Below are 114693 nucleotides of genomic sequence, written 5' to 3'. Positions count from 1 at the left end.
GGGTGTGGCGCGAGCCGCTGCGCACCGTCGAGACCCCGTGCCGCATGGGCGCCACCGACCAACCCCGCGTACTCGCCACCGGCCGGTCCCTGGTCGTGAAGATCAACCCGCATCCCCGCGGAATCGTCGTCACCGAGGCGCGCGACTGCGCCCGTGGCCGCTGCTCGACCAGGACGAACTCCCCGCCGGTGTAGTCCACCCCCGGCGTATCCAATCCGATGACGACCTGTAGCGGAAAGACCATGTCCCCGAAGACATCCCGATGCAGCGCATTCCAATCACCGGCGCCGTACTTCAGCAGGATCTGGGCCGACTCACCCTGGCCTGCCGCATGGCACATCACGATCCACTCGTCCAATGTGTCCGGCCAGGGCGCGGGACGGCCGAGTTTGCCCGCCCAGTCGCGCGCGATCGGCAGCAATCGCGGATAGAAGGCCGCCCGCAATTCCCGTACGGGCTCGGGCAATTCGTGGGTGAAATACCGATATCGCCCGGACCCGAACCGATAGCGCGCCATATCGACGGTCGACCGGAATCGCTCGACCTGGTCGAAACAGCCCGCTATCTCGGCGCATTCCTCGGCATCGAGCAACGGTCCCGTCATTGCACCGCCGTATGTACCGAGTTCCCCGGCCAGGGCCGCCCAATCCTGGCCGCCGACACGCACATCCACCGTCTCGGCCGATTGCACACCGTCGATCACGGCCGGACTCCTCCGCATGACCATCACCTCCTCCCGGAATCCACCGTCGCTCAGGACGCCAGCAGAACGCCCTCGAGCTCGAGCAGCCGCTGCTTGCGCTCCCGCCCGCCCGCGTACCCGGTCAATGCCCCACCGGCCCCGATCACCCGGTGGCAGGGTCGAACGATCAGCAGCGGATTCGCCCCGATGGCCGCGGCGACCGCCCGCACCCGCTCCCGCGGCAGCCCCGCCTGCGCCGCCACTTCGCCGTAGCTCGCGGTGGTGCCGTATGGGATGCCATCCAGCACGTCCCACACCCGTCGCTGAAAATCGCTGCCGCCGGCGCGCAACTCCAGATCGAACTCCGTCGACTCCCCCGCGAAGTACGACCGCAGCTGCGCGATCACCGTGGCGAACGCGTCCGAATCCGCGACCCACTCCGCGCGCACCACGACCGCACCGCGCTGTCCGGTCATCGATACCGACGCCAGCGCGACCCCATGCCCGGCACGCTCCCCCACCAACAGCAATTCACCCACCGGGCTGTCTACCCGCGCGTATACGGTCATCACCGGCTCCTCTCGCCGATCTCGTTCAGTGGTCCATCCCCAATCTGCCCCGCCCCGACCGCCATGACCGGCGGAATTCGGACATGAGCGTGATCCCATGTCAGGTCGGTTTGACCTTCGAGTTACCTGAAGGCCCATGCTGGCCGGGTGACCGATTCCGAGACCGACGAGTTGATCACCATTGGCGCGGTGGCGCGGGCCAGTGGGTTGACGGCGAGCGCACTGCGGTTCTACGACGACTGCGGGTTGCTGGCACCGGACCGAGTCGACGAGGCGACCGGATATCGGTACTACGCGCGCGCCCAGTGCGAACAGGCGGTGCTGATTCGGCGGTTGCGCGGGGTCGGGGTGCCGCTGGAGACGATCTCCGGGATCCTGTCCGGTGACCGGCGGCAGGCCGAGCAGTTGTTGGACGACCACGTGCGCGAACTGACGACACGGGCGCGGGCGGCAGCGCGGGTCGCGGTGGAGGTCAAACGGACGCTCGGCGCACGGCGTCCGACCGTCACACTGTGCGGAGCGGTACTCGCGCAGGCCATCGATCAGGTGGTGGGCGCGGCGGCGCGGGATCGGGCGATACCGGTGCTGGCCGGGGTGTCGGTCGAGGTGAACCCGGGCTCGGTGACACTCACGGCGACCGATCGGTACAGGCTGACGACGCGGACCCTGGTGCCGGACCGGCAGGACGGCGGCACGTGGGCGACGATACTCGAGGCGGACGACCTCGCGGGGCTGAGCACGTGGGCACGGGATATCGCCGAGATCAGCGTGGCGCACGCGGGCGACGGCATGGTATTCGCGGGTGACGGTATCGAAAGACGTTGCGCGGCAATCGCGGAGATCTTCCCCGACTATCGCGCGATGCTCGCCGATCTGGCACCGGTGGTGACCCGAGTCATGGTCCGGCGGGCCGCGCTGCTCGAATCGCTGGAGGCGGACGGGGATCCACTGGTCTGCACGATCGATCTGCGGGGGATCTCGGTATCGGCTCGGAGCCGTGAAGCGCGTCGAATCTCTGCCGCCACAACGGGTCCCGGCATCGACATCGCCTTCTCCGCCACCACGCTTCGTCCGGCGATCGCCGATGCGCTCGGCCCCGACATCATGCTCGATATCTCCGCGGCGGATCGACCGATCGTGGTCCGCTCCGCGACCGACGGCGATCTGACCACCCTGGTGATGCCGACGGCCATCCCGAAAACCCTCCAAAGACAGGAACACTCATGACCGGTGACGCGACGATGAACGCCATTACCGAGGCGGTCGCCCTCGGCCACGCGGGCCACCGGGACGCCGCGCGCTCAGCGCTCGGCGAGCTCTGGACATCCCTCGGCCCGCATGGCGATCCGCTGCACCGATGCACCCTCGCCCACTATCTGGCCGATCTGCAAGAGGATGCCGCCCAGGCGCTGGCCTGGGATATCCGGGCCATCGACGCGGCCGACGCGGTATCGAACGAGCGTGCCGAGCAATATGATCCGGCGCTGGATGTGCGCGGCTTCTACCCGTCACTGCATCTGAACCTGGCGGACAACTACCGGCGTCTTGCCTCGTTCGACGCCGCGCAACGCGAGGTCGATGCCGCCCGCGCCACGCTGCACACCCTGGGCGAGGACGGCTACGGCACGACCATCCGCACCGCACTGGACGGAGTCGAAGCGGCCATTCGCGCACGGAATACGCGATCACGCGAATCCGCACCGCACTGAGGCGGGAACCACGACGCCCGATGCTGCGTCTAGTTCGGTATGACCAGAAATACGCCTCGGGTCCCCGAGGTGCCACGCAACGGTGTTCACGTCGATGAGGAAAGCTCCGGCGGCTGGGGCGAATTCGCGGCTCGGTTGTGTGCGCACCCGGGCTGCGCCGGGCCCGCCGATGTGCTGTACGCGGTGCGGCACGGTCAGAGCACCACCAACGCCGGATTGCGCCCCGCGACCGTCGCCGAGGCCGACGATATGGCCATCGGCCTGACGGAATTGGGCCGACGACAGGCCACCGCCGTCGGCCGGTGGCTGGTCACGCTCGAGCCGGACGCGGCACCCGACCTGGTGCTGTGTTCGCCCTATCTGCGCGCCGTGCAGACCTGGCGGTTGGCCGCACGGGAACTCCGGGTGGCGGGACGGCCGCTGCCCTGCCACGACATCGACGTGCGCCTGTATGACCGATACCGCGGCGATTTCTCACATCTGCCCGCGACGGTGGTGCGGGAGCGCTTTCCGGAGGAGTACACGAAGGAGCAAGCCGATCCACTCGGCTATCGGCCGCCCGGCGGGGAGTCGTTTCGCGATGTCGCCCAACGGTTGCGCGGCGTGGTGGCGCGGATCGAGGGTGACCGCAGGCATCGGAGGGTGCTGATCGTGGCGCACGACGCGGTGGTGCTGTTCCTGCGTCAGCTTCTCGAAAAGCTCACCGACACCGAGATTCTCGCGATCACCGCGGCCGGACTGGTGGGCAATGCGTCGGTCACCCAGTGGGAGCGGGATGCGCGCGGCTATCGACTTCTCGCCTACGACGAGCGGGCGCACCTGCCGCGGTGATTCGCCGCGGGCATCCGTGCCGCCGCGGCACCGCACGCTAGTGAGCGCCGACCAAGTGGCCGATGAGTTCGCCCATCGTACGGTCGCTGGGCGCAAAGGGTTGGTGGCAGACGCGATCCGATATTCCGCCGACGCGATGCCGGATCTCGGCGGCGACCTCGGCGGATGTGCCGCGGGCCGCGATGGTCGACAGCATTTCGTCGTCGATCAGCCCGGCCATCTCGCGCCAGCGCCCCTGTTTCGACAGTGCGTTCAACTCCGGTTGCAGCTCACCCCATCCGTGGAGTTCGAGCACCGGGCGATAGGCTGGCGTGGAACCGGTCGACGCCGAATCGTTTTCGATCTGCGGCCGGATCTGGGTGCCTAGACCCAGGGCGAAGCGTCCGGAACTCAGCAGCTGTAGATCATTCGCCTGGTGTGCGAGATGAATCGGATTGCGCGGGAACGCGTTCCAATTCGGGCAAGATAGCATGCTCGCCGACAAGATCCGACGGAAACTCACAGCGATCAAACAGCGTGAGCGGGCACGATTGTCGACGTGCGCGTATTGGTGGTCGAGGACGAACAACTGCTGGCCGATGCGATCGCGGGCGGGCTGCGCAGGCATGCGATGGCGGTCGACGTGGTCTATGACGGTGGCGCGGCGCTGGAACGCGCTACCGTCAACGAGTACGACGTGATCGTGCTCGACCGCGACCTGCCGACCCTCCCCGGTGACACGGTGTGCAGCACATTGACGGCCTCCGGCAGCGACTCCCGGATCCTGATGCTCACGGCGGCGACCGCGGTCAGCGAGCGGGTCGCCGGACTGGGGCTCGGTGCCGACGACTATCTGACCAAACCGTTCGCCTTCGCCGAATTGGTCGCCCGCATCCAGGCGCTCGGACGACGGGCCCGGCCCGCACCGCCCCCGGTACTCGAGCGCGCCGGCATCCGCCTCGACCCGCACCGCTGCACCGTCACCCGCGACGGCGTCCCTATCTCACTGTCGCGCAAGGAGTTCGCCGTACTCGAGGAGTTGCTGCGGGCCGCGGGCGGCGTGGTCTCGGCCGAGCATCTGCTGGAGAAGGCATGGGACGAGAACACCGATCCGTTCACCGGCGTGGTGCGGTACACGATCATGATGCTGCGCCGGAAACTGGGCGATCCGCCGGTCGTGGAGACCGAGGCGGGCGTGGGGTACTGCATCCGATGAGGCGGCGGCAGTCGACGATCCGGCTCCGGCTCACCCTGCTGTATGCCGGGGCGTTCTTCCTCGCCGGTGCGGTGCTGATCGGGTTGATGTATTTCTATCTGAACCAGTCGCTGGAGCGGCGTTCCGGTATCGGGGCGCAACGCATGGTCCGGGAGTTCCTTGCCCAGTCGGGTGCACGCGATCGCCAGGACCTGTACGACGTCGTGGCTGCCCAGGCCGAGCGGAATCGGCGCGAGACCCTGGAGGCAATGCTCGTATGGTCGCTGGCCTCGCTGGGGGCGGTCGGCATCGCCGCGGGAGGACTCGGCTGGGCGCTGGCCGGGCGGGCACTGTCGCCCTTGCAGCGGATCACCGCGACGGCCCGCCGGGTCGCGGATCGCAGCCTGCACGAACGGATCGACCTGCACGGGCCGGACGACGAAATCAAGGATCTGGCAGATACTTTCGACGCGATGCTGGAGCGGTTGGATCGCGCCTTCGACGGTCAGCGCCGGTTCGTCGCCAATGCCTCGCACGAGTTGCGCACCCCGTTGACGATCAACCGGACGCTCATCGAAGTCGCACTGGACGACCCCGATGCGCCCGAGTCGACGCGCCGGCTCGGCGCCACCCTGCTCGAGGTCAACCACCGGCACGAACGCCTCATCGACGGACTGCTCGTGCTGGCGGGTAGCGAGCAGCGCCTGTCCACGAATGTCCGGGTCGATCTCGCGGATGCCGCCCGGCACGCCATCGCCGTCGCGGGTGCCGCGAGCGAGCCCGCCGGGATCGAGATCCGCGCCGATATCGGTGCCGCGGCGGTCTCCGGTGATGCGCTGCTGCTGGAACGCCTCGCCCAGAACCTGCTCGACAATGCCGTGCGCTACAACCATCCCGGGCGGGGCTGGATCGCGGTGCGGGTGGACACCGTGGACGGGACCGCCAGGCTCACGGTCGAGAACACCGGACCGGCGGTCCCGCCCTTCGAGGTCGACGGACTCTTCGAACCGTTCCGCAGGCTGGCCGCCGCGGAACGGATCGTCGACCGTCCCGGCAGCGGCCGCGGCGCGGGGCTCGGCCTATCGATCGTCCGCTCGGTGGCACACGCCCATCACGGCACGGTGCGGGCGACGGCGCGGGCCGAGGGCGGGCTCACCGTGACCGTCGTCATGCCCGTCGCCCGCGGCGACGCCCGCCGATCCGGTCAGTAGTTGTGGCAGGTATTCGCGACCGCCGCCAACTTCTCGAATTTCGCCCGCGCCTCGGGCGAATTCCGTTTCTCCTCGATCTTGTCCCGTGCCCCCGGGCGTTCGTCCAATCGCTGCTCGAGGCGCTGCTTACGCTGTTCGACCGGCAGCGCCAGGAACTCCTGTAGCTTCGCCTTGCGCTCCGGGTTGGCATCCAGGCGCGCCGCGAACTCGGGCGCCTCGGCATGCAGCGCCGCATCGACCTGGGCGAACGTGCAAGTGGTCTCGATCAATCCGGGGCCAGAGCCCGGCTGCGCCGACGCGGTACCAGGACCGAGCAGGGCCGCGGCGGCCGCCAGAGCGCCGAGCGCGATGGCCGCGCGGGTGATTCCGATTCGAATCCGTGCCATATCGAGTGGCCTTTCGGTGGGAGGTTCGGGTCCTTCGATGACCCGGACCCAGTCCACCAGCCGGGGCGTTTGCCCGGCGCTAGGAAAGGTCCGAACAGCACTGTCGGCGCCCGGGGTACCGGACGCCGACAGTGCGGCCGAGCTCAGAGCTTTTCGGGGTTCCAGGTCGATACCGCCCAGATCACCACGATGCTGAGCGCGATGATCAGGACCGACCACCACGGGTAGTAGGGCAGCGAGAGGAAGTTCGCCACGATCGCCAGTGCCGCGATGACGATGGCCGCGACCTTGCCCCAGGTGGTGCCGGTCATCAGGCCCAGGGCACAGACGATCAGGACCGCGCCGAGGACGATGTGGATCCAGCCCCAGGTGGTGGTGTCGAACTGGTAGATGTACTCCGGTCCGACGATGAACAGCTCATCTTCGGCGACCGCCGAAATGCCCTCGAGGATCTGCAAGATGCCGACCGTCAGGAGCAGGACCGCGGCACCGATGGCGGTGCCCGCGGCGATACCCTGACGGACCGGGTGTTCGGTGGACGGTGGCTGAGTCATGTTCTTATCCCTTCCGCGACGAAGAACCTGGGTTCAATCACAGCCGCAGGGGACCACTGATTTCCTCACCCGCTACGGGTGATCAATGGTCTGTTCGGGTGGCGGCGCGGCGTCCGGATCCCGCACCTTCTCGCTGATCAAGATATTCATCCAGCGGGTGGCCGGGTCGATATCCAGTAGCAGCGCCTTGACCAGCAGTGTCAGCGGAACGGCCAGGAGGGCGCCGAGTGCCCCGATCACCCAGGCCCAGATCACCAGCGACAGGAACGTCACGGTGACATTCAGTCCGACCGCGTCACCGACGAATTTGGGCTGGATAATCGACTGGATCACGAAGTTGATCACGCTGTAGAGCACGATCACCCAGGCCATCAGGGCGGGTCCGCCCTCCAACAGGGCCAGCAGCGCGGGCGGAATCAGCCCGATGACGAAGCCGATATTCGGGATGTAGTTGGTGATGAACGACAGCAGCGCCCACAGCACCGGCAACGGCACCCCGAGCAGCCACAGCGCGGCGCCGTCGATGACCGCGACGATCAGGCCGAAGACCGTGGAGATCACCAGGTACTTGCGCGTACCTGTGGCGAAGGTGTTCAACGCGAACGCGATATCCGGCCGTGCTCGCCCGACGATATCCAGCTTCCGGCCGATCGTCATGCCGTCGAAGGCCATGAACAGCAGCAACGCCAGCACGAAGAACAGGTTGGAGAAGACACCGAGCAGCCCGCCCAGCGCGTTCTCCAGCGCGTCAACCAGCTTGCCCATATCGAGCCCGCTCAGCATGTTGTGGATCTGCTCGGTGTTCACCCCGGCACCGGCCAGGGCATCGCGCAGACCGTTGAGCAGGTCATCGAGCCGGTCGGCGTACTGAGGCAGTTCGGAGGCGAGCTGCGCGACCGAAACCACCAAGAGGCCGATCATGCCGACTACGATCACCAGCACCCCGACGCAGGCGCCCGCCATGCCGACCCAGGCGGGCCAGCCGCGCCGCTGCGCCCAGTTCTGGATCGGCTGCACGGCGATGGTCAGCATCAGCGCCAGGAATACCGGCCCGAGCAGCCCGGCCGCACCCTTCATACCCGCGATCGCGACCACGCCGCCCGCCGCGGCGAGCAGCACGATCAGACCTCGAGGAATCGCCCACGGGGTCGGCGCGGGCGTCGGTGACGACCCGGTGGGTGCCGACGGCGGTGTGCGCGATCGCATCGGCCCTCTTCTCTGATCGGCCAGCGTGCCAGGCCATGGACATGCCTTCGTTTCGACGGTAAAGCGCGAACAGGGTGCTGACCTCACCCGATTCGGATGAGTAGCTAACTGTTTGCCTTCCGCAAATGAGGCCGTTCGGTCGGTATGCTCAACTGGCCGGGACGGCCGGCAGGTGGTGAGGCAGCACGGTCCAGGAGGCTAGGGTGGGCTCTTCACGGCGACTCCAACTGGCGCGCAGCTCTGCGATTCCCGCTGGTGATGCCGTGGAACCGAATGAGATACCCGCACCGTTGTTCACACCACTCGTCCTGCGAGACATCAACACCCGCATTGGCCAAGCCGCGGCACCGGATGCCGGACGTACCGTTCTGATGTGTTCGCCTGCGGGTAGCGGAAAAACAGTAGTCGCGGCCGACTGGTTGCGGCGGCACCTGCGCACGCATCCGGAGACCCGGGTCTGCTGGCTCACCGTCACCGAAACGCTGGATAACGCGGCGCGGCTGTGGGCGGCGGTGCGCGCGGGCCTCGGCCTGCCGGTCGAACGGGACGGGAACTTCACCGACCCGATGGGCGCCGCCATCGATCTGGTCCGCGAACTGGCGAATCTGCCGACGGTGCTCGTACTCGACGACGCCCACCTGCTCACCGACCCACTCGCACTGGCGGGCCTGGAGCACTACCTGAAACACGCTCCCGCACCGGCGATGACGATCGTGACCGGACGCTACGAGCCTCCACTGCGCTGGCATGCCCTCGATATGGCGGGTCGTCTGATCCGGCTCGGCGCCCCGGAATTGGCCTTCGACGCCGAACATATCGCGGCGGTCTTCGTCGAACACGGGTGCCCGCTCGACGATGCGGAAGTGACCTCGATCCAGCAGTTGACCCGTGGCTGGGCGGCATTGGTGCGCATCGCCGCGATCTATACGGCCATGCACGGCCCGGACCGGAGCGCGGCGCTGGCCATGCTGGCGCACGCGCCACATCCGATCTCCGACTTCCTGGTCGGCGAGCTGATCGAGGCGCTCGACGCCGGGGTGCGCGAATTCCTGCTCTGCACCTGCGTTCCCGATTGCTTCACCGACGCGCTGGCCGAGGAATTGGCGGGCGCGACGGCGCCCAGGATGCTGGACGACCTGGCACGGATCAACTTTCCGGTCCAGCACACGATGCGCGCGGACCGGCACTGGTACTCCTACCACCCGATGCTGCGCGCCTACCTACTGGCCGAACTGCAACGCGCCGCACCGCAACGCATTCCGGAATTGCACCGGAGATCCGGCCGCTGGCATCTGGCCGCAGGCACGCCGCTGGCCGCGCTCTCGCATCTGCTCGCCGAGCCGGGACAGCCCCAATTGCCCGCGTTCGTCAGGGAATACGGGCTGCGCATCGTGCTCGACGGCGCCGGGCCGATCTTGTTCCATAAGCTGGATACCGCGACCGACCGACTGCTCGACGATCCTTTCGTCTTACTGCTGCGGGTCATCGACGCGGTCGAGCGCGGCGACAACGCGGGCGCCACGGCCTATCTCGACCAGGTCAACGCCCGCGACCCCGCCGACTCCGCGATCGTCACCGGCGCCTGGTCGACGGCCGCGCGGCTGGCCGCCACCGCGGCCGTGATGGTCGCGACCGGAACCGGCGCCGACTCGGCCGAAGGCGATGAGCGTGCGCCGCTGACGGTTTCGGGCGAACCGCCGACCACCGGGCAGGCCGACCTGGACTGCTACCTCGCCATCCAACTCGGCACCACCCGCATCCTCACCGGCGCCACCGCCCCGGGCGAGCAGATGCTGCACCGGGCGCTGGCACTGGCCGAACACACCGGCCACCATCGGATGCAACTGCGCGCGGTCACCTGTCTGGCGGCCACGTCGGCGCAGGCCGGGCCGGTGCCGACCATGCGGGAGCGCGCCGCGCGTGCCGTCGACATCGCCACCGAACACGGCCTCACACATCTGCCGGACCACTTGCACGCGGTGGCACTCGGTGCGCTGGCCGCGCACCTACAAGGCGAGGACATCGCGGAGCACGACCTCACCGTCCTGTCCCGGGCCCGGTACGGGCACGACGGGTCCACCGAGCCGGTCGCGGGCAGGCCCGCCCACATCATCGGATTGCTGCTGACCTTCGACGCGGTCGCCGACAAGCACGACGCCGCAATGACTTTGCATGCCGAGACGCATCGGATGCTCGCCGAGACACCGCATCCGCCCGCGGCGGGCAGGCTGCTGATCCCGGTGGTCTCGGTCCTGCTGCGATTGCACGAACGCGATGCCGCACAACAACTCGCCGACACCGGGTTCCGCACCCTGGGCGGCACCCCGGATACTGTACTCGCGCTGGCCGCGGTCACGGAGGCGACGAATAAACCGCTGGACACGCTGGACCTGCTCGCGCCGCTGCTCGACGGGTCGGTGGAACTGCCCGCCTACTCCGCCGTGACCGCGTGGCTGCTGTACGCCTGCGCGTGCCACCGGCTGGACCGGCCGGTGAAGGCGTACCGGGGGTTCGCCGAAGCGGTGCGCCGAGCGGCCCCTGATCGGCTGGTGCGCCCGTTCTTCGAGGTCCCCGGTGTGCTGGCGACGCTGCACGAACACGCCGGGCGCTTCGGTCCCGACAACAGATTCGTCGAGACCGTCCGCGGGCATTCGGCGGCCCGGCCGCAGGCGATGAACCCGGCGCTCACCGACGCCGAGCTGACCGTGCTCAAACAACTTCCCAGTGGTCGCACCGCACTACAGATCGCCCAGGATCTGGGCGTCTCCATCAATACCGTGAAGACGCATCTGCGGGCGATCTACGCCAAGCTCGGCAGCAACTCGCGTGCCGACGCGATGCTGCGGGCACGCCGTATCGGACTGCTCTGACCTGGACCGATCGCGTAAGCGGGCGATCTCATCCGCGTCGGGTGAGGACGATGCACGCGGCACGGAGCAGGCTCGACTCCGGGACCGAATCCAGTCCCGGCACATGGCGATCGCCCGAAGGGAGTGCGCATGCCGGATCCGGTTCGATATCAGTTCATTATCGACGGCAAGCTCTCCGAACGGGCACTCGCCGCATTCCCCGAGCTGACCGCATCGGATCGCGCGCCGGGCGAGGTGACCACCCTCTACGGCCCCGTCGCGGACGCCGTCGCGCTGCGCGGCATCATGGCCCGCATCGACTCCCTCGGATTGACGCTGCTCGAGATGCGTCAGATGCCGGACTGAGACCGGTCAGCGCGTAGTTGCCGACGGCCGGATCCAGCAGCGAGCGCTCGTCCAGCTTGCCGTCCGGGCGCGGGACCACCGCGGCGTAGCCGTTCTTGTCCAGGTGACGCAGCACGGTGCAGACCAGGCGCGAGGTGAGATCGGCGCGCACCGCCAGGAGGCGTCGGTGTAGCCCATGCAGACGCCGCGCCTCAGTCCGCCTTTTCCACCTTGCGGACGGCGGCGATGAAGAGCTGCCGGAAGGTGGGTTCGTCGACGGCGTCGCGCAGGGCGCTGACCCGGACGGCGACGGTGGCGCCGCGCAGGGTGGCCATGCCCATGTAGGAGGTGGAGGTGAGGGGTTTGCCGGAGCCGACGGTGGAGATGGTCGTGGAGCGATAGACGATGGCGTCGACGGACTTCAATTCGGCCGGGGCGGTGAGGTTTTCGACCTTGGAAACGGTCGTGATCTGCCTGCCCTCGATCGACGAGGTGACGGTGACCTCACCGCACTTCCGGTTGCCGTCGGTGATCTGCGCCAGATTGCCGGCGCGACCGGAGACGAATTCCACGTACATGACGCCGGACTTCTCGTCGGTGGCGCCCGCGACCGCGGACTGACCGAGCAGATCCTTGGTGGCGGTGCTGAGATCCTGCTGGGTTCCGGCGCACTCCTCGGGGCTGAGGGTCGCGGACTGCTGGATACCGGCGAGATCGGCGGTCGCGCCCTCCAGCCGGTCCTTCGGTAGATCGACCTTCTTGCTGTTCGGCGGGAATTCCTCCGGGGTCAGCAGCAACTGATCCCGCGGCGTACTCGGGGCCGCGGTACTCACCCCGCCCGACGATTCCTCATTCGAGCCGCACCCGGCGAGCAGCAGCGCACCGGCCGCGATCGCCACCACACTGTGTGCGCCGATCCCGCGCAGATTGATCATGCCGGTCAGCATGCCAGCTCGCATCGCAGACCTCGAATCCACTATCGGCAGAACGCTATCGCCGCATCCCCGAACCCCGCGATCCCGATGACATCACGCCGGATAATCGAAGAATAGACAAGACCGACCCGTAGGTATGTGCGTAAAATCCCTGGTCCGGGAGGTCGATTAGTGCGTTTTGTCGTTTTGGGCGAGGTTCGCGGGTGGCGCGGGGAGACGCCGCTCGATCTCGGACCACCACAGCGTCGTGCCGTCTTGACAGCACTGCTGCTGCGCGCCGGAAAATCGGTGCCCGCCGCGGAATTGGTCGAGGGCATCTGGGGCGAGGACCCCGTGCCGCGCGCCGTCGCCGCATTGCGCACACACGCCGCCCAGCTACGCCGGGTACTGGAACCGCAGCGCGTCGCACGCGGACCGTCCACCGTACTGGTCTCGGTCGGCGACGGGTACCGGCTGCGGATTCCGCCGGAGTCGACGGATATCGCGCGGGTGGCGCGGCTGGTCGAGACGGCCGAGCGATATCGCGCCGAGGATCCCGCCGTGGCTCGCGAGGCGCTGATCACCGCACTGGGCCACTGGCGCGGCCCCGCGCTGAGCGGACTGCCCGGCCCCTATGCCGAGCGGCAACGGACCCGGCTGGAGCAGTGGCGGCTGGCGATCCTGGAGGACCGACTCGCCCTCGATATCGAATTGGGCCGCGGCACCGACGCGGTCGCCGAATTGGGCCCGCTGATCGCCGACTATCCGATGCGCGAACGATTTCGCTCGCTGCTGATGACGGCGCTCTATACAGCGGACGACAGGCCGAGGCCCTCGATGTCTTCACCCGCGCCCGGCGGGATCTCATCGACGCCATCGGCATCGAACCGGGCCCGGAGCTGACCGCCGCGCACGAGCGCATCCTGCGCGCCGATATGCCGCCACCACGATGGGCAGACGGCACCGGCGGGCGGTACGCGGCTCCGAACCTGCCCGACACCCCGGCACCACCTGAATCGGTACCGGCTCGCACGTGGCCGGCGGCGCTCATCCCCGCTCAATTACCGCCCGATATCGCCGATTTCACCGGCCGGGAGCGAATAGTCGACGCGCTCGCGGCCCAATTGACCGGAGACGGACGCACGGTAGTGATCTCGGCGGTCGGCGGATTGGGCGGGATCGGTAAGACCACGCTCGCCCTGCACGTCGCACATCTGGTGCGCGAACACTTTCCGGACGGGCAGTTGTATGTCGACCTGCACGGCGTCGACCAGGCGCCGACCTCACCGCGCGACGCACTCGGCGGCTTACTCCGGTCGCTGTCGATCCCGGAGGGCGCAATCGCGACCACCGTCGACGAGCGTGCCGCCCAACTGCGAACTCGCCTGTCCGGCAAGCGGAAACTCGGCGCGGATGCGGTAAGGGTGACCCAGCACAACGGGATTCGGCTCCGCGAAGGCCGGGCGCATACCCCGGCGGCCACCCTGTTCGACGCCAACCGGTAGGACGACGCCGAAAACTACCGGACGGCAATATTTATCGGGCGTTTATCGGGCGCCGATCACGATCTGTCACTGTATGCGGTCGGTGCGAATGCCGACCGATGGAACGGGAGGCCATCGGGGCGGGCATGCCGATCGACTTGGGTGCGAGGGGTACCCAGGTCGTATCGCCGTGTTCCGGTGCCGGTCGCCCGGTTCGACGTTGTCATGGAGGTGGCGCGCATCGCGGCGACCGGCCTGCTTCGAGTCGCCGCGTGGTAGGTCCGGCGGTGGTCGAGCATCCCGGTACGGACACGGTTGCGGCGGCCGGAATCACCTCTAGGAACTCCGGTACGCGCGTCATAGACTTCTCCCCCGGATAGAGAGCCGGAAGGGGTCGCATGGATACGGTCAGAGAGGTCGCCGAGGAGGGTAAGCGACTGATCGATCGGGCATGGCTCGGCGAGTTGACCCGGGATGAGGCAGTACATCGGTTCGTCCAGGTCGGCGACGGCATGGTGTGCCGAGTGACGGCGGGCGAGATCATCGACGACGGGGTGCGCTGGCTGGACAGCAATGCCACCCGACTACGAATTCTCGCCTGGTGCGCCCTGATCGAAATACCGCTCTTCGGCGGCTTTGCCGTGCTCGCTTTCCTCTTCGGCGACTACCTGACCTGCGCGCTCTCGACGGGCCTGCTGATGATCCTGCAATTGATCCACCGCAAGGTGATGCCGCATCCGATACCGGTGCGGCTGCCCCGCCGGGTTCGGCACTGAGCCGGGTCACGCTCGATAGCAACGGTTTTCGGTATCGTCGGAAGCGTGCCCGGCCTGCGACGAGCTGGTTTGCTGTGCGGTGTGGCGATCGCCCTGATCGCCTTGCTCGGGCTGGCGGGTCGGCCGGTATACGTGCACCCGCAGACCGATCCCCTGCGCCGCGCGGACGCGATCGTGGTCCTGGGCGGCACCGCCTACGAACGCTTCGACGTCGGTCTCGATCTGGCGCGCCGAGGGTACGCACCGCAACTACTGATCTCGCGGTCCACCGGACTCGATGACACCGTCATGGACAAATACTGCGCCGGGCAGTTCGATTTCACCGTCAGCTGTTTCCTCCCCGATCCCTGGACCACCGACGGTGAGGCACGCGAGATCGGCCGCAGGGCAAGGATATTCGGATGGCAGCACATCATCGTGGTGACCTACACACCGCATGTGTCGCGGGCACGCTACATCGTGTCGAAATGTTTCGACGGCGAGTTGACGATGGTGGCCAGCCCCAGCGAGTCCGGGCTCGGATTCTGGACCTGGATGTATATCCGGCAGTCGGCCGGGTACGCGCGGGCGTTCCTGAGCCGAGGTTGTTGAACAGCACATGAAAACCGCGCCGACCTCATAGAGTGAACGAGACGCGTGAGCCCGGGGATGGTGGGTTCGGCGCCGGGGTGGTTGGGCGCAGGGAGGACCGCTTGATGCGTATCGATGATTTGCGTGCGGTAACCGATGACGAACTGACCGCTGATCTCTGCATAGTCGGATCCGGGCCGGCCGGGCTGACCATCGCCGCCGAACTGGCCCATGCACCGCTGCGGGTGCTGGTATTGGAGAGCGGCGGCCTCGAAATGTCCGATGAGGTCAACGCTTTGAACGATATCGACAGCGTGGGCGCGCGCCGTGCCCAGTCGGATCGGGTCGCGGGCGATCGAATCCTCGGCGGCAATTCGCATACCTGGAGCGGGCGCTGCGGGCTACTCGACGATCTCGATTTCAGCAGCAGACCATGGGTTTCCGACTCGGGCTGGCCGATCGGTGCGACGGATCTGGAGCCGTACCTGGAGCGCGCCGCCTGCCACATCGGCATCGGCGTCGGCAGTGGTTTCACCGACGACTCCTTCTGGGGGCTCGCTGGTCGTCCTCGACCACGGGATTCCTTGAACCAGAACAGCTTCCGCCCGTACTTCTGGCAGATCAGCCGGGACCCGGCAGATCCGTTCGATTGCAAACGCTTCGGCGCGCACGTGAAAGATCTTGTGGCACCGAGTGTCCGGGTGCTCGTCAATGCCACGGTGACCCATATCGACACCGATCCGGACGGCGCCCGCGTGGAGTCGTTGCGGGTCGTGGGCGCCGATCTGCGCCCACGATCGGTGCGCGCCGCGCGGGTGGTGCTGGCGGCAGGCGGCATCTGCACGCCGCGGCTGCTACTGGCTTCGCGCCGGGTGCGGCCCGAGGGCGTCGGCAACCGGCACGACATGGTCGGGCGATATCTGATGGACCACCGCTGCGGCGCGGTCGGCGAATTGGCGCCCGCGCGGGCGGGTGAGGCACTGGAGCGATTCGGCAAGTACGTCGTGAAGACGCAGCAGGGCAAGCACACCTTTCTGCACGGCGTCGCGCTCGCCCCCGCCGTGCAGCGGGCCGAAGGTCTGCTGAACTGCGCGCTGTGGCTGCAAGAGGTGCCCGCCGAGGACGATCCGTGGGAGTCGGTGAAACAGCTGCTGCGCGGACGCGGCGACCGGCACGACGCGAAGGTGGCGCTGGCCAACTCCGGACTGCTGCTCGACGGTGCGCGGCGCAGACTCATCCGCCATACCGGACTTCCGCACAAGTTGGACCGAATCGAGTTGCGCTGCATGGTCGAACAGGCACCGAGCCCGCACAGCCGGGTCACCCTGACCGACCGCACCGACCGCCACGGCGTGCCACTGGCCAGGATCGACTGGCGGGTGCACGCGCAGGAGGACGCCACCGTCCGCCGCGCGGCCGCACTCGCGGTAGCGGAGTTCGCGCGGCTCGGATACCCGGCGCCCACGCTGTACGACTGGGCCGTGGCGGATAGCGCTCTGACACCGCGGCTCACCGACTGGGCCCATCCGACCGGCACCACCCGCATGTCGGCGGATCCGCGCGCGGGTGTCGTCGACCCCGACTGCCGGGTGCACGGGATGGAGAACCTGTATATCGCGGGCAGTTCCGTCTTTCCCACCACCGGCCATGCCAACCCGACCCTGACCATCGTCGCCCTCGCGGTCCGTCTCGCCGACGCCCTTCGCGTCCCGACGAGCTGAGCACCGGTTCCGGCCGCGCCACGATAGCGGCGGGTCAGCGGGGGCGGCTAGGGTGCGGCTCATGACCAGTGTGGCCCCCACCGGTAGGCATCCCCACGAGCCGCATGCCGAGGGGCTGGCGTCCCGGCTGAACTGGCTGCGGGCCGGCGTACTCGGCGCGAACGACGGCATCGTCTCCACGGCGGGTCTGGTCGTCGGTGTCGCGGCGGCGACCACCAGCACCGACGCCCTCTTCACCGCGGGTATCGCGGGCTTGACCGCGGGCGCGATCTCGATGGCGGTCGGCGAGTACGTCTCGGTCAGCACACAGCGTGATTCGGAACGGGCACTACTGGCCAAGGAGCGCACGGAATTGCGCGAGGAGCCGGAGTCCGAACTCGCCGAGCTGGCCGGGATCTACCAGGCCAAGGGCCTCTCGGCGGAGACGGCGCGCACGGTGGCCGAAGAACTCACCGCCCACGATGCCTTCACCGCGCACGCCGAGGCCGAGCTGGGGCTGAACCCGCATGAGCTCACCAATCCGTGGCAGGCCGCGTTCTCCTCGGCGGTGGCCTTCACCCTGGGCGCGCTGCTGCCACTGATCGCGATCCTGGTGCCGCCGGTCACCGCCCGCATCCCGGTGACCTTCGCCGCGGTGCTGATCGCGCTCGCCGCCACCGGATCGGTCAGTGCCGGCCTCGGCGGCAGCAACCGCGCACGGGCGGTGATACGGGTGGTACTCGGCGGCGCCCTGGCCATGGGGGTGACCTACGGCATCGGGCAACTCGCGGATGTCGCCGGGATCTGAGACCTCCTCGAGGTCGTTTCACCGCGCTATCGTGCTCCCCGCGAATCTGCGTGTCGCCGGGTAAGGGGCGTAGAGTACGAGTCCTCGACGAGTCCCGATGGCGTGGCTCCATTCGCCGCGGTACTCGACTGAGGAGGACCGACATGCCTTTCCATGATCGCTGCGATGCCGGCCGCCGACTGATCGAGCGGCTGAGCGGATTTCGCGGTTCCGATGTAGTGGTGCTCGGGGTGGCGCGCGGCGGTGTTCCGGTCGCGTACGAGGTTGCCGCCGCACTGCGCGCACGACTCGATGTCACCGTGGTGCGCAAACTCGCCGTCCCGTTCCAGCCCCGGCTGGCATTCGGCGCTATCGGCGAGAACGGGATTCGGGTCATCGACGACGAAATCGTCGTGCGCGCCTTTGTTTCCGCGACCGAGCAGCGGCGGGTGGAAGCGGAAGCCCGAGAAGAGCTGTCCCGCAGCGCATTGCGCTATCGCGCCACACACGCTCCGATCCCCCTGGCCGGCACCACCGCAATCATCGTCGACGACGGTGTCGCGAGCGGTGCCACCGCGCAGGCGGCCTGTGCGACCGCCCGCGCGCAAGGCGCGAGCCGGGTGGTGCTGGCCGTACCTGTCGGTTCGCCGCGCGCGATCCGGGTGCTGGCCAAGCATGTCGACAATGTCGTCTGCCTGGAAACCCCGGGGCTGTTCCACTCGATCGCCCAGTGGTATCAGCAATTCGGCGATGTCACCGATCCCGAAATCAACCGCCTGCTGAACCGCGCTGCCGACGGATTTCGCGCGGCGCCCGACCTCGCCACACCCCCGGTCGGATAAGACCGGCGGCGCCGACCCGTAGAGTGCGGCGCCGCCGGATTGCCGTGGACGGTCAGCCGTCGAGGGCGTTATGTTGTGCCTCAGTAATAGTGTCGGCGGCCACCGACCGGACGCCCGACCGAACCGGCGATCATCAGCGCGGCGCCGATAATCAGGACGATAATACCGACGGTGACGAGCAACCCGATTCCGGTCAACCAGCCGACCACCAGCAGTACTAATCCGAGAATAATCATGATCTCAATCCTTTCCGACGATCGGAGGGCGATCGTCATTTCGCGGCGGGTGTTTCCGTCTTGGTACGGCTCGACGTCCGCGCCTCCGGCGCGCCGGACCGCTGCCGGTCGGGCAGGAACCGATTCAGGCTCCAGACCGGCTTCTGCCCGGTCGTCGGCGCCGGTATCGATTGCTTCGGCTGGGCAGGCTGTGGTGGCGGCGCATCGCGGCGGGCCGCGGCCGCGTCCCGACGGGACTGCCGCAGTTCGCGGCGGGCCGCCGCACCGCGCCGCGAGGACCGCCAGACGCCGATCAGCAGCATGCTCAACCCGAGCATGCCGATGGCGCCGACCGCCATCCCGTAGAGGAACAATTCGCCGGCCGAAGCCGTGAAGTGATAGTCGAAGACCCCGAAATCGCTGGTCGAAGTGCGTACCTCGCCGGTATTGGCCGCGACTCCGGCAACACCGACGATTACCGCCGCGAGCAGGACCAGGAGTCCGATGATAATGATCATGACAATCCCGTTGCGCTGAAGTTGTATGACAAATTCGCTATTCCCAGCGCTCCGGATGCCAAACTCTCGATTCCAAAATTGGACCGGACCGGATTCGGCGGTTCGCCGAGTAACCGACACTGTTGTTTCGAACGAGGCGATCCGAATAAGTCCGCGCCGAATGACCGTCCAGTCCGCACCCGGTTCGGCGACCACTTCGACACCGAACGAACCGACCGGTACGTCGGAGTCGTTCGCGATCGCGGACTCGCAACGGGCCGCGCGGCGACCGTCGCGGATGCGGAGTAGTTTGGTGCGCACCGATCGCGCTGAGACGTATTGCCGGACAAGATGAATGGGGGACCAGGGTGCGGGAGATCTTCGATGCCGGGTTCGCGGCGAACCCATGGCCGGTGCTGGACCGGCTACGCCGGGACGGCGGTGTGCATCGAGTCCGGACCCCGGACGGTCCACCGGCTTGGCTGCTGACCCGCTACGCGGATGTGCGCTCCGGTCTACTGGACGATCGGCTATCCACCGATATGCGTCTGGCGGGTTCACGCGACTACCGGGGGTTCGCGGTGCCGCCGCCGCTGGACACATTGCTTGTCGCCGAGCCACCGGATCACGCGCGACTGCGCAGGCTCGTCACCGGCGAACTATCGCCACGGCAGCTCGCCGAGTGGACCCGGCACGCCCCCGATCTGATCGAATCCCTGTCCAAGGACTTGGATTCCGATGCCACCGTCGATCTGGTCGAACGCTTCGCGATCCCACTGCCCGCCGCCGTACTGGGCGAATTACTCGGTCTGGCCGACCCGGAATGCGAGGCGCTGCACGGCTGGGCGAGTTCCACCCTGCTATCGAGTTCCACCCCGCTACGCAGCGTCACGCCGCCCCGCGCGCGGGACACCCTCGCCACGATGCGCACGATCATCACCGCGGCGATCGAGCGCGCGCGGACCGCACCGGCCGACACCATGCTCGGCCGACTCGTCGCCGCGCACGACGACGCCGCACTCACCGCCGACGAGCTCCACGGACTGCTGTTCTACCTGCTGTTCGTCTGGTACGAGGTGCTCGTCGACCTGATCGCCGGCTCGATCCTGACCCTGCTCACCCGTCCGGACCAGTTGCGGGTGCTGCGCACCGGCAGGAACAAACCACCGATGGTCGACGAATTGCTGCGCTACCTCTCCCCGCAGGTGCTGGCCGGACCGCGCTTCGCCACCGTCGATATGCACTACGGCGACTACGTCATCCGGGCCGGGGATACCGTGCTGCTGTGCCTGGCCGGGGCGAACCGCGACCCCGAATTCATCGACAGCCCCAATAAACTGGATCTCACCCGGCGGCGCAATCCGCAACTGGCCCTCGGTCACGGCCTGCACGCCTGCCTGGGCGCGGCACTGGTGCGCACCATTACCGCCGCCACCCTCGACCATGTGTTCACCCGCTGGCCCGCGACGACATTGGCGATCTCCGAGGGAGATATCCGCTGGCGCTCCGGATTCCGCCACCGCGGTCCGCTCACGCTGCCGGTGCACCTCGCGTGATCGGCCGATCCGGTCGGCCCCGCGTCCGGGTCACCAACGGCGCGGCAGGCCCAGCGAGTCCGCGCGCTCGGCGCCGCGAGGCCGGATCGGCACCGGCTGCCACCAGGTGAGGCAGCGCCATACCCATTCGAGCGGACCGTGGCCGAACCAGCGCAGCCACACCGAGCTGATGATCACCTGCACCACCATGATCGACGCCGCGAGGAGCAAGAGCAGCTCGTAGTTCGTCGAGCCTGCGAGCCCGAGGCGCGGGTCGGCGGCGAGTATCAGCCCGGTGGCGCCGACATAGTTGGTCAACGCCATGCGGCCCATCGGCTGCAGCACCTCGGACAACACTTCGCCGAAAGCGGTGCGCAGCACCAACAATAGACCGGTCAGATAGGCGAGCGCGCCGAGCAGACCGGCGAGCGCCGGGGCCGAGCTGGCCAAGAGGTCCAGGTACGGGACGTGATACTCCCACCATGCCGCGACCACCGCGGCCGGTGCCGCGAGCAGGAAGACCACGGCGAGCTGCCAGGTACGTTCGCGCAGGGTTTCGGCGATGCCGAAGCGATCGGCGGCCATTCCGAGCAGGAACAGACCCGGCACCAGACCGAGTCCGCCACCGAGTGTCAGCGCGACGCCGACGGTGCCCGCCAATCCCAGGGTCAATAGGATCCACCGCGACAGCTCGGCCGCGGGCAGCAGGATCACCAGTCCGACAACGGCGTAGGGCAGCAATGCCTCGCCCGGCTGGAACTGGTGGTGAACGAGACCGAGGACACCGAGCGCGATCAATCTGCGGGCCAGTACCAGTCGCGGGCGGTCGGTGTGTTCGGCGGCGCTGTCGAGGAACAGCGAGAAGCCGAGCCCGAACAGGAACGAGAAAATCGGGAAGAAGCGGCCCTCGAAGAGCACCGAGAGCATGTGCCGGGTCGAGTCCATGACGCCGGGCGACACCGTCGCGGACATGCCGGTGATCTGCCAGATATCGACGACCAGGATGCCGCACAGCGCGAACCCGCGGACCGCGTCCAGTTCGGGAATGCGCGGGCGTGCGGGGATATCTGGCTGCATCCGTCCACGCTATCGACGACCGGCGCGGTGTGGCCGTAGCTCGGCCGAGATGTCGTCCACGCGCCACATGACGAATCCGCAGGTGGCGGCGGCCTCGGCGAGAGTTCGCCCACACATACTTAACGCATTAACTATTCGCACGCTAACCTAGGCGACGACCCCAGGGAGGAATGATGGAAACCGAGATCGACGATCCACTACGCCTGGATCGGCAGGTGTGCTTCGCGCTGGCGGTGGCCAACCGCGCGGTGCTGGCTGTCTATCGGCCGCTGTTGGAACCACTCGGCCTGACCCACCCGCAATACCTGGTCATGCTCGCGCTGTGGGGTGAAGCGCCGATGTCGGTGAAGGCCATCGCAGAGGCCATCCAGCTCGACTCCCCGACGCTGTCACCATTGCTCAAGCGATTGGAGTCGGCGGGTTTGATCACCCGCGAGCGCGACCACCGCGACGAACGCAACCTCGTGGTGAACCTGACCCCGGCGGGCACCGAACTGCGCAAGCAGGCCGAGCAGATCCCGCCCGCGGTGGTGCGGCGACTCGGGGTGACATTGGCCGATCTGGAAGAGCTGCGCGAGGCACTCACCCGCGTCAACGATGCCGCCCGCCATTCGGTTCGCACCGAAGATCCTTCCGAGGCAACAGGAGCCGGCGCATGACCCGAGAACGCCGCCGCCCCGGCCCGATCCAGTGGATCGGCTACGCCTTCGGCCGCCGCCTGCCCGACTCCATGCTCGACTGGGTCCGCGGCGATCTCACCGGAAAGTACGCGAACACCCGCCACGTCGTGCGCGGCCTTGTGCCGTTCACCCCGCTCTTCGCGGCCTTCCTGCTCTTCCCCGGCGAACTCTGGCTACGCGGTTCGATGGTCCTGCTCGCCCTGCTACTCGCCCTCTTCTACACCGTCGCCTTCATGCCCATGAACCGCGCGCACCGATTGGCCAAGCACGGGCTGCCCGCCGATCTGGAGAATCCGGAGCGGAGCAGGCAGCGCGCGGTCGAGCGCGCCCGGTACGCGGCACAGCACCCGCACTGAGCGGCCCGGTTCGCCGAGATCCTCGGCGCAGCCTCGGACGACGCCGCTCGGCCTAGGTGACGCTCAGTTCGAGACGATGGTGGCGGCGTACGAAAATACTCGGTACCCACTGGGCGGCATCGGGATTCGGCGCCAGCCCGAACGAACCGGTGCGGGCGAGCAGGGTCTCCGGCGCGACCCGGGCCTCCAGGCGGGCCAATGCCGCCCCGACGCAGAAGTGGACGCCCTTACCGAAAGCGAGGTGGCCGCGCTGAACCTGGCGGTCCAAGGAGAGGCGGTCGGCATCTGGGAAAACAGCCGGGTCGCGGTTGGCGGAGCCCCAGAGCAACAGCAGATGACTGCCCGCGGGGAGCGCGACACCGCCCAGTGAGGTGTCCGCGACGACGTGGCGGTGGTGGGCACGGAAGGGCGACTCCACCCGCAGGACCTCCTCCAAGAAGGCGGGCAGGAGCTCCGGGTCGGCGCGAAGCTGTTGCTGGAGAACGGGATCGGCGGCGAGCAGCCGGACGGCATTGCCGATGAGGCCCGCGGTGGATTCGCCGCCCGCGCCGACCAATTGCACCAGCATGAGGACCGCCACGTCGGTGTCGAGATCGCCTGCGGCGCAGGCCTTCGCGAGATCGCCGAGCAGATCCGCACGCGGCGCCGCGACCGCGTCGGTGAACCTGTGGTGCAGGTATCCGGCGAGTTCGGTGGCGGCGGTGACGACCGCCCCGAGCCGGTCGGTGGTGACCACGCCGCCGAGCAGTTCCGTGGAGGCGTACCCCCATTCGACGAGCTGCGGCACATCCGCGTCCGGCAGGCCGATCAGTCCGGCCACCATCGTCATCGGCAGCCGGTCCGCCATGGCCGACATCCATTCGATACCGCCGTCGCGGAAACCGGCCTCCCACAACCGGTTCACATTCGCGATCATGGTCGGCTCCAGTGCCCGGATGCGTTTCGCGACCAGTGCCGGCAACACCAGCTTGCGGTGCGCCATATGGGTGGGATCGTCGGCGGTAGCCAGCACGTGCACCGCCTGTCCCCCGCCATCCATATCGAAGACGGCGGCCGTGCCATCGGGCTGACGCACCAGCACACCGGTGAGGTGGGAGGAGAAATCGGTGGGCCGGGTGGTCGCCTCCAGCACCAGGTCCCAGCGGCTCACCAGGTAGAAATCGGTGGCCGCGACCCGATGTACGGAGTCCACCGTGCCGGGACAGCCGGATTGGCTCGCGGGCGGCGAGCGTCACGCCCTCGCGGTCGAACGCATTCACGCCGCAGCCGCCGATCTCATCGCGCGCAAGGGTATGGCCGGTCTGAGCATCGACCAGGTCGCCGGCGCCGCCGGATGCCGCGCGCCACCGTCTATCGCTATGTCGGAGGGAAATCGCAGCTGCGCGAGGCGGTGCTGGCGGGCGCCACCGCCCGGGTCGCCGATTCCATCCGGAGCACGATCGCCGCACTCACCGGGCCCGAGCGGGTCGCGGGTGCGATCCTCGCCGCCGTGCGGGCGGTCCGTGCCGATCCGGTCGCGATGGCCTATCTGACCGCCACCTCGCCGCGGGAGGTCGACAGGTTCCTGGCGAGCAATCCGCGCCTCGCCGACGCGGCGACCACCCTCACCGGTACCGACGGCGAACCGGTCGCCGGCCAGTGGATCGTCCGGGTGGTCTTGTCATTGTTGTTCTGGCCCGCAGCCGATGCCGCCACGGAGCGTGCGCTGGTCGAGCGATTCGTCGTTCCCGTCTTCGCCACCACATAGCGATCAGCTCGGCATCGCTGTACTACCCAGCGCCCACGGCGCTGAGCCACCCAGCGCCCACGGCGCGATGACCTGTACCGCGGGCCAGCCGAAATCCTCGGTGTCCTCGTCCTCCACGAACCACAGCCAGTTCTGCACCGAACGCACCAGGGTCCAGGCCCGGGCCCGATCGGCATCCAGGCCCGCGATCTCGACCACGGCCGCGAAGCGCGCATCGAGGTCGGAGTCGTTCATCCGGTTCCACAGCAGCGACAGCGTGGTGAACTCGATATCGCCGATGAGGGGCTGCGGGTCGATCACCAACCACGGCTCCCGCGTCGCGCCGAGCACATTCTCGTAGTGCAGATCCTCGTTCACCAGCAGGGTTCCCGCGCTGGGGCCGAGTTGCTCGCACACATCCACCGCGGCGTCGAGGAGTACGCGCGGAAACGGTTGGCCGAGCCTGCGCCACTGCTCGGGCAACTCCAGCGCCCAGCGCTGCGCCTCGGTGCGCAGCGAGCGCGAGATATCGGACGGACCCTCGATCGCCAGCCTGCGCAGCAGCACGGAGATGATCCGCACCGCGTCATCGATCGGCTCGTCTTCGAGCGAACGTCCGGCATCGAGCCGTTCCAGCACCATGGCGCCGCGCCCCGGGTCGCTCTCGTACAGCCGAACCGCGCCATCGCCGCCCCAGGCGGCCAGGGCACGCGGTTCGTCGCGGGTCTCCGGGCCGACGAACCCGAGTTTGAGAACGGCTTCGGTGCCGTCGGCGCGGGTGCACGGCAGCACCACCCCCGCATACCCGTACATCGGCACCCGGCCGTCGAGAGTCAGCTGCCAGCGTTCGGCATACTCGGCGGCCGATTCGGGCAATTGTTCCAACCAGACCCGCGCCGGATCACCCGCGATCATGGCGAGGCGGTCGGCGAAAAACTCCGGAACATCGATCACCTTTCGAGCATTCCAGCCCCGTCCACCGAATTTCCGTGCCCCGTCACGGAGCGGGCGGCGGAGGCGGCGGCGCGGGTAACCACGGGAGCGGCGGCAGTTGGAACCACGGCACCGGCGGCGGGGGTTCCGGTGCGGGCGCGGGCACGGGAGCGGGGGCAGGAGCAGGGGCGGGGGCAGGCGCGGGGGCAGGCGCGGGGGCAGGCGCGGGGACTTCCTGCGGTGGCACATAGACATCCACCGGCGGGCGCGACACCTCGACCGGTGGCGCATAGGTCTCCACCGGCGCGGGTTGCGGGGCGGGCGCGACAGGCGGCGGCACCGGCACGCACACCCAGCGACCGTCCGGGAATTCCCACCGCGCGGTGACACCGTCGTGCGAGCAGTCGTCTCCGGCCCGGTGCGCGCTGGGAATCCGGTCCCGCGCCACACAGTTCAGTTGCCCGTCACGCATATCCCATTGGGCGGAGATCCCACCCGCCGAGCAATCGCCGCCCACCTGGTAGGTGGGCGCGGGCAGTCGCGGCGAAGTAGTGGCCACCGCCGTCTCGGATCCGGTGGCATCGAGGTTGGTGCGCAACATCAGTCCGATCGCGACGACCAGCGCGAGGAAGGTACATACCGTCACCGCGGTGGCCAGCACGCGGGCATTCTTCGGATTGTCACGGTTGGGTGTCGTATTGCCGGATTCCACCATCGCACCGCCTCAGCTCTCGATCAGATGTGTCGGAAGTCAGGTGCCTCCCGGTTCGGCGGGCAGCGGTGCGGGCGCGTTATCACCCTGCGTCTGCGGGACACAGACCCAACCCCGTCCCGGCACGATGTCCCAATGGGCGGTGATGCCGCCGGACGAGCAGTCCTCGCCCACCTGGTGCGCCGGTTGGGTCGGCAATGGGGAGGAGATCGGCCGGCGCCAGGGCGGTTGCTGCGTCGAGGTGGTGCGAGCCGCGGTCGCGCTCACCGGGGTGGGGGTGGCCGACGGCGTCTGGTCGTTCGCATCCCGGTCGGTGCGCAGGAGCATTCCGATCGCCACCACCAGGGCGAGGACGGCCGCTATCGCGGCCGCGATGGCAAGAACCCGGGTGCTGTTCTCGGGTGCGCCATCGTCGGGTGCGGGTCCGCCTCCGGATGCCACCATCGCACACCGCCTTCACTGCTCGAGCAGGGAACACCGTCACGAAAGTTGATCTTTTTCGGAGGCTACCGGAATGTTGCCGGTTCAAAGATCAACTTTTGCCAACGATATTCGGCCTGCTCAGCAATTCGATAACTGATAGCTATTCGATAGCTGATGGCTATTTGACGGCGACGCGCACCTTCACTGTGTCCGCACCGGTCTCGTGTAGCGCCTGCCCGATCAGCGCACTGAGGTCGATGCCGGGCGCACCGGAGACGACCGCGTCGGTCAGCGGCCGCAGCCCGGGAATAAGCGCCTTCAACTCCGGCCCGACCTCCTCGAGCCACCGGGTGATCTTCTCCAGGAACGGGACGATGCCATTGCCTTCGAGATACATCTGCGGGCTGTTGCCCTCGGCCACCAATCGGCCGACCGCCTCCACCAGACCGTCGAGCACCTTGCCGAACTGCACCAATTCCGGCGCACCCGCCGCGGTGGCGGGCCCGGCCCACTCGATATGCCGCGCGGCGCGCTGGAAACTCCGCAACAGCTCGGCGATTTTCGGGGCCCGGCTCATGATGGTCGAGGCCAGTAGGTCACCGGAGCGCGCCAATTCCGGCATGACGGACTCGGTTCCGGTGAGGGATGTGCTCATGGTCTCCACCAGCGAGCCGACCACGGTGGGATCGAGCTGATTCATGGTCGTGGTGACCAGCCGAGCCACCTCGGGTATGGACAGCGGGGTGCGCACCGTCGCGGTGTCGAGCCGCTGCCCATCGCGCAGATACGGGCCGCCCTCGGCATTGGGCACGAACTGCACGTACGGTTCACCCAGCGCGGAGAGCTGTTCGATGGTGACGATGCTGTCGGTAGGCAGCTTGTGCGAGCCGTCCACCCGGAAGCCGACCTCGACCCCGGAGGCGGTGTTGTCCACCGAGGTCACTTTGCCGACCGGGATGCCGGTCAGCAGAATCGGCGAACCGACGCCGAGCCCACCCGAATTCCTCAGCACCATCGTGGCCTCGGTGTAGTCGGCGAACGGATCGAACCGCACCACCCCGAAGGTCAGATAGGCCGCGCCGAGGATCAGGATGGCGGCGATGCCGCCGAGCGAGGCCAGCGAGCCGATCTTCATCGGACAGCTCCGATCATGCGCAGGGTTTCGACGATCCGTTCCACCTGGTCCTGCTGGGAGACCGAATTCACCTGTATGTCACGCACATTCACCTTGGGACCGCGCTCGACGAACGGAATGACCTTGTCCCGCAGCAGCGCGACCAGCATGGCCAGGTTGGAGGGCGAGCGCAGATCGAGCGGACCGCCGGTCGCCAGCGGCACGAACGCCCGGGCCGCGGCCTCCCCCGACTGCACCAGCGGCGCCAGCCAGACCAGCGACTGCCCCACCGGACCGAGCACACCGAAGATCTCGGTCACCCCATCGATCGACTGTGCCGCGGCGGTCACCCGTTTCACCGATTCCTCGCTGAGAATATCGTCCAGCTCAGGTCGGATATCGTGCAGCACTTCGGCATTGGTGGCCAAACCGAACAGCAGCTTGTCCACCTCGTCCAGGTTGGCGGCCAGATCGGCGGCGTCGGCGCCCATCACCCGCGAGATCCGCGCGGTCTCCCGGGGATCCTGCGGCAGCACGGCATTGAACCGGTTGACGATGTCCTGCATCTGCCCGACGGCACCACCCTGGACGAATAAGGCCATGGTGGCCATGGTGTCCTCCAGCTGCACCGGCGGCTTGCTGTGGTCCAGGTCGATGGTGCCGTCCGGACCGAGCAACGCGTCGAAGCCGTCGGGCGGCGTGGTGAGGGCGATATGGATATCACCGAGCACGGTGTTCTGGCGCAATTCGGCGACCGTAGTGGTCGGCAGCTGAACGGATTTCGCGATATCGGCGTCGACCACCACGTAGCCGCCGCGGCCCGCGGGGGCTCGGTCCACGGGCACCACGGTGACCTTGTCGACGGTGCCGATCTGGGCGCCGTTGGCGATGACCTTCGCGCGCGCGGGCAGATTCAGCACATTGGCGAATTCGATACGCACCCGGTAGGTGGGCCCGGCGACGGAGGTGCCGGGCACCGGCACCGAGGACGGATCGAACGCGCACCCGCCGACCGTCACCGCGGCCGCGAGAGTGAGTGCGAGTGTGGTGCGGCGCAGCGCCGCTGGACGTGGCAGCCGAAGTCTCACCGTGCGTCGCATTGTCATCGCGAACCCGCCAATCCCAATACCAGCTGCGCCATCGACACATTCACCATGCCGTCCTGCGAGCCGGTGCATCGCCCCGGCGTGACGGCATTCACCGCCGCACACACCTGCTCGGCATGCTGCTGCGGTATCGCGAGCTTCGGCGCCGCATAGGTGATGCCGACCGCACCGGTCCGCGGATCGACCGCGCTCTGGAAGGCGGAGACGAAAACCGGTGTGGTGACCATGATGTCGCGCAGCGAACCCACATTGGCGCGCAGCAGCTTTATCAGCGGCACGGTGTCGTCGAGCAGCCGCAGGATCTGTCCGCCGAACATGGTGGTGATGTCGTTGAGCATCGGCAGTACCTGCCGCAGCCCGTCGAACAGTTCGGTGCCGGGGCCGAGCAGTTCGGTGCTGGCCTGATTCAGCGCGGGACCGATCCTGGTCAGCATGGATTCCAAGTCACCCCAATACTGATCGACCTTCTGGGAGACCGACGCGAAGGCGTCGAAGATCGCGGCCAGATGACCGATATCCGCATCCGGCGATTTCAGGGCCGAGCCGAGTTTGCGCACCAGCTCGTTGATCTGCGGACCGGTGCCCACCGTGGCCCGGTCCAGCGAGGCGAGCCCGTCGGCCAGCGAATTCGGCTGCGCCGGATCCGGTCCCACGATCTGGTCGGACAATTGCGCCAGCGCGGTGAGGGTTTCGGTCAGGCTCTTCGGGGTCAGTGTCTTGGTGATGCACTGCGCGCTGTCCCAGTGTGCGGCGTCCTTGCCGGTGGTCAGTACCGCCAGCTCCCGATCGGCGACAACGGTATCGGACACCGTGGTTGCCGAGGCGTCGGCGAGCACGGGATGGTCGGCGTCGACCTCGAAATCCACTCGAACGGTGCTGCCCTGGTTCTGCACCGAGGTCACCGTGCCGACCGTGATGCCGCGCATGGTCACCTGGTTGCCGGGGTACAGCCCGATACTGTCGGGCATGATCGCGCAGTAGGCCTCGGTCTCGCGCAGCGGATCGAAGATCACGAAGTAACCCGCCGCCGCAACCACGGCGAGGACGACGGCTCCCGAGATAGACATGAACGCCTGGCTGCCCAGCAGTCGATTCAGCATCAGCACGCCTTCCCTGGCAGTGGCACGCACACACCGAGTGCGGCCGAGGGATCCACACCGCCCGGCGCCTGGATGGTTTCACCGGATCTATCGATCACGATCCCGCCCTCGGGAATCACCAGCGCCCGCAGCCGCTGGGTCAGGTCCCGCGCGGAGGCGATCATCGGTTCGAGCTTGCCGCCGAGTTCTTCCAGCCGGGGCAGGGCCTCGGCGAGCTGCTGCGCCATCGGTTTCAGGGTCGAATCCCAGGACGGTGCCAGCGCGGCCAGTCGCTGCACCACGCTATTGAGCAGCGCGACGGATTCGCGCAGTTCGGCGCGCTTATCGACCAGCACGGTCTCGAGCAGGTTGGCGTTATCCATCAGCCTGCCCAGATCGGTTTTCGCGCCGTCGTACATGGTGACGTACTCGCTGGCAACGGCGATGGCATTGGAGACCTGGGTGCGCTGGCGATCGATGGCGTCGACGTAGCCGCCGACGGTATCGAGGGTGGTGCGCAAGGCTTCCGGGGCGCCGTCGACCGACCGATCCAGCGCGGCCAGGTTATTGCGCAAGGTATTGCCATCGATCTTCGCGATCGGGGCGGTGGCGTCCTGGAACGTCTGGATCAGGCTGTAGGGCAACCGAACTCGATCCGCCGGGATCGGACGATCACCCAGCGGCGCGGTGCCCGCTGGGAACAGCGCGATATAGTGCCCGCCGACCACGGTGAGCATCCGCACATCTAGCGAGGTCTGATCGCCGAGGAAGACATCGGAATTCACGGTGAATGTCATGACGACCCGATCCGGCTTCAGCTCCAGCGATTTCACCGACCCCACCGAAATGCCCGCCAGCCGGATGTCGTCGCCCTCCTTCACCGATTGCGCCTCGGAAAGCTCCGCCGTATAGGTGGTTTTGCCGAACGGCACTACGTAGAGCGTACCGGCCGCGACGATGCCGATGACCAGCAGTGCCACGCCGATGATGCCGAGCCGCACCTCGCGGCGCAGCTTGGTCGGCTCGTCCGGGATGGGCCGGTTGCCGCCGAACCAGCGGGAGATCATGCCTGACATATCGCCACCCGCTGTCCCGCGATGAGCACCCGTACCGGTGCGGGCACCTCGGCAGCGCCCTTGCTGCACTCCGGTTTCCAGCCCGCGGCGGTGCGCGGCAGCGCGTTGTCCACCGAGTCGAGCAGCCCGGGCAGCCGGCCGAACACCTCGACCGCCTCCTGCGGATTCGGGAACAGCTGCCGGATCAGCCCGTCGGTATCGGCGCCGCTGTCCTGCGACAGGCCGAGGGTGCCGAGCAATCGGTCCAGCGGGCCGAGCACCGACGGCGCGGTCATGGCGAACTGCGCGAGCCCGCCGATATTGGCCTGGAGCGACTGGAAGATATCGCTGAGCCGGGCCAGCAGCGGCACCAGATAGTGCACCCGGCCGCCGACCCGATCGGAGAGATCGGACATATTCCGCACCAGGGCGGCGATCACCTGCTGCCGGTCCCCGACGTACTTGCTGAGCTGATCGATGGCCGCCATCGCCGGTCCGAGCCCGGAACCGTCACCCTCGATGACCGCGAGCATGCTCTCGGTGAACTGGTTGACCGATTCCGGACTCATGGTGGCCAGCACCGGTTTCAAGCCGTTGAAGAGGCTGGTCACGTCGAAGGACGGGATGGTCATCTCGGCGCCGACGGCCGCGCCCGCGGCCAGCCGGATGCCGGGATTCGGCTGCTGCTGCAGGTCGATATAGCGCTGGCCGGTGAGGTTCTGGTACCGGATGGCCAGGGTGCTGTTGTCGTAGATCGGCGTCGAGGTCGTGACGGTCAAGCGCACCTTCGCCGTCACCCCGTCCAGCGCGATGCCCTCGACCTTGCCTACCTGCACGCCGTACATGCGCACGTCATCGCCGACCTTCAGGCCGTTGGCATCGGTGAACAGCGCATCGTGTGCCTCGGTATCCCCGGCCACCGGCCGTGTGATCGCGGTGAGCACCAGGGCGAGCACCACCACCATCACGCCCGCGAACAGCAGCAGCCGCAAGGCCGCACCACGCACCGTCATCGGATACCTCCTTCGGGGACGGCGGTCGGCGGGGCCGGCGGGGTGGGTAATGGCCGCCCGAGCAGCGGCACCGCGATCCCCGGCACGCTGTCCCAGCCCGTGCGCAGATCGACCTCCAGGTTCAGTACCGGACCGGCGGGCGTATCGGGCATCGCCGCACGCAGCCGCTCCAGCAGTGCGCGCAGTTCCGCGGCCGACTGCTGCGGGCGCGGGATCATCTGCGCCAGCACATTCAGCATCGGTGCGAGCATGTCGGTGGCCTCGGCGAATTGCCCGCCCGCCGCGGTGACGGTGGTCGCGAGACCCGGCAGGATCGTGCCGGTGAGCGCCGCGACACCGATGTCGTAGCGGTCCTTGTCGGTCTGCACGATCCGGATGTCGTGGATCTGATCGAGGGCCTGGATCGTCGCACCCGCGAATCGGCCGCCGCCTTCGAAGGCGGGGCCGAGCTTGCCGAGCAATTCGGAGGTCGGCATGGTCTGGTTGTCGGCGATGGTGCGCGCCACCGTGATCAGCGCCTGCACCAGCGGGGTGAAGGCCTGGAAATCCGCGGAGACCTGCGCGATGACGGTGGCCAGCTGCGGGGTGAATACGGTCGCACCGACCTGGGAGAGACTGCGCAGAATGCTGCCCATGGTGGCGTCGTAAACCCTGGCGGCCTGCGGGCCGGTCAAATCGATCACCGCGCCCTCGCGCAGCGGGGAACCGCCGGGGCCACGGCGCAATTCGAGCTCGCTGATGCCGAAGAGGTTGGCGGGCGCGTAGTCGATCCGCATGCTGTCGTCGAGGCCGTAGAGCCGGGAGTTGTCCAAATGCAACGTGATCCGCTGGGTACCGCGCCGGTCCGGCGCGATCTCGGTGATCTCACCGACCAGCACACCATCCAGCCGCACCTGGGTGCCCGCACTGAGACCGTCGCCGATCTCGACGGTGTGCAGTGCGATGCGCAGGCCCTCGTCGGTGCGCACACTCCGGTAGAGCGTGGTCGCCAGCGCCACCACCGCGAGGACCGCGATGATGAACAAACCGACCGTTCTGGCCTTTTTCTTATCCGCGGCTACGCCGGGCAAACCGTATTTCGGCACTGATCACCCCGTGAAACTGATCGCGGCATTGAAGCCCCACAGCAGGATGGACAGCACCATGTCGATCGCGATGATCGATACGAAGCTGGCCCGCACCGCGCGGCCGGAGGCGATTCCGACGCCCTCGGGTCCACCGGTCGCGAAGAAGCCGTAGTAGCTGTGCACCAGGATCACCACCGTCCCGAAGATCGCGACCTTGATCACCGCCGCGATGACGTCGAAGCCGGAGACGAATTGGAAGAAATAGTGGTCGTATACGCCAGCGGACTGGCCGTGCACCAGCGTGATCAGCCCGCGGCAGGCGCCGTAGCTCAGGATCAGCGCGATGAGGAAGGTCGGGACGATGGCCAGCGAGCCCGCGATCACCCGGGTCGTCACCACGAACGGCACCGAACGCAGACCGAGCGATTCGATGGCGTCGATCTCTTCGGAGATGCGCATCGAGCCGATCTCCGCGGTGATGCGGCATCCGGCCTGGGCGGCGAAGCCCACCGCCGCGGCGATCGGGGCCAGCTCCCTGGTGGTCGCGTACGCCGAGACGACGCCGGTGACCGGGCCCATGCCGAGCATGTCCAGGGTGGCGAAGGATTCCACGCCGACCGAGGCGCCCATGGCGAGACCGAGCACGATCATCATCGGCACCGTGCCGCCGCCGACCACGACCGAGCCGCGACCCCAGGTCATATCGGTGATGGCGCGCATGGTCTCGCCGCGATAGCGCTGGAGTGTCGATGGGATCGCCGAGAGCACCTGCCAGACGAAGACCGCGACGAAGCCCGCGGAGTCGACCGCGCGCAGCACCCTGCTGCCGCGCCGGACATAGCGCGCGGCCCAGCCCAGTCCCTTCGGGACGTATGAGGAAGTAGCCATCTACGCGAGCCTCGTGGGCAGGAACATGGCGGTGACCTGGGTGATGGCCAGATTCACGACGACGATCGACACCACCGAGAGCACCACCGCCGCATTCACCGCATCGGCGACACCGCGCGGTCCGCCCTTGGCCTCCAGTCCGCGCTGGCAGGCGATGACCACGACCAGGAACCCGAAGATCAGCGCCTTTACCAGCGACACCCAGACATCCGCGGTGGTGGTGAAGGATCCGAAGGTGGCCCAGTAGCTACCGGGCGTCACGCCCTGGCCGCCGATCGCGACCGCGTACCCGGCCAGGATGCCGACGAAGATGATCAGGATATTGAGCAGCGGCGCGACGACCAGCATGGCGGCCATGCGCGGAATGACCAGTCGGTGAATCGGGCTGATACCCATCGTATTCAGCGCGTCGATCTCTTCCCGGATCGTCCGGGCGCCGAGATCGGCCGCGATGGCCGCGGCGCCCGCGCCGCCGAGGAGGAATCCGGTCGCCATCGGGGCGCCCTGTTTGATGACGCCGAGGCCGCCGGTCGCGCCGAGCAGTGAGTCCGCACCGAGGGTGTGGATCAGGTTGCCGACCTGGATCGAGACGATCACACCGAACGGGATCGCGATCAGGATCGCCGGGACGGTGGTGACCGTGATCAGCCGCCAGGCCTGCAGAATCGCCTCGCGCCACTGGAATCGGCCGCGTGCGATATCGCGCACCGCGCCGGTCACCGACTCCTGGGCGACGCCAACCGCACGACCGAAGGTGCGCAGCGATGAGACGACCGTATCCGAGAAGTTCTCGCGAACGACGGTGACCGCGGAGCTACGGGTGCGGAGCTGGAATTCCTCGAGATCGGAGGTCATAGGCCGAGCCCGCGTACCTCGCGAACAGCACGGGTTGTGTCGAAGTTCATGGCGTTCTCTCCGCATCCGGCGTCAATGCCAACGGTGGCCAAGTTAATAGGTACTCTGCGTCACATCAAAATTGCCGAGGCGTGACGCTGGTCACCTACGCACCCACATCACGACACCTACGGACTGGCGGCGAGGAATACAAAAGCCGAGAACAGAGCCAGATGTACGCCGCCCTGAAGCAGGGTCGCGCGGCCGGGAACAACGGTGAGCGCGCCGACGACGACCGTGATGGCGAGCAGAACCATCTGCGTCGCGCCCAGCCCGAGGATCAGCGGCCCCTGTAGCCAGATAGTTGCCACAGCGATGGCCGGAATGGTCAGGCCGATACTGGCCATCGCCGACCCCAGCGCCAGATTCAGGCTGATCTGGACCTGATCGCGGCGCGCGGCGCGTACCGCGGCGAGCGTCTCGGGCAGCAGCACCAGCAGCGCGATCGCCACACCGACCGCCGCGGGCGGCAGTCCGGCGTACCGGACGCCGTGTTCGATCGCGGGCGAGATCACCTTGGCCAGCCCGACCACACAGACCAGGGCGACAAACAGCAGGCCGAAGCTGAGCAGCGTCCTGCGCACGGTCGGGCGTTCGCCGTTCTCGTCCTCGGTGACGACGCCGCCACCCTCGACTGGCAGGAAGTCGTCGCGATGGCGCACCGTCTGGACCATGACGAACAGCCCGTACAGCAGCAGCGAGGCCACCGCGGCGAAAGCGAGCTGGGCGGGCGAGAATTCGGGGCCGGGCTTACTGGTGGTGAAGGTCGGCAAGACCAGGCTGAGGGTGGACAGGGTCGCCACCGTAGCCAGCGCGGCGCCCGTGCCCTCCGCATTGAAGACCGCTACCCGCCTGCGTAGCGCGCCGACCAGCAGCGAAAGACCGAAGATGCCATTGCAGGTGATCATGACCGCGGCGAATACGGTGTCGCGGGCCAGGGAGGCGCTCTTCTCACCGCCGGAAATCATCAGCGTGACGATCAGTGCGACCTCGATCACGGTGACCGCGACCGCGAGCACCAGCGATCCGAACGGTTCACCGACTCGGTTCGCCACCACCTCCGCGTGGTTGACCGCCGCGAGCACCGCCCCGACCAGAGCCGCCCCCACGACGACCACACCGACCCCCGGCAGACTTCGCCCCCAGGTCGAGGCCAGCGCGACAACGGCGAGTAGGGGAACGAACACGGTCCAGCGGGCAGTCAACGCACGGATCATGCCACCATCGTCCCAGCTAATTTCGGACACCAAGGTCGATGTAGCTGTTCGGTACCATCGGGGCGAGGCATCCCGGCTCCATCGAAGGCTTCCAGTTCCGTCCTGGCTATCGTTATCGCCCGCGGGTGGAACAGATGCGGGTGGAACAGATTCCGGCGCCGAATCCGCCCGCCGATGCGGCGTCGGTGACTGGAAGCTGCTCGAGGTGGTCGACCGGCAGCCCGCAGGCTGACCGCGGATCTTCTCAGTCGTCCAGGTCGATGCGAATCGTGAGCAGATCGGTGCCCACCGCACGAACCGCGGCGCTATTGGCACGCGGCAGTTCCCGCAACCGCGCCCTCGGATCGTCATCGGGCAGCAGGTGCGCGGTGCCGGTATGCCAGTGTCCCCGCAGCCGGACCCGGACCCGATTGTTCGCCTTGATGTTCCGCACATACTGCGAACGCTCGCCGAATTCCGACACGAGCCAGAATTGGGCACCCACGCGACGGCCGCCGATCGGGGTGACGCGCGGCTGACCGCTCACCCGGCCGACTGTCTCCAGCAATTGCTGACTCGGCAGCCGACGCAGGATCGGATTCCCTATGCGGCGTTGGAATGTGGTAACCAGGCGGTGCTGAACATCGTTCTTGGTGGGCACATGCCCGACGGTAACACCGCTTCACCTCACCATCGCACCGCGACAATCCGTTGCTGGCCTGCGTGTTCCGGCCAAGCCGGTAACCGGGCCTGGATTCGAGTACTCGACAGCGCCGCGATAGGAGAGAATTTGCGGGTGCGGACCCAGTTCACCCACGAGCTCGTCGCGTTGACGAATGATCTGACGCTGATGTGCCGAGTTGCCCACGACGCCGTCGAGCGGTTGATCGACGCTCTCGTCGACGCCGATTTGAAGGCCACCTACGAGGTTTTCGCGCTCGACGAGCAGCTACAGAAAATGTATGGCGCGTGCGAGGCCAGGACCGTGGTGCTGCTCGCATTGCAGGCGCCGGTCGCCCGCGACCTGCGTCATGTGGTGACCGCCATCCAGATCGCGAGCGAACTGTCCCGCATCGGCTGGCTCACCAGCCGAGTCGCCGACCAGATCTACCGCAGCCACCCGGGACACGTCGGGCCCCAGCCGATTCTCGACATCCTCGCGGAAATGGGACGGCTCGCCGCGCACCGCACCGCGGTATCCGGCCAGGCCGTCGCGACCGGGCACAATGCCACGGAAACCGAACCGGGCGTACATCCGATGGAGCAGCTGCACCACCGATTGCTCACCGCCCTCACCGAGGCCGCCCCGGCACAACCCACCGACTCGGCCATCGATCTGGCCATGACCGGTAGTTACCTGGAACGCTGCATCGACCACACCGACCGCATCGATAGCTTGATCCGCTTCCTGGACACCGGGATTCCCCCGACCGCCCAGACGAGGAAGGACGCGACGTCCGACGACTGAGGCGGTGGCCCACCTGGCCCGGAGCGGCCGGACCCCGGTCAGCGGGGGATTCGCTTGCGGTGGACAGGAATACGCGCGCCTACGACTCGATACGCTCGATGAGCCAGCGGGGACCGACCGTATCCGCCCCGAGCGCCTGCACCCGCGCGCGCAGTCCGCGATCCGCCGTGACGACGGTGACCGACCGATCCACCGCCGCCGCCACCACATCGACGATCGCGTCATCACCCGAACCGTCGGCCGACACCACGCGGATACCGTCGAACTGCGGTGCCTCCGCGACGGCGGCCTTCGCCGCGCCTTCGAGCACCACGACCACCTCGGCCGCTGTGTCCAGCACGGTCAGCCGCTCCAACAGGCGCCGGGCCGCCCCGGCACGATCACGCCACCAACCGTCGGGCCGCGAACCGACGACATTCGCGGCATCGACCACGATCAGTCGACCGCTGCCCTGCGCCATGCCACTCAGTGTCCTCCCCCGAAGCCGGGTGCGTCTGCCGGGGCGGGCCAGCGGCCGACTGTCGAATTCGGAGATTCGCGGCGCACAGGGAGATCCGCGCTCAATCGGGGCGGCGGGCGATGGCGTAGAGGTCGCGGGCGGGGCCGGTCAGGCGCTGCCCGGTAGGCCAGACGGCGCGCAGGGTGCGGTCGAGGTCGAGGCCGGTGACCTCCGGGGAAACCAGGGAGCCCGCGGCGATGTCGGCGGCGACGGCCAGGGAACTCAGCACCGCGGGCCCGACGCCCGCGGCGACCGCGGTTTTGATGGCGGTGGTGGAGGACAGTTCGAGCGCGATATTCGGCTGCGTACCCGGCAGAGCGCGCGAGACCGCGTGTTCGAACCAGGTGCGCGTGCCCGAACCCGGTTCCCGTTGGATCAATGGGGTTTCGGCGAGCTCGGCCAGTGCGACGGAACCGCGCCGCGCCCATTGATGTTGCGGTGCGACGACGACGACCAGCCGATCGCGCGCCACCGTGTGACTCTCCAGGCCGCGGAAAGTCTTGGGGCTCTCGACGAATCCGATACCGGCCCGGCCGTCGAGCACCGCCTGCGCGACCTCGACCGAGTTGCCGGACTCCAAGGCGATGGTGGTGTCGGGCGTCGTCGCGCGCAGCGTCATCAGCCAGCCGGGGAACAGGTACTCGGCAATGGTCTGGCTGGCCGCGACCCGCAGCCGGGAATCGCGCTCCGCGCGCAGGGTGTCGATGCCCGCGTCCAATTGCTCGGCCGCGTCGACCACCGAACGCGCCCATTCGGCGATCAACGCACCGGCCGGGGTGGGCCGCGACCCGAGCGTGGTGCGCTCCAGCACCGGAACACCCACCAGCTTCTCCAGGTATCGCAGGCGCGAGGAGGCCGAGGGCTGGCTGATGCCGTGTGCCTGCGCCGCGCGGCCGATACTGCCCAGCTCGATAACCGAGACCAGCAGGTCCAGCGCGGCCAGATCGGGGACACGCGGCGACAGTGGCATAGAACCACTCTATGCATTCATAGGAACGCGCGGGCTACGCCACCCGGCCGCCCGGCGCGAAGCTGAACATATGACCGCCACCATCACGTTCGGAAGAACAGCCCCCGCCACCGCGCGGCACCGGTTCGGCGAGCTCAACGGCGAGAGTCTGCGCCACCTCGGACCGAACTGGTTCGCCGCCGTCATGGGCACCAGCATCGTCGCCAACGCCGCCGTCACCCTGCCGCTACAGTTCCCCGGACTGCGCGGCGCGGCGACCGCGGTATGGGCGCTGTCCGCGACGCTGCTGGTGGCCCTCACCGTGGCATGGATCGCGCACCTGGTCAGATTCCCCGAGAATGCGCGCGATCACTTCGAGCATCCCGTCATGTCGCAGTTCTACGGCGCGCCCCCGATGGCACTGATCACCGTCGGTGCGGGCACCCTGGTACTCGGCGGCGATGTGATCGGGATGAGCGCCGCCGTCGCGGTGGACTGGGTGCTGTGGACGGTGGGCACCGTGCTCGGGCTGATGACGGCCGTAGGAATCCCCTACCGGATGTTCACCCACCAACGCATCGATCCCGATGCCGCGTTCGGTGGCTGGCTGATTCCGGTGGTGCCGCCCATGGTGTCCGCCGCCATGGGCGCCCTGCTGGTCCCGCACACCCCTGCGGGCCAGCCGCGGTTGACCCTGATTCTGCTCTGCCTCGCCATGTTCGGCCTCAGCCTGATCGCGGCGCTCATCACCACCACCATGATCTGGTCGCGGTTGGTGCACTTCGACACTCCCCAGGCGGGCATGGTGCCCACCCTGTGGATCGTGCTCGGCCCGTTGGGTCAGTCGGTGACCGCCGCGGGCCTGCTCGCCAATGCCGGACCCGCCGCGCTGCCCGATCTGTTCGCCAAGGGCCTGACCGTCTTCTCTGTCATCTTCGGTCTCACCACCTGGGGATTCGCCATGCTCTGGCTGGCGCTGGCGCTGGCCGTGACCGCGAGGACCGCCCGGGCCGGTCAGCTGAGGTTCACGCTGTCCTGGTGGGGATTCACCTTCCCGCTCGGTACCTGCATCACCGCGAGCAGCGTCCTGTACGGCCACACGGGGGCCTACCTCTTCGCCGCGGCGGCGGTCGCACTGTACGTCCTGCTGGTCGGGGCCTGGGCGGTGGTGGGTGTGCGTACCGTGCGCGGGGTGCTGAACGGCGCACTGCTGCGGCCCGCCGTCGCCCGCTGATCACCCGTGCCCAATTCGTCCGCCTCCGATTAGTCTTCGTCGCGGGAATCGTCCGCACTGATGAACACTCGGTCCACCGGATCGAGAGGTGAGACAGAAATGAGGATGTCAATGGGCAAAGTAGTGGTCGCGGAGTTCGTTTCGGCCGACGGCGTGATCGAGGCGCCCTCATGGACGGCCCCGTTCTGGAACGACGACATCGCCGACTTCAAGTCGCCCGAGGTCGCCGACGCCGACGCGCTGCTGCTCGGCCGCAACACCTACGAGATGTTCGCGGCGTCCTGGCCCAATCACCCGGAAGAGGGTGAGTACAAGGACAAGATGAACAGCATGCCCAAGCACGTCGCCACCACGACGCGCACCGAACTGGAGTGGAACGCCACCCCGATTCCGGGCGACCTCGCCGAGACCGTCGCCAAGCTGCGCGCCGAGCAGAATCTGCTGGTATTCGGCAGTGCCACCCTCGTCGACTACCTGCGCGCCCACAATCTGGTCGACGAGTACCGGCTGGTTGTCTACCCGGTCCTGCTCGGCAAGGGCGCGCGGCTGTGGAACCCCGTCGAGGCCGAGGCGACGATGGAGCTGATCGCGTCCAAGGTTCTCGATAACGGCGTGATCCTGGCGACCTACCGGGTGACCGAGCCCAGCGTCACCCGGCCATCCTTCGACTGAACTCAGTCCAGCAGCGGGAACCGGCCGGAATGCAATAGGCCGGTGATCGCGTCGATCTTCGCCTGCGGCGCGGCGTAATCCGGATGCACCCGGATCACGCCCGCCGCATCGCGCAGTGTGAGCATCTGCGCGGCCGCCGCCGCGACCGTGCGGCCACCCGGACTCACCGGATGCTGCGCGAAGGCCGGGCGACGCGGCTGCACCCTGCCCAATTCGATCGCCCGGTCCACCCGGCGCGAGCAGCGGCACAACGCCTTCGCATCGGCCAGGCCGCAGGTCGAGCGGAGGAAGGTGGCCAGCCGCTGCTTGGCGCGTTCCAGCCGTTTCTGGAAGGCGGCAGGAGAAATCCGCAGAATCCACGCCGCCTCGGCGGCTTTCAGATCGAAGACGTCGCCGAGCACGAAAGCAACGCGCTCGTCGCGGCTCAGGCATTGCAGCATCGCCTGGGTGCAACCGAGCCGTACCTCCTCGGTCAGCAGCGTGGCCTCCGGCCCCCGGTAGTCCTCGGCGGCAAGGCCTTCCGCGAGATCGTCGCGGAAGTCGTCGAGGCTGAGCTGCTGCCGCTCCTGCGGTGACTGCCTGCGCAGGTTGAGCAGATAGTTCACGCCGACACGGTAGGCCCAGGTGAGCAGCTTCGCCTCGCCTCGCCAGGTGGCGAGGCGGGTGAGCACGCGAATCATGATCTCCTGCACCGCGTCCTCGGCGTCGGCCGGTCGCCCGGTCATGCGCAGGGCCAGACGGTAGAGGGGATCCTGTAGAAGCGCTATCACCTCGGCGAGCGCGGCGCGGTCACCATCGACGGCGCGGGCCACCAGATCCGCCTCGTCCCCGGCCGCGTTCGGCCGGCCGCCGAGATCATCGGACATTCCAAGGTTCCCCCCGTCGTCCGGCACAGTGCCGCTGTTCATCACGACATTGTCGCGGTCGGGACCAGCGCGTGCCTGCGCAGCCACGCCGCGACCGCCTTGCCGATGGCATCCGGCTGGTCCTCCGGGCTGTGATGCTGGCCCGGACCCACCGATTCGACCTCGACCGCCGCGAAAGTTCGTGCGGCCCACTCGATGATCTCCGGCGACCCGAGGCCGACACCCGGCTCGACCTTCATCAGCAGCTTGGGAACATCGCCACTGTTCGCCATCCATTCGCCGTAATCGAGGACGCGCCGCACGACATCGGCGGGCGCACCGTCGAGCGGAAACTCCCGCGCCCAAGCCAGCATCGGCTTCCGGGACTCCGGGGTCGGGTACGGCGCCCGATACGCGTCGAGGTCGGCTTCGGTCAGCCCGGCAATGAGTTTGGGCAGGTTGTACTCGATGAACAGGTTCTGCTCGAGTACGGCCTGCTCACCCTCCGGCGAACGGAACCGACGGAACATCTCGGCCGAACCCTGCGGCAACTCGTCCCAGCGCATCGGGCGAAGAAAGGTTTCGATCAACGCGATACCCCGCACCCGACCGGGATGGCGCGCCGCGAAATCCATGCCGAGTGTGCCGCCCCAGTCGTGCCCGACAATGACGACATCCTCCAGAGCCAGGGCGTCGAACCAGGCGTCGAGATAACGGGCGTGGTCGTCGAGCCGGTAGGCGATATCGGGCTTACCGGACGCGCCCATACCGATCAGATCCGGCGCGAGGCAGCGGGCCCGCGGCGCGACATGCGGAATCACATTGCGCCACAGGTACGACGAGGTGGGGTTGCCGTGCAGGAAGACGACCGGGGCGGTGTCGGCGCCGGTGTCGCTGTAGTTGATGTACGAGTCGATGACGTCGATGGCGGTCATGTGGATCCTTCCGGAGTTTTTCCCTGTCACTCCGGTTGGACACGGAATCCCGGACCGATCCGACAATATTCGATGTGATGTGCGTCACTCATCTGTCGCGCCGGTCTCCGCGAGCACCGGCCGATCAGGACTGATCGAGCAGCGGGAAGCGTCCTGACCGCAGCAGCGCCTCGATGGCCTGCACTTTCGCTTGGGGCACGGCGTAATCCGGGTGGGCGCGCAGCACCGCCGCGGCGTCGTGGAGACGGATCATCTGATCCTCGGCGGCCACCACGGTGCGGCCGCCGGGTGAGACCGGATGCCGGGCGAACACCGGCTTGTCCGGGTTGATCCGGCCCAGCGCCACGGCCTTGTCGACGCGGCGTGGGCAACGGCAGAAGGCGTCGGGGTTGGCCACGCCACAGGTTGCGCGCAGGAATACGCCGATACGCTTTTTGGCGCGTTCCAGACGCTTTCGGTAGGCGGGGGCGGTGATACCGAGGATCCAAGCGGCGTCGGTAGAGCTGAGTTCGAAGACATCGCCGAGAACGAAGGCGATGCGTTCGTCGCGCGCCAGGCATTGCAGCATGGCTTGGCTGCAGTTCAGGCGGACCTCGGCGGAGAGCAGCGCGGATTGCGGGCCACGGTAGTCCTCGGCGGCCAATCCGTCGGCCAGGCCCTCGCCGAAACGGTCGAAGGTGAGTTGCGCCGCCTCCTGCGGCGATTGCCTGCGCAGGTTCAGCAGGTAGTTGACCCCGACGCGGTAGGCCCAGGTCAACAGTTTGGCCTCGGCCCGCCAGCTGGCGAGGTTCCCGATGACCCGCAGCAGGATTTCCTGGGTCGCGTCCTCGGCCTCGGTCGGCCTGCCGACCATGCGCAATGCCAGGCGATAGAGGGGATCCTGTAGTTGGCGGACCACCTGGGAGATCGCATTCTGGTCACCGGCGACGGCTCGGGCGACCAGCGCGCGTTCGGCGTCGCGATCGAACGCCGCGGTAGCCTCCGGGTCACCGACCGCCGTGCCGTCCCGGATGTCCGACCGCTCACCGCGGGGGTCGGCCGCATCATCATCGATATAGGCGATCGAGTCGTCGTCAGCACTATCCACCGGACCATTCTTCGGTGAGCCGGCGACCGGCCGCAAGGCGGGCGGGTGGGGATCGGACCGGCCGATCCCCACCCACGCCCGCGCTTCAGGCGCGGGTGGTGGCGCCCAGGAGCGCGTGCCTGCGCAGCCACTCCGCGACGGCGGCGCCGATCTCGTCCGGGCGGTCCTCGGGGACGTGATGACCGGCCGGGCCGATCGGAGCGACCTCCGCGTTCGCGAAAGTCGTTGCCGCCCACTGCACCGCCTCGGCGGATCCGAGACCGACACCGTTCTCCAGCGCCATGATCAGCTTGGGCACCTCCGGGGTCTGCGCCATCCACTGCCCGTAGTTGTCCACGATCGCGACCACATCCGCGGGCTCCCCGTCGAGCGGGAATTCGCGCGGCCACACCAGCAGCGGCTTGCGGGAGGCCGGGGTCGGGTAGGGCGCACGGTAGACGTCGTGATCCTCCGGCGCCAGATTCACCACGCCCTTGGGCAGGTTGAACTCGATGAAGGTGTTCTCCTCCAGCACCATTCGCTCGCCCTCCGCGGTACGGAACTTGCGGAACAGTTCGGCGCCGAGCGGCGGCAGTTCATCCCAGCGCATCGGGCGCAGGAAGGTCTCGATCAGCGCGATGCCCGCGACCCGGCCGGGATGCCGGGCGGCCCAGTCCATACCGAGCGCGCCGCCCCAGTCGTGACCGACGATGACCACCCGGTCCAGGCCGAGCGCGTCGAACCAGGCGTCCAAGTAGCGCGCGTGGTCGGTGAAGCGGTAGTCGCTGTCGGGCTTACCGGAGGCGCCCATGCCGATGAGATCCGGCGCGAGCGCCCGGGTGTCGGCGCTGACATGCGGAATCACATTGCGCCACAGATGCGATGAGGTCGGATTGCCGTGCAGGAAGACCACCGGGACCGCGCCGGAACCGGTGTCGATGTAGTTGATGAACGAGTCGAGTACGTCGACGGTGGTCATGATGTGTGTCCTTTCGAATCGGGCGTTTGCTGCCTTCACCCCGTTTCGACACGGGATTTCGCCGGGTTGTGACCGAGTTCGATGTGATGCTCGTCACTCCACGTGACCCCGTCGGACCGCCCTAGCCGGGCACGTCATCACCAAAATCCCTGCGTACGCCATGGCTTCCGTAGTTGACCAGTAGATAGCGTCGAATATTCACAGGAGTAACCAAGCCATCGCAGTTCAGTAACTTGGTTGCTATACAAATACAACATATCTACTATCCAACTACGTAGATAGCTTCTCGAACTTCACGAACGAGATCTCCCCGGCGCGCAGCGTCACCTCGGGACATACCCCTCATCAGCCCCGTGGTGTCGCGCATCGCGGACCGGACTGGACAACCACCCGCGAGCTCGCGCACGGTCGGGTTCGTTCGTGATCCGCCACCCCCGAGTCGGCGCCGGCACGGCGACTCGGGGGTGGTCCGGCGTTCCGGGGTTTCCGGACGAGTCACCTTGCCGCACAATTACATCACCGCGATTGTGCCGAACCTCATACGTGGCGTTGATATTCCATACGTCCGCATCCGGGTACCTTGACGCCGATTCGGTAACTGGTTGTTGGCGTTAGGAAGTTCGATGAAGTTCTCGGCCCGCTGGCTGTCACCACTCGGCCCGGCGGTCGCCGGTGGTGTGAGTGACATGGGGGAAAAGCTTTCGGTACCGTTCGGCGGGGGTTCGTTGTGAGCTGGCTTTCCTCCCGCCCGGTGCGTCGAGTGGTGGCTGTTTGCGCGCCGATCGTTCTTGCCGCCCTGGTGGCCGCTGCCTGTGCCGCTGTCGACGAGCGATCCGGGGCCGAGCCCGGTCCACCCGCTTCGCCCGACGCGGTACCGGTGTCGGGTAAGGATGTCGCCGACCTGCTCGCGCGACTGGTTGTCGCACCCGAGGCGTCGATGACCGGTTATAGCCGCGAAAAGTTCCCGCACTGGGATACCAACAAGCCCGAACACGGGTTCGGCGCCGAGTTCACGCAGTATGTTCGCTGCACCACCCGGGACGTGATGATGCTGCGCGATGCCACCGGCTCGGTGCAGCTCGACGCGAAAACCTGTGAGCTGTCGATCGGTTCCGGTGGCGGCTGGCGAGATCAGTACGGAGTCCTCGACCGCAAGTCCGGGCAACTCAAACCGTACAAATGGATCACCGACCCGTCGGGTGTCGACGCCGAACATATCGTCCCATTGGCAGAAGCCTGGCGGTCGGGTGCCGCCGACCGGGACGAGGACACTCGCCGCCGTATCGCCAACGACGCCGTCAACCTCGTCGCCTCCGATCCGACAGCCAACAGATCGAAGGGTGACCAGGATGCCGCGAATTACCTGCCTCCGGGAAAGTTCCGGTGTGGCTATATCGATCGCTATCTGAAGATCAAAGTAAAGTACGCGCTGACCGTTGATTCCGCCGAACAGGCCGCTTTGCGCACCGCCGTCGATGACTGTGTCCGCCAAGGAGGGTTCAAATAAGCGATATCGCCGAGATCGCCGCAGAGGCCGCCGTCATGACCGAAGAGGAAGGGACGGTGTCCGGTGACCTCGATGTCACCCTCGACGCGGCGGGCAAGGGACTGGTCCGTTATCGCGGCACCGATACCTGGCTCACGATCGGCAATCTCGATGGCGAGCCACCACGCGTCTGGGCGACGGTCACCGAACTCGCGGCAGCGATCGAAGCCGATATCGGAATGCGTGACGCGGCAGGCAATGTCATCCCCTTCGAAGCGTGACGGCACGCGGTGCGTTCGCCCGTAACCCTCACGGCATGGTGACAACGACCTTGCCGAAGGGATCCTCCTCGCGGAAGTACCGGTAGGCCTCCACCGCCCGGTCCAGCGGAAAGACGCGGTCGATGACCGGGCGCATCCGATGCTCCGCGATCGACGCGTTCATGGCTTCGAACTGGCTCCGACTGCCCACGGCGATGCGTCGAATCGGTTTCCTTCGGTTCGGCTATGCGGGAGGTCAGTCGATCCCGATGTGCTGGTGGTCCAGCCGGATTCGACCGTCGTCGTCCAGCGCGAGAATGTCGTAACCGCCGCCGACCACGGTCCCGTCGGCCTGCGCCATCGCCCAGCCGAAGCCGACCAGCCGCACCGACAGCTGCGTGGCGGGCCCACGGGGCACGAACACATGGCCGGGGGCCACGAACATTTCGTAGGCTCGGGTGGCACGGCGTTCCAGGAGGTCGTGGCCGCGGACCTCCAGCGGCGGCAGCGGAAAGGCGAGTTCGGCGACGGCCTCGCGCATGGCCTGCGGCGGATCGACCAGGATCTGCGCGCCGTCGGCGGCCCACAGGTCGTGGATCATGGTGCGCCGGATCTCGGCGTCGGATTCGTTCCACATGGCCAGGTAGCGGTCGGCGAGGTCGGTCAGCTGCTTGTCATCGAGTTGGTTGCTCATGGGACATAGCTTTGCGAACGCTGGGCGACCGCACGATTCCCTCCAGGGAATGGCGGATACCCACACGGTCGGATATCACTGATTCATGACAACAGTGGTCGAACCGACCGGTTTCGCCAGGCAGCTGAAGCACTGGCGGTCCCTGCGCCGGGTCAGCCAGCTCGATCTCGCGATCAGCGCGGATACCAGCCAGCGCTACCTGAGTTTCCTGGAGCAGGGCCGCTCTCGCCCCGGCCGCACCATGGTGGTGCGCCTGGCCGAATCGCTCGGACTGTCATTGCGGGAACGCAACGGCCTGCTGCTGTCCGCGGGCTACGCTCCGGTCTTCCCCGAATCTCAGCTGGACACCCCGGAATTGGCGCCCGTCAAGTTCGCACTGGAACGAATCCTGGACGGGCATATGCCCTATCCGGCGGTCGTGGTCCGCCCGTACGGGATTCTGGTCGCCGCCAACGCCGCCTTCGACCTCCTGACCGAGGACGCCGCCCTCGAACTGCTCGCACCGCCGGTCAATGTGCTGCGGCTGGCGCTACACCCCGAGGGCTTGGCCCGCCGAGTGGTCAATCTGCCCGAATGGGGCAGACACGTCACCGAATCCCTGCGCGGGCGCGCCTTGCGCAGCCCCGATCCCGACCTCGATGCTTTCATCGCCGAGCTGGAAAGCTATCTCCCCCAGGCCGTTCCGGGGCCCGACCATCTCGGTTTCGCCGTTCCGCTGCGCCTGCGCTCCCCCGAGGGCGAACTCCGGCTCATCACCACCATCACCTCATTCGCCACCGCTGTCGACATCACCCTGTCCGAACTCCACCTGGAAGCCTTCCTCCCCGGCGACGAACACACCGCGGAGATCCTGCGCCGCCGCGCCGAGCGGCGCTGACCAGCGTCGGAGGCTACCGGCGGCTGGCGCGGCGATAGCCGATCACGGCGGGCACGGCGAAGACCACGATCGCGCCGAGCGACCACATCGCGGTCATGGTGAGCGGACGCGCGAGCTGGCCGCCCAGCGACAGCGCCTTCATCGCGTCCACCGCCACCGACATCGGCTGATTGCGCACCACCGGTTGAATCCATTCGGGATAGGCGGCCAGCGGCACGAAGCCGGTGCTGAAGAACATCAGCAGCGAGCTCAGGATCGTAACCCCCTCCACCAGGGTCGCCTTCGCGCTGAAAACCGCGATGGCGGTCACCATGGTCGCGAAGGCCAGGCCGAACACCACCGGGATCACGATGAATACCAGGGCCGCGACCGGTCCCTGCTGGAAGCGGAAACCGAGTAGATGGCCGACGAACACCACGACCAGGGTTCCCACGAGGATGCGACAACCCTCGGCCAGAATGCGCGAGATCAGGCCGGAGGCGCGATGCACCGGCAGCACCCAGAACCGGGCCAGCAGACCCGCGTCGCGTTCGCGGCCGAGCATGACGCCGCTGGCCACCGCGCCGGAGAGAGCGCCGACGACGGCGACCATCGGGACCGAACCGTAGAGCGCGTTGGTGCCGACGAACTTCTCGATCTGCCCACCGATGACGATATCCAGCATGAGCAGCAGCAGACACGGGATGATCAGCGTCTCCAGCAGCGCGACCGGATTGCGCGACCAGCGCACCAGCAGCCGATTGGTCTGAATGGCGGTATGCCGCAGCAACGATATGGGCGCGGTTTCCCCGGCCGCGGACCTGATACGGATGTCCGACAGCACCATCATGCCCTCCTCGAACCCAGCCGGATGGCCAGCGGTAGGCACACCACGAAAATTCCGAGGGCCCACAGCAGCGGTGGCCCCATGAGTGACCAGGTCACCTCGCCCGCATTACCTTTCGTGTCACCGGCCAGTGCGCGCAGGGCGGCGACCCATTGGGAGATGGGCTGGTTGCGCACGAAAGGTTCGATCCAATCGGGGAATTGGCTCGCGGGCGCGAGACCGGTCGACAGCATGCCGAAGATGAGAGGTGGCAGCACCAACGCCTGGGTCGTCGCCTCCGGGCTCTTCGACGCGGTGCCGATCACGTCCGCGCCGAGTGTCAGCGCCACCCCGACCAGCAGGGAGAACAGGAGAAAACCCACGGTGTGCATGGCGTCGAGCCGGAAGCGGAAGCCGATGATGTGTCCGCACACCAGCGCAGCCGTCAACGAGATCAGCAAACGGAAGACATTGCCGGACATGCGCGCCCCCACCGGAACCAAGGCCCCGATGGGCATCGAGCCGAAGCGGCGATTCAAGCCCGCGACGGCATCGGTGGCGGATCGGAAGGCCGCGCCGATGGCGGCGAACGCGGCCGCCTGCAGAATCACGATCGGCATCATGAACTGCGCGTAGCTGCTGAACCCGTTGCCGGAGAACATCATCACCGTATTCAGCGGTATGTAGAAGCTGGCGGTGAAGGCGGCCGGAGCCAGGACCGAGGTGAGCACCTCGCCGGTCTTGACCGACGGCACGATCAGCCGGGAGGTGAGCACCCACCACTGCTGCACCCGGAACGGGGCGGCGCGGGTATCGGTCAACCACGCCCCGGCGGTCACGCGACGTCCTCCGCGGGCTCGGCGGCCGCCAAATGGCCGGTCAGCTGAAGGAATACATCGTCGAGCGAGGGGCGTCGCAGCGCGATATCGACCAGTTCGAGACCCGCGGTATCCAATCGGCGCAGCGCCTCGGCGAGCGTTTTGGCGCCGTCCGGGGCCGGGATCGCGATGCGATCCGAATCCGGGGTGACCGCAGCCCGATTCTCCTCGGGCAGTAGCGAACCGAGCGCGGTGGCGATGGCGGGGAGATCCTTCAGGTCCAGTGGCACCACCTCGCAGTAGCTGCCACCGGTTCGGGATTTCAGTTCGTCGGCGGTGCCCTCGGCGATCACGACGCCGTGGTCGATCACAATGATCCGGTCGCAGAGCGCGTCGGCCTCCTCGAGGTACTGCGTGGTCAGCAGGGTGGTGATGCCGTGTTTCCGGAAGCCGGAGACCAGATCCCACACCCCCTGCCTGCTGCGTGGGTCCAGACCGGTGGTCGGCTCGTCCAGGAACACCACATCCGGGCGGACCACCAGACCGCAGGCGATGTCTATACGTCTGCGCATACCGCCGGAGTAGGTGCCGACTCGGCGGCCCGCGGCGGCGAGCAGGTCGAATTCGGCGAGCAATTCATCGGCGCGGGCGCGGGCGGCATTCTTGCGCAGACCCATCAGCCTGCCGAACATCACGAGATTCTCGTAGCCGGTGAGCATATCGTCGAGTGCGGCGAACTGCCCGGTCAGCATGATGGAGCGGCGGACCGCGGCCGGATTGGCGACCACATCGTGTCCCGCGACCACCGCCCTGCCCTTATCCGGGGCGATCAGCGTGGACAGGATATTCACCGTGGTGGTCTTGCCCGCGCCGTTCGGGCCGAGGATGCCGAGCACCTCACCCTGCGTCGCCACGAAATCCACGCCGCGCAGGGCTCGTACCGCGCCGAAGGATTTCTCGACGCCCTCCACCACTACCCCGGTCTCAGCATGCCCGCCCGTCGCCCGGCCACCACCTCTCGAGGAATCGCTACGCGATACGACCATGATCTGCCTCCTGTGTCGGGCGGGAGCTCCGCGCCGTCAAATGCTCGTCCAGCACCCGCGCGATAATCGGCAACACGTGCGGTGCGGTCAGTTCGTCGTGGGTGACCTCGACGTCGAAATTGGTGATCTCCCCGGTGACGTACCGACGCCAGCCCTCCGGACCGAATATGTCCGAGCTGTCCACCGTGGCACTGAAATACAGCACGTCCCCGGGATAGACGGGCCGTCGATAGCCGGTCCTGGTGCGGGCCGAGGCGTTGTAGGAGCCCGCCATCCGCTCCAGGGTGTCGGCGTCGACGAGCGCCGCGCCGCCCATCCGCTCACGGATCAGATCGGCCGCCTCCTGCGCGGTGGCGTCGGCGGGTATGTCGTCGATGTCGAAGACCGAGCCGAAGGTGCTGACGAACGCACCCGCGGTGAGTCTTTCGATGCTGTCGCCGTCGATGTCGGCGGTATCGGCATCCAGCAGCGCGACCACACCCACCTCGGCGTCGTCCGCGGCCAGCCGGGTCGCGACGGCATGTGCGATCAGCCCGCCGAACGACCAGCCGAGCAGGTGGTACGGACCCTCCGGCTGGATGGCACGGATCTCGCGCACATACCGGTCCGCGAACTCCTCGATGCTGCGCATCGAGGGTTCCCGGCCGCTGAGATCCGGCGCTTGCAGACCGTAGATCGGGCGGCCGGGCGCGAGCGCGTCCGCGAATCCCAGGTAGGTCCACGACATTCCGGACGACGGGTGGATGCAGAACAGCGCGGGCTCGGTGCCGCCGGGACGGATCGGCAGCAGCACATCGAGTCCGAGCGCGCTGCCCGGCTGCGCCGCTGCCAGCGCCGCCTCGGCCATGGCCCGTTCCTCCTCGGCGCCGGCCGCCTGTGCCTCCGGCGTCTGCGCGAAATCGGCTGCCGCGGTGAGCGTCTCGACCCACAGCCGCGCCAGCTCGGCGATATCGGTGCGGTCGAGCAGGGTTTCGGGGTACCCGAAGCTCGCGTGCAGCCGGTCGCCGAGTACCACCGCGTTCACATCGATCTCCGATTGCACCGGCACATCCGGATATTCGGTCACGGGCAGATCGCCCAGCTCGTCGGTGGGCAACCAGCCGAGGCCCTCCAGTCCAGCGGGGATATCGCCGGTCGTGTACCGGCCCAGGTAGTTGAAGCTCAGCCGCCCCGGGAGACGGCGTGGAAGTCGCTGTGCCGTCTCGGCATTCAGGTAGCGCAACAGCCCGAATCCGATCCCCTTGTCCGGCACCGCGAGCAGCTGGTGTTTGGTGGTGCGGATGGCCGCGCCGAGATCGGCGCCGCCCGTGCGAGCCGCGTCGATGTCCAGGTCACCCAGGTCGATCCGAACCGGATAGATGGAGGTGAACCAGCCCACCGTGCGCGACAGATCCGCGCCGGGCACGACCTCCTGCTGGCGGCCATGCCCTTCGAGCCGGATCAGCACGCTGCCGGCCCGAGCGTCCGGGACTTCCACGGCCGAGTCCGAGATCGGCGCGGGCTCGCCGGTCCGATCCGCCCGCCACCGGAGCATCGCCAGAGCCAATGTGGCCAGCAGCGTGTCCTCCACGCCGCCGTGGAACAGGCCGGGCAATGTGGTGAGCAGTGCGGCGGTCACCTCCTCGGGCACCTCGACCTCGACCATGCGCACGGTATGCGCCTGGTCGACGGCCGGGTCGAGTTGACGCGCGCCGAGATGCGGGTCCGGCCCGTCGATCACCGCACGCCAGTATTCGAGTTCGGCGGTCCTGGTGTCGCGGTGCGCCTCCTCGGTCAGCGCATACGACCAGCGCCGCATCGACGTTCCGGTCTCGGCCAGCACCGGTGTCGCGCCCGTGGAAACCTGTGCCCACGCGGCCATGAAGTCCGGCACCAGAATTCGCCACGACACACCGTCGATGACCAGGTGATGCGCCACCACGATCAGGCGGCCGGCACGGCTGCGATCGCCCGCCTCGCCGACCGGGTCCAGCCAGATGAACTGCAAGACAGCGCCGTTCGCGGGATCCAACCGGTTCATGGCGGAATCCAGCTCGGTGACGGCGAATTCGCGCAGATCAACGGTGTCGGCGTCGGCGGCGAACTCGACCCGGCGCAGCAACGCCGAAACATCCACGGACCCGGGGGGCGCCACCTCCAACCGATGCACCCCCGCCGCCGTCCCGTCCGCGGACGCGCCACCATCGCCGAGCGGCTCCGTGCCCGTCGCATCCGCATCCTGCGCGGTCGTGCCCGGGTCGGTGACCGGGTGCCCGAGGTGATCCTCGAACAACCGCGCACGCAGCATGTCGTGCCGATCCACCACCGCGGTGATGGTGGCGACCAACTGCTCGCGCTGGATTCCCACGGGCAGTTCCAGCACCGCGGTCTGGGCGAAGCGGCGGTAGTCGCCGCCGCGTTCCAGCATGTACCGCACGATGGGCGGCAGGGGCAGCGCGCCGACGCCGCCGCCGGGCAACTCGTCGAGGGTGATGGCTTCGCCCGCGGCGTCCGCGGCCGCGGCGAGCGCGGCGACGGTGCGGTGTTCGAAGATCTGCAACGGGGTGACCGTCACATCCTGGAGGCGGGCCCGCGAAACCAGCTGGATCGCCAGGATGCTGTCACCGCCGAGCGCGAAGAACGAGTCGTTGACGCCGACCTTGTCGCGGCCGAGCAGTTCGGCGAAGACGCCCGCCAGGATCTCCTCGGTCGGGGTGCTCGGCGCGACGTACTCGGTCTCCTCATCGACGAATACCGGCTCCGGCAGCGCTTTCCGATCGAGCTTGCCGACCGCGTTGAGCGGAATCGCGTCGAGGACGACGATCGCGGCGGGCACCATATAGCCCGGCAGGGTTTCGGCGGCATAGGCGCGCAGTGCCGCGATGTCGAGTTCGGTCCCCGGTTCGTGCACGACGTACGCGGCCAGCGCGGTGGATCCGGCGGGGCCCCGAACACCCAGCGTCACCGCGAATTCCACGCCCTCGGCGCGGCCGAGTACGGCATCGATCTCGCCGAGTTCGATGCGTTGACCACGCACCTTGACCTGGAAATCGGTGCGGCCGATGTACTCCAGCCGCAGGCCCGCGGCCGTTCCCTCGGGACGGGTCCAGCGCACCAGGTCACCGGTGCGATACATCCGATCGCCGCTCGCACCATAGGGATTGGCCACGAAGCGGGTAGCGTCGAGATCAGGTCGCGCATGGTATCCGCGGGCCAGCGAGGGTCCCGCCAGATACAGTTCGCCCGCCACGCCGACCGGCACCGGGCGCAGCCGATCGTCGAGCACCAGCACCGCCGTGCCACGGATGGGGCCGCCGATGGTGACCGGTTCGCCCGGCGCGAGCGGGGCCGAACCCGTTGCCCAGATAGTCGATTCGGTCGGCCCGTACAGATTCACCATGGTCCGGCCGACCGCCCAGCGTTCCACCAGTTCCGCACCGACGGCCTCGCCCGCCACGGCCAATACCCGCACGCTGGAGACGCGCGCCGGGTCGACCGTGGCCAATGCGGAGGGCGTGATCACCATGTGGGTGACCCGCTCCGCGTCGATCAGCTCCGCGAGTGCGTCGCCACCGAAGACATCCGGCGGCGCGACCACCGCGGCGCCACCCGAGCCGAAGGCCATGATCGCCTCGAAGATCGAGGCGTCGAAACTCGGCGACGCGACCTGCAATACCCGGGAATGCTCGTCGAGATTCAGCGATTCCTGCTGTGCCGCGACCATATCCGCGATACCGCGATGCGATACCGAGACGCCCTTCGGTGTTCCGGTGGAACCGGAGGTGTAGATCATCCAGGCCGGGTGGTCGGGCCGGATGGGCGCGGGCAGATCGGTGGAACGCAGCGGCGCCGCCGAAGTCGCCCGCCATCGCGCGGTGAACTCCGCGTCGTCGAGCACCAGCCAGGTCACGGTGTCCGGCAGCTGGGCGCGATGCGCGGCCACGGTGAGACCGAGGACCGCACCGGAGTCGGTCAGCATATGTTCGATCCGATCCACCGGATGTTTCGGATCCACCGGCAGGAATGCCGCCCCGGCCTTCGCGGCCGCCCACACACCGGTGAGCAGTTCCGCGCCGCGGGTCATACCGAGCGTCACCACCGTCTCCGGGCCCGCGCCCGCCGCGATCAGCATGCGGGCCAGCTGATTCGACTGCGCGTCCAGTTCCCGGTAGTTCGTAGTGACGCCGTCGACCACGAGCGCGGGATGATCCGGATAGGCCGTCGCCGACTCCGCCAGCAACCATGGCAGCGGCACGGTTCCGGTACCGCGCGGGCCACGCACCGGAACGAGCGCCGCGCGCTCTCGCGGCTCGAGGATATCGATATCGGCGATCACCTGATCGGGGTCGGCGACCACCGCGGCGAGCACCCGCTGCCACCGCGCCGCGAAGGCCGCGATGGTGGCGGCGTCGAACAGATCCGTCGCGTAGGTGAGTACGCCCGCCAGCCCGGCGGGTTCCGTCCCCGACGAGTGTTCGCGCAGATCGAGGGTCAGATCGAACTGTGCCGCGTCACGGTCCAGATCCTCGACCTCGATGCGCAACCCGGGCAGCTCCAGCGTGGGTTCGACGAAGTTCTGCAAGGACAGCGACACCTGGAAGATCGGGTGGTGCGCGGTGGACCTGGCCGGGTTCAATACCTGGACCAGCCGCTCGAACGGCACATCGGCATTGGCGAACGCGTCCAGATCCGAGGTGCGCACCCGGGCGAGGAATTCGCGGAAGCCGGTATTCGGGTCGACCGGCGTGCGCAACGCCAAGGTGTTCACGAACATCCCGACCAGGCCGTCCAGCGCCGCCTCGCCGCGCCCGGCCACCGCCGTGCCGATGACCACGTCATCGGTACCACCGAGCCGGGCGAGCAGCACCGCGAGTGCGGCGTGCACCACCATGAACAGGCTGACATTGGCGTCGGCCGCCAAATCCACCACACCCCGGTGCAGCGCCGCGTCGACCGTGAAATCCAGATCGGCGCTACGCATGGACTGGATCGCGGGGCGTGGCCGGTCCGCGGGCAACTCCAGCAGATCCGGCGCACCGGTGAGCCGATCGGTCCAATGGCGAATCTGGCGCGCCGCGAGGGACTCCGGATCGCTCTCCTCGCCGAGCAGCTCACGATGCCATAGCGCGAAGTCCGCGTACTGTACGGGCAGCGGGGACAATTCGGCCTCGGCGCCGAAGGCATGGGCCGCGTAGGCGGTCATCAGGTCGGTGGCGAGCGGAGCCATCGACGCGCCGTCCGCGCTGATGTGATGGACCACGAGGACCACGACATGGACCGGCACGGAGCCGTTATCGGAGGGGGGCGCGCCGTGCACGCGGAACAGGCCGACGCGCATCGGCGGCTGGGTGGTGAGATCGAATCCGACCCCGGCCAGTTCGACGATCCGACTGCGCAGCGTCGCGGCATCTCCCGCGTCGACCACCCGCAGCACCGGCGCCGCCGCCTCGGCGCCGACCACCACCTGACGCGGGCCCTCGGCGTCGGCGGGGTACATGGTGCGCAGGCTCTCGTGCCGATCGACCACATCCGCGAGTGCCCGTCCCATGGCCTCGGTATCCAAATCGCCGGTGAGCCGCAGGGCCACGGCGATGTTGTACGCGGGTGAGGTCGGGTCGAGCTGGTTGAGCACCCACATGCGCTGCTGCGCGGGTGAGAGCGGGATGCGGTCGGGACGGATGCGCCGAGCCAGGCCGAAGCGGGCCCGCTCACCCGCCGCGGCCGGGACGATGCGGGCCGAGAGCTGGGCGACGGTCGGTGCGTCGAACAGATCGCGCAGCGCGATCATCGAACCGAGCGCCGCGTTGACCCGCGCGACCACCCTGGTCGCGCTCAGCGAGTTGCCACCCAGTTCGAAGAACGAGTGATCGACGCTGACCCGCTCGGTGCCGAGCACCTCGGCGAATACCTCGGCCACGGCCTGCTCGACCGGGGTACGCGGGGCCAGATAGCGCCGCTGGAAGCGTTCGAAGTCCGGTATCGGCAACGCCTTTCGATCCAGCTTGCCCACCGGGGTGAGCGGCACCTCGTCGAGCACGATGAGGTAGCCGGGGACCATATAGCCGGGCAGCGCCCCGGCGATGCGCACCCGCAGCCGCTCGGTGTCGAATTCCGTATCCGCGCCGACGGATTCGCGCCAGGCGTGCGTGGGCACCACATAGGAGACCAGCACCGTCTCCCCCGCCGGTCCCGGGCAGCCGATGGTCGCGGCGTATTCGACCTCGTCGTCGGCCGCGAGCACCGCGTCGATTTCGCCGAGCTCGATGCGCAGACCGCGGATCTTCACCTGGAAGTCGCTGCGCCCCAGATATTCCAGCTCAAGCGCGCGATCGTCCGATTCGACCCAGCGCACCATGTCACCTGTTCGGTACATCCGCTCGCCCGCGAGGCCATACGGGTTGGCGACGAAACGCCCCGCGGTCATCGCGAACCGGTTGAAGTAGCCGCGCGCGATGGCGGGCCCGGCCAGGTACAGCTCGCCCTCGACGCCCACCGGTACCGGGCGCAGCCAGCTGTCCAGCACCATGACCGCGGCGCCGCGGATCGGCCCGCCCATGGTGACCGGTTCGCCCGCACGCAGCTCGCCGGGGCCGGTCGCCCAGATGCTGAACTCCGTGGGGCCGTATAGGTTCACCATGCGCCTGCCCACCGACCAGTGCGCGATCAGTTCGGCACCGGCCGCCTCCCCCGCGACCGCGAGCACCCGAAGGTCGGTGAGGTCGGCGGGATCCATGGTGGCCAGCACCGACGGGGTGATCACCGCATGGGTGACCCGCTCGGTGCGCAACAGCCGCTCCAGCTCCGCGCCGCCGTAGACCTCCGGCGGCGACAGCACCAGCCTGCCGCCCGTGGCGTGCGCGGTCAGCAGTTCGAAGACCGATGCGTCGAAGCTCGGCGAGGCCACCTGTAGTGCGCGGGCGGTGGGATCGAGGGTCAACGAATCCCGCTGCTCGGTCACGAGATTGGCGATGCCCTGGTGACTCAGCAACACCGCCTTGGGTTTTCCGGTGGAGCCGGAGGTGTAGATCAGGTACGCGGTCTGATCCATCCGGATCGCGCCACCGCGTTCGGCATCGGTAATGGGCGCGTCGGAGACGGTCATCACCCGGCGGATGGTGTTGAGGTCGTCCAGCAGCAGCCAGTCGATGGTGCCGGGGAGGGTTTCGCCGGTGGCCCGGACCGTGACACCGATCGGCGCCTTGGAATCGGCGAGGATATGTTCGATTCGCTCCACCGGATAGTTCGGGTCCAGCGGCGCGAAGGCCGCACCGGTTTTGGCCAGCGCCCACACCGCGACCACCGATTCGATCGAGCGGGTCAGTGCGAGCACCACGAAGACTTCCGCGCCGATACCGCGGCGCAACAGCACCCGCGCGAACCGGTTCGACCAGGCATCCAGCTCGCGGTAGGTCATGCTGTCGGTTCCCGCGCTGACCGCGACGGCGTCGGGGTCGATCCGCGCGCCCGCGCTCAGCACATCGGGCAGCGTGCGCCGCGGCACCGATTCGCCACCGCGGACGGGCAGTAGGGCGGCACGTTCGGCGGGGTCGCAATGCTGCAACCGCGCCACCCCGAATTCCGGGTGCTCGGCGATCTGGGTGATCAGCAGGACGAATCGGTCCAGCAGTCGCTCGGCCTCCGCGACGGGCAGCTGATCGGACATGAATTTCACGGTGATGCGCAGCGTGTCGTGTTGTCCCGGCATCCCGTGCAGCGGAATCACCATGAGGTTCAACGGGTACGGGGTGGCATCGGTGCCCGAGACATCGAGAATGCGCATGCCCGCGATATCCATCGACTGCGACAGCGCCTCACGGTCGATCGGATACGACTCGAAAACCGTGAGGGTGTCGAACAATTCGGCCAGACCAACGGCCTGGTGGATCGCGGCGAGCCCGACATGCTGGTGATCGAGCAGGCGCGCCTGCTCGGCCTGCAACCGGGCCAGCAGATCGGCGACCCGCTCCGCGGGATCGAGTCGCACCCGCACCGGCAGCGTATTGATGAACAGCCCGACCATATCCTCGACGCCGGCCAGCTGCGGCGGCCTGCCGGAGACGGTGCCGCCGAACACCACATCGGTGCGTCCGGTCAGCATGGCGAGCAGCAGCGCCCACGCGGCCTGCACCGCGGTGTTCACCGTGGCGCCCGCCGCCCGGGTGGTCGTCTCCAACCGCTCGATCAGATCCGCGGGCAGATCCGCCGACACCATCCCCGATTCGGTCGAGTGGATATCGGCCAGGGTCGCGATGGCGCGCGTCGGGGCGTCGACACCCGCCAGCGCCTCGCGCCATACCGCGATCGCCGCGTCGGAACTGCCGAGTGCGCCCTGTGGCGTATCGCGGTTCTGGTCGGCGAGCCAGGCGAGGAAGTCCCGGTAGGACGGTGCGGGCGGCAGCACATCCGCGATCGCCGCGCCCGCCCCGGTCGCGACGTAGACGGTGAGCAACTCGCGCACCAGCAATGGGGTCGACCAGCCGTCGAGCACCAGGTGGTGGTTGGTCATCAGCAGCGTGTAGATCTCGGCATCGGTGCGGATCAGCTGGAGGCGCAGCAGCGGCGGCCGGGTGAGATCGAAGCGGCTGTTGGCATCGACCGCGATCAGGCGCTCCAGCTCACGCTCGCGCTCCTTCGGGTCCGCGATATGGGTGAGATCGAGCTCCTGCCATCGAACTTCGGCGTCGGCGAGTACCAGCTGGCGTGGACCCTCCTCGGTCTCCACGAAGGCGACCCGCAGATTGTCGTGCCGATCCACCAGAGCCTGTGCGGCCGCGTGCAATCGGGACGCGTTCACCCGGCCGGCGAGGGTCAGCTGGGTCTGCACGGTGTAGCCGTCCGCGGTATCGGTGTCGTACCAGGCGTGGAAGAGCAGGCCGTATTGCAGCGGCGACACCGGCCACACGTCGGCCAGATTCGGGTAGCTGCGCGCCCAGTCATCGATCTGGCGTTGTGTCACCGTGGCCAGGGGGAAGTCCGACGGCGTGTGGCCGCCCGCACCCGGGTCGGCGGCGTGTGCGGCCAGCGCTTCCAGTGCGGCGGTCCACAATTCGGCCAATTCGCTGACCTGGTCCGAATCGACAATGCCCGAGGCATAGGCCCAGGTGACCTCGAGTGCGGTCGCGCCCATGATGGCGTTGATATCGATGACCGCGGCCATGGGCGCCCGATCGTCCTGGGTGGACGCGAAACGCCGTGGCAGCCAATCCTCTTCGGTGCCGCCCGTCGCGCGGCCCAGGTAATTGAAGCTGATCTGCGGGATCGGTGCGTCGGCGAGCTCGGCCGCGCTCTCCGGGTCGAGGTAACGCAGCATGCCGTAGCCGACGCCGCGGTCCGGCACCGCCCGCAGCTGTTCCTTGGCCGCCTTGATCGCGGACCCGGCCGCGGGTCCGCCCGCGAATGCCTCGTCCAGGTCGATGCCGCCCAGGTCGATCGCGACGGGGTAGACGCTGGTGAACCAGCCGACCGTGCGGGCGACGTCGGCGCCGGGCAGCACCGATTCCTCGCGCCCGTGCCCCTCCAGCGTGAACAGCGCGCCGGTCCGGTCCCGCCAACGGCCGACCGCCATGGCCAGCGCGGCGAGCAGAATGTCATCGGCGCCGCAGTGGAATCGCTCCGGCACGACATCGAGTACGGTGCCCGCGATATCGGCCGGAATCGTGGTGCGCAGCTGCGCCATGGTGGCGACCACGTCGACGGCCGGATCCGCGGCGCGCTGTCCGATCGCCGGATCGGGCGTCGCCAGAATCCGTTGCCACAGCGGCAGTTCGGCGCGACGACCGGCCGCCTGCTCGGCTCCGGCATGTGCCCAGCGCCGGAACGAGGTGCCGACCGGCTCCAGGTCGCCGCCGAACCAGGCCGTGGCCAGATCGGGCAGCAGGATTCGCCAGGACACGCCATCGGTGACGAGGTGGTGCAGCACCAGCCACAGCAGCGCGCCCGAGCCGGGCGCGTCGGAGCTCGCCCCCGGATCGTCCGGATCCGGCTCGATCACCACGAACCGTGCGACAACACCACCGGCCGGGTCGAGCTCATCGGCCGCCCGCTGCAATGCGCGCTCGACGGCCTCCTCCCGCGCGGCAGCACCCGCGGTGACCACCTCGATCAGGTCGGCGGCATCGACCGAACCGCGCTCTCCGACAACCCATTCCCAGTCGCCATCGGGCCGACGCAGCGTGCTGCGCAACAGATCGTGGTGGTCGAGCAGGGTCTGGACCGCGCCGGTCAGCCGGATAGGGTCCACCCCGGCGGGCAGACCGATCAGCACCGCCTGGCTGTAGCGCTGCCAGGTTTCACCGTACTCGAGCATCGCGTGCACAATCGGCGTGAGCGCGATGGGACCGACACCGCCGCCGGGCAATTCGAGCACCGCGCTCTCGGCCGCATCGGTGGCGACGGCGGCCAGCGCGGCGACGGTTTTGCGTTCGAAGACGTCACGGGCGCTGAACCGCAGCCCGGCGGCGCGGGCGCGGGAGACCAGCTGGATGGAGACGATACTGTCGCCGCCGAGCGTGAAGAAGTTCTCGTCGACCCCGACCGCGTCCAGGCCGAGCACCTCGGCGAAGAGCGCGGCCAGCATCTCCTCACGGGGTGTCGAGGGTGCCCGGCGCTCGACAGCGCGGACGCCGAAATCCGGGGCGGGCAGGGCACGGCGGTCGACCTTGCCGACCGGGGTGAGCGGCAGGTGATCGAGCACCATGATCACCGAGGGCACCATATAGGCCGGAAGGTGCTCGCCGACAGCCGCCTTCAAAGCCTCCGGCTGCAATTCGGCATCCGATGCGGCCAGCACGTAGGCGACCAGCGCGGTAGCGCCGGACGGGGTGCTCGCGCCGATGGTGATCGCGAAATCGACACCGGGCTGCCGTTGTAGCGCGGCATCGATCTCGCCGAGTTCGATGCGGTAGCCGCGCACCTTCACCTGGAAATCGCTGCGGCCCGCGTAATCCAGTTCCAGCCTGCCGTCGCGACGGCACCAGCGCACCAGATCACCGGTGCGGTACAGCCGCTCGCCCGGCACATACGGATCGGCGACGAACCGGCTCGCGGTCAGACCGTTGCGCCGGTGGTAGCCGCGGGCCACGGCGGGGCCGCCGAGGTACAGTTCGCCCGCCGCCCCCGGCGCGACCGGCCGCAGCAAGGGGTCGAGTACCACCGCCCGCACCCCGCGGGTCAGACCGCCGATGGTGACCGGGCCGTCGGGTGTCAACGGCGCACTCATCGTGACGGTGATCGTGGTCTCGGTCGGCCCGTAGCCGTTCAGCAGCGTCCGGCCCGCCCACTTCGCGACCAGCTCCGGCGGACAGGCATCGCCGCCGACGATCACCGTGCGCAGTAGAGGCAGTGCGGCGGGATCCAGTGAATTCACCACGGCGGGGGTCACATTGAGCACCGTGACGCGGTGTTCGCTCAGCACCTGCGCCAGTTCCTCGCCCGCGTACGCCGACGGCGGCACCACCGCGACGGTCGCGCCCGCGGCGAACGCGACCAGCAATTCCTCTACCGAAATGTCGAAACTCGGCGAAACCGCGTGGGCCACCACCGAATCGGGCGAGACACCGAATGCCGCGCCCGAATTGTCGACCAGATTCGCCAGGCCGCGATGCGAGACCATGACACCTTTGGGCATGCCGGTCGATCCCGAGGTGTAGATGAGGTAGGCGATCTGGTCGAGGTGGACCGGTGCGGTGCGATCCGCATCGGTGACAGCGCGCGAATCCTGCGCGGCGACCCGATCGTTGGTATCGGGATCGTCGAGTGTCAGCCAGGTAACCCGGCCGGGCAGCGCATCCCGAGCCGCGGCCACGGTCAGTCCGGCCACCACACCGCTGTCGGTGACCATATATTCGATCCGGTCGGCCGGATAGCCGGGGTCGATCGGCACGAAGGCGGCGCCGGTCTTCGCGACCGCGCACATGGCCAATACCGAGTCGACCGAGCGCGGAATCGAAATCGCCACGCTCCGTTCGGGTCCGGCGCCCGCCGCGATGAGCACCCTGGCCAGCCGGTTGGTGTACTCGTCGACCTCGCGGTAGGTCAGCGCGCGCTCCCCCGCGCGGATCGCGACCGCGTCCGGATCCCGCGCCGCACCATCGGCGAGGATCTCCGGCAGGGTCCGCGGGCGCAGATCGGCGGTACCGCGCGCGGGCACCAATTCGGCTGCCTCGTCGTCGTACAGCACCGCGACGGTGGCCAGCGGCGCATCCGCCCCCGCGGCCAGGAAGCGATGCAGGAAGGCGAGGAATCTGCGGTGCTGTTTCGCGAGTTCGGTATCGCTGTAGAGATTCGGGTTGGCCTGGAAGTCGATGTGCGTACTCTCGGTGCCCGCACCGGGATACAGGTTGACGAACAGATCCTCGATCAACCCGGATGTCAGCACATGCATGCGCCCGACGACCGAGCCCAGCTGAATTCTGGTGTCCACCATCATCAAATTCACGGTCGGGCCGAACGAGACCGCCTCGTCCAGCGCCCAGCCCAGATCGCGGACGATATCCTCCTGGCGGTAGCGCTGCCGCCGCAGCGCCGAGGTCAATTCCCCGCGCGCCGCGTGAATGAGCTCGCCGACGGTCAGCGCGGAACCGAGAGTCAGCCGCAGCGGCACCACATTGGCGACCATGCCGCCCGAGCGACGCAGCGACGCCGTGGTCCGGCCCGAGACCGGCAAGCTCAGCGTCACCTCCGGCGAACCGGTCATCGCGCCCAGATAGGCGGCGAAGGCCGCGACCACCACGGGAGCGGCGGTGGAGTTCTCCGACTTCGCCAGCGCGTCCATCAGGTGCGCGGTAGCCGTCGGCAGCTCACCTTCGATGAGATTCGGGTGCGCGGTCACGTCGGCGGCCCGCCCGGCCAGGCTGACCGGTTCGGCCATACCCGCCAAACGTGCGCGCCAATGCTCTCCATCGGCCTTGAACCGATCCGAACCGCGGTAGGCCACATCCGCGTCGATGATCTTGCGCAGATCCTCGGCCTTACCCGGCGGTTCCGGGCGACCTTCGATCGCCGCGTTGTACAGCTCCGCGATGCGCTGCAAGAAGGTCATCGCGCCGTAACCGTCCAGCACGATGTGATGGATGCGCTGGTACCAGAACCAATGCTCGTCGCCGATCCGCAGCACACTCATCAACCCGAGCCGATCCCGCAGCAGATCCAGCGGTGCGGAATACTCCGCGCGCATCCACCGGTGCGCGGCGGCCACCGGGTCGTCCTCCCCGCGGAAGTCCAGCACCACCATGTCGTCGACGATTGTGGGATCGACCGTCTGGTAGGGGACGCCGTCGATCTCGATCAGCCGCAGATATCCGGTGCCGAATTCGCGACCGGCCCGGCGCACGGCCGCGGCCGCCACCTCCAGGTCGATATGACCGATGAGTTCGGTGTACTGGGCGATGGAAATCGGAGTTTCACCGGCGAAATGCTGGGCGAACCAGATTCCGCGCTGGGCTGCGGAGAGGGGAAAGACATCGGCGGGCAACGTATTGCCCGCCCCGACCGGCGAAGGGGATCGCTGTGGCATAGATGGTTCCTGGGTAGTCAGGAGATAGCCGGTGAGGACAAGTCGGTATGCGCGCCGCACCCAGGTCGGGCGAGCGCGCTGTCGGCCGCAAAAAACCCGCTCGATCGGATGCGAACGAGCCTTTCGGCGGGCAATTCGACCAGCGTGCGCACGTGTTTCTTCCCCTCGGAAGTCTATCTCTCGGCGGTGCTTCGATATCTTGGAATTCGGTTGCCGAGGTGGGATACCGGTACCGGTGCGGTCGGCCCGCGAAAAAGACCGGGAGTCCGGAATTTCGCGACAAATTCGTCGGTGGACTCCCGGTCGGTATTCCGGGGCTAATGGCAGCCGGTGACCCGGATCCCGGGTGATGCGTCAGGCCGCCTGAGATGTCGGATAGCGATCTTCGTCGGTGATCGGGGCATCCGAACCGGTCATGTAGCGCACCAGTGTCGAGCGATCGTCCAGCACCAGCCAGCTGACGGAATCGGCGAGGTCGGCGCGAACGGCCTTGGTGGTCACCCCGAGGCCGATGGCGGAATCGGCGACCCCGGCGGCCACCGGAGTGGCGCCGGTCTTGGCGATGGCCCAGCGGGTCACGGCCGCCTCGATGGCGGGCTCGACAGCCATGATGACCTGGGAGCAGGGGCCCGCGCCGAGTCCGAGCAGCACCCGGGCCAGCCGGTTGGACCAACGATCCAGCTCGCCGTAGGTGAGATCACAATCCGCGGTGGACACCGCGATGGCCGCCGGATCCACGGTCCCGACCGATGCGAGCGCGGCGGCGCGGGTCTGAGCGGACGTTGCGGGTGATTCGGCCATCGCGTACATATCCTGATCCCTCCAGGGTCATCGTGGCGATTTCGGTATGCCTCTAATCTCCTCGCCGGACGCCCTGCTCGACAGCAACCCCAGTGCTGCCTCCCACCCCTCCGAGGGTGAAGAAATCCCCACCTTGGGAGCGCATTTATCAGGCCGCCGGTCGCGCCGCCCGCGCGACCGGCGGCCGTCTCTCACGCGGCGACCGGTTCGGACTGCACCGGTGCGTCCCAGTCGATGCGGTACCGCTGTTCGTGGCCCACGGTCTTCTCCGGATTCATCACCGTTCGGGACAGCAGCGGCATCATCAGCATCATCATCTTGCGGGCCACCGGGCCGGGCGTCTTGCTGTGATTGATCTTCGCGGCCCGCTTGGCCACGCCCTCCACCCGCGACCGGCGCAGGCCCTCATATGCGGCGAATGCCGACTGTGGGGTGGGCAGGTCCCGCAGGCAGCGCGCCAACTGGACCGCGCTCTCGACAGCCAGCGACGCCCCCTGCCCGGAGCTGTTGGACGGCGCGTGCACCGAATCGCCCACCAGCACCATCCGGCCGCGGGACCACTGCCGCACCGGCGGCATGATGTGCAGTGCGCCGACGATCTGCAGGTCTTCGGCAGTGGTGCGGCGGACCAGTTCGCCGCCCGGCACGTCCTCGCCGTAGGTCTCGCGCATGATGCGCAGCCAGTGCTCGGCCGGGACGGTCCGCGCCTCGGTCAGCGACAGATATTGCTTGTGCGGCAGATTCGCGCCCCACGCGATCCGGCCGTCGGCCTGCCGCCAGTACAGGTAGTAGGCGCGTTTGCCGAACGCGAAGGTCATTGTGTCGGGCTCGATCTCGGCATCGCATTCGGTGAGCGCGCCGAAGCCGAGCATGCCGGTGTAGTCCGGGCCCGGCGCCTGCGGATCGATCAGCCCGCGCACCGTCGAACGGATACCGTCCGCGCCGATGAGCACGTCGGCGGTGGCGGTACTGCCGTCGGCGAACAGCGCCGTAATGCCCGAGGCGCTCTCCTCGACATCGACCAGCCGCTTGTTGTATTCGAACGGGACACCCGCCGCCACCGCGTGATCGTGCAGGGTCACAGACAGTTCGGCACGATCGACCACCTGCAATGGCGGCATATCGGCCAGCCCGGGCACCGACATGGACTTGCCGTTGACGGACAGGCACATCTTCGAGACCGGCAGCGCGATACCGCGCACCGGGTCACCCGCATCGATGATGTCAAGGGCGGCAAGGCCGTTCGGCGCGAGCGCGAGTCCGCTGCCGATACCGTGGGACGGCGCGGGATAGGCCTCGTAGACGCGGGCATCGATGCCCGCCTTCAGCAGGGCCGTGGCGGTGACGGGTCCGGCGATGCCGCCGCCGATGACGAGTGCGGTACGTGTGGTGGACATGAGGTATCTCCAAAAGTGGTTCGGTGAGTTACCCGAACCGTCCCGCGCACCACCCGGTTATCCTGTGGTTGCCAGCCTCGTGGCCGGGTGCGCGCATGCGGGCACGGTTCGAGACGGTTGAATCGGGCTCGGCGGCGGTGTTGCCGCACCCCGCCGGGCCTGTGTCTCGTCACCCCGGCGCACTGCCGGGGTGGGCTCGTTGTCCCGGCGAAGGCCGGGATCCGGAGCACGGTCTATTCCGCTATTCCGGGGCCATCCCCCTTTCGACCATGTCGACGATTTCGGACGGCTCGATGCCCTCCGCATGCATCCGCCGCCAGAACCCGAGGTCGGGAAAGGTGCCCGAGACCAGTTCGTCGCGCCAGGAGCGCGCCCAGGCCGCCTCGGCTTCCGACATCGCGACCCCGTATTCGGTCTCGATCACGAACAGCCGGGGCAGTTTCTGCTTCCGCAGCGTCGCCAACTCCGCGCGCATACTCGTGATGTTCTGCTCCAGCGCGGCGATCCTGGTGCCGAGCAGGGCGATCACCTCATCCGGGGGCAGCACGCCGCTCACCCCGAGTCCGGCGGTGAAGCGGTTGAGTTCGGGTTCCGGAGAGGCGATCAATTCCCTTGTCCAGTCCGCCATTTCGTCGCGGCCCGCCTCGGTGATCCGATAGATGACCCGCTCCGGGCGGGCGCCGTCGCGCTCGCTGCCGACCATCTCCAGGAATCCGGCCTTCTCCATGTTCTGCACGACGGTGTAGAGCGAGCCCCATTTGATGTCCATATCGCGGTCCTTGCCGCGTTCCCGCAGCTTCGACGCGATCTCGTAGCGGTGCATCGGCCCTTCGATGATCACCGAGAGCACCGCGAGCGCGAGCAGGTTGTTGACCTTGCGCTTCGTGGCCATCGCACCTCCTTACTCGTCTACGAATATACGTACACGAGTATATCCGCGCAAGGGTCGCGCCCCGATCCGGGCGTGGCGGCCGGGCAAGGTTCCGATCACACAGGCCAGCGACACGACAGCGAACCGACCCGCGCTCAGCGGGAACGGACGGCGTAGTCCGCGAGCGCGGGCGCCAGGGCATCGAAGGCGACCTCGATATAGCCGGTGAGCGCCGCGGCGATCTCGTCGTTGGACTGCCCGTTCAGGGTGCGCCGCATGGTCTCCTCGAAGAGAATCCGATGCACCCCGCCCAGTTGGGCCGCCGCCACCCGGGGCGCGATATCGGCGGGCGCCGCGCCGGTTTCGTCGGCGAGGACCCGGGCCAGCGCCGCCTCGCGCTCCTCGTGGAACTCCCGCAGCCGGGCGACCAGCGCCGGACTGTCGGCGACCATCTTCGCGAATTCCGGCCCGGAGAATCCGACGACGGGATCCCGCTCGGCCGCGGCGGCCAGGTATGTGCGCCGCAGGGCGCCCAGCGCCGACTCCCCCGGCTCCCGCTCGCGCACGGTGCGCGCGAGCTGCTCGACGAAGACCTCCCCCAGATCGAGCGCGAGGTCCTCTTTGCGCGGGAAGTAGTTGGTCACCGTCATCTTGGCGACGTCGGCGGCCGCGGCCACCTCGGCGATCGTCACCTTGTCGAACCCGCGTCGCAGGAACAGCAGCGTCGCTTGGTGCGAGATGTTGTCCCTGGTCTGCTGCTTTTTCCGGGCCCGGAGTCCCTGATCGCGACCGGTCTGTCCACTCATGCGGACGACCTTACCTGAACTCGTCATAATTTTATTCTTGACATATTTTTATGTTTGATCTAATTTTGTCTTCGTCGCCGGAAACGGCACGGACGCACCACCGAAGGAGCACCCCCGCGCATGACATACGGCCCGGACACCGCAGCCCCGACCAGCACCACCCAGATCATCCGAAAGGGAGCAGCCCCCATGGCCGAATTCACCACCCTCGATCAGGCGATCCGACAGCTGCGGGAGACGCCGCCGGTCGCGGTCACCGCGGTCCCCGAACCGGGTCGATCACACAGCGGATCCCACGGCACGGCAACAGAATTCCCGCGCGCGTCCGCCCGCCGCAACCAGCACGGCGCGAGCGTGCGCGGCGCGCAGAGCCACCGCGCACAGCCGCGCCGCCCGCTCCGGATCCCCGGTCGCTGATCACGAGCGGGGCCGCAGACGAATCCGCCCGCACCCCGACTCCCGGACCGGCCACTCGGGACCACCGCAACGCCCTCGCCGCGCGCGGACCCGAGCCGCCCCGCCGACGATCCATCCGAGCCGCAGGCGAATTCCCCCCGCCGCCCGGATCGGGTCGGCCGCCACCCGAGATCCACTCGTCGGAAGGACTACTTCGTGACCCAGCCCTGCACCGCCCGCCCCGCCCGCGCGACCCTCGGCGCGATCAGCGACGACCCGGTCAAGGACTATCTGCGCCGGATCGGACGTACCCCACTGCTCACCGCCGCTCAGGAGGTCGCGCTGGCCGAGCGCATCGAGGCCGGTACCCACGCACAGCAGTGCCTCGACGAAAGCGCCGCCGCGAGAAGTGAACTCACCACCGCGCAGCACCGCGAACTGTCCCGCACCGTCGCCGACGGCCTGCGCGCCAAGGAACATATGATCGAGGCGAATCTGCGGCTGGTGGTCTCCATCGCCAAGCGGTACCCGACGCCGACCGGCATCTCCCTGCTGGATCTGGTGCAGGAAGGCACCTTCGGCCTGGTCCGTGCCGTGGAGAAGTTCGAATACCGCCGCGGACTGAAGCTTTCGACCTACGCGACCTGGTGGATCCGGCAGGCGATCGGGCGCGCGCTGGCCGATCAGGCTCGCACCATCCGCATTCCGGTACACGTGGTGGAAATCCTCAACCGGATCACCCGCACCCAGCGCACGCTGTCACAGGGGCTCGGCCGCGAGGCGACCCCGGAGGAGGTGGCGGCCGAACTCGATCTGCCGGTAGCCCAGGTCCAGGAGATCACCCGCCATGGGCGCGAACCGATTTCATTGCACACCCCGGTGGGCGACGACGAGACCGAACTCGGTGGCCTCATCGCCGACAGCGCACCCGACCCCGCCGACCTGGTGGCCGCGGGCATGCTGCGTGGCACGCTCGACGCGGTGCTGGCCACCCTCACCGAGCGGGAGCGGGAGGTGGTGCTGCTGCGCTTCGGCTTGGATCGCGGCGAGCCGCGCACCCTGGAACAGGTCGGCACGGCCATGGGCGTATCCCGGGAACGCATCCGTCAGTTGGAGGCGAAGGCCATGACCAAGCTGCGGCGTCCCGCACACACGCGGGCACTGGCCGGAATGTTGGGCTAGCGCGATATTCCGGTGCCGGTCACGGGTTTTCGACCAGCGCGACCGCCACCGGAACCAGCAGTTCCACCAGCGCGTCCACCGGCGGCCGCGGATCGGCGAGCAACCATTCCTGGGTGAGACCGTTGATCGCGCCGATCAGCGCGCTCGCGGCCAGACCCGGTTCGCCGCGGATGCGCCCGCCCGGCACCACCATCGGCACCACGGTCGTTTCGAGCACCGCGGCCCACGCGTGCCTGCGGGCGCGGCGATGCCGTTCCATACGCTCGCTCACCCCGACCACCTCGATGAACGCGACTTTGGCCCGGTAGGGATCGGAACCGATCGAGCCGACGTAGGCGGTGAGGATCGCGTGCATCCCGGCGGCGGGGTCGAGGCGCGGATCGAGAGTGCGCAATGCGGCCACCACCGCGGCGGCGGCTTCGTCCTGGATCCGGTCGTAGGCCGCGACGAGGACGTCTTCCCTGGTCTCGAACTCCTCGTAGAACTGCCGCTTGGAGAGTCCGGCGGCGGCGCAGACGTCGGCCAGTGAGCAGTCGGTGTAGCCGCGCTCGGCGAAAATCCGAGTCGCCGCCTCCAGGAATCGGAGCCGGCGTTCGGCCTTGCGTTCCGTGACGGCACGTCCGCCGTACTGCCTGCCCACGATTGTCACCCCACACACGGTATCGGAGCCGATCCGGCCGCGACCGCCAGGAACCAGCGCGTTCGCGGTATCGGCGGGAAGTTGTGATCGAGGTCATTCGCGGTGCATACTCGGCAGTATTCTGAAACCATGCGGGCTCACTATGACGTGACCCGCGGAACAATGAGGTTCATCGTGGGAAAGCACGCATCGAAGCTGCTCGCCGCACTGGCCGTGGCGGCGGCCGGGCTACCGTTCGTCCTCGCGGGATCCGCGGCCGCGGATCCGCCGCCCAGCGACCCGCCGGTCCAGCCGGCACTGCCCTTCCCGATCCCGCCGATGCCACCCGGATTCGACCCCGGCTTCTACCGCCCGGCCGCGGAGAAGTTCACCGAACTGGAGCCCGGCCAGCTGATCGCCGCCCGCCAGGTGAATCTGGCGAATCTCTCGCTCATCCCGGTGAATGTGGACGCCTGGCAGCTGTCCTATCGCTCGACCAACACCCGCGGCGAACCCATCCCCGCTGTCGCCACGGTGATCAAGCCGCGCGGCTACGTCCCGGACCGCCCGCTGTTCTCGTATCAGATCGCCGAGGATTCGACCGGCAACTACTGCATGCCCTCGTATCAGCTGCAGCTGGGCTCCATCCCGGCGACCATCACCGGCTCGTTGCTGGTCGCGGGCCAATTCCTCGAGGTGCAGGCGGCGCTCGCACAGGGCTGGGCCGTGGTGGTGCCCGACCACCAGGGCCCCGATTCGGCGTATGCCGCGGGCCCGCTCGCGGGCCGGATCACGCTGGACGGCATCCGCGCGGCGGAGAACTTCGCGCCGATGCAATTGTCAGGGACACAGACCAGGGTCGGTCTGATGGGCTATTCCGGCGGCGCCATCGCCACCGGCCACGCCGCCGAACTCCAGCGGAGCTACGCGCCCGAACTGAATGTGGTCGGCGCCGCGGAGGGCGGCATCCCGGCCGACCTGGGGGCCGCGCTGAAGCTGGCCAACGGGAATCTGTCCTCGGGCCTGATCATGGCGGGCGTGCTCGGCGTATCCCGCGAATACCCGGCATTGCGGGAGTTCCTGGACCGCAACATGAATCCGCTCGGCCGCTTCATGCTGACGGCCAAGGACCAGTTGTGCGCGGCCTACCAGTCGGCGCTGTTCCCGTTCGGCAATAACCTGGGCATGCTGAACGTTGACCCGTTCCGCGATCCCGCCGTCATCGACACGCTGGCGAAAACCCGTATGGGACAGCAGGTTCCGAGCATGCCGATGTATATGTTCCAGGCGAATATGGACTGGCTGATCCCGGTCGGCCCGGTCGATACCCTGGTGGACACCTATTGCGCGGACCCGAATGCCCGCGTCGAGTACATCCGCGATCACCTCAGCGAGCACCTCACCCTCGATCCCATCGGCGCACCGAACGCGCTGCTGTGGATGCGGGACCGGTTCGAGGGCGTCCCGGTGGCGGCGGGTTGCTCGACCACCGACGTCGGGTCGATGATGCTCGACGCGAATACCTGGACGACCTGGGGCGAGGTCGTCGGTGTCACCATCGCGGCCGCCTTCCAGCAGCCGATCGGCGCCGGACGCTGACGGCTCCGCGATCGCCGGGCCGCGGTTCCACGGAATCGCGGCCCGGCGGCGTATTGTCTGAGTCGATTTCCATCCGACCGCACTTCCCCCGGAACTTACTCCAGAGTAAGGTTGGCTCATGGCGTGGAAACCAACTGAGATCCCGGACCAGACCGGGCGCACCTTTGTGATCACCGGTGCGAACGGCGGCCTCGGCGCCGAAACCACCAAGGTCCTGGCGGCCAAGGGCGCCACCGTGATCATGGCCTGCCGCAACGCCACCAAGGCACAGCAGGTCGCCGACGCGATCCCCGGCGATGTCCGAACGGCCTCGCTCGACCTGTCGGACCTGGCCTCGGTGCGCGCGTTCGCCGACAAGACCGACGAATTCGATGTGCTGATCAACAACGCAGGGCTGATGAACACCCCGTTCTCCCGCACCAAGGACGGCTTCGAAACCCAGTTCGGCGTCAACCATCTCGGCCATTTCGCACTGACCGGGCTCCTGCTCGACCGCATCAGCGACCGGGTGGTGACGCTGGCCAGCATCGCCCACAAGCAGACCCCGAAGCTGTGGATCGACGACCTCAACTACGAGAACCGCCGCTACCAGCGCAATCTGGCCTACGCGCAGGCGAAACTGTCGAATCTGATGTTCGCCAGGGAACTCCAGCGCAGGCTGGCCGAATCCGGTTCCGGCAAACGCTCGTACGCCGTGCACCCCGGTGTCTCGGCCACCGATCTCTTCGCACATACCGAAACCCCGCTGGACCGGATCAGCAAGCCGTTCATCCGGCTCATCGGACACGCACCGGCGAAGGCCGCGCACTCCACCCTGTTCGCCGCGACCATGCCCAAGGCCGATCCCGAAACCTATTGGGGTCCCACGCGTCTGATGCAGAGCCAGGGACCGGTGCAGGCGTCGCCGTCGAGCAGGCTCTCACGGAACCAGGAATTGTGGCGGCGACTGTGGGACGAGTCGGAGCGGATGACCGGGGTCACCTACAAGTTCTGACGCCGTGACATCCGGCCCGTCCACCGTGGACGGGCCGGATCGCGGTGCACGCGAATTCACTCGACCACGGACAGCACGATCTTGCCCGTCGTCCGGCCGCTCGCGGCGATCTCGTGCGCCTTCCCCGCCATGTCCAGTGGCAGCACCGTATCGACGCGCGGGCGCAGCCGACCGGCTTCGGCGAGCGCCGCGACCTCCCGCAGCCCCTCCTGATCGGCCTCCACGATCATGAATCCGGCCCGCAGCCCCTGCGGACGCGCCACCTCCGCCAACTTGGGCCTCGGCCGGGGAAGCCAGTGAGACGACGATGCCGCCCGGGCGCAGGGTGCGCAGCGAGCGGGGGCCGTATTCACCACCCATGGTGTCGATCACCGCGTCGACGTCGTCGAGCACCTCGGCGAAATCGACCGTCCGGTAATCGATCACCTCATCCACGCCGAGTTCGCGCAGGAATTCGTGCTTGGCCGCGCTCGCGGTGCCGATCACGTACGCGCCGCGGGTCTTGGCGATCTGCACCGCGAGATGTCCGACACCACCCGCGGCGGCATGGATCAGCACCCGCTGACCCGCGTGCACGTCGGCCACATCGATCAGCGCCTGCCACGCGGTGAGCCCGGCCAGCGGCAGTGCCGCGGCCTCGAGTGTGCGCACCTTCTGCCGCAAGTTCCGCGACGAGGTCGGACTTCCGCCCGGCCAATGGTTGACCCGGCAGCGCGTCGACCATGCGCGACGACTGTTGGAGACCACCGACCTGCCGGTGGATCAGGTCGCCGCGGATGCGGGCTTCGGCACCGCCGCTGCCCTACGCCAGCACCTCGCGACGACGATCGGGGTCTCGCCCACCGCCTACCGCCATACGTTCCACGCCGGGGCGCGCCGCTGAGGCTCGATCTACGGCGTGAACCCCACTGCCCTTCGCGGCCGCGCGCACCAGCGCCGTTGGGTCCATCCCAACCCTCGCGCGAGCCGACCGGTCCACGGCGCGAGCGCACCGGCGGCCAGCAGCAGCAACCACGGCGCCCGCCACCACCAGCGCACTGTGGCGGCGGTGGCGGTCACCGGCGCGGCCGCGAACAGCCTGGCGGTGGCGGACCATACGAGGAAGGCGTCGGCGATCGGCACCAGGCCCCCGGCATAGCGCTTGGTACCCGGCAAGGTCAGCGGCACACCCAGCAACTCACCCTCCGAGCCCAGCGCGGCGGCGAGGTCGTGATCACCGTTGACTCGCGCGGCGCCCGAGGCGACCACCGTCGCCGACAGACTGATCCCGGCGATCAGCGGCCCGGAGTCGACATCGCCGACCCCGTCGTTGCCCCGCGGATACTCGCGGATCGCCGGACCGAAACCCAGCGGGTAGTCGAGGAATCGGGAGCGGAAGCCCGCATACTGGGTGGCCGCGAATTCGGCATCGATCTCCGGGAGAAAGCGGTGGATCATCGTCTGCGAGGTGGCCCGCGCCCCTTCGACGACAGCGCCGTCCACGGCGGACACCCGGTGCGGCATCAATCCGGTCGCGGGATCGAGCCGGGAGCGCACGCCCTCCAGCCAGCGCGCGACTACTCTGCCGTACCCGGGTGCGAACAAGCTGTCGTGCAGGCGTAGCGAGGCGATGGCGACCGTGGAGTCGACCGGCCATACCTGACCCGGATAGGCCTGGAGGTAGGGCGTGCCGGATCGGTCGAAGGCAGCCGCGATCTCGGTGCTCGCCTCGGTGAACCGCCGCACTTCCTCGGGATCGTCGGCGCCGGACAGGGTGAGGATGGCGCCGCGCAACCAGTTGGTCCAGCCCGCCCAGAAGATCCCGTAGGCCGGTTGCAGCCGCGGGCTGAACACCGCGCGCCCCTGGGACGACTCCAGCCGGGCCAGCGCCCAGCGGGACTCGCGCAACGCCTCAACCCGGTGCCCCGGATCCGTCCGGCCCGCCTGCACCCAAGCCAGTCCGTAGAGCGCGTTCAGGAAGTAGTACCCCTCCGGGAACTGGTCCTGCGCCGCGACATCGGCGCCCCGATCCAGCGCACCGCGAACGAATGCCAATTGCCGCCAGGTCCCGGCCGGCTGCGCATCGGCATCGGGCTGCGGCCACAGGAACCGGCACAGCCCGATCAGGCATGCGACGGTGAGTACCAGTCCGATAACACGGAGCACCCCGCCGACTACCGACTCGCGCCGCTCCCGCGTCACCGGGCCGCCGCCCTCCGGCCGTGCGTCGACCATGCCCGCCACCGCGGTATCGGCCGGACCCACCCGCCCCCGCATCACCATCGACCTCCCCCGTTCCATCCCTGATCACACCCTGCCGCATGAGCCCTGTCACGGCAATGCGGCCGGGCCACGACCTGCTCCTACGGGACCTGTAGTAGACGGGTACCGTGGTACCCGTGTCCGCTTCACCCCGCCGCTCGGCACACAATCGCCCGGCCCTCATCGCCCTGGTGATCGTGGCCGCACTCGCGTGTCTCGCGCTGGGTTGGTGGCAGTGGGAGAGGTTCGAATCGGCGAGCGGCACCGGCCAGAATCTGGGCTACGCCTTGCAGTGGCCGCTGTTCGCCGGATTCGCGATCTTCGCGTACTTCCGGTTCGTCCGGCTGGAGCGCGAGGCCGAGGAACCCGACGACTCCGCGCGGGCCCCCGCACGCAAGCCCCGGCGCGCCCCGAAACCGGTTGCGCCACGTGAGATCCCGGCGGGAATCCTGCCGGAGCGGCCGAAGGCGGTCCGCGATGCGGACCCGGCAATGACCGAATACAACAACTACCTGGCCGAACTGCATGCCAACGATATCGACGAGCAGGTCCGCCAGGCCGGCCTGAACGCTCGTGACACCGAAAGGAGCGCCGGTTGAGCGCCAGCGAGAACTCCATCGAGACCGCCGCCCCCGTGGCGCAGGCCCCGACCACCGGCGCATCGACCGCCAAGATCGCGAGCGCTCTGCTGCGCTACCGCGTCCTGGCCTGGGTCACCGGCCTCTGGCTGCTCCTGCTGACCGGCGAGATGATCGCCAAATACGGCTTCGACGTGGACACCCCCAGCTGGATCGCCGTGGTCCACGGCTGGGTCTACTTCGTCTACCTGCTCGTCACGGCCGACCTCGCGGTGAAGGTCCGCTGGCCCATCGGCCGCACCGTCGGCACCCTCATCGCGGGCACCGTCCCGCTGCTGTCCTTCTTCGTCGAACACGTCAATGCCAAGAAGGTCAAGGACGACTTCGGGCTCTGATTCCCAGCGGCCTCCCCGGCGGGCCGGTCGGCGTCGCGCCGTGGCCGAGAGTCAGTTCCCGGCCAGCACGGCGAGCGCGGGCAGCAGTTTCCGCAGCGCCCGGCCGCGATGGGAAACGGCGTCCTTCTCGGCGGGCGTCAGCTGTGCGGCGCTGATATCCCCGCCATCCGGAACGAACAGCGGGTCGTAGCCGAAACCGCCCTCACCCACCGGCTTCCGATTGATCGAACCGGGCCATTCGCCGCGGACCACGGTTTCGTCGCCGCCCGGCACGGCCAGGGCGCAGGTGGAAACGAAGCGGGCGCCGCGGCGTTCGTCGGGGACATCACCGAGTTGGGCCAGCAGCAGCGTGTTATTGGCGGCATCATCGCCGTGGCGACCGGACCAGCGGGCCGACAGCACGCCCGGCATACCGTTCAACGCATCCACCTCGAGCCCCGAATCATCGGCGACACACGGCAATCCGGTGGCGGCCGCACCGTCGCGAGCCTTGGCGACGGCATTCTCCTCGAACGTGGCGCCGGTCTCCGGGGCCTCGTCGTAGGCGGGAACGTCGTCCAGCCCGACGATCTCGATGCCCGCGATACCCGCCTCGTCGAGGATCCGGCGCAGTTCCTTCAGCTTCTTGGCATTGCGGCTGGCGACCAGGACTCGCGACATTACTTCTTCTTCGATGACTCGGTGGGCTCGGGCAGTACACCCGGATACGGCAGCGCCAGCGCCTCCCGCTGCACCGCGAACAGCTGCTCGCAGCCGGCCAGCGCGGAGTCGAGCAACTTGTCCAGGGTGGAGCGAGGGAAGGTGGCGCCCTCACCGGTGCCCTGCACCTCCACCAGGGTGCCGGTGTCGGTGGCGACCACATTCATATCGACCTCGGCGCGCGAATCCTCTTCGTACGGCAGATCCAGGCGCACCCGACCGTCGACCACGCCGACGCTGACCGCGGCGATGGCACACGAAATCGGCTGCGGATCGGCCAGACTGCCCGCCGCGGCCAGGTAGGTGACCGCATCGGAGAGTGCGACGTAGGCGCCGGTGATGGCCGCGGTTCGGGTACCGCCGTCGGCCTGCAGTACATCGCAGTCGATGGCGATGGTGTTCTCACCGATGGCTGCCAGGTCGATGCAGGCGCGCAGCGAACGGCCGATCAACCTGCTGATCTCCTGGGTGCGGCCACCGACCTTGCCCTTCACCGATTCCCGGCCCGCGCGGGTGTGGGTGGCGGCGGGCAGCATCGCATATTCGGCGGTGAGCCAGCCGAGTCCGGAGTCGCGCCGCCACGGCGGCACGCCGTCGGTCACGCTCGCGGTGCACATCACCCGGGTCTGACCGAACTCCACCAGCACCGAACCGGCTGGATGCGTGGTGAATCCACGGGTGATCCGTACCTCGCGGAGTTCATCGTCCGCCCTGCCATCGGCTCGTCTCGACACGGCGCAAGCCTACTGTGCCCTGTTCGCGGTGCGGCGTAGGCGCTCAGATATCGAAGGTTTCGCCCGGTGCGACGGCGTGGACCGGCCCGGAGAAGACCGCCTTCGCCTCGGCGATCACATCCTCGCGCGAGGTCCACGGCGGAATGTGGGTGAGCAGCAGTTCCTTGACCCCGGCCGCGGCCGCGATCTGGCCCGCCTCGGTTCCCGAAAGGTGAATCCCGGCCGGACGATTCGCCGGGTCGTGCGTCCACGAGGCCTCCGCCATCAGGAGGTCGGCGCCCTGCGCGAGCTCCTGCACCGCATCGCACATGGCGGTATCGCCGGTGTAGACGAAGGTGCGTCCGGCCTTGGTGACGATCCGCAGCCCGTAGGACTCCGGCGGGTGGTACATCCGGCGCGCCAGCACGGTGTGTCCCGGCCCGAACTCGACCGGCTCCCCCTCGATCCACGGCCGGTGGTCGATCACATCGGACCAGTCGTCGCATTCGCCGCCGACCTCGGCCGAAGCATTGCCGATCCGTAGCGGCGCGTCCGACGGGCCGCGCACGATGGCCTGCCCCTCCGGCGGCGTCGGGTGGTAGCGCCGCCACACCAGCAGGCCGGGTAGGTCCAGGCAGTGGTCCGCGTGCAGGTGGGTGAGGAAGATATCGACCTCACCGGGATCGGCGTAGCGTTGCAGCGCGCCGAGCACGCCGGGTCCGAAATCGATGACCACCGGCGACATATCCGGGCCGGTCAACAGGTACCCCGACGCTGGGGAGTCCGGGCCGGACACACTGCCCGAGCACCCGAGGACGGTAAGGCGCATTCCCTCATGCTGCCACGATGAATTCTCGGTCACGAAAGGATCCCCCAAATTCCTGAGCGGGCCGCACGCTCATCGTGGCTACGCAATAACTCCGGCCTTATCCCCGCGACGATTTCGGCGTGCATCACCAGAGAGTACCCAGCCCGCAAGCAGTCCACCCACCGCCCCGAAAAGATGCCCCTGCCAAGATATTCCGGGCTGGCCGGGCAGTACACCCCACAGCAGCGATCCGTAGAGGGCCAGCACAACCAGGCCGAGCACGATCTGGCCGAGGTTGCGGGCGAACCAGCCGCGCGAGATCAGGAACGTCAACCAGCCGAAGACCAGCGACGATGCGCCCAGGTGCACGGTACCGTCCGCGCCGCTCAGCCAGGTGCCGACGCCCGCGACGACCCAGATGATCGCGGTCGCGGCCAGTCCACGCCAGATGCCGGACAGCAACACGATGAAGCCGAGCACCAGCAGCGGCAGGGTGTTTCCGATCAGGTGATCCCAGCCACCGTGCAGCACCGGGGCCCAGAGGATGCCCCACAACCCATCCGCCTCACGCGGTTCGATACCCGCGGTGTCGAGTTGGCGGCTGCCGATCTGGTCGAAGCCCTCGATGAGGTAGAGCATGGCGACGAAGCCGAGAATGACCGCGCCCGCGCGCAGCCACAACAGTTTCAGCGCCGCGAAGCCACGCGGCTCGGCGGGAGTGCCCGATATCGGCGGGCTCGGCGCATTCGGCGCATTGGTCACGCCGGGATTCGAGAATTGCGCACGCAGAACCGCGAGCCGATCCGGATCGAACGAGGGACCGAGTCCCGCACCGCCGGTCATGGCAACCTCCTGGTGGGAGCGGATGCGCGGGGCGAATCCGATCGTCCGATCCGGCGTCCCGCCACTACGAGGGTACCGACATGGACCCCGATCGGGCCGTATGCCGAGGCCGTCGATCGCGCGACCCGACGACGCCACGGCTCCGCGAAGGCCGATCCGTGGCGTCGATCGACCGGGTCACGCCCAGAGTTGTCCGTCGAGGCGCTCCTCGGCCTCTTCGAGGGTGCCGTCATAGGCGCCGGTCGACAGGTACTTCCAGCCGCCGTCCGCCACGACGAAGGCGATATCGGCGCGCGCACCCGCCTTCAGCGCCTTCTTGGCCACACCCAATGCGGCGTGCAGGATGGCGCCGGTGGAGATGCCCGCGAAAATGCCCTCCTCGAGCACCAATTCGCGGGTGCGCTTGACCGCGTCGAAAGGTCCGACGGAGAACCGGGTGGTGAGCACCGACTCGTCGTACAACTCGGGAATGAATCCCTCATCGATATTGCGCAGCCCGTACACCAGCTCGCCGTAGCGCGGTTCGGCCGCGACGATCTCGATATCGGGCACATGCTCGCGCAGGAAGCGGCCGGTGCCCATCAGGGTTCCGGTGGTGCCCAGACCCGCGACGAAATGCGTGATCTCCGGCAGATCGGCCAGAATCTCGGGGCCGGTGGCCTCGTAGTGCGCCAGCGCATTGGCCGGATTGCCGTACTGGTAGAGCATCACCCAATCCGGATGCTCGGCGGCGATCTGCTTGGCCAGCGCGACCGCCTGGTTCGACCCGCCCGCCGCGGGGGAATCGATGATCTCCGCGCCGAACATGGTGAGCAGCTGCTTGCGCTCGACCGAGGTGTTCTCCGGCATCACGCAGACCAGCCGGTAGCCCTTCAACTTGGCCGCCATGGCCAGCGAGATTCCGGTATTGCCGCTGGTGGGCTCCAGAATTGTGCAGCCGGGCGTGAGCAGGCCATCGGACTCGGCCTGTTCGATCATGCGCAGCGCCGGGCGGTCCTTGATCGACCCGGTGGGGTTGCGGTCCTCGAGTTTGGCCCACAGCCGCACATGATTCTCCCCGTCCCACCGCGGAGACAGGGTGCGCAGCCCGACCAGCGGGGTGTTGCCGAGGGTCGCGATCAGCGATTCATAGCGCGCCACGGGGTGGATCAGCCTCCGGCGACGGCGGGCAGGATGGTCACCGACGCGCCCTCGGGCACCTCGGCCGCCAGGCCACCCGAGAAACGCACATCCTCGTCGTCTACGTAGATGTTGACGAAGCGGTTCAGCTTGCCGTCCTTGAGCAGCCGTTCGGCCAGACCGGGGTGGTTGGCGTCCAGGTCATCGATCAGCGCGGACAGCGTGGCGCCATCGGCCTGCACACGCTTCTCGCCTCCGGTGAGGCCGCGCATGATGGTCGGGATGGACACGGTTACCGACATGGGTACTCCTCGATTTCGACAGAATTCAGGGGGCTAGTAGGCGTCGACGATCTGCACCGGTTCCTCGGTGACCTCGCCGTCCACTATCCGATAGCTGCGCAGCTCGTGCTGCTCGGGGTCGCGTGTGGAGATGAGCACGTAGTGCGCGTACGGCTCGGAGGCGTAGGAGATATCGGTGCGGCTCGGGTACGCCTCGGTCGCGGTGTGCGAGTGATAGATCACCACCGGGGTCTCGTCGGCGTCGTCCATCTCGCGCCACACCTTCAGCTGCTCACCGGAGTCGAAGCGGTAGAAGGTGGGCGAACGCTCCGCATTGATCATGGCCACGAACCGCTCCGGCCGATCCGACCCCTCCGGCCCGGCGATGATGCCGCAGGCCTCGTCCGGGTGATCGGCGCGGGCATGGTCCACCATCGCGGCCACCAGGTCGGCCTTAATCACCAGCACGAGTCAAACCCTTCCGCATTCCGGCACAGCTATCGCCGCCCCATTCGCACTCGACAACGAGCCAGAATATTCGGCTATTCCCCCCGGCCCGTCGCCCGGTACCTGTTTGCGCCGGTATCTACCGGCCCGACGCGGCGGAGGCGGGATCTCCGGCTCGGTTTCGGGAAGACGCCGGATATCCCGCCATCGAGCGGCCCACACGGAGCCCGTGGTCGCGACCACGGCAAACACGAACGGTTCGCCTGTCGCGTGGACTGGGCCCCGGCCGGTGCGGAAATCCTCGATCAGCCGGTTCGACGCGGGAAGAGGTCGGTGTACGCGGGAATGCCCGCGACGGCGCGGGCCGCGAGGATCGCATCGACGATCGCGCGTTCGACACAGACGGCCGCCGCGGTACAGACCTCGTCGAGGAGCAGCAGATCCGGTGGGAAGGCAGGCGGAAGCGGGAGTTCCAGTGGCTCAGCGGTGGCGGTGGCCAGCGCGAAGATCGTGTCACCGTCCAAGGGGGAATGGGCGGGACGAACCGCGCGGGCCAGGCCGTCGTGTGCGGTCATCGCCATCCGGCGGCAGCCGATCGAGTCCAGCGGTGCGTCCGTGGCGACCACGCCGATGGTGGTGTTGAGCACGGTTCCCTTGACCGGCAGCGCGTTGGCGGCGGCCAGCCGTTCGGGGTCCGCGGTGCGCAGGCCGAAGTATTCGGGACCGTCGGTGCCTGCGCCCCAGGGCAACCCGGTGCGCGGATCGAAGACCGAGCCGACCGGATTGGCCACGATAAGCGCCGCCACCGTCACCCCGGCGGCCGGGCCCTCGCCTATCACCACACTCGCGCTGCCGACGCCACCCTTGATCGAACCGGCGCGCGCACCGACACCCGCGCCGACCGAACCCCGTGCGAAATCGACGGCCGCGGTCTGCGCCGCTCGGTACCCGAAGTCGGCGGTGGGCCGAATGTTCCACGCCCCCACCGGAAGATCGAAGATCACCGCACCGGGCACGATCGGCACCACGCGGCTCGGATCGACCGGATCCATCGGAATGCCCCGGCCGTGCTCCTCCAGCCAGCGCATCACACCGTCGGCGGCCGCGAGCCCGTAGGCACTGCCGCCGGTGAGCAGGATCGCATCGACCCGCCGCACCGTATTACTCGGATCCAGCAGGTCGGTTTCCCTGGTTCCCGGCCCACCCCCGCGCACATCGACCGCGGCCATTGCACCGCCGGGTGCGTGCACGACGGTGCAGCCGGTCGCCGCGCCCGACCCGATCGCCGCGTCGGCATCGAGTACGTGGTGATGTCCGACCAGCAGCCCCGCAACGTCCGTGAGTGAGTTACGCGGACCGGCAACCGCATTCATACGCCACCTTCCTTCGCCGACCGACACCCATTCTGGTTCGCGCCGCTGGCCCGTCCCCTCGCGAGAGTGCGACGCGGTCAGGACGGCGAGCGACAGCGAACCGGGTCGCGGTGAGCGCCCGGATGTTCAGGGTGCGAGCGCCTGCAACAGCGAGTCCTGCATCCATGTGAGCCAGTGGTAGACGTCCAGATGCGGCCCGCGCGGATCGTCCGGCTCCAGATGGTCGGGCGTGTCGGCGTCGATGCCGAGGACGGTGCCGAGTGCGAGGCGGACGTCGGTCAGCGCCGCCAGCCAGGCGTCGGCCTGCTCGGGGGTGAGGATGATCTTGCCGCCGTCGGCCGGAACGGTATCGAGCACCACGGAACCGGCGGCGAGCTTGCTATCGATGATCTCCGGTTCGTGCAGGCCGCGCAGCGCACTGTTGAGGTCGGCGCGGTCGGCGTCGGGGGAACCGGGTTCGCTGTTGTGGAAGTCCGGCAGCAAACGACGCAGGCGCGGGTCTTCCGGCGGCGTGGTGTTGCCGGTGCGCAGGCCGGTGAGGGCGGCGAGTTCGTCATCGGGAGCGGATTGGGCACGCTCGGTGAGCAATCCGGATACCGCGCCGACCAGCGAACGCAACACACCGGCCTCGCGCGCGTCCATTTCGGATCGCAGCTTGAGACCGCTCAGCGAATTCTTCCGACTCCACTTACGCACGGCGCTGGCTCCAGTTCGGCACGGCGTCGAGGGTAGTCCTACCGGTCAGTCGTCCCGTTGCATGGTCGCCCAGAGTCCCGCGGCATGGAGCCGCCGGACATCCTGTTCCATCTTGTCGCGCGACCCCGAGGAGACCACAGCCTTGCCTTCGTTGTGCACTTGGAGCATCAGCTCGGTCGCCTTCGCCTTGGTGTAGCCGAACAGCTTCTGAAAGATGTAGGTGACGTAATGCATCAGGTTGACGGGGTCGTCCCAGACCACCGTCACCCACGGACGGTCTTCCGCCTCCAGGATCTCGGTGTACTCAACCGCCTCCGGAGTCGCCTGTGCCGCCGACAGCGTCATATCTGTTTCGCACAAGCCCATAACGTCAAGGGTACGACTCGACTCCGGATAAACAACACCCATACCGCCGTGCGCGCGAGGGTCTGTGGGCGGTAGCGGGCCGTAGACCAGCCACAACGATGTCGCATCCCCCGTGTCGCATTCGCTGTCTACAGTGACGAGGGTGGAGATCCGCGACGCCGTCGCCAGCACCGCCTTGCTGACCGACCAGTACGAGTTGACCATGCTGGCCGCCGCTCTGGCCGACGGATCGGCACACCGCCGGTGCAGCTTCGAAGCGTTTGCCAGGAGATTGCCAAACGGTCGTCGGTACGGTGTCGTCGCGGGCACCGGCCGACTATTGGAGGCCCTGGCACGCTTCCGCTTCGGCGAGCCGGAATTGGCCGTCGTCGCACCCTTCCTCGATGCCCGCACGGTGGACTGGCTGCGCGATTACCGCTTCACCGGCGATATCGACGGCTACCCGGAGGGCGAACTCTATTTCCCCGGTTCGCCGATCCTGTCGGTGCGCGGCAGTTTCGCGGAATGCGTAATGCTCGAGACGCTGGTCCTGTCGGTGCTCAACCACGACAGCGCGATCGCCTCGGCCGCGGCGCGCATGGTCAGCGCGGCGGCGGGGCGGCGAATGATCGAGATGGGATCCCGGCGCGCCCACGAACTGGCGGCGCCGTCCAGCTCGCGCGCCGCCTACTTGGCCGGTTTCGACGCCACCTCCAATCTGGAGGCGGTACGCAGCTACGGAGTGCCCGGCGCGGGGACCAGCGCGCACGCATTCACGCTGCTGCACAGCGGTGCGGACGGCGCGCACGAGGCGGCTGCCTTCCGCAGCCAGATCGAGGCGCTCGGCATCGGGACCACCCTGTTGGTCGACACCTTCGACATCACCCAGGGCGTCGCGACCGCCATCGAGGTGGCCGGTCCCGGACTCGGCGGCGTGCGTATCGACTCCGGCGACCTCGGCGTGCTCGCCCGGCAGGTGCGCGAGCAGTTGGACCGGCTCGGCGCGACCGACACCCGCATCGTGGTCTCGGGCGACCTGGACGAATACGCGATCGCCGCGCTGCGCGCCGAACCGGTCGATGTGTACGGGGTCGGCACCGCACTGGTGACCGGATCGGGTGCGCCCACCGCGGGCATGGTCTACAAGCTGGTCGAGGTGGACGGTGTGCCGGTCGCCAAGCGCAGCAGCCACAAGGAGTCGCGCGGCGGGACGAAGAAGGCGGTCCGGCTCGCGCGCCGCACCGGCACCGTCGTCGAGGAAATCATCTACCCGGCGGCGGGCCCCATGCCCGATACCAACGGATTCCAGGCCCGCGAGCTCATGGTTCCGCTGATCCGTGACGGCAAGGTGTGCGACGGAGTGCCGACACTGGCCGAAAGCCGCGACCTGGTCGCGCGCGGGCTGGTCAGCCTGCCGTGGGAGGGTCTGAAGCTGTCCGCGGGCGAACCCGCGATCCCGACCACCTTCGTGCGCTAGTCACCGTTGCCCGGCTCGGCGGCGCCGCGCGCGTGGGCCTGCTTGCGTTTGTTGACCCATTCCACCGCGAGCGCGGCCACCCCGACGATGAGGAAACCCTTGACCGCCATGGTGATCCAATCGCCCACGCTGTCCGGGCGCACCCCGGCCACTACCGCCAGCGCGGCGTAGACGCCGTAGCCGACCAGTACGGCGACCAGAATTCTGACGAAGCTGCTGTTCACGTATCTCTCCTTATGCGGGGTCCGCCCAACCGAGAGGCGGCATAAGGTAATTCACCGACGGAGTAGGCTTCGTTTACATCGCGCGAAAGGTAATGCGTCATGAGCCGGGCGTTGATCATCGTCGACGTGCAGAACGACTTCTGCGAAGGCGGATCGCTCGCCGTCATGGGCGGCGCCGCGGTAGCCGAGCGCATCAGCGAGTACCTGACGGGCGCCGACTACGCGACGGTCGTCGCGACCCGCGACCATCACGTCGATCCGGGCGCACACTTCTCCGCGAATCCGGATTACGTGGATACCTGGCCGCCGCACTGCCGGGTCGGCACATCCGGCGCCGAATTCCACCCGAATCTGAATACCGGCCCGATCCGGGAGATCTTCTCCAAGGGCGAATACTCCGCCGCCTATTCGGGTTTCGAGGGTGCCACCTCGGATGGCGCCCCCCTGGCGGAGTGGTTGCGCGCCAACGAGATCGATGAGGTCGACATCGTCGGCATCGCCACCGACCACTGCGTGCGCGCCACCGCATTGGATGCCGCCGCGGCGGGCTTCGATACCCGAGTGCTGCTGGATCTGACCGCCGGTGTCGCGCCCGCGACCACCGCGAGGGCGCTGGACCAACTGCGCGCCGCCGGGATCGAACTGACCGGCGCCCTCGACCAGACGTAGCGACCTACCGATCCGGTCGCCGTGCACCCGAAGCGCGGCCGCCGCTGCACCACCGGAGCGAGGCATACCGGTGATTGAGGCCGACTCACCGAGTAACACGCCGAGTTGGTGGCGGAAGGGTCGGCGGCAGCGCATCGGTCCGGGCTGGGCCACCGACCCTGTCGGTGCCGGGCAGTAGGCTGCTCACGTGCCCGAACTGCCGCCCTTACCGGAGCTTTTGTCCACCGCCGTACAGGCGCTCGGCGGTAAAGAGCGCACCGGCCAGGTGACGATGGCGGCCGCGGTGGACCACGCGATCGACACCAAGGAGCATCTCGCGGTACAGGCCGGAACCGGCACCGGTAAGTCGCTGGCGTATCTGGTGCCGAGCCTGCGGCATGCGGTGCGGACCGGGCGCACGGTGGTGGTGTCCACGGCGACCATCGCGCTACAGCGGCAGCTGGTCGACCGTGATCTGCCGCGCCTGGCCGACGCGCTGAGCAAGCCGCTCGGCAGGCAGGCGAAGTTCGCGATCCTCAAGGGCCGCAACAACTATCTGTGCCTCAACAAAATCAACAGCGTGCTGCCGGACGAGCCCGCCGAGGCCGAACTGTTCGACGCCTTCGCCATCTCCCGGCTCGGCCGAGAGGTGCAGCGGCTCAACGAATGGGCCTCCGAGACCGAGACCGGCGACCGCGACGAACTCGCCCCCGGCGTCACCGACCGCGCCTGGCGGCAGGTCAGCGTGTCGTCGCGGGAGTGCCTGGGCAAGTCGCGTTGCCCATTCGGCCAGGATTGCTTCGCCGAACGCGCCCGCGCCGAATCGGCCCAGGCGGATGTGGTGGTGACCAATCACGCGCTGCTGGCCATCGATGCCATCAGCGGCATCCAGGTGCTGCCCGAACACGATGTCGTCGTCATCGACGAGGCGCACGAATTGGTGGACCGCGTCACCGGTGTCGCCACCGCCGAGTTGGCCCCCTCCGCGATCAGCGCGGCGGCTCGCCGCTGCGCCAAACTCATCGACGAGCAAGAAGTGGACCGCTTGGAGGGCGCGGCCGACGCCTGGCACGAGGCTCTCGACGAACTGCCCGCCGCCCGCTGGGACACCATGCCCAATGGTGTCGCCCCGGCCCTCGCGCTGGTGCGCGACGCCGCGTGGAACGCCCGCACCGCGCTTGCCCCGCCCGGCGGCACCTCGGCGCAGGGGGACCCGGATACCGCCGCGGCCCGCACCCTCGCCCTGGCCGCCATCGACGATGTGCACGACAGCGCCGTGCGTGCGCTCACGGCCTTCGACGAACCTGATCCGGCCACCCGTCGCGATGTCATCTGGCTGGCCTCCGAGGATATTCGCGGGGTGCCGCGCAAGACGCTGCGAATGGCGCCGCTCTCGGTCGGCGGGCTGCTGCGCACCCGCCTGTTCGGTACCGCCACGGTCGTGCTGACCTCGGCCACCCTGCAGATCGGCGGTTCGTTCGACGGGCTCGCCGTCACCTGGGGCCTGCCCGCGCAGATTGGGGGCCGCTCCGATACCGGCGCCGCCAACGGGGCCGAGGCGCCATCGGATGCCGACACCGTGCGCTGGAGTTCGCTCGACGTGGGCTCACCGTTCGATCACGCCAAATCCGGCATCCTCTACGTCGCCAAACATCTACCCGCCCCCGGTCGCGACGGCTTGCCGCCCGCCTACCTCGATGAGATCGAGCAGTTGATCCGGGCGGCCGGTGGACGCACCCTCGGCCTGTTCTCCTCGATGCGCGCGGCCAAGGCCGCCACCGAGGCGCTGCGCAACCGACTCGATACGCCGGTGCTGTGTCAAGGGGACGACGCGACGGGCGCACTGGTGCGCAAATTCGCGGACGACCCGGAGACCTCGCTCTTCGGCACCCTGTCACTGTGGCAGGGCGTGGACGTGCCCGGCCCATCGCTGAGCCTGGTGATCCTGGACCGGATTCCGTTCCCGCGGCCGGATGATCCGCTGCTGGCGGCGCGGCAGCGCGCGGTGGAGTCACGCGGCGGCAACGGATTCTTGACCGTCGCGGCCAATCATGCCGCGCTGCTGCTTGCCCAGGGCACCGGCCGACTGCTGCGCAGCGTGGACGATCGCGGCGTGGTCGCCATCCTCGATTCTCGCCTGGCGACCGCTCGTTACGGCGGCTACCTGCGGGCGTCGCTGCCGCCGTATTGGGAGACTTCCGACCCGGAAGTCGTCATCAAGGCACTGAAACGGCTAACTTCCGGCTAAACTGTGATCTCGACCACAGAGTCCTGGACATATTTCCAGGCAGAAGTAAATTGAATCTCGGTACGTCGGTGTAACCCCAATTCCCACACCGGACGTATCGGCGGTCCCCGCGTCAAGCCCTGCACACGGCGCGGGGACACCGCTATCTTTTGCTCTCACAAAATCGTTGTCGCAATTCCGCGACGCATGAGACGGTTTTCAGATGAAGCACCCTCCCGACACCGATATCCTCGGCGAATTCCTGATCAGCGCAAGATCTTTGGCCGAATATCGGGCAATCTTCACGCTCGCGGACAGCGACCTGCGGGCTCGCCGCATTCTCGACTGTCCCGGCGGGGCAGCGAGTTTCGCGGCCGAAGCCAGCGCACTCGGCGCCCACGTCACCGCCGCCGATCCGATCTACACCCATCCACCCGCACAACTGCGCACCCTCGCTCTTACCGAAACCGATCGCGGAAGCGACTGGGCCGGAGCGCATCACGACCGCTACCGGTGGGATTGGTACGGCGACCCGCAGCAGCACCACCGCATGCGTCGCACCGCCGCAACCTTGTTCGGCGCCGACCTCCTCGCCCACCCGCAGCGCTACGTCGCCGCATCGCTGCCCTCACTCCCCTTCGCGGACAACAGTTTCGACCTGACGCTCAGCTCACATCTGCTCTTCACCTACGCCGACCGCCTCGACGCCGACTTCCACCTCATGGCGCTGCTGGAACTATCGCGGGTATCGACCGGCGAGACCCGGCTGTATCCGCTGGTCGATCACCTCGGCAGACCCCAGGACGATCTGATCGCTCACCTCCGAAAGGAACTACACGACAAAGGAATCCGAACCAGCTTCCGCGAAACCGGCTACGAGTTCCACCGCGGCGCGACCAGTATGCTGATCCTGCACGGCCCGGCCGACGGCTGATGCCACCGCCGTTCGGGCGTCAGCGGCAACTACCAGGTGTCGGCCGTCGGTCGATGGATCGAGGAGATGAGTTCGTCGAGTCTGCGGTGGATTTCGTCGGCCGGGCCCGGGGCGAGCGTGAACTCGTCACGGTCGTGGTTGTCCAGGAGGTAGCGGCCGTCGGCCGGGAGGTAATCCATCCAGTGGAAGCCGCGGCCGTCGTTCGTCGGTCTGCTGTCGATCGCACCACCGCGAAAGACATTGATCTCCCCCAGCCCCGAACGCGGACGACGGATGATCCGGTCGATCTCCTCGGTATACGGATCCCGTCCGTGTGACGCACGATCCAGATCGGAGCGACGCCCGGTGACCGGATGGAACCGACCCGGCGCGCATTTCGGCAGCGCCGCAACGATTTGCGAGGCCACACCGCGCGGGGTGGTCCGGGTCAGAATCACGTCACGCCCGTAATGCTGGGTGGGACCGGGCAATTGCACGGCCACCGCCGCCATCGTGCCGACCATGCCCGCGTGCACCCGCACCACCTTGCCGAATTCGGGCCCGTAGAAACCGTGCACCTCGACCCGAACCTCCGGTTCCAGCAGCACAGTCAACGCGTCGAACAGTTCGCGGCCCGCGAAACGGGCCATATCCTGTCCGGCCTGCTGCCGCAGTCGCACATAATCTTCGGCGGCCTCGATGCCCGGATCGTCCGCGATGTACCGGATCGGGTATGGCAGCCGATCCCGCCCGAACCCCTCTACCGCGATCTGGAACATCAAACCGCTCAAATGCCAACGGTTATCACTCATGCCAGCATCTCACCGAACACTCCGCCCGGCGTACCCGAGCACCCGATTCGCCATACCTTCCCCGCTGCACCGACGGTCGGTCGCGGCAGCCCCGCCGCATAGCCCTGCACCATGACTCGCTCGCTCATCCACCGATCACTCCGCCCGGCGGCAGCGCGGGAGGCTGCGAACCGAGCAACTCGTCTCCACGGTCGTACACCAGGTAATCCGGGGTCTGATGTTCATCGTCATCATCACCCTTGCCGCGGCCAGCCCCGCCGCCGCCCATACCGGGCATCCCCGATCGCCCCGACGCACCCGTCTTCCCCGAACTACTGGACTTACCCGAACTGCTCGGCGACTGGGTCCCGCTGCCGGGCACACTCTTCCCCGCACTCGGTGTCCCCCCGGGCGTACTCGGCGTCCCCGACGACCCCAATTTGGGCGAACCCGTCTTGGGCACATTGGAACTGGGAAGATTCGAATTCGGTGTCGACGGATTAGCCGACTGCGGGGTGGTCGGCGTCTCCGTCTTCGTTTTACTCGGATCCGTATTCGTACCGGCCGGATTCGTGGACTGCGGATCGGTGCTCTGAGGGTTGGTCGACTGCGGATTTGTCGACTGAGGGGTCGTGCCCTGCGGCGTCGTGCCCCCCGGGTTGCTGCCTGGATTACTGCCCGGGTTGCCGCCTGGGTTGCTGCCCGGGTTGCTGCCCGGGACCTTCGGCACCTCCTTCTTTTCCTCCTCGGTCTTACTGGAGGGTTCGGCAAGTACAGGGGTCTTCCCGTCGACATCTATTGCGCCCGGCCGGTAGTAGTTGGTCATCACATACCGCGCCTGCTCCTCCGCTTCCTCGGCGCGATAGGTCGGCCCCTTCACGACACTCTGGAACGGCAGGGCGTCGATGACCTTGTCACCGAAGGTGTAGTTGTCGGGCTGACCGACCGAGCCCTTGGCTTGGGCCAGATGGCCTTGCATCAAGTCGAGGCCGTGACCGACCAACTGGAATCCAGCGGCCAGCTTGGTGAAGGATGTCGCGAACTGGCGGGTAGCCTCGATCGCCTTCGACCCCGACTTGCCGTTCCATTTGTCGGTGATGGACTGCTCGACGGACTTGGAGAATTCGTCCACCGCGGATCTGGAGTCTCGCGCCAGATCTCGCCAGCCATTGGCGGCGAGGTTGATCTGGTTCTGGTCGACATCCCTGAGCGCATCATAGATTTCCTGATGACCCATGGTTTCGAACGGATCTTGGAAGGTCAGAACCTTACCATCGGTTCCCGCACCGGACTCCGAAAGCAGGCTCGAATACTCGCTGTTGACGATTCCACGGTCCTTGTCCCAGGTCTCCTTCTGATCGTTTGCCCGATCCTGGTCGGACTTCTTGTTGTCATCAGCGTCATCACGTGAGTCCGAAATCATTTTGGGCAGATCAACTATCGGATTGCCCGAATACGCAAACCAGTCGCCGAAAGACACCATTACTTGGCCCCCGCGTCCGTGTTCGCCAACTTCTGAGAGTTGGACTGATCCGTATCCTGAATCGTGCGGGTTGCCTTCTCATAGGTTTCCGCCATCAAGGTAAGCACTTCGATGCTCTGCTTCAGCCGCTCGATCGCCGAACCATCGCTACCGCTGGCCTTACCCTCAAATTTTGACTGTAACGTTGTCGCGGTTTTCAACGTACCGAAGCCGGAGAGATTCTCAAGTCGATTTGTATCCGCGAGAAAATCATCGAGCTTGGTCTTCATTTGCTCGGCGTGACCCTTCAAAGCGTTGCCGATCTCGGGGTCCATGCGAATATCACCCGATTCGGCCTGCGTTTTGAGGTTCTTCCACTGCGCCACAAGACTTTGCATCTCGGCTGCCATCTTGTGCCTCCTCCCTACGATCCATTCCACTTCCCTGCCCTACCACCGCGTTCCACCTCTCTTCAGAGCCCCCCGCTGGCAGCTTCTTTGTCACTTCGGCAGGTACGGTTCAATATCTTTTGCGTGCTGAACCGTCAGGTCACATGGCGGCGCTTGGGTCATACTGGCACGCTCGCTGTATCGCCATCCGACGGAAATTTCAATCGAACCTTCCGGCGACGGCACATTCACATAGCAGAGCAGCTTGTCGTCATCCGCTTTGTCGTAGTAAACCAGCCCCGGGCGAGGACCGATTCGCAACTCCCGAATACCGGTAATCTTACTATTCTGCCGTGCCTCATCCTGGGAGTACACGGTCGCGGCTACAGCGACGGTGTATGGGCCCTCTGTGGAGCTCCACCGGCACAGACGCGCCGCAGTGGCCCCTGTTGGAGCATCGGAGATGGTGCGCTTCGTGGACGGATCCACACGCGTCGCCCGCAAGGCAGCGTCCGACAGTTGCGTACATGGATTCCACGTCACCGTCCGATCACCGCGCGGAACGGTAGGACTCGCCGTGTTCGCGGTCCCATCCACGGTCGACCCACACCCCGCGACCAACCCCGCCACCGCGACACCGGCCAAGACCGTCCGCACCACGAGCCCCCTCGACACCGCCACGGTCGTTCGCATCTCTCTCCTGAATGTCGCATGGAGCAACCAGTCACAGAATTGGACGCGCCGGATCCCCCATCGGTTCCCTCTTGGGCCGAACTCAGCCTAACCGACCGCACGACCCGGTCAACCGATACGGGCGAGACCGAACGGGCGCCATCGGGTTTCCACACGCGCCCGACCGGCGCATCCGTCAACTGAGCGGAGCTGCCCGCCACCACTCCCGTATCCCGTCCATGCTCAGGTACCGGCTGCCGCCCTGGCTGTAGGTGTACATGAGCAGCTTCTCGTGTTCCGGTTCGCCGGTGAACACGGTGACCATCCTGTTGTCGCCGCGACCCTCGTCGTCCAAACACATAGTTGGTGTACGTCTTGCTCCCGTGCGCATCGTTCGAGCGAGTGCTCTTGGGGAGCTGATCGATGACTGCCTTCGCTTCACTCGCCGAGGCATACTGGTAGATCTCGAAAGTGGTTGGGCTGGTGCTGTTCTCGCCGATTCCGTCGCCGTTGTAGCAGACCCATTGCAGGACCCAGTTCCCGAAACTCGGACGGTGGATCGCCCGGTTGCTTTCGGCGTCGTACTTGTTGGTGTCGCATCGGCTGCACTTCGAGTTGCGGTAGCCGCCGTCGAACTGCCACCCCGACACCATCTTCGGGAACTCCTGCTTGATCAGATCCCCATCCGATTGGTTGCCCGACGACCCCTGTGCCGCGACCACAACGCCGACGACTACCGCCAGCACCAGGACCGCTCCCGCCGAGAGACCCACGAGCAGACCGGCTTTGGAGCGCGGTCGCTGCGGCGAGCCCACCGGGCGCATCGGCGGCAGCCCGCCGACCGGGGCGACTCCGTATCCGGTCTGCGGCATCGCGGGGACCGGATACGGGGAGAAGTGCGCGCGCATCGCTGCGGGACCCGGCATCTGAGGCACGACCGGTCCGATACCCGCGAGCGCCTGTCGGGCCGCTTCGGCGAACTTCGCGCACGACCCGAACCGTTCGTCGGGTCGCTTCGCCATGGCACGCGCCAGGACGGCATCGAATGCGAAGGGCAGTCCGGGGCGGACGCTGCTCACCGCGGGCGGGGACTGCTGAGGGTGTCCCTGGATGACCGCGGCGGGGTGCGTCGAGTCGAAGGGGAGGGCGCCGGAGAGGAGCCAGTACAGGGTGCACGCGAGGGAGTACTGATCGGATCGGCCGTCCGCCGGTCAACTGTTCGGGTGACGCGTAGGCCAGTGTCACGGTGAATGCTCGGGTTCGGGTGAGGTGGCCCGCGTCCCCGCGGAGGCGGGCGATGCCGAAGTCGGTGAGGTAGACGCGTTCCTGACCGGCGGCGGCGCGGGCGAGCAGAATGTTGGCGGGTTTCACGTCGCGGTGCAGGACGCCCATGCTGTGCGCGAAGTAGAGGGCCTTGGCGGTTTCGCCGATGATCTGGATGGCGCGGGCCGAGGGCACAGTGGCCGGATCCGCCGAGGAGGCGTCGATGCCGTCGATGTACTGCATCGAGATCCAGAGCTGGGTGTCCTCGATGCCGCGGTCGAAGACGGCGACGATATTGGGGGGTGTTCCAGCCGGGAGACCAGATCGGCTTCGCGTTCGAATCGGGCGCGGATCTCGCTGTCGGAGAACAGCTCCTGGTTCAACAGCTTCAGCGCGGTGCGTAGTCGCGGATGCTTCGCCAGATAGACCGAGCCCATGCCGCCCCGCCCCAACTGTCCCTCGATGACGTACCCGGCGAAAATCGCACCATCCCGCAGCATCCGGCCCCTCCCTCATTTCCGGTAAGCGAGCCGATGCTAGCCGAGCGGGGTCACCTCACCACGCTCGCGTCGGCGGGGGCGAATGGTCTGGGCGGACATCTTCCCCGGGTTTCCCCGGGTTCCCGCAGATTTCGGGCGCAAATGTCCGCCCAGACCAATCCGGACATCAACTCACCCGCGCACGGCGACCGCGTCCACCTCGAACAACATGTCCGGCAGCGCCAATGCGGCCACCCCGAGCAAGGGTTTGCACAGGTGGGCGCTCCCCCCCCAGATTTGGACGAATACACCATTCAATCACCAAAGGACACCACTACTTGGCGCCCGTGTCCATGTTCGCCAACTTCTGAGAGTTGGACTGATCCGTATCCTGAATCGTGCGGGTGGCCTTCTCATAGGTTTCCGCCATCAGGGTGACTACTTCGATGCTCTGCTTCAGCCTCTCGACAGCCGAAGCATTGTCCCCACTGGCCTTACGCTCGAACTTGCCCTGCAGCGTCGTTGCCGTTGCCAGCGTGCCGAAACCCGAGAGCTTGTCCAGCTGCTTGATCCCGACGAGCATGGTATCCAGCTTTGTTTTCATCTGCTCAGCGTGACCCTTCAATGCAGTGCCGATCTCGGGGTCTACCATCAGCTCACCCGACTCCGCCTGCGTTTTGAGGTTCTTCCACTGCGCCACAAGACTTTGCATCTCGGCTGCCATCTTGTGCCTCCTCCCTATGAAACAACGACGTCACTTGCGCCGGTACACCCTCGGCAAGGACCCTGCTCCGGCCATTTATCAATTACTTGGGCAGGTAGGGCTCGAGGTCTTTGGCATGCTGCACCGCTAGATCGCATGGGGGCGCCTCGGTCATGCGGGCACGTTCGCTGTATCGCCACCCAACCGAAATCTCCAGGGAGCCTTCAGGCGAAGGGATGTTCACGTAGCACAACAGCTTGTCGTCATCCGACTTGTCGTAATGAACCAGTCCGGGGCGCGATCCGATTCGCGCTTCCCGGACGATGGTCAGCTTGCTGTTCTGCCGAGTCTCGTCCTGTGTGTAGACGGTCGCGGCAACACCGACGAGGTACGGGCCTTCGGTGGATGACCAATTGCAGAGACGCGCCGCGGTCGCCCCGGTAGGAGCGTCGCTGACCACGTCCTTCGAAGCAGGATCAACACGCGTCGCACGCAGGGCGGCATCCGACAACCGCGTACACGGATTCCACGTCACCGTCCGATCACCCCGAGGCGTCGTCGGACTGGCAGTCTGCGCCGCCCCATCCACCGTCGACCCACACCCCGCGACCAACCCCGCCACCGCGACACCGGCCAAGACGGTCCGCACCACGAGCCCCCTCGACACCGCCACGGTCGTTCGCATCTCTCTCCTGAATGTCGCATGGAGCAACCAGTCACAGAATTGGACGCGCCGGATCCCCCATCGGTTCCCTCTTGGGCCGAACTCAGCCTAACCGACCGCACGACCCGGTCAACCGATACGGGCGAGACCGAACGGGCGCCATCGGGTTTCCACTCGAGCTGGACCGCCGCATCCGTCAGCTCAGCGGAGCCGCCGCCACCACTCGCGGATTCCGTCGAGATTCAGGAACAGGCTTCCCCCGAGACTGTCGGTGTACATGAGCAGCTTCTCGTGCTTCGAATCACCGGGGAACACCATCCTGTTGTCGCCGCGACCCTCGTCGTCCAACACATAGTTGGTGTACGTCTTGCTCCCGTGCGCATCGTTCGAGCGAGTGCTCTTGGGGAGCTGATCGATGACTGCCTTCGCTTCACTCGCCGAGGCATACTGGTAGATCTCGAAAGTGGGTGGGCTGGTGCTGTTCTCGCCGATTCCGTCGCCGTTGTAGCAGACCCACGAAACTCGGACGATGGATCGCCCGATTGCCTTCGGCGTCGTACTTGTTGGTGTCGCATCGGCTGCACTTCGAGTTGCGGTAGCCGCCGTCGAACTGCCACCCCGACACCATCTTCGAGAACTCCTGCTTGATCAGATCCCCATCCGATTGATTGCCCAACGACCCCTGTGCCGCGACCACAACACCGACGACTACCGCCAGCACCAGGACCGCTCCCGCCGAGAGACCCACGAGCAGCCCGGCTTTGGAGCGCGATCGCTGCGGCGAGCCCACCGGGCGCATCGGCGGCAGCCCGCCGACCGGGGCGACTCCGTATCCGGTCTGCGGCATCGCGGGGACCGGATACGGGGAGAAGTGCGCGCATCGGTGCGGGACCTGGCGTCCGAGGCGGTAAGCGAGCCGATGCTAGCCGATGCGAGGTCACCTCAGCGCGCTCGCGTCGGCGGGGGCGAATGGTCTGGGCGGACATTTTCCCCGGGTTTCCGCGGGTTCCCGCCGATTTCGGGCGCCAATGTCCGCCCAGACCAATCCGGACATCAACTCACCCGCGCACCGCGACCGCGTCCACCTCGAACAACATGTCCGGCAGCGCCAATGCGGCCACCCCGAGCAGGGTTTGCACAGGTGGGCGCTCCCCCCAGATCTCGGCGATCTTCTTGCCGAGCACCTCGAGTTTGCCGAGGTCGTGGTCCACGATGAAGGTGCGCAGTTGGGCCACGTCGGCGTAGTCCAGGCCCGCGGAGCGCAGCGCGATGCCGAGGTTCGTGAAGGCGCGGTCGACCTGTTCGGCGAAATCGGTGCTCGTGGTGTGCCCTTCGGCGTCGGAGTCGTATTGTCCGGCGATGAGAACGAGTTCACCGGTCACCCGTGCCACATGGCTGTAGCCGAAGCCGGTGGGGTCGTGCAGTTCGGCGGGGTTGCTGATGTCGATCATCGTCTTCTCCTTGCAGGTGGCGGTGTTCCGAGGGGAAGACGACACAGCCCGCTCGGGTGTGACATGACGATGCCCGCCCCGGATTCGGGACGGGCATCGGATTCGGCTCTACGCCGGAGGCGTCAGAGCGTCCACTTCAGGATCAGCGTCAGCACGCCGGTGGCGACGGCGAGCACCACCGCGCCCACGCCCCAAAGGAAACCCTTGCGCTCCCACGGGCGACCGCTGTCCAGCGAGAACTTGCCCGCGCCGGTGAAGGCGATGGCGGCGGCCACGGTGCCGAAGGTCAGTGCCGTTTCCCAACCGCCCTTGCCGAACAGGCCCGGACCCCAGGTCGCGTTCATGGCGTTGATCATGGTGCCCAGCACGATGGCGGCGGCCAGCGGAGTCACGAGGCCGGCCACCAGCAGCAGCCCGCCGACCATCTCGGACAGGCCGGCAAGGGTGCCGAACAGTTTGCCGGGGTTGTAGCCCATATTGTCGAACATGGCGGTGGTCGCGTCGTGGCCAGGGCCGGAGAACCAGCCGAACAGCTTCTGGCTGCCGTGCGCGGCGAGCAGCCCGCCGAAGACGACGCGCAGCACCAGCAGGCCGATATCGGTGGAGATGCCGTCGAGGCGGTGCGCGAAGGTGAATCGCTCGAGCGTGGTGTTCGTGGTCATGGGGTCCTCATCCCTGCAACATCATGGACAACAAGTTAGACAACGAAACGGACTATGGTCCGATTGTTGCATGGTCAGTACCAACCGCACGGTCTGCGGCCTTATTCCGGATTCACTCGGCCAAAAAGAAGAAGTAGGACAGGAAGACCACCATCAGCGCCCACATCGCCGGATGGACCTCCTTGATCCGTCCCTTGGCGACCATGACGATCGGGTAGAACAGCATGCCCATGGCCAGCCCGTTGGCGATCGAATAGGTCAGCGGCATCATCACCACGGTGATGAACGCGGGCACCGCGAACTCCAGCCGGTTCCAGTCGATTTCGCCGAGCGCGCGCGACATCAGCACGCCGACCACGATCAGCGCGGGCGCGGTCACCTCAGGCGATCCGGCGACCACCGCGAAGATCGGATAGCAGAACATGGCGATCAGGAACCATCCGGCGGTGGAGACCGCGGTCAATCCGGTGCGGCCGCCCGCGGACACGCCGGCCGTCGATTCGACGTAGGCGGTGGTGGTCGAGGTGCCGATGACGGCGCCCGCCATGGTGCCGACCGAATCCGCGGCGAACGCGCTGGCCGCGCGCGGCAGCTTGCCGTCCTTGTCGAGCAGTCCGGCCTGATTCGCGACGCCGATGAGGGTGCCACCGCAGTCGAAGAAGTCGACGAACAACATGGTCAGGATGACGACGGCCATCTGACCGGTAAAGGCGTCGGGCAGGTGGATGATGGCCTGTCCGAAGGTCTGGTCCAACCCCTTGGGCATCGCGGCGATCCCCTCCGGCAGCCGCACCAGTCCGGTGACGATGCCGAGTCCCGCCGTGAGGACGATGCCGTACAGCACCGCGCCGTGCCACCCCAGTACCAGGAACACCACCGTCACCACCAGCCCGAACAACGCGAGCAGTGTGGTGCCCTTGGTGAAATCGCCGAGCGTGACGAAGGTGGCGTCGCTGGCCACCACGATGCCCGCGTTCTTCAGACCGAGGAAGGCCACGAACATGCCGATGCCCGCGCCGACGGCCAGCTTCATCTGCATCGGAATGGCATTGAGAATGCGTTCCCGAATCCTGGTGACCGCGAGCACGAAGAAGATGACACCTGAGAGGAAGGTGCCCGACAGCGCGACCTGCCACGGAATGCCCATGCCGAGTACCACCGAATAGGCGAAGAAGGCATTGAGCCCCATACCCGGTGCGAGCGCGATGGGATACCGGGCCCACAGTCCCATGACGAGGGTGCCGAATACCGCGGCGACGGCCGTCGCGGTGAAGACCGCCTGCATCGGAATGCCCTTGTCGCCGAGCGCACCCTCGTCGCCGAGCACCGCCGGGTTCACCGCGAGTACATAGGACATGGCCAGGAACGTGATGGTGCCCGCCATGAGCTCACGCTTCATGGTCGAGCCGTTCTCGCTGACGCCGAAGTACGCGTCGATTCGACCGCGGGCGCGGGTCAGCACGTCGGTGGCCATGGGTTCTCCAGTCGTGGCTTTCTATCAAAGGGGTGCGCTGGCACGTTAGCCGACGATTCACTGAATCGGAGATTCGATCACCTGGAAAGCGGCGGGAACGACACGGTGAGGTGTATCACGCGACATCACGTTCCGAATCGACACTGCGGTGCTGGTTGACCAGCACCGCAGCCGGAATTGCGGGCACACACCCCGCTACGACGGTTATGCGCTCGGCGCGGCGACCAGCCCCAATTCCGCGTCGGAGGCGAGCAGTTCATTGTGCGGAAGCACGCGCACCGTGTAGCCGACGGCGCCGGACAGCGGGACCGGCGTCCGCACCGTGAAGAGTTCGAGGCCGGAGTCGGAGCCGATGTGATCCATCGGGAAGGTCGTGATGTCGGAGAGGTCGTCGGCGGAAGACACCCGGCCGAGGACAGCTTGGACGACGACGTCGGACAGGCTCAAGCCGCCGAGGTCCACCCGCGCGGTCAGCGCGAGCTCGGCCCCGATGACGGGGGTGTCGGGCAGTCCCGCGCTGTCGACCTGAACCACCTTGACCGATGGCCAGGCCGCCTCGACCCGGCGCCGATACTCGGCGACGGCGCGAGCGCCCGCGAACTCGTCGGCGGTGGCGCGCCGATGAGCGGTCGCGGCGGGGGCGTAGTACTCGACCGCGTAGTCGCGGACCATACGGGAGGCGAGCACCTTCGGGCCGAGGGTCTGCAGGGTGTGGCGGACCATCTCGACCCAGCGCACCGGCATACCCGCGTCGTCGCGGTCGTAGAAGCGCGGCGCGACGGTGCGTTCGAAAAGCTCGTAGAGGGCCGCCGCCTCCAGATCGTCGCGGCGGTGTTCATCGGAGACGCCATCCGCGGTCGGGATGGCCCAACCATTCTCGCCGTCGTACATCTCGTCCCACCAACCGTCCCGGATGGAGAGATTGAGACCGCCGTTGAGCGCGGACTTCATACCGGAGGTGCCGCACGCTTCCAGCGGCCGCAGCGGATTGTTCAGCCACACATCGCATCCCCAGTACAGGAAGCGCGCCATCGACATGTCGTAGTCGGGCAGGAAGACGATGCGGTGGCGCACCTCGGGATCGTCCGCGAACCGGACCACCTGCTGGATCAGCGATTTACCGCCGTCGTCGGCCGGGTGGCTCTTACCCGCCACCACCAGTTGCATCGGCCGATCCGGGTGCAGCAGCAGGGAGCGCAACCGCTCCGGGTCGCGCAGCATCAGGGTGAGGCGCTTATAGGTCGGTACCCGGCGCGCGAATCCGACGGTCAGCACGTTCGGGTCGAAAACGCTGTCCACCCAACCGAGTTCGGCCGTGGCCGCACCACGCTCGAGCCAGGACGCGCGGACCCGGCGCCGCACCTCCGCGATGAGTGTGGCGCGCAGGTTGTTCCGGGTGGACCACAGCTCGTCGAGCGGGGCGTCGCGCAATCGCTCCCAGCCGCGCGCCTCCTCCACCAATTCGGCGCCGATATAGTCGCGTGCCTTATCGATCCATTCACGGGCGGCCCAGGTCGGGGCGTGCACGCCGTTGGTGACCGAACCGATCGGCACCTCGGTGGGGTCGAATCCCGGCCACAGCGGCGCGAACATGCCGCGGCTGACCTCGCCGTGCAGCTTCGACACACCGTTGGCGCGCTGGGCCAGCCGCATTCCCATATGGGCCATATTGAAGACCGACGGATCGGCCTCACGTCCCAGCGCCAGAATCCGGTCCACGGGAAGTCCCGGCAGCATCGCGGATTCGGATTCGCCGTGCCCACCACCGAAATAGCGGCGCACCAGCGGCATCGGGAAACGGTCGATGCCCGCGGGCACCGGGGTGTGGGTGGTGAAGACCGTCCCGGCGCGCACCGCGGCCAGCCCGGTTTCGAAATCCAGTCCGGCCGCGATGTATTCGCGAATCCGCTCGACACCGAGGAATCCGGCGTGGCCCTCGTTCATGTGGAATACATCGGGATCCGGCAGTCCCTCGGCGTGGGTGTAGGCGCGCACCGCCCGCACACCGCCGATGCCCGCCAGGATCTCCTGTTTGATGCGGTGGTCCTGATCGCCGCCATAGAGCCGGTCGGTGACCGCGCGCAGTTCCGGATCGTTCTCCGCGATATCGGAATCCAGCAGCAGCAATGGCACCCGGCCGACCTGCGCGATCCAGACCCTGGCCCGCAGTACCCGCTGGTCCGGCATGGCGACGTGCACCAGCACCGGTGAGCCGTCGGCGGTGAGCAGCCGCAGCGGCAGACCCTGCGGATCCAGCGCCGGATAGTGCTCCAACTGCCAGCCGTCCGCCGACAGCGACTGCCGGAAGTAACCGGAGCGGTACAGCAGTCCGACGCCGATCAGCGGCAGCCCGAGATCGGAGGCGGCCTTGAGATGATCGCCCGCGAGGATGCCGAGGCCGCCCGAATAGTTCGGCAGCACCTCGGTGACGCCGAACTCCATCGAGAAGTAGGCGATGCCGCGCACCCCGGGCTCGGCGCGCTGCCGCTGGAACCAGCCGGGCGCGTCCAGGTAGCCGCGCAGATCGGCTGCGGCCTCGTCGACCCGCCGCGTGTAGTCGGGGTCGGCGGCCAGTTCGTCCAGCCGGGTCGCGGACACCTCTCCCAGCATCCGTACCGGGTCGTGCCCGAGTTCCTGCCACAGCGTGGGATCCAGCTCGCGGAACAGATCCTGGGTCGGCCAATGCCAGGACCAGCGCAGATTCGTGGAGAGCTCGCCCAGGGCCGAGAGTCGCTCGGGCAGATGGGCACGGACGGTGAAACGACGGAGTGCCTTCACCAGGCGAACCCTACCGAACATTCTCGCGGGCTACTCCCCCGGCGACGCAGGTCACTCCACCTGCGCGGTGAATTTGTCGGCGACGTACCCCGGGCTGAACCGGTCGGCGTATTCGGCCGACGGCGGGATCTCGCTGATCATATCGATCAGCACCCCGCTCGGATCGGCCACGATGAAATGCCGCTGCCCGAACTCTTCGGTGCGAATCTCCAGTTCGGGCCTGATACCACCGCGCACGACCATCCGCTCCCACTCGGCGTCGACGTCATCGACCTCGAAGTTCAGCAGCAGACCCCCGACCGGCTTGCGGTATGCCGAGGGCACCGTCTCGTGGGTGTAGTCGAGCAGCGCGAGCTCGTAGTTCACCGTGCCGGGTCGCCGCAGGCTGATGTACCAGTCGGCCTCGAAGGTGATCTCGAAGCCGAGCCACTCGGTGTAGAAGTCGCGGGTCTGCGCGAGCCGATCGGTGCCGAGGACGGGGTAGAAGCTGCTGAGTTCCATAATTCTCACCTTTCACATACCGATGGTATGTGAGATAGACTAGTTGACATACCATTGGTATGTCAACCGGAGGAAGGGCCTCGGTGAGCACGATTCGGGCGCAGCAGCGCGAGGAGACGCGGCGGGCGCTACTGGACCACAGCAGGCGACTCTTCGCGACGAAAGGCTATGGCGCCGTGGGTCTCTCGGAAATCGTTACGGCCACCGGCGTGACAAAGGGCGCGCTTTACCACAACTTCGCCAGCAAGGCGGAGCTCTTCCGGGCCGTACTCGAGGAGGTCCAGCAGGAGGTCGGCGAGCGGGTTTCGGCGGCCGCCGAAACCGTCACCGACCCCTGGGGCCAGCTGGTGATCGGCTGCGAGGCCTTCCTCACCACCTGCACCGACCCGGAGATCCAGCGCATCATGCTGATCGACGGCCCCGCGGTACTCGGCTGGCACGAGTGGCGGGCCGGGGACGAGGCCACCTCCGCGCGTCATCTCGGGGAGGCGCTGCAACTCCTCGTCGACGAGGGCGTACTGCCCCGGCAGCCGATCGAACCGCTGACCCACCTGCTGTCGGGCGCCATGAACGAGGCCGCGCTGTGGTTGGCGACAACCGACGAACCTCATGCGCTGGCCGATACGACCGCATCGCTGCGGCGACTGCTCGAGTCGATGCGGGCAGCAGACTGATCCCCGCCGAATTCGACTGGTCCACCCTTCCCGGCCGTGGCAGCATCGGCTGATGCCGCGCTGGGTCGACGTCCTTCCCGAATTCCTGATGGCCTGCCTCGTTCTCGCCGCGCTACCGGGCCCGGCGACCGCGCTGTTCCTCCAGCGTTCGGTGCGTGACGGCCGCACGGCGGGCCTGGCCGCGGTGGCGGGCAATGAGATCGGCGTCTTCGGCTGGACCCTGGCCGGTGGTGCGGGCCTGTCGGTGCTGTTGGTCGCGAATACGGTCCTGAATACCGCCGTGCACGTGGTCGGCGCGCTGGTGCTGATCTGGCTCGGCGTACAGGCCTGGCGCGGCGCCGCGGGCGGCGACGAATTCGGCCGCGCCATGACGAACCTGCTGCCCGCCGGGCGCACCCCCGGCTCCGCCTTCCGTGCCTCACTGATCTCCATCGCCGCCAACCCCAAGGCGGCCGTCTTCGGGTTGACGATCCTGCCGCAGTTCCTGCCGTCCAGCGGCCCCGTCCTACCGACCGTGCTCATCCTCGCGGCGATCCAGCTGGTGATCGACACCGCGTGGTGCGTCGGCGTGGTACTCGCCGCCGATAGGGCCGGGGCCTGGTTGCGTCGCGCGGGCATCCGGGAGCGGATCGAACGGACACTGGGCGCGATTCTGGTGGCGCTCGGACTCGGTCTCGCGGCCGATGCCCGCTGAGTGCCGCCGACGCCGTCGGATCCCAACCATTCGGGCAGTACCCGGTAGGTTGGACACGTGACCGGCCGCATCGCCATCGATGACACTGCCCCGTCCATCCCCGGCGGTCGGCCGTCGAAGGCCGTCGTCGGCGAGGTCTTCCCGGTGCGGACCGTGGTCTGGTGCGAGGGCCACGACGCCGTGGCCGCCACCCTGGCGGTTCGCGGACCCGGCTCGTCCCGGGTGACCCGGATCCGGATGACGCCGGATTTCGAACCGGATGTGTTCAACGCCACCTTCATCCCGAATCTGCCCGGCGCGTGGACCTTCCGCGTCGAGGGCTGGAGCGACCCGATCGCGACCTGGCGGCATGCGGTCGAGGCGAAACTCGCCGTCGGGCAGAGCGCGGTCGATCTCGCCAACGATCTCGAGTTGGGCGCGCGGCTGTTCGAACGGGCCGCGCAGGCCGTCCCGAAGAAACAGTTCGAACGGTTGCGCGCGGTCGCCGCGGCGCTGCGCAGCGACGAGCAGCTGCCCGCCCGCGTCGCGCCCGCCTTCACCGAGGAGGTCGCCGAGATCCTGCGCGCCACCCCGCTGCGCGATCTGGTCACCCGCGGTCCGCAGCACAGCGTGCACGTCGAACGGCACCGCGCGCTGTACGGCTCGTGGTACGAGTTCTTTCCCCGCTCCACCGGCGGGCGCGACGCCGAGGGCAAGCCCGTGCACGGCACCTTCGCCACCGCGACGAAGGAGCTGTCGCGCATCGCCGCGATGGGCTTCGATGTGGTGTATCTGCCGCCGATCCATCCGATCGGCGTGGTGAACCGCAAGGGGCGCAACAACTCTCTCACCGCGGAGCCCGGTGACGTCGGCTCGCCGTGGGCGATCGGTTCGAAGGAGGGTGGGCACGACGCGATCCACCCGGAGCTGGGCACCGAGGCCGACTTCGCCGAATTCGTCGCCACGGCCGCGCAATCGGGCATGGAGGTAGCGCTCGATCTGGCCCTGCAGTGCGCGCCCGATCATCCCTGGGTCGAGGCGCATCCGGACTGGTTCACCACCCTGCCGGACGGCACCATCGCCTTCGCCGAGAACCCGCCCAAGAAGTACCAGGACATCTACCCGGTCAATTTCGACAATGATCCCGACGGACTGTACGCCGAGGTTCTGCGGGTGGTGCGGCACTGGATCGCGCTGGGCGTCAAGATCTTCCGTGTCGACAATCCGCACACCAAACCCGCCGACTTCTGGGAATGGCTGATCGGCCACGTGCGGCGCACCGACCCCGATGTGATCTTCCTGTCCGAGGCCTTCACCCGGCCCGCCCGCCTCTACGGCCTGGCCCGGCGCGGATTCAGCCAGTCGTATACGTATTTCACCTGGCGCGTGGCGAAGTGGGAGCTGACCCAGTTCGGCAACGAACTGGCCGCCAAGGCGGATGAGGCCCGGCCGAACCTGTTCGTCAACACCCCGGACATCCTGCACGAAAGTCTGCAGCACGGTGGGCCGGGAATGTTCGCGATCCGCGCGGTACTCGCCGCCACCCTCGCCCCCACCTGGGGCGTCTACTCCGGCTTCGAACTCTTCGAACATCAGGCGGTGCGACCGGGTAGCGAGGAGTATCTGGATTCGGAGAAGTACCAGCTGCGCCCGCGCCCGTTCGCCGAGGCGCTGGCGCGCGGCGAATCGCTGGAGCCGTGGCTGACCCGGCTCAACGAGATCCGCCGCAACCACCCCGCGTTGCAGCAGCTGCGCTGCATCCATTTTCATGACGTCGACAACGATGCGCTGCTGGCCTATTCGAAAATCGACCCGGTCAGCGGGGATGCGGTGCTGGTGGTGGTCAACCTCGACCCGTACTGCGCCGAACAGGGCCACGTCTCGCTCGACCTGCCCGCCATCGGACGCGAATGGCATGACCACCCGGTGGTGTACGACGAGGTGAGTGGCGAGGAATACCACTGGGCGCAAACGAATTACGTGCGACTCGACCCGGCCAAGGCGGTCGCCCACATCATCGCCCTTCCGCCGGTACCGCAGCGGGCCCGCACCGAACTGGCCTACCGGAAGTCCTTCGGATGACTCGCGTCGCCACCATGAACCGGCGTGATCTCATGCTGCTGGCGGCGGGCACCCATACCGATCCGCACACCGTGCTCGGCGCCCACCCGCACCCGGACGGCACCATCGTGCGGGTGCTACGTCCGCACGCCGATACCGTGTCCGCGCGGATCGGCGGCATCGAACATCCGCTGATGTCGTTGGGGCACGGGGTTTTCGCCGGGGTGGTGCCCTACCCGGACCTGATGGACTATCGCGTCGTGACCACCTATCCGGGCGGGCAGACCGTGATCGGCGCCGACGGCTACCGGTTCCTGCCCACCGTCGGCGAACTCGACCTGCACCTGATCGGCGAGGGCCGCCACGAACGACTGTGGGATGTGCTCGGCGCCCACCTCCGCAGCTACACCACCCTGGACGGCGAGGTAGCGGGCACCTCGTTCGCGGTGTGGGCGCCGAATGCCCGGGGTGTCACCGTAATCGGTGATTTCGACGGCTGGAGCGGGAATTCCGCGCCGATGCGGGCCCTCGGCTCGTCGGGGGTATGGGAGGTCTTCCTGCCCGGTGTCGGCGTGGGCACCCTGTACAAGTACCGGGTGCACGGGGCGGACGGCCGCACGATGGACCACGCCGACCCGCTGGCCTTCGCCACCGAAACCCCGCCCGCCACCGCGTCGATCGTCACCGCGAGCAATCACGTGTGGCACGACCGGGATTGGCTCGAACGACGGGCGCAACTGGACCCCACCCGGGCCCCGATGAGCGTCTACGAAGTGCATCTCGGTTCGTGGCGGCCCGGGCTCTCCTATCGCGAATTGGCCGATCAGCTGGTCGAATACGTGACCGCCACCGGCTATACCCACATCGAACTGCTACCGGTCGCCGAGCACCCCTTCGGCGGTTCCTGGGGTTACCAGGTCACCTCCTACTACGCCCCCACAGCGCGTTTCGGCTCCCCCGACAACTTCCGCGCCTTCGTCGACCGCCTGCATACCGCGGGCATCGGGGTGCTGCTGGACTGGGTGCCCGCACACTTCCCGCGCGACGAATGGGCGCTGGCCCGCTTCGACGGCACCCCGCTCTACGAGCACGCCGACCCGCGCCGCGGCGAGCAACTCGACTGGGGCACCTACATTTTCGATTTCGGTCGCAACGAGGTCCGTAACTTCCTGGTAGCCAATGCGCGCTTCTGGATCGAGGAGTTCCATATCGATGGCCTGCGCGTGGACGCGGTCGCCTCGATGCTCTACCTGGATTACTCACGCTCCGAAGGTGATTGGGAGCCGAATGTGCACGGCGGCCGGGAGAACCTGGAGGCCGTGGACTTCCTGCAGGATCTCAACGACACCGTGCACCGGCATCACCCCGGCGTGGTCACCATTGCCGAGGAGTCCACCACCTGGCCCGGGGTCACCCGTGGAACCGATGTCGGCGGGCTCGGTTTCACCATGAAATGGAATATGGGCTGGATGCACGACACCCTCGGCTTCCTGCGTCGCGACCCGATCCACCGCAGCTGGCACCACAACGAGATCACATTCTCGCTGATGTACGCATGGAGCGAGAATTATGTGCTGCCTATCAGCCACGACGAGGTGGTGCACGGCAAGGGCACGCTCTGGACCAGGATGCCCGGCGACGATTTCGCCAAGGCCGCGGGTGTGCGCGCACTACTGGCCTACATGTGGGCGCACCCCGGCAAGCACCTGCTGTTCATGGGCCAGGATTTCGGTCAGTTCCGGGAGTGGTCGCACGACCGCGGACTGGACTGGTCGGAATTGGACAATCCACTCCACCAAGGCATTACCGACGCGGTCCGCGATCTGAACAAGGTCTACCGCGCGCACCCGGCGCTGTGGAGTCAGGACACCACCCCCGGCGGCTACTCCTGGATCGAGGCCAACGACCGGGAGCACAATGTGCTCGCGTTCCTGCGCTACGGCTCGGATGGATCCGTCGTCGCGTGCGTCTACAACTTCTCCGGTTCGGTGCACGGTGAATACCGCGTCGGACTGCCGGTCGCGGGCGAATGGACCGAGATCCTCAATACCGACGCGATCAGGTACGGGGGTTCCGGAATCGGAAACCTCGGCGCGGTACGTACGGACGAGACGCCGTGGCACGGCCGCCCGTTCTCGGCGACCGTGGCGCTGGCCCCCAATAGCGCGGTCTGGCTGGCGGCCCCACTGCACTGACCGTCGAACGCGGCGAAGTCGTGGCGAGAACGCCTCCGGCTGCGCCGCGTGCGATGCCAGGGATTCGGTCGCGTGTGAGGACGGGGATTCAGTACAGCGCGGCGGCGAGCTTACGGCGGGCCGCGACCACGAACGACTCGGCCGGGTCGAACAGTTCGAAGAGCTCGAGCAGCCGGGTGCGTGCCTTGGTGCGGTCGTCACCGGCGGTGCGCTTGACGACGCCGATGAGCCGGTCGAAGGCCGCCTCCGGCTGCTGGTTCAACAGTTCCAGATCGGCGGCGTCGATGGCGAGATCCACATTCGCCGGATCCAGGTCGGCGTCGGGGATGACCGACTCTGGCAGCAGCTGGGCGCGGGCCAGGAACCGCAGCTGCCGAAGCGCGCTCTTGGCCTCCTCATTGCCCGGCTCCGCCGCGATGATGGCCTCGTACGCGGCCTCCGCGCCTGCCATATCACCGCGTTCGAGCGCCTCCTCGGCGGCGGTGAAGCGCGGGTCCTCGACCGGCTGCTGTTCGGTGGCGGCGCCCTCGAGCTTGCCCGCCACGGCGTCGATCACCGCGTCCAGCCACTGGCGCACCTGCGGCTCCGGCTGCGCGCCCTCGAAATCGGCGAGCGGCTGGCCGCCCGCGATCGCGATCACGGTCGGGATGCCCTGCACGCGCAATGCCTGCGCGATCTGCATATTGTTCTCGGCCTCGACGGTGGCCAGATCCCAGGAGCCGTTATCGGCCGCCACGAAACGCTCCAGCGTCCGGACCAACTCCACACTGCCCGGGCTGCGCTGCGAGTACAGCACCACGACAACCGGCACCTGCATCGACCGCCGCAGCACCTTGGTCTCGAAATCCGCCACCGAGACCGAGTAATCGGCGCCCGCCGCACCGGCGGGCGGCTGCTTCAGACTGGACAGGTCCACCGCTCCGGACATGGCGGCGGCGACGGCTGGCGAAGGACGGCGTGCGGCAGGTCGAGTCACGGTTCCCAGTTTGTCACGACGCGACGCGAACGGCTTCCGCGGACTCGGTAGCGGCGGTGGCGCTCAGCTCGCCGAGCTTGCCCGTGCGCACGGCCCAGACCTCGAAAATCACGGTGAAGAAGGGCGGAATGCTGGACAGCAGCGCGAGCACCGTGGTCTTCCAGGTCCAGTTCAGCTCGCGTGCGGCCAGCAGCGCGGTCAGCACGAACAAGATGAAAATGGTGCCGTGCACCGGGCCGAAGATCTTCACGCCCACCTCGTTGCCGGGATCCGGGAGGTACTTGAAGCCCATTCCGACCAGTAGACCAAGCCATGACAGTGCCTCGAGCACCGCAAAGAATCGGAACCTACCGGCGACGCTGCGCAGATCGAAGAAGCCCATGCGCACCATTGTGCCGTATGCACTACGACGGGTCGTAGTTGAACCGGTCACATCGGACAGCCCCGCCCCGAATGGGGCACAGACAGACGTCGCGTCGCGCGCCGAAGCGACCGACGCGACGTCCGGGTCCGGAACTAGACCTTGATGATCAGCGCGTCGCCCTGGCCACCGCCGCCGCACAGGGCCGCAGCGCCGATACCGCCGCCGCGGCGCTTCAGCTCCAGCGCCAGATGCAGCAGGATGCGGGCGCCGGACATGCCGAGCGGGTGACCGATGGCGATGGCGCCACCGTTGACATTGACCTTCTCCGGGTCGATGCCGAGCTTGCGGGTCGAGGCGATGCCGACCGCCGCGAACGCCTCGTTGATCTCGACCAGGTCCAGATCGGCGGGCGAAATGCCCTCGCGCGCGCAGGCCTTGGCAATGGCGTTGGCCGGCTGGTCCTGCAGGGTCGAGTCCGGGCCCGCCACCACGCCGGCGGCGCCGATCTCGGCGATCCAGCTCAGACCCAACTCCTCGGCCTTGGCCTTGCTCATCACTACGACCGCGGCGGCGCCGTCGGAAATCTGCGAGGCGGTGCCCGCGGTGATAGTGCCGTCCTTGCGGAACGCCGGGCGCAGCTTGCCCAGCGATTCGACGGTGGTATCCGCGCGGATGCCCTCGTCGGTGCCGACCACGATCGGGTCACCCTTGCGCTGCGGCACCGAAACCGGCACGACCTCGTCGTCGAAGACACCGTTCTTCCATGCCGCCGCCGCCCGCTGGTGCGAGGCCGCCGCGAAGGCGTCCTGATCCGCGCGGCTGATCGGGTCGGCGTCGTTGCGCTGCTCGGTGAGCGCACCCATCGCCTGATCGGTGAAGATGTCGTGCAGGCCGTCGAAGGCCATGTGGTCGCGCAGCGTCACATCGCCGTACTTGAAGCCCTCCCTGCTCTTTTCGAGCATGTGCGGGGCCCGGCTCATGGACTCCTGGCCGCCCGCCACCACGATCTCGTACTCCCCGGCGCGGATCAGCTGGTCGGCGAGGGCGATCGCGTTGATACCGGAGAGGCAGACCTTGTTCAGAGTGAGCGCGGGCACGTCCATCGGAATGCCCGCGGCCGCCGCCGCCTGGCGGGCCGGGATCTGGCCCGCGCCCGCGGTGAGCACCTGGCCCATGATCACGTAGTCGACCTGCTCGGGCCGCACACCGCCCTTCTCCAGCGCCGCCTTGATCGCGAAGCCGCCGAGGTCGGACCCGGTGAAGTCCTTCAGGCCGCCGAGCAGGCGACCGACCGGGGTACGCGCACCGGAAACGATCACGGTAGTGGTCACGACGAGCCTCGCATTCAGTAGATCGGGTCGGCCGCGCCGAACTCACCGGGGTAAGCACGACAGTGACGCGGCGTCAAGCGTTGTACTCAACGGTAGCTTGTCCGGCCCGGGCGAGTCCGGGGAGGTGCGCGCTACCGTCGAGACGTGAGCACCGCAAATCAGACTTCCGAATTCATCCCGGGCGACTACGTGATCGCCGTGGACCACGTCGGCATCGCCGTCCCCGACCTCGATGCCGCAATTGCCTGGTATGCCGAGAATCTCGGCATGATCGAGACCCACCGCGAGGTGAACGAGAGCCAGGGCGTGCACGAGGCCATGCTCTCGCTGCCCGGCGCGCCCGACAGCGCGACTGCCCTGCAGTTGCTGGCACCCCTCAACGCGGACTCCACGATCGCCAAGTTCATCGATCGCAGCGGACCCGGGCTGCAGCAACTCGCCTACCGCGTGACCGATCTCGATGCCGTCTCCGCTTATCTGCGCGATCGAGGTCTGCGTTTGCTGTACGACGCTCCGCGGCACGGAACCGCCGATTCCCGCATCAATTTCATCCACCCGAAGGATGCTGGCGGTGTGCTGGTCGAGTTGGTCGAACCGAACCCGAATGTTACGCACTAGTATCAAGATCGAGCCCGGAAAAATCCTGCGGATCACATTCGCGGTCGAGTCACCATACGGTGGCCATAGGCTGTAGTTTGTGTGCCATGTCGTCACCTGAGTCCGATCGCAATCGCTTCGTTGCACTGCCCTTCACCGTTGTGCGCAAGGGTTATGCGCAAGACGAGGTACGCAACTACTTCGACCGCTTCGATGCCGAGCTGAGGGTCACCGCCACCGACCGCGATGCCGCTGCGGCACAAGCACGTAACCTCGCGAGCCAACTGGAGGACGCGCGGGACGAGATCGATGAGCTCCGCAAGGAGGTCGACCGACTCTCGGTTCCGCCGACCACCGCGGAAGGCATGTCCGACCGTATCTCTCGCATGCTGCGACTGGCCTCGGATGAGGCCTCCGAGGTCCGCGCGCTCGCGCAGGCCGAGGCCGCCGAAATGGTGTCGATCGCGGAGCAGCAGGCCACCGAGATGCGCGGCAAGTACGAGTCGCTGCTTGCGGAGACCAAGGAGAAGCGCGAGGCGCTCGAAATCGAATTCGAGCAGACACTCGCGAATGCGCGTACCGAGTCCGCCAAGATCATCGAGGCCGCCCAGGCCGAGGCCGACCGCCTCGGGAAGGAAGCCGACGCCAAGCGCAAGGCGAACCAGCAGGACTTCGAGGTCACCATGGCGGAGCGCCGTACCAAGCTCACGCGCGCCATGGAGGAGCTCGAGGCCACCAGCCGCGCCGAGGCCGCCCAGCGGATCAAGGACGCGACCGACGAGGCCAACCGCCTCATCACCTCCGCCACCCAGACCTCCGAGCGCAAGATCGCGCACGCGAAGGAACTCGCCGAGGAGATGCGCGTGCTGCGCGGCCGGGTGCTCGCCCAGCTGCTCGGTATCCGCGGCCAGCTCGATTCGGTGCCCGCCATGCTCGCGGCCGTCAACCGGGAAAGCGAACTGCTGGACGGTGTTCCGGACCAGCGCAAGTCGATCGGCGGCGGCACCAAGTCGGTTACCGGCTCGCGCACCAAGGCGATTCCCGAGGTCGCCGACGAGGACATCGACGCCGACGAGCGCGAGAACGCCGATATCGCCAACTGACGGCCTGCCCGCCTCCGGACTTCGGGCCGGGGGCGAATGCCGCGGATCGACATCGGCGGGAAGTGGTAAGTGGTTGATGCGTCAGCCGGTCGGCTGACAATTCTCAGGACTGGCGGCGAGCAATTCTCGGACCCAGCGGCTGGTGATCGCCGGTCACCGGCCGTTCCAACAGGCGACGCACCACCTCGAAATAAAGTTCATCCGAAGGCCGCTCCCTCCGAGGGGGCGGCCTTCCTGATTGTGCGGAGATCGTTGTCGCCCGGCACTTCTCAGGACCAGCGGCGGGTGATGCGGCGGGTCTGGCGGCCGTTCCAGCAGCCCCGGTGCCAGTGGCGGCGATCCTCCTCACCACCGTAGGCCGGCCAGGCGACGATGTGGGCCACACCGGGCGGGATTTCGTGGTCGCAGCCGGGGCAGCGGTAGGTCTTCATGGCGCGGCTGCCGGGGATGGTGCGGACGATATAGGTCTCGTCGTTGTCCGGACCCGGTTCGGTGCGGCCGAAGACGTCGCCGAGCGGGGCGGGTCCGGACCGGAGGTCCTGGCCGTGGGCGCGCGGTTTCCGACGAGGCATGCCGTCCAGGGTATTAGGCGCTGGTCAGTCGCCGGCCAGGGATAGGGTCGCGCGGACCGGATTGTGGTCCGATAGTCCATCGGCGTTGTCGACGTTCGACCGGGTGGCCACCGCACCGCGCATGACCACATGGTCGATGAACTGCGACTTCGTACCCGAGGTTCGCGGCCGCGTGGGTAGCGCGCCGGGCGCGAACTCCGCGACGGTGAAGTCGGGGCCGAGGCATTCGGCGACGACGGTGCGGTCGACATTGAAATCGCCGAGCAATACCGCGGGGCGCTGCGGCTCCGCATCGGCCAGCCCGCGCAGCCGCGACAGTTGCGGCAGGCGCCGCCGATCCCCCGTCACGTGGGTAGCGATAACCGTCAGGCCCGCGGCCTCGACCACGAGCGCCCCCTTCCCCGGGTCGTCTTCGAACGATTCGGCGGCGATCTCCCGGCCCGGCCCCTCGACGACCAGCACCAAGTATTCGGTGCGATCTCGCAGCGCGGTGGGACCGTGCCGGGGCCGGGGCATCCGCGGATAGCGCAGCGCGTGGATCATGCGGTCCGGCAACGCATTACGCAGACTCGCCAGCTGATCCCCGCTCACCTCCTGGAGTGCGATGATCCGGTCCGGCAGCGTCGCCACCCGGGCGCTGATCGCCGCGATCCGCTCCGACTCGTCCGGCCATCTGGCCGCGACGTCCTCATACCAGTTCTCGGCGTGGACGCGGTGCAGCACGTTCCAGGTGGCCACGGTGATCATGCGGACTTGCCCCTCTTATCAGAACAGACGGAATTCGTTGCTCTCCGTGCCACGTAGAGCGTCGTAATCCAGGGTGAGGCAACGGATCCCCCGGTCCTCGGCGAGCGTGCGAGCCTGCGGCTTGATCTGCTGGGCCGCGAACACGCCCGCCACCGGGGCGAGCAGCGGATCCCGGTTGAGCAACTCCAGATACCGGGTCAGCTGTTCCACGCCGTCGATCTCGCCGCGACGCTTGATCTCGACCGCGACGGTGGCGCCGTCGGCATCGCGGCACAACAGGTCCACCGGGCCGATGGCGGTCATGTACTCGCGACGGATCAACGTGTACCCGGGACCGAGGGTCTGCACATGTTCGGCGAGCAGTTCCTGAAGGTGTGCCTCCACACCGTCTTTCACCAGACCCGGGTCGACGCCCAGCTCGTGCGAGGAGTCGTGTTCGATCTCCTCGATGGTGATGCGCAGCTCCTCGCCCGCCTTATTGGTGACCACCCAGAAAGCCTTGGCCCCCTCCGGAATATCGTCGCCGCGCTCCTCCAACCAGCAGGGCGGGCTCATCCAGTTCAGCGGCTTGTAGGAGCCACCATCGGAATGCACCAGCACCGAGCCATCGGCTTTGATCATCAACAACCGGCGGGCCATCGGCAGGTGGGCGGTCAGGCGACCGACGTAATCGACCTGGCAACGAGCAATCACTAGGCGCACCGGTCGAGTCTAGGCCCTCGGCCGGGCGGCACAGATCCGGGATGGCGAAATGCGATTGCGTAGCAACGGATTTCCCGCAGACACGACGAATCGACCGGCTAACGCGAAAAAGCCCCCAGCATCAGCTGGGGGCCTTTCGCAATGATGTTCCGGCGGTGTCCTACTCTCCCACACCCTGTCGAGTGCAGTACCATCGGCGCTGGCAGGCTTAGCTTCCGGGTTCGGAATGGGACCGGGCGTTTCCCTGCCGCTATGGCCGCCGTAACTCTATGAAACTATCCACTCCGGAGACCAAACCCGAAAACCCTGCTGCCAGGGAATTTCCGGGAGTCTCTGAAACGGTGTGTGTTGTTTCAGATACCGCACAGTGGACGCGTAGCTTCTTTGTTGGTAAGTCCTCGGCCGATTAGTACCAGTCACCTACACCCGTTACCGGG

111 protein-coding genes, 1 rRNA gene and 6 pseudogenes (1 of these 118 only partly in view) are annotated in these 114693 nt (G+C 67.6%); 42 read left to right on the top strand and 76 right to left on the bottom strand.

All coding sequences use genetic code 11. From position 1 onward, the window contains the following. A protein-coding gene (locus tag AB0H61_RS14145; RefSeq protein ID WP_357303930.1) for a 2OG-Fe(II) oxygenase crosses the window boundary here: on the bottom strand, positions 1-604 show its 5' portion. 29 nt of this gene lie to the left of the window's left edge; the window shows 604 of its 633 coding nt (coding positions 1-604); its start codon is at positions 602-604; its stop codon lies beyond the left edge, outside the window. Positions 605-753: 149 nt separating this feature from the next. After that, positions 754-1251, bottom strand: a complete 498-nt coding sequence (locus AB0H61_RS14140) for a methylated-DNA--[protein]-cysteine S-methyltransferase (RefSeq protein ID WP_357303484.1) — start codon at positions 1249-1251, stop codon at positions 754-756. Between the two features lie 147 nt (positions 1252-1398). On the opposite strand from AB0H61_RS14140, the gene AB0H61_RS14135 reads away from it, so the two are divergent. The 3 genes from AB0H61_RS14135 to AB0H61_RS14125 all read left to right on the top strand — a co-directional run bounded on the left by AB0H61_RS14135 (position 1399) and on the right by AB0H61_RS14125 (position 3791). After that, positions 1399-2478 (top strand): MerR family transcriptional regulator, encoded by a 1080-nt coding sequence (locus AB0H61_RS14135; protein ID WP_357303482.1) that lies wholly within the window; start codon positions 1399-1401, stop codon positions 2476-2478. Further along, positions 2475-2960 (top strand): hypothetical protein, encoded by a 486-nt coding sequence (locus tag AB0H61_RS14130; protein WP_357303479.1) that lies wholly within the window; start codon positions 2475-2477, stop codon positions 2958-2960. Before AB0H61_RS14135 ends, AB0H61_RS14130 begins: the two co-directional genes overlap by 4 nt. Before the next feature lie 69 nt (positions 2961-3029). Further along, positions 3030-3791: a histidine phosphatase family protein gene (locus tag AB0H61_RS14125; RefSeq protein ID WP_357303476.1), complete on the top strand. Its 762-nt coding sequence runs from the start codon at positions 3030-3032 to the stop codon at positions 3789-3791. A 37-nt stretch (positions 3792-3828) separates the two neighbouring features. Here AB0H61_RS14125 and AB0H61_RS14120 read toward each other — a convergent pair. Beyond that, positions 3829-4239: pseudogene (locus AB0H61_RS14120) on the bottom strand (LLM class flavin-dependent oxidoreductase); the annotation flags it as partial. Between the two features lie 90 nt (positions 4240-4329). On the opposite strand from AB0H61_RS14120, the gene AB0H61_RS14115 reads away from it, so the two are divergent. Then, positions 4330-4986 carry a response regulator transcription factor gene (locus AB0H61_RS14115; RefSeq protein WP_357303474.1) on the top strand — a complete coding sequence of 219 codons (657 nt, stop codon included), beginning with the start codon at positions 4330-4332 and terminating at the stop codon, positions 4984-4986. Beyond that, complete coding sequence (locus tag AB0H61_RS14110) at positions 4983-6176, top strand: ATP-binding protein (RefSeq protein WP_357303472.1); 1194 nt, start codon at positions 4983-4985, stop codon at positions 6174-6176. The genes AB0H61_RS14115 and AB0H61_RS14110 overlap by 4 nt, the downstream gene beginning before the upstream one ends. On the opposite strand, the gene AB0H61_RS14105 is transcribed toward AB0H61_RS14110, so the two are convergent. The 3 genes from AB0H61_RS14105 to AB0H61_RS14095 all read right to left on the bottom strand — a co-directional run bounded on the left by AB0H61_RS14105 (position 6170) and on the right by AB0H61_RS14095 (position 8322). Beyond that, positions 6170-6562: a hemophore-related protein gene (locus AB0H61_RS14105; RefSeq protein ID WP_357303469.1), complete on the bottom strand. Its 393-nt coding sequence runs from the start codon at positions 6560-6562 to the stop codon at positions 6170-6172. The two genes, AB0H61_RS14110 and AB0H61_RS14105, sit on opposite strands and share 7 nt — an antisense overlap. A 143-nt stretch (positions 6563-6705) precedes the next feature. After that, positions 6706-7116: a hypothetical protein gene (locus AB0H61_RS14100; protein ID WP_357303467.1), complete on the bottom strand. Its 411-nt coding sequence runs from the start codon at positions 7114-7116 to the stop codon at positions 6706-6708. 72 nt (positions 7117-7188) lie between these two features. Beyond that, positions 7189-8322: an AI-2E family transporter gene (locus AB0H61_RS14095; protein ID WP_357303464.1), complete on the bottom strand. Its 1134-nt coding sequence runs from the start codon at positions 8320-8322 to the stop codon at positions 7189-7191. A 263-nt stretch (positions 8323-8585) separates the two neighbouring features. On the opposite strand from AB0H61_RS14095, the gene AB0H61_RS14090 reads away from it, so the two are divergent. Both AB0H61_RS14090 and AB0H61_RS14085 read left to right on the top strand, forming a co-directional pair. Then, positions 8586-11192, top strand: coding sequence for a LuxR C-terminal-related transcriptional regulator (locus AB0H61_RS14090; RefSeq protein ID WP_357303461.1), 2607 nt, complete (start codon positions 8586-8588; stop codon positions 11190-11192). Positions 11193-11321: 129 nt separating this feature from the next. After that, positions 11322-11537 (top strand): hypothetical protein, encoded by a 216-nt coding sequence (locus AB0H61_RS14085; RefSeq protein ID WP_357303458.1) that lies wholly within the window; start codon positions 11322-11324, stop codon positions 11535-11537. A 191-nt stretch (positions 11538-11728) separates the two neighbouring features. Here AB0H61_RS14085 and AB0H61_RS14080 read toward each other — a convergent pair whose 3' ends face one another. After that, positions 11729-12475 (bottom strand): hypothetical protein, encoded by a 747-nt coding sequence (locus tag AB0H61_RS14080; RefSeq protein ID WP_357303456.1) that lies wholly within the window; start codon positions 12473-12475, stop codon positions 11729-11731. Positions 12476-12589: 114 nt separating this feature from the next. Here AB0H61_RS14080 and AB0H61_RS14075 point away from each other — a divergent pair. From AB0H61_RS14075 to AB0H61_RS14045, 7 genes and pseudogenes are all read left to right on the top strand, one after another. Beyond that, positions 12590-13296: pseudogene (locus tag AB0H61_RS14075) on the top strand (BTAD domain-containing putative transcriptional regulator); the annotation flags it as partial. Positions 13297-13365: 69 nt separating this feature from the next. After that, positions 13366-13935 (top strand): hypothetical protein, encoded by a 570-nt coding sequence (locus tag AB0H61_RS14070; protein ID WP_357303951.1) that lies wholly within the window; start codon positions 13366-13368, stop codon positions 13933-13935. 377 nt (positions 13936-14312) lie between these two features. Beyond that, positions 14313-14690, top strand: a complete 378-nt coding sequence (locus AB0H61_RS14065; RefSeq protein ID WP_357303454.1) for a hypothetical protein — start codon at positions 14313-14315, stop codon at positions 14688-14690. 69 nt (positions 14691-14759) lie between these two features. Then, positions 14760-15281: a YdcF family protein gene (locus AB0H61_RS14060; protein WP_357303927.1), complete on the top strand. Its 522-nt coding sequence runs from the start codon at positions 14760-14762 to the stop codon at positions 15279-15281. 104 nt (positions 15282-15385) lie between these two features. Next, positions 15386-16981, top strand: coding sequence for a GMC family oxidoreductase (locus AB0H61_RS14055; RefSeq protein WP_357303451.1), 1596 nt, complete (start codon positions 15386-15388; stop codon positions 16979-16981). A 61-nt stretch (positions 16982-17042) separates the two neighbouring features. Then, positions 17043-17768 carry a VIT family protein gene (locus tag AB0H61_RS14050; RefSeq protein WP_357303447.1) on the top strand — a complete coding sequence of 242 codons (726 nt, stop codon included), beginning with the start codon at positions 17043-17045 and terminating at the stop codon, positions 17766-17768. A gap of 143 nt (positions 17769-17911) precedes the next feature. Next, the gene (locus tag AB0H61_RS14045; RefSeq protein ID WP_357303445.1) at positions 17912-18589 is read left to right on the top strand and encodes a phosphoribosyltransferase family protein; all 678 of its coding nucleotides are present in this window, start codon (positions 17912-17914) and stop codon (positions 18587-18589) included. Between the two features lie 80 nt (positions 18590-18669). Here AB0H61_RS14045 and AB0H61_RS14040 read toward each other — a convergent pair whose 3' ends face one another. Continuing rightward, complete coding sequence (locus AB0H61_RS14040) at positions 18670-18825, bottom strand: DUF6131 family protein (RefSeq protein ID WP_357303924.1); 156 nt, start codon at positions 18823-18825, stop codon at positions 18670-18672. Positions 18826-18860: 35 nt separating this feature from the next. Further along, positions 18861-19322 carry a hypothetical protein gene (locus AB0H61_RS14035; RefSeq protein WP_357303442.1) on the bottom strand — a complete coding sequence of 154 codons (462 nt, stop codon included), beginning with the start codon at positions 19320-19322 and terminating at the stop codon, positions 18861-18863. Between the two features lie 347 nt (positions 19323-19669). On the opposite strand from AB0H61_RS14035, the gene AB0H61_RS14030 reads away from it, so the two are divergent. After that, positions 19670-20857, top strand: coding sequence for a cytochrome P450 (locus tag AB0H61_RS14030; RefSeq protein WP_357303440.1), 1188 nt, complete (start codon positions 19670-19672; stop codon positions 20855-20857). 30 nt (positions 20858-20887) lie between these two features. On the opposite strand, the gene AB0H61_RS14025 is transcribed toward AB0H61_RS14030, so the two are convergent. Continuing rightward, positions 20888-21913: a DUF418 domain-containing protein gene (locus AB0H61_RS14025; RefSeq protein WP_357303437.1), complete on the bottom strand. Its 1026-nt coding sequence runs from the start codon at positions 21911-21913 to the stop codon at positions 20888-20890. 170 nt (positions 21914-22083) lie between these two features. On the opposite strand from AB0H61_RS14025, the gene AB0H61_RS14020 reads away from it, so the two are divergent. After that, complete coding sequence (locus AB0H61_RS14020; RefSeq protein WP_357303434.1) at positions 22084-22572, top strand: MarR family transcriptional regulator; 489 nt, start codon at positions 22084-22086, stop codon at positions 22570-22572. Next, positions 22569-22949 (top strand): DUF5313 family protein, encoded by a 381-nt coding sequence (locus tag AB0H61_RS14015; protein WP_357303432.1) that lies wholly within the window; start codon positions 22569-22571, stop codon positions 22947-22949. Before AB0H61_RS14020 ends, AB0H61_RS14015 begins: the two co-directional genes overlap by 4 nt. 52 nt (positions 22950-23001) lie before the next feature. On the opposite strand, the pseudogene AB0H61_RS14010 reads toward AB0H61_RS14015, so the two are convergent. Further along, positions 23002-24114, bottom strand: a pseudogene (locus tag AB0H61_RS14010) (cytochrome P450); the annotation flags it as partial. 168 nt (positions 24115-24282) lie between these two features. Between AB0H61_RS14010 and AB0H61_RS14005 the strand changes: the two are divergent. Then, complete coding sequence (locus tag AB0H61_RS14005) at positions 24283-24696, top strand: TetR/AcrR family transcriptional regulator (protein ID WP_357303429.1); 414 nt, start codon at positions 24283-24285, stop codon at positions 24694-24696. Positions 24697-24699: 3 nt separating this feature from the next. On the opposite strand, the gene AB0H61_RS14000 is transcribed toward AB0H61_RS14005, so the two are convergent. The 12 genes from AB0H61_RS14000 to AB0H61_RS13945 all read right to left on the bottom strand — a co-directional run bounded on the left by AB0H61_RS14000 (position 24700) and on the right by AB0H61_RS13945 (position 36176). Then, a complete protein-coding gene (locus tag AB0H61_RS14000) occupies positions 24700-25629 on the bottom strand; it encodes an aminoglycoside phosphotransferase family protein (RefSeq protein ID WP_357303427.1) in 930 nt (309 codons plus the stop codon). Between the two features lie 43 nt (positions 25630-25672). Further along, a complete protein-coding gene (locus AB0H61_RS13995; protein ID WP_357303424.1) occupies positions 25673-26323 on the bottom strand; it encodes a hypothetical protein in 651 nt (216 codons plus the stop codon). A gap of 36 nt (positions 26324-26359) precedes the next feature. Beyond that, positions 26360-26764 (bottom strand): hypothetical protein, encoded by a 405-nt coding sequence (locus AB0H61_RS13990; protein WP_357303421.1) that lies wholly within the window; start codon positions 26762-26764, stop codon positions 26360-26362. A gap of 157 nt (positions 26765-26921) precedes the next feature. Continuing rightward, positions 26922-27878 (bottom strand): MlaD family protein, encoded by a 957-nt coding sequence (locus tag AB0H61_RS13985; protein WP_357303419.1) that lies wholly within the window; start codon positions 27876-27878, stop codon positions 26922-26924. Then, on the bottom strand, positions 27875-28945 hold the full coding sequence (locus AB0H61_RS13980; protein WP_357303416.1) for an MlaD family protein: 1071 nt from the start codon (positions 28943-28945) through the stop codon (positions 27875-27877). The genes AB0H61_RS13985 and AB0H61_RS13980 overlap by 4 nt, the downstream gene beginning before the upstream one ends. 14 nt (positions 28946-28959) lie before the next feature. Next, positions 28960-30063, bottom strand: coding sequence for an MlaD family protein (locus AB0H61_RS13975; protein ID WP_357303413.1), 1104 nt, complete (start codon positions 30061-30063; stop codon positions 28960-28962). Beyond that, positions 30063-31118, bottom strand: a complete 1056-nt coding sequence (locus AB0H61_RS13970; protein WP_357303410.1) for an MlaD family protein — start codon at positions 31116-31118, stop codon at positions 30063-30065. Before AB0H61_RS13970 ends, AB0H61_RS13975 begins: the two co-directional genes overlap by 1 nt. After that, on the bottom strand, positions 31106-32110 hold the full coding sequence (locus AB0H61_RS13965) for an MlaD family protein (protein ID WP_357303407.1): 1005 nt from the start codon (positions 32108-32110) through the stop codon (positions 31106-31108). The genes AB0H61_RS13970 and AB0H61_RS13965 overlap by 13 nt, the downstream gene beginning before the upstream one ends. Further along, positions 32107-33195: an MlaD family protein gene (locus AB0H61_RS13960; protein WP_357303404.1), complete on the bottom strand. Its 1089-nt coding sequence runs from the start codon at positions 33193-33195 to the stop codon at positions 32107-32109. Before AB0H61_RS13960 ends, AB0H61_RS13965 begins: the two co-directional genes overlap by 4 nt. A 3-nt stretch (positions 33196-33198) precedes the next feature. Next, complete coding sequence (locus AB0H61_RS13955; protein WP_357303402.1) at positions 33199-34065, bottom strand: ABC transporter permease; 867 nt, start codon at positions 34063-34065, stop codon at positions 33199-33201. Then, complete coding sequence (locus tag AB0H61_RS13950) at positions 34066-34920, bottom strand: ABC transporter permease (RefSeq protein WP_357303399.1); 855 nt, start codon at positions 34918-34920, stop codon at positions 34066-34068. A 167-nt stretch (positions 34921-35087) separates the two neighbouring features. After that, positions 35088-36176: an ionic transporter y4hA gene (locus AB0H61_RS13945; RefSeq protein WP_357303396.1), complete on the bottom strand. Its 1089-nt coding sequence runs from the start codon at positions 36174-36176 to the stop codon at positions 35088-35090. A 44-nt stretch (positions 36177-36220) separates the two neighbouring features. Here AB0H61_RS13945 and AB0H61_RS13940 point away from each other — a divergent pair. Further along, positions 36221-36352, top strand: a pseudogene (locus AB0H61_RS13940) (DUF4377 domain-containing protein); the annotation flags it as partial. 68 nt (positions 36353-36420) lie between these two features. Here AB0H61_RS13940 and AB0H61_RS13935 read toward each other — a convergent pair. Then, on the bottom strand, positions 36421-36816 hold the full coding sequence (locus AB0H61_RS13935) for a nitroreductase family deazaflavin-dependent oxidoreductase (protein ID WP_357303393.1): 396 nt from the start codon (positions 36814-36816) through the stop codon (positions 36421-36423). Positions 36817-36951: 135 nt separating this feature from the next. On the opposite strand from AB0H61_RS13935, the gene AB0H61_RS13930 reads away from it, so the two are divergent. Further along, positions 36952-37623, top strand: coding sequence for a PhoU domain-containing protein (locus tag AB0H61_RS13930; RefSeq protein ID WP_357303391.1), 672 nt, complete (start codon positions 36952-36954; stop codon positions 37621-37623). Between the two features lie 79 nt (positions 37624-37702). On the opposite strand, the gene AB0H61_RS13925 is transcribed toward AB0H61_RS13930, so the two are convergent. Both AB0H61_RS13925 and AB0H61_RS13920 read right to left on the bottom strand, forming a co-directional pair. Next, positions 37703-38083 carry an NYN domain-containing protein gene (locus tag AB0H61_RS13925; RefSeq protein ID WP_357303387.1) on the bottom strand — a complete coding sequence of 127 codons (381 nt, stop codon included), beginning with the start codon at positions 38081-38083 and terminating at the stop codon, positions 37703-37705. Between the two features lie 100 nt (positions 38084-38183). Beyond that, the gene (locus AB0H61_RS13920) at positions 38184-39092 is read right to left on the bottom strand and encodes a LysR family transcriptional regulator (protein ID WP_357303384.1); all 909 of its coding nucleotides are present in this window, start codon (positions 39090-39092) and stop codon (positions 38184-38186) included. Positions 39093-39162: 70 nt separating this feature from the next. On the opposite strand from AB0H61_RS13920, the gene AB0H61_RS13915 reads away from it, so the two are divergent. Together AB0H61_RS13915 and AB0H61_RS13910 are read left to right on the top strand one after the other, a co-directional pair. Beyond that, positions 39163-40305, top strand: a complete 1143-nt coding sequence (locus AB0H61_RS13915) for a TDT family transporter (protein WP_357303381.1) — start codon at positions 39163-39165, stop codon at positions 40303-40305. Positions 40306-40416: 111 nt separating this feature from the next. Next, positions 40417-40977: a dihydrofolate reductase family protein gene (locus tag AB0H61_RS13910; RefSeq protein ID WP_357303378.1), complete on the top strand. Its 561-nt coding sequence runs from the start codon at positions 40417-40419 to the stop codon at positions 40975-40977. Positions 40978-40979: 2 nt separating this feature from the next. Here the strand turns inward: AB0H61_RS13910 and AB0H61_RS13905 are convergent, their stop codons facing one another. From AB0H61_RS13905 to AB0H61_RS13890, 4 genes are all read right to left on the bottom strand, one after another. Continuing rightward, positions 40980-41843, bottom strand: a complete 864-nt coding sequence (locus AB0H61_RS13905) for an RNA polymerase sigma factor (protein WP_357303376.1) — start codon at positions 41841-41843, stop codon at positions 40980-40982. 41 nt (positions 41844-41884) lie between these two features. Further along, positions 41885-42757 (bottom strand): haloalkane dehalogenase, encoded by an 873-nt coding sequence (locus AB0H61_RS13900; protein ID WP_357303374.1) that lies wholly within the window; start codon positions 42755-42757, stop codon positions 41885-41887. Between the two features lie 124 nt (positions 42758-42881). Further along, positions 42882-43844, bottom strand: a complete 963-nt coding sequence (locus tag AB0H61_RS13895; RefSeq protein WP_357303371.1) for an RNA polymerase sigma factor — start codon at positions 43842-43844, stop codon at positions 42882-42884. Positions 43845-43929: 85 nt separating this feature from the next. Further along, positions 43930-44841, bottom strand: a complete 912-nt coding sequence (locus AB0H61_RS13890) for a haloalkane dehalogenase (protein ID WP_357303369.1) — start codon at positions 44839-44841, stop codon at positions 43930-43932. A gap of 721 nt (positions 44842-45562) precedes the next feature. Between AB0H61_RS13890 and AB0H61_RS13885 the strand changes: the two genes are divergently transcribed. Further along, entirely contained in the window at positions 45563-46309 is a 747-nt protein-coding gene (locus AB0H61_RS13885; RefSeq protein ID WP_357303366.1) for an HNH endonuclease family protein, read from the top strand. Positions 46310-46344: 35 nt separating this feature from the next. Beyond that, positions 46345-46569: a hypothetical protein gene (locus AB0H61_RS13880; protein WP_357303363.1), complete on the top strand. Its 225-nt coding sequence runs from the start codon at positions 46345-46347 to the stop codon at positions 46567-46569. Between the two features lie 28 nt (positions 46570-46597). Here AB0H61_RS13880 and AB0H61_RS13875 read toward each other — a convergent pair whose 3' ends face one another. Both AB0H61_RS13875 and AB0H61_RS13870 read right to left on the bottom strand, forming a co-directional pair. Then, positions 46598-46759 (bottom strand): zinc-binding dehydrogenase, encoded by a 162-nt coding sequence (locus tag AB0H61_RS13875; protein ID WP_357303361.1) that lies wholly within the window; start codon positions 46757-46759, stop codon positions 46598-46600. Positions 46760-46804: 45 nt separating this feature from the next. Beyond that, entirely contained in the window at positions 46805-47242 is a 438-nt protein-coding gene (locus tag AB0H61_RS13870) for a hypothetical protein (protein WP_357303358.1), read from the bottom strand. 85 nt (positions 47243-47327) lie between these two features. Between AB0H61_RS13870 and AB0H61_RS13865 the strand changes: the two genes are divergently transcribed. After that, the gene (locus AB0H61_RS13865; RefSeq protein ID WP_357303355.1) at positions 47328-48119 is read left to right on the top strand and encodes a helix-turn-helix transcriptional regulator; all 792 of its coding nucleotides are present in this window, start codon (positions 47328-47330) and stop codon (positions 48117-48119) included. Between the two features lie 13 nt (positions 48120-48132). Here AB0H61_RS13865 and AB0H61_RS13860 read toward each other — a convergent pair whose 3' ends face one another. From AB0H61_RS13860 to AB0H61_RS13825, 8 genes are all read right to left on the bottom strand, one after another. Beyond that, positions 48133-48945, bottom strand: a complete 813-nt coding sequence (locus tag AB0H61_RS13860; RefSeq protein WP_357303352.1) for an ABC transporter permease — start codon at positions 48943-48945, stop codon at positions 48133-48135. Then, the gene (locus AB0H61_RS13855) at positions 48945-49763 is read right to left on the bottom strand and encodes an ABC transporter permease (protein WP_357303350.1); all 819 of its coding nucleotides are present in this window, start codon (positions 49761-49763) and stop codon (positions 48945-48947) included. The genes AB0H61_RS13860 and AB0H61_RS13855 overlap by 1 nt, the downstream gene beginning before the upstream one ends. Continuing rightward, positions 49760-50788: an ATP-binding cassette domain-containing protein gene (locus AB0H61_RS13850; protein ID WP_357303348.1), complete on the bottom strand. Its 1029-nt coding sequence runs from the start codon at positions 50786-50788 to the stop codon at positions 49760-49762. The genes AB0H61_RS13855 and AB0H61_RS13850 overlap by 4 nt, the downstream gene beginning before the upstream one ends. Next, complete coding sequence (locus tag AB0H61_RS13845) at positions 50772-64280, bottom strand: amino acid adenylation domain-containing protein (RefSeq protein ID WP_357303345.1); 13509 nt, start codon at positions 64278-64280, stop codon at positions 50772-50774. Before AB0H61_RS13845 ends, AB0H61_RS13850 begins: the two co-directional genes overlap by 17 nt. A 354-nt stretch (positions 64281-64634) precedes the next feature. Then, positions 64635-65081, bottom strand: coding sequence for an AMP-binding protein (locus AB0H61_RS13840; RefSeq protein ID WP_357303342.1), 447 nt, complete (start codon positions 65079-65081; stop codon positions 64635-64637). Between the two features lie 191 nt (positions 65082-65272). After that, complete coding sequence (locus tag AB0H61_RS13835; RefSeq protein ID WP_357303340.1) at positions 65273-66478, bottom strand: FAD-dependent monooxygenase; 1206 nt, start codon at positions 66476-66478, stop codon at positions 65273-65275. Positions 66479-66719: 241 nt separating this feature from the next. After that, positions 66720-67370: a PadR family transcriptional regulator gene (locus AB0H61_RS13830; RefSeq protein ID WP_357303337.1), complete on the bottom strand. Its 651-nt coding sequence runs from the start codon at positions 67368-67370 to the stop codon at positions 66720-66722. A 134-nt stretch (positions 67371-67504) separates the two neighbouring features. After that, positions 67505-68155: a TetR family transcriptional regulator gene (locus AB0H61_RS13825; protein ID WP_357303335.1), complete on the bottom strand. Its 651-nt coding sequence runs from the start codon at positions 68153-68155 to the stop codon at positions 67505-67507. Between the two features lie 120 nt (positions 68156-68275). Between AB0H61_RS13825 and AB0H61_RS13820 the strand changes: the two genes are divergently transcribed. Together AB0H61_RS13820 and AB0H61_RS13815 are read left to right on the top strand one after the other, a co-directional pair. Beyond that, a complete protein-coding gene (locus tag AB0H61_RS13820) occupies positions 68276-68572 on the top strand; it encodes a hypothetical protein (protein ID WP_357303333.1) in 297 nt (98 codons plus the stop codon). A 195-nt stretch (positions 68573-68767) separates the two neighbouring features. Next, positions 68768-69733 carry a sigma-70 family RNA polymerase sigma factor gene (locus AB0H61_RS13815; RefSeq protein WP_357303332.1) on the top strand — a complete coding sequence of 322 codons (966 nt, stop codon included), beginning with the start codon at positions 68768-68770 and terminating at the stop codon, positions 69731-69733. Positions 69734-69752: 19 nt separating this feature from the next. Here the strand turns inward: AB0H61_RS13815 and AB0H61_RS13810 are convergent, their stop codons facing one another. Beyond that, entirely contained in the window at positions 69753-70382 is a 630-nt protein-coding gene (locus tag AB0H61_RS13810; protein WP_357303330.1) for a TetR/AcrR family transcriptional regulator, read from the bottom strand. Between the two features lie 165 nt (positions 70383-70547). Between AB0H61_RS13810 and AB0H61_RS13805 the strand changes: the two genes are divergently transcribed. Together AB0H61_RS13805 and AB0H61_RS13800 are read left to right on the top strand one after the other, a co-directional pair. After that, entirely contained in the window at positions 70548-71951 is a 1404-nt protein-coding gene (locus tag AB0H61_RS13805; RefSeq protein ID WP_357303329.1) for a lipase family protein, read from the top strand. 118 nt (positions 71952-72069) lie between these two features. Further along, positions 72070-72945, top strand: a complete 876-nt coding sequence (locus AB0H61_RS13800; protein ID WP_357303327.1) for an oxidoreductase — start codon at positions 72070-72072, stop codon at positions 72943-72945. Positions 72946-73001: 56 nt separating this feature from the next. On the opposite strand, the pseudogene AB0H61_RS13795 reads toward AB0H61_RS13800, so the two are convergent. Further along, positions 73002-73431 (bottom strand): annotated as a pseudogene (locus AB0H61_RS13795) (zinc-binding dehydrogenase). 154 nt (positions 73432-73585) lie between these two features. Here AB0H61_RS13795 and AB0H61_RS13790 point away from each other — a divergent pair. Further along, a pseudogene (locus AB0H61_RS13790) lies at positions 73586-73828 on the top strand (helix-turn-helix domain-containing protein); the annotation flags it as partial. Positions 73829-73836: 8 nt separating this feature from the next. On the opposite strand, the gene AB0H61_RS13785 reads toward AB0H61_RS13790, so the two are convergent. After that, positions 73837-75207 (bottom strand): hypothetical protein, encoded by a 1371-nt coding sequence (locus AB0H61_RS13785; RefSeq protein WP_357303326.1) that lies wholly within the window; start codon positions 75205-75207, stop codon positions 73837-73839. Between the two features lie 107 nt (positions 75208-75314). On the opposite strand from AB0H61_RS13785, the gene AB0H61_RS13780 reads away from it, so the two are divergent. Together AB0H61_RS13780 and AB0H61_RS13775 are read left to right on the top strand one after the other, a co-directional pair. Next, positions 75315-75785 (top strand): transcriptional regulator, encoded by a 471-nt coding sequence (locus AB0H61_RS13780; RefSeq protein WP_357303324.1) that lies wholly within the window; start codon positions 75315-75317, stop codon positions 75783-75785. 17 nt (positions 75786-75802) lie between these two features. Next, the gene (locus tag AB0H61_RS13775; RefSeq protein ID WP_357303921.1) at positions 75803-76159 is read left to right on the top strand and encodes a DUF3817 domain-containing protein; all 357 of its coding nucleotides are present in this window, start codon (positions 75803-75805) and stop codon (positions 76157-76159) included. Positions 76160-76210: 51 nt separating this feature from the next. Here the strand turns inward: AB0H61_RS13775 and rdgB are convergent, their stop codons facing one another. The 10 genes from rdgB to clpS all read right to left on the bottom strand — a co-directional run bounded on the left by rdgB (position 76211) and on the right by clpS (position 83483). Continuing rightward, positions 76211-76819, bottom strand: a complete 609-nt coding sequence (rdgB, locus tag AB0H61_RS13770; protein ID WP_357303322.1) for an RdgB/HAM1 family non-canonical purine NTP pyrophosphatase — start codon at positions 76817-76819, stop codon at positions 76211-76213. Next, positions 76819-77592 carry a ribonuclease PH gene (gene rph, locus AB0H61_RS13765; RefSeq protein ID WP_357303319.1) on the bottom strand — a complete coding sequence of 258 codons (774 nt, stop codon included), beginning with the start codon at positions 77590-77592 and terminating at the stop codon, positions 76819-76821. The genes rdgB and rph overlap by 1 nt, the downstream gene beginning before the upstream one ends. 43 nt (positions 77593-77635) lie before the next feature. Continuing rightward, on the bottom strand, positions 77636-78400 hold the full coding sequence (locus AB0H61_RS13760; RefSeq protein WP_357303918.1) for a cyclic nucleotide-degrading phosphodiesterase: 765 nt from the start codon (positions 78398-78400) through the stop codon (positions 77636-77638). Between the two features lie 78 nt (positions 78401-78478). Further along, on the bottom strand, positions 78479-79222 hold the full coding sequence (locus tag AB0H61_RS13755) for a rhomboid family intramembrane serine protease (protein ID WP_357303316.1): 744 nt from the start codon (positions 79220-79222) through the stop codon (positions 78479-78481). A gap of 177 nt (positions 79223-79399) precedes the next feature. Continuing rightward, positions 79400-80362 carry a cysteine synthase gene (locus AB0H61_RS13750; RefSeq protein WP_357303313.1) on the bottom strand — a complete coding sequence of 321 codons (963 nt, stop codon included), beginning with the start codon at positions 80360-80362 and terminating at the stop codon, positions 79400-79402. A gap of 8 nt (positions 80363-80370) precedes the next feature. Further along, positions 80371-80643: a MoaD/ThiS family protein gene (locus AB0H61_RS13745; protein WP_357303310.1), complete on the bottom strand. Its 273-nt coding sequence runs from the start codon at positions 80641-80643 to the stop codon at positions 80371-80373. Between the two features lie 33 nt (positions 80644-80676). Continuing rightward, positions 80677-81090: a M67 family metallopeptidase gene (locus AB0H61_RS13740; RefSeq protein WP_357303307.1), complete on the bottom strand. Its 414-nt coding sequence runs from the start codon at positions 81088-81090 to the stop codon at positions 80677-80679. Between the two features lie 284 nt (positions 81091-81374). After that, entirely contained in the window at positions 81375-82442 is a 1068-nt protein-coding gene (locus tag AB0H61_RS13735; RefSeq protein ID WP_357303304.1) for a P1 family peptidase, read from the bottom strand. Positions 82443-82568: 126 nt separating this feature from the next. After that, positions 82569-83138: a DUF2017 domain-containing protein gene (locus AB0H61_RS13730; RefSeq protein WP_357303302.1), complete on the bottom strand. Its 570-nt coding sequence runs from the start codon at positions 83136-83138 to the stop codon at positions 82569-82571. Between the two features lie 45 nt (positions 83139-83183). Beyond that, complete coding sequence (gene clpS, locus AB0H61_RS13725; protein WP_357303915.1) at positions 83184-83483, bottom strand: ATP-dependent Clp protease adapter ClpS; 300 nt, start codon at positions 83481-83483, stop codon at positions 83184-83186. 163 nt (positions 83484-83646) lie between these two features. Here clpS and AB0H61_RS13720 point away from each other — a divergent pair, with 163 nt between their 5' ends. Further along, positions 83647-84960: a nicotinate phosphoribosyltransferase gene (locus AB0H61_RS13720; RefSeq protein ID WP_357303299.1), complete on the top strand. Its 1314-nt coding sequence runs from the start codon at positions 83647-83649 to the stop codon at positions 84958-84960. Here AB0H61_RS13720 and AB0H61_RS13715 read toward each other — a convergent pair. Then, positions 84957-85184, bottom strand: coding sequence for a hypothetical protein (locus AB0H61_RS13715; RefSeq protein ID WP_357303296.1), 228 nt, complete (start codon positions 85182-85184; stop codon positions 84957-84959). The two genes, AB0H61_RS13720 and AB0H61_RS13715, sit on opposite strands and share 4 nt — an antisense overlap. Before the next feature lie 99 nt (positions 85185-85283). Between AB0H61_RS13715 and AB0H61_RS13710 the strand changes: the two genes are divergently transcribed. The 3 genes from AB0H61_RS13710 to AB0H61_RS13700 all read left to right on the top strand — a co-directional run bounded on the left by AB0H61_RS13710 (position 85284) and on the right by AB0H61_RS13700 (position 88993). After that, positions 85284-85853, top strand: a complete 570-nt coding sequence (locus tag AB0H61_RS13710; protein WP_357303293.1) for an isochorismatase family protein — start codon at positions 85284-85286, stop codon at positions 85851-85853. A gap of 187 nt (positions 85854-86040) precedes the next feature. Beyond that, positions 86041-88080, top strand: a complete 2040-nt coding sequence (locus AB0H61_RS13705; RefSeq protein ID WP_357303290.1) for an ATP-dependent DNA helicase — start codon at positions 86041-86043, stop codon at positions 88078-88080. Between the two features lie 202 nt (positions 88081-88282). Further along, on the top strand, positions 88283-88993 hold the full coding sequence (locus tag AB0H61_RS13700; RefSeq protein WP_357303288.1) for a methyltransferase domain-containing protein: 711 nt from the start codon (positions 88283-88285) through the stop codon (positions 88991-88993). A gap of 29 nt (positions 88994-89022) precedes the next feature. Here the strand turns inward: AB0H61_RS13700 and AB0H61_RS13695 are convergent, their stop codons facing one another. The 15 genes from AB0H61_RS13695 to AB0H61_RS13625 form a co-directional block, all read right to left on the bottom strand. After that, positions 89023-89784, bottom strand: a complete 762-nt coding sequence (locus AB0H61_RS13695) for an ESX secretion-associated protein EspG (protein WP_357303285.1) — start codon at positions 89782-89784, stop codon at positions 89023-89025. A 124-nt stretch (positions 89785-89908) separates the two neighbouring features. Beyond that, the gene (locus tag AB0H61_RS13690) at positions 89909-91186 is read right to left on the bottom strand and encodes a hypothetical protein (protein WP_357303282.1); all 1278 of its coding nucleotides are present in this window, start codon (positions 91184-91186) and stop codon (positions 89909-89911) included. Between the two features lie 59 nt (positions 91187-91245). Then, positions 91246-91635 carry a hypothetical protein gene (locus tag AB0H61_RS13685; protein ID WP_357303279.1) on the bottom strand — a complete coding sequence of 130 codons (390 nt, stop codon included), beginning with the start codon at positions 91633-91635 and terminating at the stop codon, positions 91246-91248. Positions 91636-91725: 90 nt separating this feature from the next. Then, a complete protein-coding gene (locus AB0H61_RS13680) occupies positions 91726-92307 on the bottom strand; it encodes a DUF3558 domain-containing protein (RefSeq protein ID WP_357303276.1) in 582 nt (193 codons plus the stop codon). Positions 92308-92482: 175 nt separating this feature from the next. Then, a complete protein-coding gene (locus AB0H61_RS13675) occupies positions 92483-92641 on the bottom strand; it encodes a hypothetical protein (RefSeq protein ID WP_357303273.1) in 159 nt (52 codons plus the stop codon). 83 nt (positions 92642-92724) lie between these two features. Next, positions 92725-93792, bottom strand: a complete 1068-nt coding sequence (locus AB0H61_RS13670) for a protein kinase (RefSeq protein ID WP_357303271.1) — start codon at positions 93790-93792, stop codon at positions 92725-92727. Positions 93793-94362: 570 nt separating this feature from the next. Continuing rightward, the gene (locus tag AB0H61_RS13665) at positions 94363-94752 is read right to left on the bottom strand and encodes a hypothetical protein (protein ID WP_357303268.1); all 390 of its coding nucleotides are present in this window, start codon (positions 94750-94752) and stop codon (positions 94363-94365) included. An 82-nt stretch (positions 94753-94834) separates the two neighbouring features. Beyond that, on the bottom strand, positions 94835-95416 hold the full coding sequence (locus AB0H61_RS13660; protein WP_357303265.1) for a DUF3558 domain-containing protein: 582 nt from the start codon (positions 95414-95416) through the stop codon (positions 94835-94837). A 180-nt stretch (positions 95417-95596) separates the two neighbouring features. After that, the gene (locus AB0H61_RS13655) at positions 95597-95746 is read right to left on the bottom strand and encodes a hypothetical protein (protein ID WP_357303262.1); all 150 of its coding nucleotides are present in this window, start codon (positions 95744-95746) and stop codon (positions 95597-95599) included. Positions 95747-95825: 79 nt separating this feature from the next. After that, entirely contained in the window at positions 95826-96242 is a 417-nt protein-coding gene (locus AB0H61_RS13650; RefSeq protein WP_357303260.1) for a hypothetical protein, read from the bottom strand. 211 nt (positions 96243-96453) lie between these two features. Then, on the bottom strand, positions 96454-96846 hold the full coding sequence (locus AB0H61_RS13645) for a RidA family protein (RefSeq protein WP_357303258.1): 393 nt from the start codon (positions 96844-96846) through the stop codon (positions 96454-96456). 122 nt (positions 96847-96968) lie between these two features. Continuing rightward, positions 96969-97508, bottom strand: a complete 540-nt coding sequence (locus AB0H61_RS13640; protein WP_357303255.1) for a DoxX family protein — start codon at positions 97506-97508, stop codon at positions 96969-96971. Positions 97509-97620: 112 nt separating this feature from the next. Continuing rightward, the gene (locus tag AB0H61_RS13635; RefSeq protein WP_357303252.1) at positions 97621-98982 is read right to left on the bottom strand and encodes an NCS2 family permease; all 1362 of its coding nucleotides are present in this window, start codon (positions 98980-98982) and stop codon (positions 97621-97623) included. Positions 98983-99186: 204 nt separating this feature from the next. Beyond that, positions 99187-101760, bottom strand: a complete 2574-nt coding sequence (gene glgP, locus AB0H61_RS13630; protein ID WP_357303250.1) for an alpha-glucan family phosphorylase — start codon at positions 101758-101760, stop codon at positions 99187-99189. Between the two features lie 51 nt (positions 101761-101811). Then, positions 101812-102261, bottom strand: coding sequence for a VOC family protein (locus AB0H61_RS13625; RefSeq protein ID WP_357303248.1), 450 nt, complete (start codon positions 102259-102261; stop codon positions 101812-101814). Between the two features lie 83 nt (positions 102262-102344). Between AB0H61_RS13625 and AB0H61_RS13620 the strand changes: the two genes are divergently transcribed. The 4 genes from AB0H61_RS13620 to glgB are packed head-to-tail and all read left to right on the top strand — an operon-like array spanning position 102345 to position 107864. Then, entirely contained in the window at positions 102345-102935 is a 591-nt protein-coding gene (locus AB0H61_RS13620) for a TetR/AcrR family transcriptional regulator (protein WP_357303245.1), read from the top strand. Positions 102936-102987: 52 nt separating this feature from the next. After that, on the top strand, positions 102988-103629 hold the full coding sequence (locus AB0H61_RS13615; protein ID WP_357303242.1) for a LysE family translocator: 642 nt from the start codon (positions 102988-102990) through the stop codon (positions 103627-103629). A gap of 57 nt (positions 103630-103686) precedes the next feature. Beyond that, positions 103687-105690 carry an alpha-1,4-glucan--maltose-1-phosphate maltosyltransferase gene (locus tag AB0H61_RS13610; RefSeq protein ID WP_357303240.1) on the top strand — a complete coding sequence of 668 codons (2004 nt, stop codon included), beginning with the start codon at positions 103687-103689 and terminating at the stop codon, positions 105688-105690. Positions 105691-105704: 14 nt separating this feature from the next. Continuing rightward, on the top strand, positions 105705-107864 hold the full coding sequence (glgB, locus tag AB0H61_RS13605) for a 1,4-alpha-glucan branching protein GlgB (protein WP_357303238.1): 2160 nt from the start codon (positions 105705-105707) through the stop codon (positions 107862-107864). An 88-nt stretch (positions 107865-107952) separates the two neighbouring features. On the opposite strand, the gene AB0H61_RS13600 is transcribed toward glgB, so the two are convergent. The 3 genes from AB0H61_RS13600 to AB0H61_RS13590 all read right to left on the bottom strand — a co-directional run bounded on the left by AB0H61_RS13600 (position 107953) and on the right by AB0H61_RS13590 (position 110535). Next, complete coding sequence (locus AB0H61_RS13600) at positions 107953-108792, bottom strand: tetratricopeptide repeat protein (RefSeq protein ID WP_357303913.1); 840 nt, start codon at positions 108790-108792, stop codon at positions 107953-107955. Positions 108793-108853: 61 nt separating this feature from the next. Next, positions 108854-109231: a DUF3817 domain-containing protein gene (locus AB0H61_RS13595; RefSeq protein WP_357303235.1), complete on the bottom strand. Its 378-nt coding sequence runs from the start codon at positions 109229-109231 to the stop codon at positions 108854-108856. Between the two features lie 125 nt (positions 109232-109356). Then, the gene (locus AB0H61_RS13590) at positions 109357-110535 is read right to left on the bottom strand and encodes an acetyl-CoA C-acetyltransferase (protein WP_357303232.1); all 1179 of its coding nucleotides are present in this window, start codon (positions 110533-110535) and stop codon (positions 109357-109359) included. Positions 110536-110679: 144 nt separating this feature from the next. Here AB0H61_RS13590 and mce point away from each other — a divergent pair, with 144 nt between their 5' ends. Both mce and AB0H61_RS13580 read left to right on the top strand, forming a co-directional pair. After that, a complete protein-coding gene (gene mce / locus AB0H61_RS13585) occupies positions 110680-111153 on the top strand; it encodes a methylmalonyl-CoA epimerase (protein ID WP_357303229.1) in 474 nt (157 codons plus the stop codon). 86 nt (positions 111154-111239) lie between these two features. Continuing rightward, positions 111240-112235 (top strand): hypothetical protein, encoded by a 996-nt coding sequence (locus tag AB0H61_RS13580; protein WP_357303226.1) that lies wholly within the window; start codon positions 111240-111242, stop codon positions 112233-112235. Positions 112236-112504: 269 nt separating this feature from the next. Here AB0H61_RS13580 and AB0H61_RS13575 read toward each other — a convergent pair whose 3' ends face one another. The 4 genes from AB0H61_RS13575 to rrf form a co-directional block, all read right to left on the bottom strand. Beyond that, the gene (locus AB0H61_RS13575) at positions 112505-112807 is read right to left on the bottom strand and encodes an ATP/GTP-binding protein (protein WP_357303223.1); all 303 of its coding nucleotides are present in this window, start codon (positions 112805-112807) and stop codon (positions 112505-112507) included. 24 nt (positions 112808-112831) lie between these two features. Continuing rightward, positions 112832-113554, bottom strand: a complete 723-nt coding sequence (locus AB0H61_RS13570; protein ID WP_357303220.1) for an endonuclease/exonuclease/phosphatase family protein — start codon at positions 113552-113554, stop codon at positions 112832-112834. A gap of 18 nt (positions 113555-113572) precedes the next feature. Next, complete coding sequence (nucS, locus tag AB0H61_RS13565) at positions 113573-114256, bottom strand: endonuclease NucS (RefSeq protein WP_357303218.1); 684 nt, start codon at positions 114254-114256, stop codon at positions 113573-113575. 147 nt (positions 114257-114403) lie between these two features. After that, a 5S ribosomal RNA gene (gene rrf, locus AB0H61_RS13560) occupies positions 114404-114520 on the bottom strand. Between the last annotated feature and the right edge of the window lie 173 nt (positions 114521-114693).

The organism is Nocardia sp. NPDC050710, from assembly GCF_040654375.1.
Classification (GTDB): domain Bacteria; phylum Actinomycetota; class Actinomycetes; order Mycobacteriales; family Mycobacteriaceae; genus Nocardia.
This window is presented reverse-complemented; position numbering and strand designations above follow the sequence as displayed.

Bases quoted from the DNA above. Each gene is read 5' to 3' on its own strand.
- AB0H61_RS13970 (WP_357303410.1), bottom strand. From the start codon at position 31,118: ATGTCAGGCATGATCTCCCGCTGGTTCGGCGGCAACCGGCCCATCCCG.
- AB0H61_RS13685 (WP_357303279.1), bottom strand. From the start codon at position 91,635: ATGGCAGCCGAGATGCAAAGTCTTGTGGCGCAGTGGAAGAACCTCAAA.
- AB0H61_RS14070 (WP_357303951.1), top strand. From the start codon at position 13,366: ATGCCGCCACCACGATGGGCAGACGGCACCGGCGGGCGGTACGCGGCT.
- AB0H61_RS14050 (WP_357303447.1), top strand. From the start codon at position 17,043: ATGACCAGTGTGGCCCCCACCGGTAGGCATCCCCACGAGCCGCATGCC.
- AB0H61_RS14110 (WP_357303472.1), top strand. From the start codon at position 4,983: ATGAGGCGGCGGCAGTCGACGATCCGGCTCCGGCTCACCCTGCTGTAT.
- AB0H61_RS13845 (WP_357303345.1), bottom strand. From the start codon at position 64,280: ATGCCACAGCGATCCCCTTCGCCGGTCGGGGCGGGCAATACGTTGCCC.
- AB0H61_RS13900 (WP_357303374.1), bottom strand. From the start codon at position 42,757: ATGACCGCCATCGACGTCATCGACTCGTACATCAACTACAGCGACACC.
- AB0H61_RS14025 (WP_357303437.1), bottom strand. From the start codon at position 21,913: ATGCAGCCAGATATCCCCGCACGCCCGCGCATTCCCGAACTGGACGCG.
- AB0H61_RS13635 (WP_357303252.1), bottom strand. From the start codon at position 98,982: ATGGCCACCGACGTGCTGACCCGCGCCCGCGGTCGAATCGACGCGTAC.
- AB0H61_RS13580 (WP_357303226.1), top strand. From the start codon at position 111,240: ATGTCGTCACCTGAGTCCGATCGCAATCGCTTCGTTGCACTGCCCTTC.
- clpS (WP_357303915.1), bottom strand. From the start codon at position 83,483: ATGACGCTGTCGGCGGCACAGGCGACTCCGGAGGCGGTTGAGTACACC.
- AB0H61_RS13570 (WP_357303220.1), bottom strand. From the start codon at position 113,554: ATGATCACCGTGGCCACCTGGAACGTGCTGCACCGCGTCCACGCCGAG.
- AB0H61_RS13990 (WP_357303421.1), bottom strand. From the start codon at position 26,764: ATGGTGGCATCCGGAGGCGGACCCGCACCCGACGATGGCGCACCCGAG.
- AB0H61_RS14035 (WP_357303442.1), bottom strand. From the start codon at position 19,322: ATGATCATTATCATCGGACTCCTGGTCCTGCTCGCGGCGGTAATCGTC.
- AB0H61_RS13760 (WP_357303918.1), bottom strand. From the start codon at position 78,400: ATGCGCCTTACCGTCCTCGGGTGCTCGGGCAGTGTGTCCGGCCCGGAC.
- AB0H61_RS13915 (WP_357303381.1), top strand. From the start codon at position 39,163: ATGACCGCCACCATCACGTTCGGAAGAACAGCCCCCGCCACCGCGCGG.
- AB0H61_RS13835 (WP_357303340.1), bottom strand. From the start codon at position 66,478: ATGTCCACCACACGTACCGCACTCGTCATCGGCGGCGGCATCGCCGGA.
- AB0H61_RS13820 (WP_357303333.1), top strand. From the start codon at position 68,276: ATGACATACGGCCCGGACACCGCAGCCCCGACCAGCACCACCCAGATC.
- AB0H61_RS14085 (WP_357303458.1), top strand. From the start codon at position 11,322: ATGCCGGATCCGGTTCGATATCAGTTCATTATCGACGGCAAGCTCTCC.
- AB0H61_RS14095 (WP_357303464.1), bottom strand. From the start codon at position 8,322: ATGCGATCGCGCACACCGCCGTCGGCACCCACCGGGTCGTCACCGACG.
- AB0H61_RS13755 (WP_357303316.1), bottom strand. From the start codon at position 79,222: ATGACCGGCGGTGCGGGACTCGGTCCCTCGTTCGATCCGGATCGGCTC.
- AB0H61_RS14080 (WP_357303456.1), bottom strand. From the start codon at position 12,475: ATGCGAGCTGGCATGCTGACCGGCATGATCAATCTGCGCGGGATCGGC.
- AB0H61_RS14040 (WP_357303924.1), bottom strand. From the start codon at position 18,825: ATGATTATTCTCGGATTAGTACTGCTGGTGGTCGGCTGGTTGACCGGA.
- AB0H61_RS13850 (WP_357303348.1), bottom strand. From the start codon at position 50,788: ATGGTCGTATCGCGTAGCGATTCCTCGAGAGGTGGTGGCCGGGCGACG.
- AB0H61_RS13840 (WP_357303342.1), bottom strand. From the start codon at position 65,081: ATGGCCGAATCACCCGCAACGTCCGCTCAGACCCGCGCCGCCGCGCTC.
- AB0H61_RS13965 (WP_357303407.1), bottom strand. From the start codon at position 32,110: ATGACGGTGCGTGGTGCGGCCTTGCGGCTGCTGCTGTTCGCGGGCGTG.
- AB0H61_RS14055 (WP_357303451.1), top strand. From the start codon at position 15,386: ATGCGTATCGATGATTTGCGTGCGGTAACCGATGACGAACTGACCGCT.
- AB0H61_RS13945 (WP_357303396.1), bottom strand. From the start codon at position 36,176: ATGATCCGTGCGTTGACTGCCCGCTGGACCGTGTTCGTTCCCCTACTC.
- AB0H61_RS13865 (WP_357303355.1), top strand. From the start codon at position 47,328: ATGACAACAGTGGTCGAACCGACCGGTTTCGCCAGGCAGCTGAAGCAC.
- AB0H61_RS13985 (WP_357303419.1), bottom strand. From the start codon at position 27,878: ATGAAGATCGGCTCGCTGGCCTCGCTCGGCGGCATCGCCGCCATCCTG.
- AB0H61_RS13625 (WP_357303248.1), bottom strand. From the start codon at position 102,261: ATGGAACTCAGCAGCTTCTACCCCGTCCTCGGCACCGATCGGCTCGCG.
- AB0H61_RS13745 (WP_357303310.1), bottom strand. From the start codon at position 80,643: ATGTCGGTAACCGTGTCCATCCCGACCATCATGCGCGGCCTCACCGGA.
- AB0H61_RS13690 (WP_357303282.1), bottom strand. From the start codon at position 91,186: ATGATTTCGGACTCACGTGATGACGCTGATGACAACAAGAAGTCCGAC.
- AB0H61_RS13870 (WP_357303358.1), bottom strand. From the start codon at position 47,242: ATGAGCAACCAACTCGATGACAAGCAGCTGACCGACCTCGCCGACCGC.
- AB0H61_RS14065 (WP_357303454.1), top strand. From the start codon at position 14,313: ATGGATACGGTCAGAGAGGTCGCCGAGGAGGGTAAGCGACTGATCGAT.
- AB0H61_RS13670 (WP_357303271.1), bottom strand. From the start codon at position 93,792: ATGCAGTACATCGACGGCATCGACGCCTCCTCGGCGGATCCGGCCACT.
- AB0H61_RS13650 (WP_357303260.1), bottom strand. From the start codon at position 96,242: ATGCCGCAGACCGGATACGGAGTCGCCCCGGTCGGCGGGCTGCCGCCG.
- AB0H61_RS14130 (WP_357303479.1), top strand. From the start codon at position 2,475: ATGACCGGTGACGCGACGATGAACGCCATTACCGAGGCGGTCGCCCTC.
- AB0H61_RS13825 (WP_357303335.1), bottom strand. From the start codon at position 68,155: ATGAGTGGACAGACCGGTCGCGATCAGGGACTCCGGGCCCGGAAAAAG.
- AB0H61_RS13925 (WP_357303387.1), bottom strand. From the start codon at position 38,083: ATGGCGCAGGGCAGCGGTCGACTGATCGTGGTCGATGCCGCGAATGTC.
- AB0H61_RS13880 (WP_357303363.1), top strand. From the start codon at position 46,345: ATGACCGAAGAGGAAGGGACGGTGTCCGGTGACCTCGATGTCACCCTC.
- AB0H61_RS13905 (WP_357303376.1), bottom strand. From the start codon at position 41,843: ATGTCCGATGATCTCGGCGGCCGGCCGAACGCGGCCGGGGACGAGGCG.
- glgB (WP_357303238.1), top strand. From the start codon at position 105,705: ATGAACCGGCGTGATCTCATGCTGCTGGCGGCGGGCACCCATACCGAT.
- AB0H61_RS13695 (WP_357303285.1), bottom strand. From the start codon at position 89,784: ATGAGTGATAACCGTTGGCATTTGAGCGGTTTGATGTTCCAGATCGCG.
- AB0H61_RS13910 (WP_357303378.1), top strand. From the start codon at position 40,417: ATGGGCAAAGTAGTGGTCGCGGAGTTCGTTTCGGCCGACGGCGTGATC.
- AB0H61_RS14020 (WP_357303434.1), top strand. From the start codon at position 22,084: ATGATGGAAACCGAGATCGACGATCCACTACGCCTGGATCGGCAGGTG.
- AB0H61_RS13645 (WP_357303258.1), bottom strand. From the start codon at position 96,846: ATGATCGACATCAGCAACCCCGCCGAACTGCACGACCCCACCGGCTTC.
- AB0H61_RS14140 (WP_357303484.1), bottom strand. From the start codon at position 1,251: ATGACCGTATACGCGCGGGTAGACAGCCCGGTGGGTGAATTGCTGTTG.
- AB0H61_RS13640 (WP_357303255.1), bottom strand. From the start codon at position 97,508: ATGACCACGAACACCACGCTCGAGCGATTCACCTTCGCGCACCGCCTC.
- AB0H61_RS13615 (WP_357303242.1), top strand. From the start codon at position 102,988: ATGCCGCGCTGGGTCGACGTCCTTCCCGAATTCCTGATGGCCTGCCTC.
- AB0H61_RS13665 (WP_357303268.1), bottom strand. From the start codon at position 94,752: ATGGCAGCCGAGATGCAAAGTCTTGTGGCGCAGTGGAAGAACCTCAAA.
- AB0H61_RS13700 (WP_357303288.1), top strand. From the start codon at position 88,283: ATGAAGCACCCTCCCGACACCGATATCCTCGGCGAATTCCTGATCAGC.
- AB0H61_RS13995 (WP_357303424.1), bottom strand. From the start codon at position 26,323: ATGGTGGAATCCGGCAATACGACACCCAACCGTGACAATCCGAAGAAT.
- AB0H61_RS14045 (WP_357303445.1), top strand. From the start codon at position 17,912: ATGCCTTTCCATGATCGCTGCGATGCCGGCCGCCGACTGATCGAGCGG.
- AB0H61_RS13785 (WP_357303326.1), bottom strand. From the start codon at position 75,207: ATGGTGATGCGGGGGCGGGTGGGTCCGGCCGATACCGCGGTGGCGGGC.
- AB0H61_RS13800 (WP_357303327.1), top strand. From the start codon at position 72,070: ATGGCGTGGAAACCAACTGAGATCCCGGACCAGACCGGGCGCACCTTT.
- AB0H61_RS13680 (WP_357303276.1), bottom strand. From the start codon at position 92,307: ATGCGAACGACCGTGGCGGTGTCGAGGGGGCTCGTGGTGCGGACGGTC.
- AB0H61_RS13575 (WP_357303223.1), bottom strand. From the start codon at position 112,807: ATGCCTCGTCGGAAACCGCGCGCCCACGGCCAGGACCTCCGGTCCGGA.
- rdgB (WP_357303322.1), bottom strand. From the start codon at position 76,819: ATGTCGCGAGTCCTGGTCGCCAGCCGCAATGCCAAGAAGCTGAAGGAA.
- AB0H61_RS14105 (WP_357303469.1), bottom strand. From the start codon at position 6,562: ATGGCACGGATTCGAATCGGAATCACCCGCGCGGCCATCGCGCTCGGC.
- AB0H61_RS13950 (WP_357303399.1), bottom strand. From the start codon at position 34,920: ATGACCTCCGATCTCGAGGAATTCCAGCTCCGCACCCGTAGCTCCGCG.
- AB0H61_RS13735 (WP_357303304.1), bottom strand. From the start codon at position 82,442: ATGAATGCGGTTGCCGGTCCGCGTAACTCACTCACGGACGTTGCGGGG.
- AB0H61_RS13595 (WP_357303235.1), bottom strand. From the start codon at position 109,231: ATGGTGCGCATGGGCTTCTTCGATCTGCGCAGCGTCGCCGGTAGGTTC.
- AB0H61_RS13920 (WP_357303384.1), bottom strand. From the start codon at position 39,092: ATGCCACTGTCGCCGCGTGTCCCCGATCTGGCCGCGCTGGACCTGCTG.
- AB0H61_RS13710 (WP_357303293.1), top strand. From the start codon at position 85,284: ATGAGCCGGGCGTTGATCATCGTCGACGTGCAGAACGACTTCTGCGAA.
- AB0H61_RS14100 (WP_357303467.1), bottom strand. From the start codon at position 7,116: ATGACTCAGCCACCGTCCACCGAACACCCGGTCCGTCAGGGTATCGCC.
- AB0H61_RS13860 (WP_357303352.1), bottom strand. From the start codon at position 48,945: ATGGTGCTGTCGGACATCCGTATCAGGTCCGCGGCCGGGGAAACCGCG.
- AB0H61_RS14005 (WP_357303429.1), top strand. From the start codon at position 24,283: ATGCCGCGCGCCACCGTCTATCGCTATGTCGGAGGGAAATCGCAGCTG.
- AB0H61_RS13600 (WP_357303913.1), bottom strand. From the start codon at position 108,792: ATGTCCGGAGCGGTGGACCTGTCCAGTCTGAAGCAGCCGCCCGCCGGT.
- AB0H61_RS13955 (WP_357303402.1), bottom strand. From the start codon at position 34,065: ATGGCTACTTCCTCATACGTCCCGAAGGGACTGGGCTGGGCCGCGCGC.
- AB0H61_RS13660 (WP_357303265.1), bottom strand. From the start codon at position 95,416: ATGCGAACGACCGTGGCGGTGTCGAGGGGGCTCGTGGTGCGGACCGTC.
- AB0H61_RS14015 (WP_357303432.1), top strand. From the start codon at position 22,569: ATGACCCGAGAACGCCGCCGCCCCGGCCCGATCCAGTGGATCGGCTAC.
- AB0H61_RS13830 (WP_357303337.1), bottom strand. From the start codon at position 67,370: ATGGCCACGAAGCGCAAGGTCAACAACCTGCTCGCGCTCGCGGTGCTC.
- AB0H61_RS13975 (WP_357303413.1), bottom strand. From the start codon at position 30,063: ATGCTGAATCGACTGCTGGGCAGCCAGGCGTTCATGTCTATCTCGGGA.